At 26.9% G+C, this 115343-nt stretch carries 122 protein-coding genes (1 of these 122 running past the window's edge); 59 read left to right on the top strand and 63 right to left on the bottom strand.

The features are described 5' to 3' along the window. Positions 1 to 511, bottom strand: partial view of a DUF748 domain-containing protein gene (locus tag ACH5BF_RS06210; protein WP_423273345.1) — the beginning only. It extends 2606 nt beyond the left edge of the window; 511 of the gene's 3117 nt are visible here — the first part of the coding sequence; its start codon is at positions 509 to 511; its stop codon lies off the left edge, out of view. 102 nt (positions 512 to 613) lie between these two features. Between ACH5BF_RS06210 and dapE the strand changes: the two genes are divergently transcribed. From dapE to ACH5BF_RS06165, 9 genes are all read left to right on the top strand, one after another. Beyond that, positions 614 to 1714 (top strand): succinyl-diaminopimelate desuccinylase, encoded by a 1101-nt coding sequence (dapE, locus tag ACH5BF_RS06205; RefSeq protein ID WP_423273344.1) that lies wholly within the window; start codon positions 614 to 616, stop codon positions 1712 to 1714. Between the two features lie 98 nt (positions 1715 to 1812). Then, the gene (locus tag ACH5BF_RS06200) at positions 1813 to 2775 is read left to right on the top strand and encodes an alpha/beta hydrolase (RefSeq protein WP_423273343.1); all 963 of its coding nucleotides are present in this window, start codon (positions 1813 to 1815) and stop codon (positions 2773 to 2775) included. Beyond that, positions 2772 to 3245: a GNAT family N-acetyltransferase gene (locus ACH5BF_RS06195; RefSeq protein WP_423273342.1), complete on the top strand. Its 474-nt coding sequence runs from the start codon at positions 2772 to 2774 to the stop codon at positions 3243 to 3245. The genes ACH5BF_RS06200 and ACH5BF_RS06195 overlap by 4 nt, the downstream gene beginning before the upstream one ends. A gap of 11 nt (positions 3246 to 3256) precedes the next feature. Further along, entirely contained in the window at positions 3257 to 4072 is an 816-nt protein-coding gene (locus ACH5BF_RS06190) for a helix-turn-helix domain-containing protein (RefSeq protein WP_423273341.1), read from the top strand. A 66-nt stretch (positions 4073 to 4138) separates the two neighbouring features. After that, the gene (locus ACH5BF_RS06185; protein WP_423273340.1) at positions 4139 to 4663 is read left to right on the top strand and encodes a YbhB/YbcL family Raf kinase inhibitor-like protein; all 525 of its coding nucleotides are present in this window, start codon (positions 4139 to 4141) and stop codon (positions 4661 to 4663) included. Between the two features lie 103 nt (positions 4664 to 4766). Continuing rightward, entirely contained in the window at positions 4767 to 5213 is a 447-nt protein-coding gene (locus tag ACH5BF_RS06180; RefSeq protein WP_423273339.1) for a GyrI-like domain-containing protein, read from the top strand. A gap of 9 nt (positions 5214 to 5222) precedes the next feature. Then, on the top strand, positions 5223 to 5921 hold the full coding sequence (locus ACH5BF_RS06175; protein WP_423273338.1) for an aspartate/glutamate racemase family protein: 699 nt from the start codon (positions 5223 to 5225) through the stop codon (positions 5919 to 5921). Between the two features lies 1 nt (position 5922). Next, positions 5923 to 6555 (top strand): hypothetical protein, encoded by a 633-nt coding sequence (locus tag ACH5BF_RS06170; protein ID WP_423273337.1) that lies wholly within the window; start codon positions 5923 to 5925, stop codon positions 6553 to 6555. 11 nt (positions 6556 to 6566) lie between these two features. Continuing rightward, positions 6567 to 6905, top strand: a complete 339-nt coding sequence (locus ACH5BF_RS06165) for a zinc ribbon domain-containing protein YjdM (protein ID WP_423273336.1) — start codon at positions 6567 to 6569, stop codon at positions 6903 to 6905. Here the strand turns inward: ACH5BF_RS06165 and ACH5BF_RS06160 are convergent. Further along, complete coding sequence (locus ACH5BF_RS06160; protein WP_423273335.1) at positions 6902 to 7495, bottom strand: Crp/Fnr family transcriptional regulator; 594 nt, start codon at positions 7493 to 7495, stop codon at positions 6902 to 6904. The two genes, ACH5BF_RS06165 and ACH5BF_RS06160, sit on opposite strands and share 4 nt — an antisense overlap. An 82-nt stretch (positions 7496 to 7577) precedes the next feature. Between ACH5BF_RS06160 and ACH5BF_RS06155 the strand changes: the two genes are divergently transcribed. Genes ACH5BF_RS06155 through ACH5BF_RS06145 form a run of 3 tightly spaced genes read left to right on the top strand, consistent with a single transcriptional unit; the run spans position 7578 to position 10061 of the window. After that, complete coding sequence (locus tag ACH5BF_RS06155; protein WP_423273334.1) at positions 7578 to 8471, top strand: DMT family transporter; 894 nt, start codon at positions 7578 to 7580, stop codon at positions 8469 to 8471. 13 nt (positions 8472 to 8484) lie between these two features. Beyond that, a complete protein-coding gene (locus tag ACH5BF_RS06150) occupies positions 8485 to 9246 on the top strand; it encodes an ATP-binding protein (protein WP_423273333.1) in 762 nt (253 codons plus the stop codon). 11 nt (positions 9247 to 9257) lie between these two features. Next, the gene (locus ACH5BF_RS06145; protein ID WP_423273332.1) at positions 9258 to 10061 is read left to right on the top strand and encodes an aldo/keto reductase family protein; all 804 of its coding nucleotides are present in this window, start codon (positions 9258 to 9260) and stop codon (positions 10059 to 10061) included. A 21-nt stretch (positions 10062 to 10082) separates the two neighbouring features. Here ACH5BF_RS06145 and ACH5BF_RS06140 read toward each other — a convergent pair whose 3' ends face one another. Continuing rightward, complete coding sequence (locus tag ACH5BF_RS06140; RefSeq protein WP_423273331.1) at positions 10083 to 10646, bottom strand: LOG family protein; 564 nt, start codon at positions 10644 to 10646, stop codon at positions 10083 to 10085. Between the two features lie 167 nt (positions 10647 to 10813). Here ACH5BF_RS06140 and ACH5BF_RS06135 point away from each other — a divergent pair, with 167 nt between their 5' ends. Beyond that, positions 10814 to 11368, top strand: coding sequence for a TetR/AcrR family transcriptional regulator (locus ACH5BF_RS06135; RefSeq protein ID WP_423273330.1), 555 nt, complete (start codon positions 10814 to 10816; stop codon positions 11366 to 11368). A 54-nt stretch (positions 11369 to 11422) separates the two neighbouring features. Then, positions 11423 to 11929 (top strand): HPP family protein, encoded by a 507-nt coding sequence (locus ACH5BF_RS06130; RefSeq protein WP_423273329.1) that lies wholly within the window; start codon positions 11423 to 11425, stop codon positions 11927 to 11929. A 33-nt stretch (positions 11930 to 11962) separates the two neighbouring features. On the opposite strand, the gene ACH5BF_RS06125 is transcribed toward ACH5BF_RS06130, so the two are convergent. From ACH5BF_RS06125 to ACH5BF_RS06115, 3 genes are all read right to left on the bottom strand, one after another. Beyond that, positions 11963 to 12691: a DsbC family protein gene (locus ACH5BF_RS06125; protein ID WP_423273328.1), complete on the bottom strand. Its 729-nt coding sequence runs from the start codon at positions 12689 to 12691 to the stop codon at positions 11963 to 11965. Positions 12692 to 12802: 111 nt separating this feature from the next. Next, positions 12803 to 13702 (bottom strand): AEC family transporter, encoded by a 900-nt coding sequence (locus ACH5BF_RS06120; RefSeq protein WP_423273327.1) that lies wholly within the window; start codon positions 13700 to 13702, stop codon positions 12803 to 12805. Beyond that, entirely contained in the window at positions 13702 to 14094 is a 393-nt protein-coding gene (locus ACH5BF_RS06115) for a winged helix-turn-helix transcriptional regulator (RefSeq protein WP_423273326.1), read from the bottom strand. Before ACH5BF_RS06115 ends, ACH5BF_RS06120 begins: the two co-directional genes overlap by 1 nt. Positions 14095 to 14221: 127 nt before the next feature. Here ACH5BF_RS06115 and ACH5BF_RS06110 point away from each other — a divergent pair, with 127 nt between their 5' ends. The 5 genes from ACH5BF_RS06110 (at position 14222) to ACH5BF_RS06090 (ending at position 16977) form a co-directional block, all read left to right on the top strand. Continuing rightward, positions 14222 to 14818, top strand: coding sequence for an NAD(P)H-dependent oxidoreductase (locus tag ACH5BF_RS06110; RefSeq protein ID WP_423273325.1), 597 nt, complete (start codon positions 14222 to 14224; stop codon positions 14816 to 14818). Beyond that, complete coding sequence (locus ACH5BF_RS06105) at positions 14818 to 15114, top strand: putative quinol monooxygenase (protein WP_423273324.1); 297 nt, start codon at positions 14818 to 14820, stop codon at positions 15112 to 15114. Before ACH5BF_RS06110 ends, ACH5BF_RS06105 begins: the two co-directional genes overlap by 1 nt. A 9-nt stretch (positions 15115 to 15123) precedes the next feature. Beyond that, positions 15124 to 15753, top strand: coding sequence for an NAD(P)H-dependent oxidoreductase (locus tag ACH5BF_RS06100; RefSeq protein WP_423273323.1), 630 nt, complete (start codon positions 15124 to 15126; stop codon positions 15751 to 15753). A gap of 79 nt (positions 15754 to 15832) precedes the next feature. After that, positions 15833 to 16213, top strand: coding sequence for a hypothetical protein (locus tag ACH5BF_RS06095; RefSeq protein WP_423273322.1), 381 nt, complete (start codon positions 15833 to 15835; stop codon positions 16211 to 16213). 65 nt (positions 16214 to 16278) lie between these two features. Then, entirely contained in the window at positions 16279 to 16977 is a 699-nt protein-coding gene (locus tag ACH5BF_RS06090; protein ID WP_423273321.1) for a winged helix-turn-helix domain-containing protein, read from the top strand. A gap of 11 nt (positions 16978 to 16988) precedes the next feature. On the opposite strand, the gene ACH5BF_RS06085 is transcribed toward ACH5BF_RS06090, so the two are convergent. Further along, positions 16989 to 18038, bottom strand: a complete 1050-nt coding sequence (locus ACH5BF_RS06085) for a sensor histidine kinase (RefSeq protein ID WP_423273320.1) — start codon at positions 18036 to 18038, stop codon at positions 16989 to 16991. A 71-nt stretch (positions 18039 to 18109) separates the two neighbouring features. Here ACH5BF_RS06085 and ACH5BF_RS06080 point away from each other — a divergent pair, with 71 nt between their 5' ends. Then, positions 18110 to 18868, top strand: coding sequence for a response regulator transcription factor (locus ACH5BF_RS06080; protein ID WP_423273319.1), 759 nt, complete (start codon positions 18110 to 18112; stop codon positions 18866 to 18868). A 1-nt stretch (position 18869) separates the two neighbouring features. On the opposite strand, the gene ACH5BF_RS06075 is transcribed toward ACH5BF_RS06080, so the two are convergent. The 5 genes from ACH5BF_RS06075 to ACH5BF_RS06055 are packed head-to-tail and all read right to left on the bottom strand — an operon-like array spanning position 18870 to position 22332. Beyond that, positions 18870 to 19718, bottom strand: coding sequence for an ABC transporter ATP-binding protein (locus ACH5BF_RS06075; RefSeq protein WP_423273318.1), 849 nt, complete (start codon positions 19716 to 19718; stop codon positions 18870 to 18872). After that, on the bottom strand, positions 19715 to 20404 hold the full coding sequence (modB, locus tag ACH5BF_RS06070) for a molybdate ABC transporter permease subunit (RefSeq protein WP_423273317.1): 690 nt from the start codon (positions 20402 to 20404) through the stop codon (positions 19715 to 19717). Before modB ends, ACH5BF_RS06075 begins: the two co-directional genes overlap by 4 nt. Next, a complete protein-coding gene (locus ACH5BF_RS06065; RefSeq protein ID WP_423273316.1) occupies positions 20397 to 20792 on the bottom strand; it encodes a TOBE domain-containing protein in 396 nt (131 codons plus the stop codon). The genes modB and ACH5BF_RS06065 overlap by 8 nt, the downstream gene beginning before the upstream one ends. 10 nt (positions 20793 to 20802) lie before the next feature. Then, complete coding sequence (gene modA / locus ACH5BF_RS06060; RefSeq protein WP_423273315.1) at positions 20803 to 21549, bottom strand: molybdate ABC transporter substrate-binding protein; 747 nt, start codon at positions 21547 to 21549, stop codon at positions 20803 to 20805. Beyond that, positions 21550 to 22332 carry a TOBE domain-containing protein gene (locus tag ACH5BF_RS06055; protein WP_423273314.1) on the bottom strand — a complete coding sequence of 261 codons (783 nt, stop codon included), beginning with the start codon at positions 22330 to 22332 and terminating at the stop codon, positions 21550 to 21552. It lies immediately after the preceding gene. Between the two features lie 405 nt (positions 22333 to 22737). Here ACH5BF_RS06055 and ACH5BF_RS06050 point away from each other — a divergent pair, with 405 nt between their 5' ends. The 6 genes from ACH5BF_RS06050 (at position 22738) to ACH5BF_RS06025 (ending at position 28869) form a co-directional block, all read left to right on the top strand. Continuing rightward, positions 22738 to 23073, top strand: a complete 336-nt coding sequence (locus ACH5BF_RS06050) for a DUF5666 domain-containing protein (protein WP_423273313.1) — start codon at positions 22738 to 22740, stop codon at positions 23071 to 23073. A 118-nt stretch (positions 23074 to 23191) separates the two neighbouring features. After that, a complete protein-coding gene (locus tag ACH5BF_RS06045) occupies positions 23192 to 23854 on the top strand; it encodes a response regulator transcription factor (protein ID WP_423273312.1) in 663 nt (220 codons plus the stop codon). Beyond that, a complete protein-coding gene (locus ACH5BF_RS06040) occupies positions 23851 to 25170 on the top strand; it encodes a sensor histidine kinase (protein WP_423273311.1) in 1320 nt (439 codons plus the stop codon). The genes ACH5BF_RS06045 and ACH5BF_RS06040 overlap by 4 nt, the downstream gene beginning before the upstream one ends. A gap of 49 nt (positions 25171 to 25219) precedes the next feature. Next, positions 25220 to 25639, top strand: coding sequence for an FKBP-type peptidyl-prolyl cis-trans isomerase (locus tag ACH5BF_RS06035; RefSeq protein ID WP_423273310.1), 420 nt, complete (start codon positions 25220 to 25222; stop codon positions 25637 to 25639). A gap of 140 nt (positions 25640 to 25779) precedes the next feature. Further along, positions 25780 to 27246 carry a tRNA uracil 4-sulfurtransferase ThiI gene (gene thiI, locus ACH5BF_RS06030; RefSeq protein ID WP_423273309.1) on the top strand — a complete coding sequence of 489 codons (1467 nt, stop codon included), beginning with the start codon at positions 25780 to 25782 and terminating at the stop codon, positions 27244 to 27246. A 129-nt stretch (positions 27247 to 27375) separates the two neighbouring features. Next, positions 27376 to 28869, top strand: coding sequence for a hypothetical protein (locus tag ACH5BF_RS06025; RefSeq protein WP_423273308.1), 1494 nt, complete (start codon positions 27376 to 27378; stop codon positions 28867 to 28869). 2 nt (positions 28870 to 28871) lie between these two features. Here ACH5BF_RS06025 and ACH5BF_RS06020 read toward each other — a convergent pair whose 3' ends face one another. From ACH5BF_RS06020 to ACH5BF_RS06005, 4 genes are all read right to left on the bottom strand, one after another. After that, positions 28872 to 31097: an EAL domain-containing protein gene (locus tag ACH5BF_RS06020; protein ID WP_423273307.1), complete on the bottom strand. Its 2226-nt coding sequence runs from the start codon at positions 31095 to 31097 to the stop codon at positions 28872 to 28874. Positions 31098 to 31178: 81 nt separating this feature from the next. Next, positions 31179 to 32378: a response regulator gene (locus ACH5BF_RS06015; RefSeq protein ID WP_423273306.1), complete on the bottom strand. Its 1200-nt coding sequence runs from the start codon at positions 32376 to 32378 to the stop codon at positions 31179 to 31181. Then, positions 32375 to 34027, bottom strand: a complete 1653-nt coding sequence (locus ACH5BF_RS06010) for a CheR family methyltransferase (protein WP_423273305.1) — start codon at positions 34025 to 34027, stop codon at positions 32375 to 32377. The genes ACH5BF_RS06015 and ACH5BF_RS06010 overlap by 4 nt, the downstream gene beginning before the upstream one ends. Then, on the bottom strand, positions 34024 to 38004 hold the full coding sequence (locus ACH5BF_RS06005; RefSeq protein ID WP_423273304.1) for a GAF domain-containing hybrid sensor histidine kinase/response regulator: 3981 nt from the start codon (positions 38002 to 38004) through the stop codon (positions 34024 to 34026). Before ACH5BF_RS06005 ends, ACH5BF_RS06010 begins: the two co-directional genes overlap by 4 nt. A 197-nt stretch (positions 38005 to 38201) precedes the next feature. On the opposite strand from ACH5BF_RS06005, the gene ACH5BF_RS06000 reads away from it, so the two are divergent. Beyond that, positions 38202 to 39797, top strand: a complete 1596-nt coding sequence (locus tag ACH5BF_RS06000; protein WP_423273303.1) for an ABC-F family ATP-binding cassette domain-containing protein — start codon at positions 38202 to 38204, stop codon at positions 39795 to 39797. A 98-nt stretch (positions 39798 to 39895) separates the two neighbouring features. On the opposite strand, the gene ACH5BF_RS05995 is transcribed toward ACH5BF_RS06000, so the two are convergent. After that, positions 39896 to 40369: an acyl-CoA thioesterase gene (locus ACH5BF_RS05995; protein WP_423273302.1), complete on the bottom strand. Its 474-nt coding sequence runs from the start codon at positions 40367 to 40369 to the stop codon at positions 39896 to 39898. A 277-nt stretch (positions 40370 to 40646) separates the two neighbouring features. Between ACH5BF_RS05995 and ACH5BF_RS05990 the strand changes: the two genes are divergently transcribed. Both ACH5BF_RS05990 and ACH5BF_RS05985 read left to right on the top strand, forming a co-directional pair. Continuing rightward, complete coding sequence (locus ACH5BF_RS05990) at positions 40647 to 42485, top strand: ATP-binding protein (RefSeq protein ID WP_423273301.1); 1839 nt, start codon at positions 40647 to 40649, stop codon at positions 42483 to 42485. Then, positions 42482 to 43075, top strand: a complete 594-nt coding sequence (locus ACH5BF_RS05985; RefSeq protein WP_423273300.1) for a response regulator — start codon at positions 42482 to 42484, stop codon at positions 43073 to 43075. The genes ACH5BF_RS05990 and ACH5BF_RS05985 overlap by 4 nt, the downstream gene beginning before the upstream one ends. A gap of 10 nt (positions 43076 to 43085) precedes the next feature. Here ACH5BF_RS05985 and ligA read toward each other — a convergent pair whose 3' ends face one another. Continuing rightward, positions 43086 to 45032 (bottom strand): NAD-dependent DNA ligase LigA, encoded by a 1947-nt coding sequence (gene ligA / locus ACH5BF_RS05980; protein WP_423273299.1) that lies wholly within the window; start codon positions 45030 to 45032, stop codon positions 43086 to 43088. A 136-nt stretch (positions 45033 to 45168) separates the two neighbouring features. Here ligA and ACH5BF_RS05975 point away from each other — a divergent pair, with 136 nt between their 5' ends. Genes ACH5BF_RS05975 through ACH5BF_RS05965 form a run of 3 tightly spaced genes read left to right on the top strand, consistent with a single transcriptional unit; the run spans position 45169 to position 48622 of the window. Then, a complete protein-coding gene (locus tag ACH5BF_RS05975; RefSeq protein WP_423273298.1) occupies positions 45169 to 45618 on the top strand; it encodes a hypothetical protein in 450 nt (149 codons plus the stop codon). Positions 45619 to 45629: 11 nt separating this feature from the next. After that, positions 45630 to 47510 carry a sensor histidine kinase gene (locus tag ACH5BF_RS05970; protein WP_423273297.1) on the top strand — a complete coding sequence of 627 codons (1881 nt, stop codon included), beginning with the start codon at positions 45630 to 45632 and terminating at the stop codon, positions 47508 to 47510. Positions 47511 to 47512: 2 nt separating this feature from the next. Then, the gene (locus tag ACH5BF_RS05965; RefSeq protein WP_423273296.1) at positions 47513 to 48622 is read left to right on the top strand and encodes a response regulator; all 1110 of its coding nucleotides are present in this window, start codon (positions 47513 to 47515) and stop codon (positions 48620 to 48622) included. 1 nt (position 48623) lies between these two features. Here the strand turns inward: ACH5BF_RS05965 and ACH5BF_RS05960 are convergent, their stop codons facing one another. After that, positions 48624 to 49871, bottom strand: coding sequence for a response regulator (locus ACH5BF_RS05960; protein ID WP_423273295.1), 1248 nt, complete (start codon positions 49869 to 49871; stop codon positions 48624 to 48626). A 168-nt stretch (positions 49872 to 50039) separates the two neighbouring features. Between ACH5BF_RS05960 and ACH5BF_RS05955 the strand changes: the two genes are divergently transcribed. Both ACH5BF_RS05955 and ACH5BF_RS05950 read left to right on the top strand, forming a co-directional pair. Continuing rightward, positions 50040 to 51533, top strand: a complete 1494-nt coding sequence (locus tag ACH5BF_RS05955) for a sensor histidine kinase (RefSeq protein WP_423273294.1) — start codon at positions 50040 to 50042, stop codon at positions 51531 to 51533. A 34-nt stretch (positions 51534 to 51567) separates the two neighbouring features. Next, complete coding sequence (locus ACH5BF_RS05950; RefSeq protein WP_423273293.1) at positions 51568 to 51912, top strand: hypothetical protein; 345 nt, start codon at positions 51568 to 51570, stop codon at positions 51910 to 51912. Positions 51913 to 51963: 51 nt separating this feature from the next. Here ACH5BF_RS05950 and ACH5BF_RS05945 read toward each other — a convergent pair whose 3' ends face one another. Together ACH5BF_RS05945 and ACH5BF_RS05940 are read right to left on the bottom strand one after the other, a co-directional pair. Then, positions 51964 to 52857 carry an AEC family transporter gene (locus tag ACH5BF_RS05945; RefSeq protein WP_423273292.1) on the bottom strand — a complete coding sequence of 298 codons (894 nt, stop codon included), beginning with the start codon at positions 52855 to 52857 and terminating at the stop codon, positions 51964 to 51966. Continuing rightward, on the bottom strand, positions 52851 to 53150 hold the full coding sequence (locus ACH5BF_RS05940; RefSeq protein WP_423273291.1) for a hypothetical protein: 300 nt from the start codon (positions 53148 to 53150) through the stop codon (positions 52851 to 52853). The genes ACH5BF_RS05945 and ACH5BF_RS05940 overlap by 7 nt, the downstream gene beginning before the upstream one ends. Positions 53151 to 53267: 117 nt before the next feature. On the opposite strand from ACH5BF_RS05940, the gene ACH5BF_RS05935 reads away from it, so the two are divergent. The 3 genes from ACH5BF_RS05935 (at position 53268) to ACH5BF_RS05925 (ending at position 55755) form a co-directional block, all read left to right on the top strand. Beyond that, positions 53268 to 54137, top strand: coding sequence for an AraC family transcriptional regulator (locus ACH5BF_RS05935; protein ID WP_423273290.1), 870 nt, complete (start codon positions 53268 to 53270; stop codon positions 54135 to 54137). Positions 54138 to 54200: 63 nt separating this feature from the next. Further along, positions 54201 to 54959, top strand: a complete 759-nt coding sequence (locus ACH5BF_RS05930) for a fructosamine kinase family protein (protein WP_423273289.1) — start codon at positions 54201 to 54203, stop codon at positions 54957 to 54959. Further along, the gene (locus ACH5BF_RS05925) at positions 54952 to 55755 is read left to right on the top strand and encodes a DUF1853 family protein (protein ID WP_423273288.1); all 804 of its coding nucleotides are present in this window, start codon (positions 54952 to 54954) and stop codon (positions 55753 to 55755) included. Before ACH5BF_RS05930 ends, ACH5BF_RS05925 begins: the two co-directional genes overlap by 8 nt. Before the next feature lie 2 nt (positions 55756 to 55757). Here ACH5BF_RS05925 and ACH5BF_RS05920 read toward each other — a convergent pair whose 3' ends face one another. Together ACH5BF_RS05920 and ccsA are read right to left on the bottom strand one after the other, a co-directional pair. After that, entirely contained in the window at positions 55758 to 57050 is a 1293-nt protein-coding gene (locus ACH5BF_RS05920; protein WP_423273287.1) for a zinc-binding metallopeptidase family protein, read from the bottom strand. Positions 57051 to 57147: 97 nt separating this feature from the next. Continuing rightward, positions 57148 to 59892: a cytochrome c biogenesis protein CcsA gene (gene ccsA / locus ACH5BF_RS05915; protein ID WP_423273286.1), complete on the bottom strand. Its 2745-nt coding sequence runs from the start codon at positions 59890 to 59892 to the stop codon at positions 57148 to 57150. A 174-nt stretch (positions 59893 to 60066) separates the two neighbouring features. On the opposite strand from ccsA, the gene cmoB reads away from it, so the two are divergent. Further along, a complete protein-coding gene (gene cmoB / locus ACH5BF_RS05910) occupies positions 60067 to 60981 on the top strand; it encodes a tRNA 5-methoxyuridine(34)/uridine 5-oxyacetic acid(34) synthase CmoB (protein WP_423273285.1) in 915 nt (304 codons plus the stop codon). A gap of 2 nt (positions 60982 to 60983) precedes the next feature. Here the strand turns inward: cmoB and ACH5BF_RS05905 are convergent, their stop codons facing one another. The 3 genes from ACH5BF_RS05905 to ACH5BF_RS05895 are packed head-to-tail and all read right to left on the bottom strand — an operon-like array spanning position 60984 to position 63488. Next, entirely contained in the window at positions 60984 to 61958 is a 975-nt protein-coding gene (locus ACH5BF_RS05905) for a GGDEF domain-containing protein (protein ID WP_423273284.1), read from the bottom strand. 10 nt (positions 61959 to 61968) lie between these two features. Continuing rightward, positions 61969 to 62874: a GGDEF domain-containing protein gene (locus ACH5BF_RS05900; protein WP_423273283.1), complete on the bottom strand. Its 906-nt coding sequence runs from the start codon at positions 62872 to 62874 to the stop codon at positions 61969 to 61971. Between the two features lie 11 nt (positions 62875 to 62885). Beyond that, a complete protein-coding gene (locus tag ACH5BF_RS05895) occupies positions 62886 to 63488 on the bottom strand; it encodes an MBL fold metallo-hydrolase (protein WP_423273282.1) in 603 nt (200 codons plus the stop codon). A 52-nt stretch (positions 63489 to 63540) separates the two neighbouring features. Here ACH5BF_RS05895 and ACH5BF_RS05890 point away from each other — a divergent pair, with 52 nt between their 5' ends. The 17 genes from ACH5BF_RS05890 (at position 63541) to ACH5BF_RS05810 (ending at position 77233) form a co-directional block, all read left to right on the top strand. Beyond that, positions 63541 to 64359, top strand: a complete 819-nt coding sequence (locus ACH5BF_RS05890) for a ferritin-like domain-containing protein (RefSeq protein ID WP_423273281.1) — start codon at positions 63541 to 63543, stop codon at positions 64357 to 64359. 173 nt (positions 64360 to 64532) lie between these two features. Next, positions 64533 to 65255, top strand: coding sequence for a GntR family transcriptional regulator (locus ACH5BF_RS05885; RefSeq protein WP_423273280.1), 723 nt, complete (start codon positions 64533 to 64535; stop codon positions 65253 to 65255). 22 nt (positions 65256 to 65277) lie between these two features. Next, entirely contained in the window at positions 65278 to 66003 is a 726-nt protein-coding gene (gene phnC / locus ACH5BF_RS05880; RefSeq protein WP_423273499.1) for a phosphonate ABC transporter ATP-binding protein, read from the top strand. A 31-nt stretch (positions 66004 to 66034) separates the two neighbouring features. Further along, positions 66035 to 66901 carry a phosphonate ABC transporter substrate-binding protein gene (phnD, locus tag ACH5BF_RS05875; RefSeq protein ID WP_423273279.1) on the top strand — a complete coding sequence of 289 codons (867 nt, stop codon included), beginning with the start codon at positions 66035 to 66037 and terminating at the stop codon, positions 66899 to 66901. 48 nt (positions 66902 to 66949) lie between these two features. Further along, positions 66950 to 67807 carry a phosphonate ABC transporter, permease protein PhnE gene (phnE, locus tag ACH5BF_RS05870; RefSeq protein WP_423273278.1) on the top strand — a complete coding sequence of 286 codons (858 nt, stop codon included), beginning with the start codon at positions 66950 to 66952 and terminating at the stop codon, positions 67805 to 67807. Beyond that, positions 67807 to 68220: a phosphonate C-P lyase system protein PhnG gene (locus ACH5BF_RS05865; protein WP_423273277.1), complete on the top strand. Its 414-nt coding sequence runs from the start codon at positions 67807 to 67809 to the stop codon at positions 68218 to 68220. The genes phnE and ACH5BF_RS05865 overlap by 1 nt, the downstream gene beginning before the upstream one ends. Positions 68221 to 68230: 10 nt before the next feature. Then, the gene (gene phnH, locus ACH5BF_RS05860; protein WP_423273276.1) at positions 68231 to 68767 is read left to right on the top strand and encodes a phosphonate C-P lyase system protein PhnH; all 537 of its coding nucleotides are present in this window, start codon (positions 68231 to 68233) and stop codon (positions 68765 to 68767) included. A 1-nt stretch (position 68768) separates the two neighbouring features. Continuing rightward, on the top strand, positions 68769 to 69845 hold the full coding sequence (locus ACH5BF_RS05855) for a carbon-phosphorus lyase complex subunit PhnI (RefSeq protein WP_423273275.1): 1077 nt from the start codon (positions 68769 to 68771) through the stop codon (positions 69843 to 69845). Next, positions 69842 to 70672 (top strand): alpha-D-ribose 1-methylphosphonate 5-phosphate C-P-lyase PhnJ, encoded by an 831-nt coding sequence (locus tag ACH5BF_RS05850; protein WP_423273274.1) that lies wholly within the window; start codon positions 69842 to 69844, stop codon positions 70670 to 70672. Before ACH5BF_RS05855 ends, ACH5BF_RS05850 begins: the two co-directional genes overlap by 4 nt. Then, positions 70672 to 71508, top strand: a complete 837-nt coding sequence (locus ACH5BF_RS05845) for an ATP-binding cassette domain-containing protein (RefSeq protein ID WP_423273273.1) — start codon at positions 70672 to 70674, stop codon at positions 71506 to 71508. The genes ACH5BF_RS05850 and ACH5BF_RS05845 overlap by 1 nt, the downstream gene beginning before the upstream one ends. A gap of 8 nt (positions 71509 to 71516) precedes the next feature. Further along, positions 71517 to 72206, top strand: coding sequence for a phosphonate C-P lyase system protein PhnL (phnL, locus tag ACH5BF_RS05840; protein WP_423273272.1), 690 nt, complete (start codon positions 71517 to 71519; stop codon positions 72204 to 72206). Continuing rightward, positions 72206 to 73345: an alpha-D-ribose 1-methylphosphonate 5-triphosphate diphosphatase gene (locus ACH5BF_RS05835; protein ID WP_423273271.1), complete on the top strand. Its 1140-nt coding sequence runs from the start codon at positions 72206 to 72208 to the stop codon at positions 73343 to 73345. The genes phnL and ACH5BF_RS05835 overlap by 1 nt, the downstream gene beginning before the upstream one ends. A gap of 55 nt (positions 73346 to 73400) precedes the next feature. Then, entirely contained in the window at positions 73401 to 74039 is a 639-nt protein-coding gene (locus ACH5BF_RS05830) for a DapH/DapD/GlmU-related protein (RefSeq protein WP_423273270.1), read from the top strand. 9 nt (positions 74040 to 74048) lie between these two features. After that, a complete protein-coding gene (locus ACH5BF_RS05825) occupies positions 74049 to 74579 on the top strand; it encodes a hypothetical protein (protein ID WP_423273269.1) in 531 nt (176 codons plus the stop codon). Then, a complete protein-coding gene (locus ACH5BF_RS05820; RefSeq protein ID WP_423273268.1) occupies positions 74572 to 75258 on the top strand; it encodes an endonuclease/exonuclease/phosphatase family protein in 687 nt (228 codons plus the stop codon). Before ACH5BF_RS05825 ends, ACH5BF_RS05820 begins: the two co-directional genes overlap by 8 nt. Positions 75259 to 75270: 12 nt before the next feature. Then, positions 75271 to 76503 carry an MFS transporter gene (locus ACH5BF_RS05815; RefSeq protein WP_423273267.1) on the top strand — a complete coding sequence of 411 codons (1233 nt, stop codon included), beginning with the start codon at positions 75271 to 75273 and terminating at the stop codon, positions 76501 to 76503. Then, on the top strand, positions 76493 to 77233 hold the full coding sequence (locus tag ACH5BF_RS05810; RefSeq protein WP_423273266.1) for an MBL fold metallo-hydrolase: 741 nt from the start codon (positions 76493 to 76495) through the stop codon (positions 77231 to 77233). Before ACH5BF_RS05815 ends, ACH5BF_RS05810 begins: the two co-directional genes overlap by 11 nt. Here ACH5BF_RS05810 and ACH5BF_RS05805 read toward each other — a convergent pair. The 5 genes from ACH5BF_RS05805 to ACH5BF_RS05785 form a co-directional block, all read right to left on the bottom strand. Further along, positions 77225 to 78136 (bottom strand): NAD(P)-binding protein, encoded by a 912-nt coding sequence (locus ACH5BF_RS05805; protein ID WP_423273265.1) that lies wholly within the window; start codon positions 78134 to 78136, stop codon positions 77225 to 77227. The genes ACH5BF_RS05810 and ACH5BF_RS05805 overlap by 9 nt on opposite strands. A gap of 8 nt (positions 78137 to 78144) precedes the next feature. Continuing rightward, positions 78145 to 79632: an ABC1 kinase family protein gene (locus ACH5BF_RS05800; RefSeq protein WP_423273264.1), complete on the bottom strand. Its 1488-nt coding sequence runs from the start codon at positions 79630 to 79632 to the stop codon at positions 78145 to 78147. A 65-nt stretch (positions 79633 to 79697) separates the two neighbouring features. After that, a complete protein-coding gene (locus ACH5BF_RS05795; protein ID WP_423273263.1) occupies positions 79698 to 79961 on the bottom strand; it encodes a hypothetical protein in 264 nt (87 codons plus the stop codon). Positions 79962 to 80049: 88 nt separating this feature from the next. Further along, a complete protein-coding gene (locus ACH5BF_RS05790) occupies positions 80050 to 80334 on the bottom strand; it encodes a TIGR03643 family protein (RefSeq protein WP_423273262.1) in 285 nt (94 codons plus the stop codon). Between the two features lie 4 nt (positions 80335 to 80338). Beyond that, the gene (locus tag ACH5BF_RS05785) at positions 80339 to 80851 is read right to left on the bottom strand and encodes a lipocalin family protein (RefSeq protein WP_423273261.1); all 513 of its coding nucleotides are present in this window, start codon (positions 80849 to 80851) and stop codon (positions 80339 to 80341) included. A 214-nt stretch (positions 80852 to 81065) separates the two neighbouring features. On the opposite strand from ACH5BF_RS05785, the gene ACH5BF_RS05780 reads away from it, so the two are divergent. After that, positions 81066 to 81734 carry a hypothetical protein gene (locus ACH5BF_RS05780; RefSeq protein ID WP_423273260.1) on the top strand — a complete coding sequence of 223 codons (669 nt, stop codon included), beginning with the start codon at positions 81066 to 81068 and terminating at the stop codon, positions 81732 to 81734. Positions 81735 to 81751: 17 nt separating this feature from the next. On the opposite strand, the gene ACH5BF_RS05775 is transcribed toward ACH5BF_RS05780, so the two are convergent. Next, a complete protein-coding gene (locus ACH5BF_RS05775) occupies positions 81752 to 82480 on the bottom strand; it encodes a TIGR03915 family putative DNA repair protein (protein WP_423273259.1) in 729 nt (242 codons plus the stop codon). A 1-nt stretch (position 82481) separates the two neighbouring features. Continuing rightward, positions 82482 to 83723, bottom strand: a complete 1242-nt coding sequence (locus ACH5BF_RS05770) for a putative DNA modification/repair radical SAM protein (protein ID WP_423273258.1) — start codon at positions 83721 to 83723, stop codon at positions 82482 to 82484. A 179-nt stretch (positions 83724 to 83902) separates the two neighbouring features. Here ACH5BF_RS05770 and ACH5BF_RS05765 point away from each other — a divergent pair, with 179 nt between their 5' ends. Further along, a complete protein-coding gene (locus tag ACH5BF_RS05765) occupies positions 83903 to 85045 on the top strand; it encodes an iron-containing alcohol dehydrogenase (RefSeq protein WP_423273257.1) in 1143 nt (380 codons plus the stop codon). Positions 85046 to 85059: 14 nt separating this feature from the next. On the opposite strand, the gene ACH5BF_RS05760 is transcribed toward ACH5BF_RS05765, so the two are convergent. The 24 genes from ACH5BF_RS05760 to ACH5BF_RS05645 all read right to left on the bottom strand — a co-directional run bounded on the left by ACH5BF_RS05760 (position 85060) and on the right by ACH5BF_RS05645 (position 105940). Beyond that, the gene (locus tag ACH5BF_RS05760; protein ID WP_423273256.1) at positions 85060 to 85926 is read right to left on the bottom strand and encodes an AraC family transcriptional regulator; all 867 of its coding nucleotides are present in this window, start codon (positions 85924 to 85926) and stop codon (positions 85060 to 85062) included. A gap of 7 nt (positions 85927 to 85933) precedes the next feature. Then, positions 85934 to 87289, bottom strand: a complete 1356-nt coding sequence (locus ACH5BF_RS05755) for a sensor histidine kinase (RefSeq protein ID WP_423273255.1) — start codon at positions 87287 to 87289, stop codon at positions 85934 to 85936. Next, on the bottom strand, positions 87279 to 87950 hold the full coding sequence (locus ACH5BF_RS05750) for a response regulator (RefSeq protein ID WP_423273254.1): 672 nt from the start codon (positions 87948 to 87950) through the stop codon (positions 87279 to 87281). Before ACH5BF_RS05750 ends, ACH5BF_RS05755 begins: the two co-directional genes overlap by 11 nt. A 62-nt stretch (positions 87951 to 88012) precedes the next feature. After that, positions 88013 to 88732: a metallophosphoesterase gene (locus ACH5BF_RS05745; protein ID WP_423273253.1), complete on the bottom strand. Its 720-nt coding sequence runs from the start codon at positions 88730 to 88732 to the stop codon at positions 88013 to 88015. Beyond that, a complete protein-coding gene (locus ACH5BF_RS05740) occupies positions 88719 to 89183 on the bottom strand; it encodes a hypothetical protein (protein WP_423273252.1) in 465 nt (154 codons plus the stop codon). The genes ACH5BF_RS05745 and ACH5BF_RS05740 overlap by 14 nt, the downstream gene beginning before the upstream one ends. Before the next feature lies 1 nt (position 89184). Next, positions 89185 to 89715 (bottom strand): YceI family protein, encoded by a 531-nt coding sequence (locus ACH5BF_RS05735; RefSeq protein ID WP_423273251.1) that lies wholly within the window; start codon positions 89713 to 89715, stop codon positions 89185 to 89187. Then, positions 89703 to 90677, bottom strand: coding sequence for a hypothetical protein (locus ACH5BF_RS05730; protein ID WP_423273250.1), 975 nt, complete (start codon positions 90675 to 90677; stop codon positions 89703 to 89705). The genes ACH5BF_RS05735 and ACH5BF_RS05730 overlap by 13 nt, the downstream gene beginning before the upstream one ends. Beyond that, positions 90662 to 92227, bottom strand: a complete 1566-nt coding sequence (locus ACH5BF_RS05725) for a hypothetical protein (RefSeq protein ID WP_423273249.1) — start codon at positions 92225 to 92227, stop codon at positions 90662 to 90664. Before ACH5BF_RS05725 ends, ACH5BF_RS05730 begins: the two co-directional genes overlap by 16 nt. Beyond that, positions 92211 to 92837 carry an ABC transporter ATP-binding protein gene (locus ACH5BF_RS05720; RefSeq protein WP_423273248.1) on the bottom strand — a complete coding sequence of 209 codons (627 nt, stop codon included), beginning with the start codon at positions 92835 to 92837 and terminating at the stop codon, positions 92211 to 92213. The genes ACH5BF_RS05725 and ACH5BF_RS05720 overlap by 17 nt, the downstream gene beginning before the upstream one ends. Further along, the gene (locus tag ACH5BF_RS05715; protein ID WP_423273247.1) at positions 92834 to 93913 is read right to left on the bottom strand and encodes an ABC transporter permease; all 1080 of its coding nucleotides are present in this window, start codon (positions 93911 to 93913) and stop codon (positions 92834 to 92836) included. The genes ACH5BF_RS05720 and ACH5BF_RS05715 overlap by 4 nt, the downstream gene beginning before the upstream one ends. 67 nt (positions 93914 to 93980) lie before the next feature. Next, on the bottom strand, positions 93981 to 95372 hold the full coding sequence (locus tag ACH5BF_RS05710; protein ID WP_423273246.1) for a cryptochrome/photolyase family protein: 1392 nt from the start codon (positions 95370 to 95372) through the stop codon (positions 93981 to 93983). Beyond that, entirely contained in the window at positions 95372 to 96427 is a 1056-nt protein-coding gene (locus ACH5BF_RS05705) for an EAL domain-containing protein (protein WP_423273245.1), read from the bottom strand. The genes ACH5BF_RS05710 and ACH5BF_RS05705 overlap by 1 nt, the downstream gene beginning before the upstream one ends. A 9-nt stretch (positions 96428 to 96436) precedes the next feature. Further along, positions 96437 to 97078 carry a pyridoxamine 5'-phosphate oxidase gene (gene pdxH, locus ACH5BF_RS05700; protein ID WP_423273244.1) on the bottom strand — a complete coding sequence of 214 codons (642 nt, stop codon included), beginning with the start codon at positions 97076 to 97078 and terminating at the stop codon, positions 96437 to 96439. Between the two features lie 9 nt (positions 97079 to 97087). Beyond that, positions 97088 to 97624 (bottom strand): DUF3833 domain-containing protein, encoded by a 537-nt coding sequence (locus ACH5BF_RS05695; RefSeq protein ID WP_423273243.1) that lies wholly within the window; start codon positions 97622 to 97624, stop codon positions 97088 to 97090. Next, positions 97621 to 98847, bottom strand: a complete 1227-nt coding sequence (locus tag ACH5BF_RS05690) for a class I SAM-dependent methyltransferase (protein WP_423273242.1) — start codon at positions 98845 to 98847, stop codon at positions 97621 to 97623. Before ACH5BF_RS05690 ends, ACH5BF_RS05695 begins: the two co-directional genes overlap by 4 nt. 1 nt (position 98848) lies before the next feature. After that, positions 98849 to 99595, bottom strand: a complete 747-nt coding sequence (locus ACH5BF_RS05685) for a DUF1365 domain-containing protein (protein WP_423273241.1) — start codon at positions 99593 to 99595, stop codon at positions 98849 to 98851. Next, positions 99592 to 100830, bottom strand: a complete 1239-nt coding sequence (locus tag ACH5BF_RS05680) for an NAD(P)/FAD-dependent oxidoreductase (RefSeq protein WP_423273240.1) — start codon at positions 100828 to 100830, stop codon at positions 99592 to 99594. The genes ACH5BF_RS05685 and ACH5BF_RS05680 overlap by 4 nt, the downstream gene beginning before the upstream one ends. Next, a complete protein-coding gene (locus ACH5BF_RS05675; protein ID WP_423273239.1) occupies positions 100827 to 101345 on the bottom strand; it encodes a lipocalin family protein in 519 nt (172 codons plus the stop codon). The genes ACH5BF_RS05680 and ACH5BF_RS05675 overlap by 4 nt, the downstream gene beginning before the upstream one ends. 84 nt (positions 101346 to 101429) lie before the next feature. Further along, on the bottom strand, positions 101430 to 102665 hold the full coding sequence (locus ACH5BF_RS05670; protein WP_423273238.1) for an MFS transporter: 1236 nt from the start codon (positions 102663 to 102665) through the stop codon (positions 101430 to 101432). Next, a complete protein-coding gene (locus tag ACH5BF_RS05665) occupies positions 102662 to 103093 on the bottom strand; it encodes a nuclear transport factor 2 family protein (protein ID WP_423273237.1) in 432 nt (143 codons plus the stop codon). Before ACH5BF_RS05665 ends, ACH5BF_RS05670 begins: the two co-directional genes overlap by 4 nt. Further along, positions 103090 to 103845, bottom strand: a complete 756-nt coding sequence (locus tag ACH5BF_RS05660; protein WP_423273236.1) for an SDR family NAD(P)-dependent oxidoreductase — start codon at positions 103843 to 103845, stop codon at positions 103090 to 103092. The genes ACH5BF_RS05665 and ACH5BF_RS05660 overlap by 4 nt, the downstream gene beginning before the upstream one ends. Positions 103846 to 103855: 10 nt before the next feature. Further along, entirely contained in the window at positions 103856 to 104470 is a 615-nt protein-coding gene (thiE, locus tag ACH5BF_RS05655) for a thiamine phosphate synthase (RefSeq protein WP_423273235.1), read from the bottom strand. Continuing rightward, positions 104464 to 105231, bottom strand: a complete 768-nt coding sequence (gene thiD, locus ACH5BF_RS05650; protein WP_423273234.1) for a bifunctional hydroxymethylpyrimidine kinase/phosphomethylpyrimidine kinase — start codon at positions 105229 to 105231, stop codon at positions 104464 to 104466. The genes thiE and thiD overlap by 7 nt, the downstream gene beginning before the upstream one ends. Before the next feature lie 106 nt (positions 105232 to 105337). Then, complete coding sequence (locus ACH5BF_RS05645; protein ID WP_423273233.1) at positions 105338 to 105940, bottom strand: hypothetical protein; 603 nt, start codon at positions 105938 to 105940, stop codon at positions 105338 to 105340. A 77-nt stretch (positions 105941 to 106017) separates the two neighbouring features. Between ACH5BF_RS05645 and ACH5BF_RS05640 the strand changes: the two genes are divergently transcribed. Then, a complete protein-coding gene (locus ACH5BF_RS05640) occupies positions 106018 to 106914 on the top strand; it encodes a DMT family transporter (protein WP_423273232.1) in 897 nt (298 codons plus the stop codon). 23 nt (positions 106915 to 106937) lie between these two features. Here the strand turns inward: ACH5BF_RS05640 and ACH5BF_RS05635 are convergent, their stop codons facing one another. The 4 genes from ACH5BF_RS05635 to dnaJ form a co-directional block, all read right to left on the bottom strand. Then, complete coding sequence (locus tag ACH5BF_RS05635) at positions 106938 to 107828, bottom strand: formate dehydrogenase subunit gamma (protein WP_423273231.1); 891 nt, start codon at positions 107826 to 107828, stop codon at positions 106938 to 106940. A 169-nt stretch (positions 107829 to 107997) separates the two neighbouring features. Beyond that, the gene (trpB, locus tag ACH5BF_RS05630; RefSeq protein WP_423273230.1) at positions 107998 to 109215 is read right to left on the bottom strand and encodes a tryptophan synthase subunit beta; all 1218 of its coding nucleotides are present in this window, start codon (positions 109213 to 109215) and stop codon (positions 107998 to 108000) included. Between the two features lie 71 nt (positions 109216 to 109286). Further along, the gene (locus ACH5BF_RS05625) at positions 109287 to 112721 is read right to left on the bottom strand and encodes a transporter substrate-binding domain-containing protein (protein WP_423273229.1); all 3435 of its coding nucleotides are present in this window, start codon (positions 112719 to 112721) and stop codon (positions 109287 to 109289) included. Positions 112722 to 112795: 74 nt separating this feature from the next. Then, complete coding sequence (gene dnaJ / locus ACH5BF_RS05620) at positions 112796 to 113914, bottom strand: molecular chaperone DnaJ (protein WP_423273228.1); 1119 nt, start codon at positions 113912 to 113914, stop codon at positions 112796 to 112798. Positions 113915 to 113999: 85 nt separating this feature from the next. Here dnaJ and recR point away from each other — a divergent pair, with 85 nt between their 5' ends. Next, on the top strand, positions 114000 to 114572 hold the full coding sequence (recR, locus tag ACH5BF_RS05615; RefSeq protein WP_423273227.1) for a recombination mediator RecR: 573 nt from the start codon (positions 114000 to 114002) through the stop codon (positions 114570 to 114572). A gap of 3 nt (positions 114573 to 114575) precedes the next feature. On the opposite strand, the gene ACH5BF_RS05610 is transcribed toward recR, so the two are convergent. Then, positions 114576 to 114980 carry a PAS domain-containing protein gene (locus ACH5BF_RS05610; RefSeq protein ID WP_423273226.1) on the bottom strand — a complete coding sequence of 135 codons (405 nt, stop codon included), beginning with the start codon at positions 114978 to 114980 and terminating at the stop codon, positions 114576 to 114578. 12 nt (positions 114981 to 114992) lie between these two features. Then, a partial coding sequence (locus tag ACH5BF_RS05605) for a methyl-accepting chemotaxis protein (protein ID WP_423273225.1) occupies positions 114993 to 115343 on the bottom strand: 351 nt, incomplete at its 5' end.

The raw sequence follows: 115343 nt of genomic DNA, 5'->3' as shown, positions 1-115343 counted from the left end.
GAGTAAGTAAAAATGGTTTTTCATCTTTTATTTTTGTATAGTTGATTTTAGAATCAACAAGTGAGATTTTAGACACTAAGAACTTAATATCATTTTCACTTTTTATTTCTTCTTGTTTTTTAGGCTCTTCTTTTTTCTCTTTTAGAAGTTTTGTAAGATTTATAGTTCCATCTTTTTGCTGTACTACATCAATAAAAGCATTTTTAAGTGAAACATTTTCAACATTTACATGTAGATTGAAAAGAGATTTAAATCCACCAAAATCGAAGGCAAACTCTTTAAATGCTACAGTTGGCTTTTCATAATCTCCAAGTTTAAAATCATGAATTTTCATATGAAAAGTAAAGGGGTTGAAATCTACTTTTTTTACATGGGATTTTAGTGTTAAAGTATTGTCAAAATTTTTTATCAATTGGTCTTCAACAATATATGGGATTAGTTTAAATCCTACTGATACATAAATACTAAATGATATTACAATGGTGTAAAAAATTTTATCAAATCTACTCATAATTATTACCTTTTATTGCTCATAATTTTTTGGCAATTTTAATTATTATAGCAAAATAAATCACAATTTCGCTACAATCCCATTATATATAAAAGGAATTAAATGACAGTTATAGAACTATTTCAAAAATTATTAAGATTTAAGTCAGTTACTCCTGATGATGATGGGGCGTTTGATTTTATAGAAGAGTATTTAGGTGATACATGGGAATGTATAAGTGTTGATATGGAAGGCGTAAAAAATAGATTTTATTATAAAAAATTCAACGACAATCCACAACACTTATGTTTTGCAGGACATATAGATGTAGTACCTCCAGGTCAAGGATGGGATGTAGATCCTTTTGCTGCTGATATTATTGATGGTGTTATCACAGCACGTGGAACACAAGATATGAAAAGTGGTGATGCAGCGTTTTTATATGCTTGTAAACACGCCGTTGATTTTGATGGGACACTAAGTATTCTTATGACTTCTGATGAAGAAGGAGAGGGAACTTATGGAACTATTAAAATGCTTGAGCATTTAAAAGAGATAAACTTCATACCTCAATACGCAGTAGTTGCAGAGCCTACATGTGAAGATGTATTTGGAGATGCTATAAAAGTAGGAAGAAGAGGAAGTATCAACGGATATATTACTATCAAAGGAAAGCAAGGTCATGCAGCATATCCAGAAAAGTGTATAAATCCAGTACATAACTTTGCTCATGTATTGCCAAAAATAGCAGGACATAACCTAGATGATGGAGATGAGTACTTCTCTCCTTCAAAGATGGTAATCACTGATATAAGAGGTGGTATGGAAGTTACAAATGTAACACCAAATGAGTTAAAACTTATGTTCAATGTAAGAAACTCAACAAACACTACGAGAGAATCAGTAGAAGAGTTCATCCATGAAAATCTAAAAGGTTTAGAGTATGACTTTAAAACTACACAAGGTTCTTTTCCATTTGTAACAAACAAAGAATCAAAAGTAGTAAAAGCTATGGAAAACTCAATCAAAGAAATCACAGGAGTTACTACAAAACACTCAACAGCAGGTGGTACAAGTGACGCTAGATACTTTGGAAGCTTTGGAATAGAAGCCATAGAGTTTGGAGTAATCAACGATACTATCCATAGTGTAGGCGAGAGAACAACAGTAAAAGAAGTAGAAAATTTAACTGCTGTTTATGTGGACTTGATTAAGAAGTTTTAATTTTAAAGCCTTGATATTTTCAAGGCTTAAGCTATTTTAAAAACTATATATTTTCCTATAAAAAATTTATCTCTATACATTTACATTAGGGTTATGAAATGAATAAAAAAACACTACTTCTTTTCTTTTTTATATCTACAACATTATTTGCCAATAACAAAGTAGGATTTACAACTTTTGATGTTTATTCAAAGCATAGAAACTATGATATAAAAGTTATGGTGTTTTATCCAAGTCTTGATAATGAAGACTTTATTTTAGGAAAACATAAACTTTTTATGTCTCAAAGTGTTGCTTTAGATGGGACTTTAAAAAAGGGTAAGTACCCTTTGATTTTTTTATCTCATGGAGGTCTTAGAAGTGCTTCTAATCAGATAGATTGGTTAGCGAAGGCTTTGGTGCAAAAAGGTTTTATAGTTTTGCTTGCTAAAAGTAAGCTTGATAAAAAAACTGCTTTTTATGAGCCTTGGTTAAGAGCAAATGATATACTTATATCTTTTGAAAAGCTAAAAGAGACTGAAAAATTTAAAGATAGTATTGATTATGAAAATATCAATTCTGTAGGTTTTTTACTTGGAGCTACTAGTTTTGCTTTGTCTTCATCTGCTAATTTAAATCTTGAAAGATACAAAAAACAGTGTTTAAATACTCAAAGTTTAGATTGTGCTTGGTATAAAGAAAATGGCATTGATTTAAAGGCTTTTGACGTGGAGTTTATAAAAGACATAAAAGTTTCAATACCAAGTAAAAAAGCAGTTTTATTTGATATGGAGTATTCAAATATGTTTGATAAAAATAGTTTAGAAGATAGTATGACAGATTTTTCATTTATAAATTTATCTAATCAAAAGCTATTAGATAATAGTCATTTCAAAGATAGTTTTACATATGAAAAGATAAAAAACTCAAATGTCTTTAGTTCTTTTTCTCTATGTACTAAAAAAGGAAAGATGATATTAAAAGGTACAAAAGAAAACCCAAATCTTTGTTATGAAGAGAAAGTTAGTAAAGAGTTGATTCATAAAAATATAATAGATACAATAGTGAGTATTTTAAAGTGAATTTATTTACCATCAAAAACTATAAAGAAAAATACTTAAAAGAAGTAGTAAATCTTTTTATAAACACTGTACACAATATAAATAAAAAAGATTACACAAAAGAGCAGTTAAATGCTTGGGCAAATAAAAGTATAGATTTAAAAGCTTGGCAAAATAGACTTAAAACTTCAAATACTTATCTGTGTATGCTTGAAGATGAAATCGTAGGTTTTTATATTTATGAAGATGATTATATTGATTGTTTTTATGTTCATCATAAATATCAAGGTCTAAAAATAGGGAAGTTTATGATAGAGCAGATACTTAAAGATGCAGATAATTCAAATATTAAAATATTAAGAGTTGATGCAAGTATAACAGCTGCAAAGTTCTTTGAAAAATTTGGTTTTAAAAAAGTAAAAGAAAATCATATAAAAAGAGAAAATCAAACTCTTATAAACCATTCTATGATAAAAGATATGAGTAATTAAAAGGAAATAGATTGAAACTAAAAATACCTGAAACTCAAAGCTTTTCATATTTGAACTATATTCAAAAAGAGCCACAGCATAAAAACGAAGTTTTACTAGAATCAAATGTCTTGATACTTGTAATAAAAGGTACAAAAATTCTTCATTTAAATGATAAAGATATTTATGTGGATGAGAATCAGTTTTTATTTCTAAAAAGTGGAACTTATGTAATGAGTGAAGTTTTAGATGAGTATTATGAAGCTATGTTGTTTTTTTATGAAGACTCTACACTTTTAGATTTTATCTCAAAATACAATATATCTTTTAAAGATGAAAACTCAAAAGAAACGGACATATTAAGTTTTGAAAAGACACAAGAGCTTAGTATCGTTATGAACTCTACTTGTAACTATGTAAAGACTTTAAAAACAACAAATAAAGAAATCATAAAACTAAAACTAGAAGAGGCTTTTTTAAATATCTTAAACAGTAAATACTCAAATGAATTTAAAAGCTTTTTATACTCAATCTATAAAGATAACTATTTCAAATCTTTTATAGAAAACAACTTTTCTTATGAAGACAATATTTTAGACCTATCTTATCTTTTAAAAATGAGTGATATATCTTTTAGGCAGAAATTTAAAGAAGTTTATAAAACAACACCTAAAAAATGGCAAACAAAAAAAAGACTACAAAGAGCAAAGATACTTTTAGAAAATAGTGATAAAAATGTAAGTGAAGTTTGTATACAGTGTGGCTTTGATAACTTATCTTGGTTTATACAAGTGTTTAAAAAAGAGTATAACTTAACTCCAAAACAAATAAAAAACAACAAAAATTAGTTTTTTTCTAGTACTTTTTTATAATATTTTAGTTTATAATAAGACTATCTTACAAAAAGGAAGAATATGAAAAAAATATTATTAGTACTAGCATTTAGTTTTATTTCTCTATTTGCTGACAATTTTACTTTAAAAAGTGATACTTTAAAAGGACAACTTACAAAAACTCAAGAGTTTAATGGTTTTGGATGTATAGGTGAAAATACATCTCCACATCTTTCATGGGAAAATGCACCAAAAGGTACAAAATCTTTTGCTATAACTGTGTATGATCCAGATGCACCAACTGGCTCTGGTTGGTGGCATTGGGTAGTTTTTGATATACCAAAAGATACTATGAGTTTAGAAAAAGACTTTGGTTCAAAAGAGCATAAAGATATAGTTCAAAGTGTTACAAACTATGGAAAAGGTGGTTTTGGTGGTGCTTGTCCTCCAAAAGGAGATAAAGCTCATAGATACATCTTCACTGTATATGCCTTAGATACAGATAAACTTGGCCTAGATAAAAACACAAACCCTGCAATTGTAGGTTACTACTTAAACAACCACGCAATAGCAAAAGCTTCACTAATCTCATACTATAAAAGATAATATATCGCCTTTTAAAGGCGATGTATACAAGACTTCAAGCTAAAATCAAATTCTTTTTATATTCTTTTGCTACTATTACATAAATAAAAAACAAAAGAGAAATATGAAAGTAAAATACTTAGAAAAATTCTATGTAGCAGGTATCACTACAAGAACAAACAACGAAACAGAACTAAACGAAGAACAAGCAAAAATACCAGATTTATGGCAAAAATATGTTGATGACAATATTGAGTCAAAGACATTCAACAAAGCAAAAAGTTTTGCAATGTATGGACTTTATAACAAATATGAAAATGATGTAAACTCTGATTATGATTATACAGTAGGGGTAGAAGTTACTAAACCTAAAAATGCTATTACTATTGAGAAAGACAGGTATTTAGTATTTACAAAACAAGGTGAGTTACCTGATGTAGTAATAGATGCATGGCATGATGTTTGGAACTATTTTAGCTCAGAAGAGTGTGAATATGAAAGAGCATATAACTTTGACTTTGAAAGATATGAAGAAGATGAGCAAATAGAGATTTATATTTCTATAAAATAAAGGTTTAAAATGAAAACTATAGGATTACTTGGTGGCATGAGTTGGGAAAGTACAGCTTTATACTATAAACAAATCAACGAAGAAGTTAAAAAACAACTAGGTGGTTTACATAGTGCTAAAGTAGTCATCTATAGTGTTGATTTTGATGAGATAGAAAAACTGCAACACTTAGGTAAGTGGGATGAAACAGCAGATATATTAAGTGAAGCTGCACAAAATATCCAAAATGCAGGGGCTGATTTTTTGCTTATTTGTACAAACACTATGCATAAAGTTGCACCTATTATTCAAGAAAATATAAGTATTCCTATTTTACATATTGCAAATGCAACTGGTAAAAAACTGAAAGAAGAAGGTATCAAAAAAGTAGGGCTTTTAGGTACTGCTTTTACTATGGCGCAGGATTTTTATAAAGATACTATTTCAAAGAATTTTGATATTGAAGTAATAGTTCCAAATAAAGAAGATATAAAAATAGTTCATGAGATAATATATGAGGAATTATGTCTTGGAAAAATAAATGATTCTTCAAAAAAAGAGTATTTAAGAATAATGGATTTATTAAAATCAAAAGGAGCTCAAGGTGTTATCTTGGGTTGTACTGAAATAGGAATGTTAGTATCACAAAAAGATACAGACATAAAACTATTTGATACTACAAGTATACATGCACAAGAGTCTGTAAACGAGGCTTTAAAGAAGAATTGATATGTACTATTTAGAAAGACTAAAAGATATAGAAGCTGAGTTTTTAGAACAATATCCAAAAGGTTTTAGGGATGAGCACTTTTTTCCTACTATGAAAAAATTTAAGCCTGAAAAGCTTGAAGATTTTGCAAAAGAGGCTTTGAAAAAAGAGAACTTTTCAAATCCAAATTTAGTAGTAGAAAACTTTTATAAAGTTGTACAAAAATCCGTTATGGTATCTCTGTTTGATAAGCTAAAACTAAAAGATGCGTTAGCTACTTTAAACTCATATGAAAAAGATATGTTAAGTATTGAGATTTATGAGCTTTTATATGGAGATAAAAAGCAAGGTTTTGAAGGTTTAGTTGAGTTTTTAGGGGAGTTTAGGCTTTCTAAATGGACTATAATAAGTGTAGTGCCTTATTATTTAAATAGGCAAAGTGAGTATTTTATAAAACCTACAACTACAAAAAATATCATAAAATACTTTGATTTAAAAGATGTTGTTTATAAACCAAAACCTAGTTTTGAGTTTTATGAAAAGTATTCAAAACATTTAGATGATATGAAAAAAAACGTTCATCCTTCAGTGAAGTTTGACAATGCTGTTTTTACAGGATTCTTAAAAGTAGCTATTGAAATGGGTGATGAATAAAAAGGAAAGATATGCAAGAGTTACCAAACTGTCCAAAATGTAACTGCGAATATACATATGAAGATGGAAGTTTAATCATCTGTCCTGAATGTACTTATGAGTTTACAAAAGAGGATTTAGAAGAAAAAGAGTTTACTGTAAAAGATGCAAATGGTGCAATTTTAAGAGCAGGGGATGATGTAACTGTTATTAAAGATTTAAAAATCAAAGGAAGTTCATCTATTGTAAAAGTTGGTACAAAAATCAAAAACATTAGATTAGTTGATAGTGCAGACAATCATAATATAGATTGTAAAATACCAAAAATAGGTGCTATTAAAATCACACCTATTTATGTGAAAAAATCTTAATCATTTAAAGATTTTCTTATTCTACTTAAATGAGTAGCAGATATACCAAGATATGAAGCAATATGATATTGCGAAAGTCTTGGTAAGATATGTGCAAACTCTTTTAAGAATCTCTCATATCTTACTTTTGCATCTTCTAAAACTAAAGCATATGTATTGTGATCTTTTTGTAAAATCCAATGTTTTTCCAAATACAAAATATGATACATTTTTAGATCATCATACTTTTTAAGTAATTGTCGATATTTATCATGTTGTATATCAACAACAATTGAGTCTTCTAAAGCTTGTACACATGAATCAACTTCTTTATTTGCTAGAAGTGCAACCATAGGCCCATAAAATCTTGTTTCCCAAAAGAAGTTTTTTGTGTATTCTTCTGCATTTTCATTTATATTAAATGTTCTAAATAAACCTTGATACACAAAAGAGATTTCATTTACTTTTGAATACATATCATAAGCATAAGAGCCTTTTGGTATTTTTTTGATTGTACATATTTTTTTAAAATCATTCCATGTTTCTTCTGAAATATAAGTATATGAGTTTAGGGTTTCTTTTAATTTATTAAATATATTTTCTTCATTCATTTTGGAATATTAGCTAAAAAATCAACCTATGTAAATGACAAAAAAAACTCTTTTTTATAAACTTCAAGAAAAAAGGAATTTTATGAATCAAAATTTAAAGGCACATTTTTTAGTATTTTTTGCAACAATATTAGTTGCTATATCTTTTATCATCTCAGGTAAGTTATCAGGAGTAGTAGACCCAATATCTTTAACTCTATTTAGATTTATTTTAGCATTTATTGTTTTACTACCTTTTGTTTTGTTTATAAAAAAATATAGAATTAAGATAAAAACTAGTTTTATAAAAGGACTTAAAATAAGCCTTTTTTATAGTCTATATTTTATTTTACTTTTCAAGGCCTTAGAAGAGACAACAGCTTTAAATACAGCAACACTATTTACTTTAGTACCATTGGTTACAGCTGTATTTACAAATTTTGTATTTAAAGATAGGTTAAACAGTTCAAAGCTTTTTATTTATATTTTAGGAATGATTGGAACAAGTATAGTCATCTTTGATGGAAATATCCAGAAATTGTTGAATCTTACTTTTAATAATGGAGATATTATCTTTTTATTTGCTGTTGTATCAATGGCTTTATATTCAATTGGTGCAAAATATTTTTATGAAAAAGGTGATGAAGTAATTACTCTTACTTTGATGACACTATTGGGAGGAATCATCTGGATGAGTATTGCTTTATTTTTTTTAGATATACCAATACAATTAGATAAACTTGTTGGATTAAACTTTTGGTATATGATATATTTAAGTATAGGTGCTACATTATTTACAGTTTTTTTATATCAAAAGTCAACAGTTATTTTAGGTCCAAATAAATTAATGGCTTATGTTTATTTAAATCCAGCTATTGTAGCAGTAATAATCTGTTTTTATGAAAATGAGAAAATAAATCAAAACAGTTTTATTGGTATTTTATTATCTATTTTTGCTACTATTATATTATTGAAAAAAAGTAAAGAAATAAAATAAAAAAGGCTAAATTATGATAAATTGGAATAGTTTTTATGCTGCAATATATAGACCTAAAAAACAACTTTTAAAACCTGTTAAATATCTTGATTCTATAAGTTTCAAGGATTTAATAGGAATTGATTATCAAAAAGAAGAACTTATTAAAAATACAAAAAGATTTATAAATGACTTACCTTCAAATAATGTTTTACTTTGGGGTGCGAGAGGAACAGGAAAATCTTCTTTATTGAAAGCTTTGTTAAATGAGTTTAAAGATGAAAAACTAAGATTAATTGAAATTGATAGGGATGACTTAGAAGATTTAGTAGATATTGTTGATGAAATAAGAGAATTGCCATTTAAGTTTATAATTTTCTGTGATGATTTGTCTTTTGAAGATGGTGAAAAAGGCTATAAAGGACTTAAAAGAATTTTAGAAGGGTCTATTGAGGCTCCTGCTTCAAATGTCAAAATATATGCGACATCAAATAGAAGACATTTAATTACAGAATATCATAGTGATAATAATGGTACAAAAGTAGGCAATAATGGAGAAATTCATTATTCAGATAGTGTAGAAGAGAAAATATCATTAAGTGATAGATTTGGATTATGGTTAGGTTTTTATCATGGAAGTCAACAAGAGTATTTAAAACTTGTGGATTTTTATTTTAAAGACTATAATGGAAATAAAGAAGAGTTACATAAACAAGCTTTAATGTTTGCACAAAGTAGAGCAAGTAAAAGTGCTAGAACAGCAAAGCAGTTTTATAATGCTTATTTTAATTCATAGGAGTATAAATTATGCCAAATATGATATATGGAACAGCCTGGAAAAAAGAAGAAACATCAAATTTAGTAAAACAAGCACTTCTTAGTGGCTTTAAAGCAATTGATACAGCTTGTCAGCCAAGACACTATAGAGAAGATTTAGTAGGTGAAGGATTAGAAGAAGCCTATAAAAATGGTTTAAAAAGAGAAGATATTTTTCTTCAAACAAAATTTACACCAATAAATGGCCAAGATGAAGATAATATGCCTTATTTAGCTTCTGATGATATTTTAATACAACTTGAAAAGTCCTTTATAAAATCAAAAGAGAATCTTAAAACAGACTATATTGATTCATATCTTGTTCATTCTCCTTTTGGTCCAATTGAGGACTTTATAAATGTTTTTAAAACAATGCAAGAGTTTGTACAGTGTGGGCAAGTAGGGCAAATAGGAATTAGTAATTGTTACGATTTAAATTTACTTATTTATCTATATGATGTTTTAGAGATAAAACCTAAAGTTGTACAAAACAGGTTTTATAAAGATAGCGATTATGATAAACAAATAAGAGAATTTTGTAGACAAAAAGATATTACTTATCAAAGTTTTTGGTCCTTAACTGCTAATCCTCATCTTTTAAGTTCACAAGAAGTTCAATCTTTAGCAATAAAATATGATAAAACAATTCCTCAAATCTTTTATAAGTTTTTAATTCAATTAGGAATTACACCATTAAATGGTACAACTTCACAGATACATATGAAAGAAGATTTAGATATCAATGATTTTATTTTAGAAGAGGAAGAAATAAGGTTAGTTAATATGTTATTATAAAAATAGAAGTAAAATTTACTTCTATTTTGTCCATTTCTTTTTTGGTGGAGTGTAAGAGTTAATTTTTTCTAATAACTCTTTTGGATTTGTTGTTTTGATTAACATATCTGAATAATCTTTTTTCATAAATCCTTCATTGCAAATTGTATCAATCATCGAAAACAGATTATCATAAAAGCCTTTTGTATTATAAAAAGCACAAGGTTTATCATGATATCCAAGTTGAGCCCAAGTCCATACTTCAAAAATCTCTTCAAAAGTACCAATACCTCCAGCAAGAGCCACAAAAGCATCTGCCATATCTGCCATAGTAGCTTTTCTTTCATGCATATCTGCTACTATTTTAAGTTCAGTTAAACCTTCATGACCTAACTCTTTATCTTGTAAATCAACAGGAATAACTCCATAAACTTTACCACCATATTCTAGTGCAGTTGAAGCTACAGTTCCCATAAGCCCAACATTTCCACCACCATAAACAATATCAATATTATTTTGTGCTAAGTATTTACTAAGTTCTTTTGCAGCATTTATGTAAATTTCATCATTTCCATTACTTGAACCACAAAAAATTGCTATCTTCATTATAATATTCCTTAAATTTTAAAAGTAGATTACTTTAACGCTTGTTAGGTTAAAAAGGCATTAATATTTTTAGAAAAAGTAGTTTATAAATAATATGATTATTAAATACCATTGACATAATAGAATAATTGTATTATAATTTTACCAAACAACCGTTTGGGAAAAATATGGCAATTAAAAAAACATCAAGAGAAGAGATTTTACAAAAAGCAATTTCACTTTTTAAAAAAAGAGGTTACTATAATACTTCAATTGCAAATATAGCAAGTGAGTGTGGTTTAATAAAAGGTAGTCTTTATCATCATTTTAAAAGTAAAGATGAAATAGGTTTAGAGTCTTTAAAATATATACATGATTATTTTGAGAAAAATATATTTTGTATAGCTTATGATGAAAGATTAAATGATAAAGAAAAAATCAAACTTTTTATTAAAAAAGTTGATGAATATTTTTTAAATAGTGAAGGGGGTTGTTTACTTGGTAATTTAGCTTTAGAAGTATCAAGTGAAAATGAAGAGTTTAAAGAGTATATCAAAAAATATTTTTTAACTTGGGAAGAGGCTTTATTTAATATTTTAAAGAATAAGTATAGTAATCAAGAAGCAAGAGCTCTTGCTAGAGAGTATGTGTCATTAACTCAAGGTGCTATTATGCTAATGAATCTTTATGAAAACAATAAAGACTATTTAAAAGTTGGAGAAAAAATCATTAACTTAGTTTAATGATTTTTTTTAATCTATTTAACCAAACAATCGTTTGGTAGAAAAGGAAAAATTATGAATTATATAAAAAAATTTAAAGGACAAAATGTTGCACTTCCTGCAACTACACATATAAAAGAGGTATTATTTGCTTTTTTGGGAGGATTTATTGCTATTAGCATAATAGGGTATATGACACAAAGTTTTGACAATCTATTGGTATTAGGTTCATTTGGAGCTTCTTGTGTACTTATTTTTGCTTATGATACTAGTCCTTTTTCTCAACCAAGAAATGTAATCCTAGGGCATTTCTTTGCAACTTTTATTGGACTTTTTTTCTTTCATTTTGTATCACAAGAGTGGTGGAGTATGGCCTTAGCCTTAGCTAGTGCAATTTCTGTAATGATATTAACAAAAACAGTTCACCCACCAGCTGGTTCAAATCCATTAATAGTATTTTTATTGGCTGAAAATTGGGATTATTTAATATTTCCTACATTAACAGGTTCAGTAATTTTAGTATTAACTGCGTTGATATACATAAATCTACATAAAAATAGAAGTTATCCGCAGTACTGGTAAAAGATTTTTAATAACTAGTAGAAAATCTACTAGTTATTTAACTTCTACTCCATAAGATTGAAGCATTTGAACCCAATTTACTTTATTTCCATTTTTATCAAATACAGCTGGTGTCCCTTGAACTCCTAACTCTTGACCAATTTCAATTTGTTTATCAAGTTTTGCTTCTAAGCTTTTAAGTTCTTTTGCATCTATTTTTCTATTTTTAAATGTAGGAGTATCTTTTGTAGTGTTTACCATTGCATCTATTTTAGCTTTTTGTGTTTTTTGACTCATTACATAAATAGAAATATCTCTAGCATTTGCATGGAAATCTAAAGGAAAATAGAATACATTGATTTTTACTTTATCTTCAACTTGAGCTAAATAAGACTCAAATTTTTTACAATAAGGACATTCAGGATCTGTAAATAAATAGTACTCATCATTTCCCGTACCAAATGTAAAGGCTTGATTTCCTTTCGCCGCAGATAAATCAGCTGGAACTGAAAGTTTTGCTCCTGATGTAGTATCAATTACATCACCTGCAATTAAAAACTTTCTATCTTTTGTAAGATAAATTTCATCAACCTTACCTCTAACTTCAACTTTTAAAAGATATAAGCTATCTGTATCATAAGCTTTTTTTACTTTGATATTTACACCTTTGAAAAGCTCTAAATTCTCTATTTTTTTGATTTCATCTTTGTTTAGTTCTGTTGCAGCATTTAAACCAGTAGTTAATGCTAAAGCTAATAATAAATTTCTAGCAGTTTTTATCATATATTTTATCCTATAAAAAAATTTTACAAATAATACAATGTTTATGTTTAGTATTTATAAAAAGAATTGAATAAAATATAAAATTTTATATATTTAAGTAAAACTTATAGCTTATTGTATAAGTATACTTATAATATATGTAGTTAGAAATGAGAAAATTATTCCATAGCCTACAATTGCAGTACTAAGTCTTGGTGCAAGTCCTGCCATAGAAGCTATTGCTCCTGCTGTAATCATTGGAGCCATTCCTGCTTCAAAAATTGAAGTTTTTCCAGCTAGATTATACCAATCAAATAGTATACAAATTCCATAAGCGATTAGTGGGGCTAAAATAAGCTTTATCAAAAGAGCAATACTTAAAGGTTGTAAATCATCTTTTGGAAGTTTAAATTGAAGTTGTAAACCAACAGCAACAAGTGCAACAGGTACTAAAGTATTTGCAAACTTAGTTAAAACTTCTGTAATTAAAGGATGAAACTCTTGCCCAAGTAATGCAAGTGCAACCATTAAAGCAATAAATGAAGGGAAAGTAACTATTTTTTTAACTATAACTTTTGCATGGATATTTCCACTTGAACTATAATAAGCAGTTACAAAAGTACCATAGGCAGCTAAGGCTAAAAATGTTCCTAGTTGGTCATAAATCAGCACATAAGGTAGGGCTTGTGAACCTAAATATAATTCAATTATAGGAATACCCATAATAGAACTATTAGTTAAAATTGCTACTAAAAGTAAACTTCCAACAATCTCTTTTGACCAAGAAAAGAGTTTTCCACAAATTAAGACAATCACAGCTGTAATTGCCATCACTAACCATGCAATTATTGTTGGAATTAAAACATCAAAAGAGAAACTAAGTTTTGGAACTTGAAGCAGAATAATAGCAGGAAGAGGGATATAAATAATATATTTATTTAATATATTTGAAGTTTCTTGTGGGAATATTTTAAATTTTTGTAAAATATAACCAGCAAGAATAGCAATGGCAATTAGTGCAAAATTACCCATTACTCTTTAAAGCCAACTCTTTTAGAAACACTTAATTCACAACAAGCACCTTCATCTGTAATTTCTCCATGCTCTTTAGCATATGAAATTCCCCAGTTATACATCTCTTTTAATACAGGCTTTAATCTTTTACCTGCTGGTGTTAGAGAGTATACAACTTTTGGAGGAACCTCTGGAAAAACTTCTCTATTTATTATATTTTTTTCTTCTAACTCTTTTAATTTTACTGTTAAAGTTTTTTGAGTTATTTCAGAAATACTTTCATGTAAATCTTTAAATCTTTTATTTTCTTCTAATAAGTGCCAGATAATTGATAGTTTCCATCTATCATTAAAAATGTCTAAAGTTACTGCAACTGAACACTGATATTCTTTATTATTTACTATATACATTATTAAATTTCCTTTTCAAATATTATTATAACATAAATAAAATTAATTCCATTACTTACCTAAAGTAAAGTAAGAGAACTTTAAGTTTGTTAGGTATATAATTTTCCAAATCAACAAAAGGATTTAGATGAAAAATGTATTGATTATAAATGGACATCAGAAGTATGAAGGTTTTGCTGAAGGTAAATTGACACAAACTTTTATAGATAATGCAAAAGATTTTTTTAAAGAAAATGAGTTTGAGGTTAAAGAGACTGCTATTGATAAAGGTTATGATGTACAAGAAGAACTTGAAAAGTTTGCTTGGGCTGATTATATTTTATTTCAATATCCTGTTTATTGGATGAGTGTTCCTTGGATTACAAAAAAATATATTGATGAGATTTTCTCAGCAGGTGTAGGAACAGTTACTTATGAAAATGATGGTAGAAGTAGAAAAGATACTTCATTAAAATATGGTAGTGGTGGACTTATGAAAGATAAAAAATATATGTTAAGTCTTACATATAATTGTCCAACTTCTGAATTTGACAATAAAGATGGTTTTTTTGAGGGATTATCTTTAGATGAAGCAAATTATGCTGTTCATAAAGTATTTCAATTTTGTGGAGCTAAACAACTTGAAACATACTCTATAAATGATATATTTAAAAGTGATTTAAACGTAGAGAATGAATTAGAAAGATTTAAACAAGTATTAACAAATAATTTCAAGGAAAAATAATGAGTAAAATTGTTATTGTAGCAAAACTAAAAGTTAAAGAAGAGTTTTTAGAAAAAGTTTATGAACAGTTAGTTAAACTTCATACCAATACAAACAAATATGACACAGGTTGTATTCAATATGATTTACATCAAGATTTAGAAGATAAGTGCTCTTTTACTTTTGTAGAGACTTGGGAAAATCAAGAGGCTTTAAGTTTACATGAGAAAAAAGAACATTTTATCTCTTGCGTTGGTTTTATGGAAGATAAACTTGAAAGTTTTAGTATAGATAAATTAAAAAAGTTAGAAATATAAGGATTATAAATGGATAAAAGTTTTATGGAAGCAATGGATTTTAGACATGCTTGTAAAGTATTTGATGAAACAAAAAAAGTTTCAGATGAAGATATGAATTTTATCTTAGAAGTGGGTAGAAAATCTCCTTCTTCATTTGGTATGGAACCATGGAAGTTTTTAGTTATTACAAATGAAGAGTTAAAAGCTAAGATTAGACCTGCTTGTTGGGACCAAGTACAAATTACTTCATGTTCTCATTTAGTAATTGTATTAGCAGCAATTGAAGGTGTTAAACCAGAATCAGGAGTTCCAGAAAGAAAGTTTGGAAGAAGACAAATGCCTCAAGAAAAACTTGATTTCTATTTAAATCTTTATGCTGATCACTTAAAAGATACATTAGCAACAGATGAAAATATCTACAACTGGACAGCAAGACAAACTTATATTGCCTTAGGAAATATGATGACAGCTGCTGCTATAAAAGGTATTGATACTTGTCCTATTGAAGGTTTTGAGAAAGATAAACTTGATGAAATTTTAGAATTAGATACTACAAAATATCAAACATCAGTTGTTTTACCTTTTGGATATAGAATAAATGAGCAATCTACTCAACAAAGAGAAAAATTAGAAGATATAGTAGAATATATTAAATAATTAATAAATACCTTTTACAAAATGATACTTTGGTAAGACTTTTTATAACTATACTAAAGAAAAAGTAAAAGGTATATTTATGTCAGATAATAAAATCTTATTAAATAGTATAGTAGAAGCAGCAGTTCAAAAAGTAAAAAGTAAAAAAGAGACCAACAATCTAAATATTTTTGAAAATATTGACACTTCTATCGAAGTTCAGGCTAATAAAAATGAACTTCTAGATACAATTTCTACGTTATTAAACACTTCAATCAACAATTGCAAGAATAGTATAAATAATAAAACAAACATATATGTTAGTGTTTACTCAAAAGAGAATAAGAACTATATTCTTATAGAAGATAATTCTTTAAATGCTGAAAATATAGGTATTGAGGAAAGTAGTAACATTTTTAAGAATATAAAAATTGAAAATACAGCGAATGGTTTAAAGTTTAAGATTGAATTTAATAACTAAATGATACCTTTGTGATACATTTTTTTATTATAATGAAATTGTAAAAAAATTATAGGGTTTAAAACATGAATAGTATATTTATAAACACAACAAATGATATAAAACCTAAATCAGTTTTAGTAGTTAGTAATGAAGAGAATTTAGTTACAAAAATGAAAACATATAATCAAGATACATTATTTAAACTTTCATTTTTTGAAATGGATAGATTTAATTTGATTTATGACAAATTATCGTTATTTGATTTAGTAATATTTGATAATAGAAAAAATAATAATGTAAAAGAGTTTACAAGTTTATTTGAAAAAAACTTTTCTTATAAGTTTAACATCCCAATAATTTTATTGGAAAATGAAGTTAATGACAATCAGATACTTCATAAAAACTCAAATGTATATAGTGTATTTTATGAACCAATTGATTCTTCTGCACTAATGCTTAATGTAAAGCTTTTCTTAAATTTCTTAAACCAAAATAGAAAAATAGAGTTTGAAAAAGGTTTTTATTTTGATGTTTCAAGAGATGAATTATTTTGTGATAGGAAAGTTATAAAGCTAACTAAAACTGAAAAGAGTTTAGTTAAGTTATTGATTGAAAGAAAAAATCAGTTAGTAACTTATGAAACAATTGAAAGAATTGTTTGGAAAAATAAGAATTTCTCTAAATACTCATTAAGAAATATAATTAAACATATTAGAGAAAAAACGCACAACTCATTAATCAAAAACTCTTCAAACAGAGGGTATGTTGTAAATACTTTATAAAAAGATGAGTATTATTTAAATAGTTTTATTTTAAATAATACTCCATTTTCTACATTTTCAACGCTTAATTCACCATTTGAATGTTTTTCAATTATACTTTTACAAATATATAAACCAAGTCCAGTACCATTTTTACTTTTTTTAGTTGTAAAGTAGGGTGTAAAAATTCTTGCAATAATTTCACTTGGAATCCCACCTGCATTATCTTTTATATAAATAGACTGAAAACTATCTTTCTCGTCAAAAGATATATTTATAGTGGCATTTTTGATTTCTCTTTCTATAAAGGCATCTTTAGAGTTATTTAGAATATTTATTAACACTTGTAATAGTTCATTTTTATGTAAATACATAGCAGAATATTTTTTGTTTTCTACAACTATTTTAATATTTTGATTATCAAATGATTTACCAATCATTTTAATTGTGTCTTCTACTAAAGATAAAGTTGTAACAGGTGTTTGTTCTTTTTGTGGTTCAAAGAAATTTCTAAAGTCATCTATTGTCTTAGACATGTATTGTAAATAGTTGTTTATTTCATCTGCTTTTTCTTCTACAAGTTTTGGATCAAGATTATTCATCTTAACTTTCATTTTAAGTCTTGTAGCAATACTTGCAATTGTATTTAAAGGTTGTCTCCATTGGTGAGCAATAACAGAAATCATTTCACCCATTGCTGCTAATTTTGATTGTTCAATTAGCATATCTTCTTTCTCTTTTATTTCACTCATATCTAAAACACTAACCATTTTACACTCTTTATTATTCAGCGTAACAGATTTGATTTTTATAATTGCAGGAATGATAGTGGCATCTTTTGTAATAAGAGAGATTTCTTGAAAAGTTTTACTATTATATTTTATAAATTTTTTATTTGATGTTGGGATTAAAATACCCGTAGCTAAATTACCAATTAGTTCATCTTCATCTTCATATCTTAAAATATTTATTAATGACTTATTTACATTTTTTATAAAACCATCTTCAATTATTATAATTCCTTCGATAGTATTATTTAAAATATCCCTTAACTCTAAAGAAATAGTATTATTTTCTTTCATTTATAATTCCTTTATAATGTAAATGTATTATAATACATATATTGTTTTATTGTATTAAAAAGGGACTATAAATGATTGATTATATACTTTTGGAGAAATATTCACAAAACATAAATGTGTTATTTGTTGAAGATGATGAGTTTATTAGAAAAGAAACTAAAGAGTTATTAGAAGATATATTTCAAAAAGAAATAACTATTGCAGTTGATGGAAAAGATGGTTTTGAAAAATATATGGATTATTTTACTCAAAACAATAAATATTTTGATCTTGTAATCACTGATATTAAAATGCCAAATATGGATGGGATAGAGTTAACAAAGTTAATATATAATCAAAATAAAAATCAATCCCTTATTGTTTTATCAGCACATAATGAGTCTGATTACTTAATGCAATTAATTAACCTTGGCATTTCACAATTTATATTAAAACCTATTGATTATGATAATTTTGTAGAAGTTATCTATAAAGTTTCAAAAGATATTTACTCTTCAGATAAAGTTGTTCAATCAGATGTCTTAGATAATCCTCTAATTAAATTAACAAGAACTTTAGTGTGGGATAAGCAAAATAAGCAGCTTTTAGAAAATGACGAAAATATCAAACTTACAAAAAAAGAGTATTTACTTTTTGATTTACTTTTAAAAGTACCAGAAAAAACTTGTACAAATGAAGAGATTTTAATGTATTTATGGAAAGATGATGAAGATAAATCTCCTGATATTACAAATCTAAAAAATATAATCTCAAGACTTAGAAAGAAAGTTCCAGAGCTTAGAATAGAAAATATTTATAGTTTAGGGTATAGAATAAATATTCTACCGTAAACTATTTAATTACAGGAGCAAAAGCCTTTGTTCCTACATTTATTTTAGAGCCAATCTTTAAACCTTCTAGTTCTTGATTGCTTAAAACTACCTCAACAAGTTGTTGTCCTATACTTATAATAGCAATATTTACCACATCAATTTTTATAATATCCAGTATTTCACCTTCAAAAGAGAACTTTTGTGAGCCTTGAGTTTTTAGAAGAACTTCTTTAGGTGTTCCATCATTTAAAATTTTCCCATCTTCAAGAAGTATTACACGATTGCTTAGTTTATAAATCTCCCTTGGTTCATGACTTATCATAATAGTTGTTGTTTTAAACTCTTTATGAAGTGCCAAAATCTCATTTTGTAGGCTATTTCTCATTTTTGGGTCTAAAGCTGATAAGGGTTCATCTAAAAGTAAAAGTTTAGGCCTATTCATTAAAGCTCTACAAATACTAAGTCTTTGCTTTTGTCCACCACTTAAACTATTTGGGTATCTATTTATAAGGTTTTTTAAATCAGTCATTTCTAAAAGTTTAAAAGCTAAGTTTTTATCTTTATTTACATAAAGCAAGTTTTGAAGTACGTTCATGTTTTCAAATAGAGCATAGTCTTGAAAAACAAAGCCTATATTTCTTTTTTGAATGGCTAAAGACTTTTTATCTTCAAGCCAAGGCCTACCATTTACTAAGATTTTTCCATTTGCACTCTCTAATCCTGCTAAAACTCTAAGTAAAGTTGTCTTACCACTACCACTTTTTCCAGTAATAGCAATAAACTCACCTTCATTTATATGTAAGTTTACTTCTAAGTTTATATTTCCTATTTGACCATGAAGTTCTTTGTTTATATCTATTTTTATCATATAAAACTCTTTTTTTGTTTATTATTAAAAATATATACTCCTAAAAGTACTAAGAAGCTAAGTATTAACATAATACCACTATAAACATGTGCCATTTCATAATCTAAAATCTCTACAAACTCATAAATTGCTACAGATGCTACTTTTGTTTCACCTGGAATACTTCCACCTATCATTAAAACAACACCAAATTCCCCAACTGTATGTGCAAAAGTTACTATAAGAGCAGTTAGAAGTGAGGGTTTGATATTTGGTAGGGCAACATTAAAAAGTGTTGTAAGTTTGTTTTTCCCACTTATATAACTTGCTTCAAGCATATTCTTATTTAAGTTCTCAAAACCACTTTGTAAGGGTTGTACCATAAAAGGAAGGCTATAAAAACAACTAGCTATTACTAAACCTGTAAAGTTAAATACAAGTTGTATTCTAAAAGTTTCATAAAAAAATGAGCCTATAATCGAGTTTGAAGATAAAGCCCATAATATATAAAAACCAATAACCGATGGAGGTAAAACTATAGGTAAAGCTGTAATTGCTTCTAAATAAGGTTTTACTTTTGATTTTGTTTGACTAAGCCACCAAGCAAGGGGCAGGGCTATTATAAATAAAATTATAGTAGTAATTAACGCAAGTTTAAAAGATATATAAAAGGGTGTTAATTCAACTCTTGCTAATAAATCAATCATCTATAATATCCTTAATTGATATTTCACTAGCTTTTATTAAAACTATAACCTCATCATCATTTTTTAAATTCATTTGTTTTGATGAATCAGAAGTAATTATCGCTTCTAATAAATCTTCATTTATTTCTAAGATAACAGAGCTTAAAAGTTTTGCATTGTTGACTGTTTTTACTTTTGCTTTGATTTTATTACTACAACTAAGCTCTCCTTGTAAATCTTTTGCGATTGTTATGTGTGTAGACTTAATACATAAACTAACTTTTGTACCTATTTTTATTTTTTCATTTAGTTCAAGACTTATCATTTTTAAAGTTGAACCATTTAAATCAAATTCTACAAGATGTATAATTTCTTGTATTTGTATATTTTTTACTATTGCTTTTAACATATACAAAATCCTAATTTACTATGTAACCATAATTTTTTAAAATAGCCTTTGCTTCTTTTGAAAAAAGAAATTTATAAAAAGATTTAGCTTCATTTTTATTTTTACTATTTTTCAAAATAACAACACCTTGCTCTATGGGTGAGTATAAGTTTTTGTCTATATGTATAAAGTTTATTCCCTCTTTATAATTTAACATTTTAGAACTATAAAGCATAGACTTTGCTATAAAACCTATATTTGCAGCTGTGAAAGTATAAGATAGAGTTTGAGAAATTGACTCACCATAAACGAACTTCTTTTTTATCTCATCTAACTTCTTGCTATTTTTTAAAGCTTCAAATGATGCTTGTCCATATGGAGCTGTTTTTGGATTTGCGATTGCAATGTTTTTTATATCATCATTTTTTAGAATATCTAAGCCTTTTGAAAAGTCTTGGGCTGTTTTACTAAATAGACTTAATGATCCCATTGCATAAACTTGAGGTTTATTTAAAGCTAAATTAGAATTATATAAAGCTTGTGGGTATTTCATATTTGCAGACATAAAAATATCATAGGGTGCATTGTTTTTAATCTGTGCAGTTAATTTGCCACTACTTCCAAGGGTAATATTTACTTTTGTATTCGGATTTGTTTTATTAAACTCATTTTTCAGCTCTTTTATTGCATAAGATACATTTGCTGCAACTGCTATATTTAGAGTTTGAGCATACAGACCATATGATAAAACACAAAGTGCTGTTAAAATCTTTTTCATTTATTTACCCACCATAATATCATTTGATTTTATATAGGCATAAACAGTTTTGCCAACTTCTAGTTTTAAGTTTTTAACAGCCCCTGTTGTAACTATAGACGTAATAGTTTCATTTTCACTTATATCAATAGTAACTTCACTATTTGTAGAGTTTTTAGTAATATCTTTGATTACACCTTTTATTTGGTTTCTAGCACTTATTGCTATATCGGCACTTGTAGATAAAAGTATATTGTTTGAATTAAAAATAGCTATTACTTCATCATCTTTTTGTATGTTTAAAGATTGTAGGGCATCATAAGTAATATTAGCAAATAGTTCATGTCCACTTTTAGGTACTATGATTATATTTGCATTTACTTCATTTGATACAATCTTATCAACTCTACCTATGATTTGATTTCTAGCACTTATTTGCATTGCTAATCTTCCTATTGTTTTAAATGTTCCTGTGTCTATATCTGTAAGCTCATTTAGTTTATTCATAAACCTTTCTTGCTCATCTTTTAAAAGTAAGTATGTTTTAATGATACTTTCCCCATAAGAAGTAAGAGCAGTTCCTCCACCACCTTTACCTCCTGTTTCTTTTGAAACAATTGGAGTATGAGATAGGTTATTCATACTATCTATTGCATCCCATGCAGCTTTATAACTCATAGGAACAGCTTTTGCAGCTTTTGAGATAGAACCATGCTCTTTTATAGCAAGAAGTAAATCTATTCTTTTTTCTAGTAAAAAAGGCTGATTAAATAACTCTAGAGTTAAGTTTGATGATATATTCACATTTATCCTTATATATTTAAATATATAGCGCTTTTGAAATATTATCGTTGTATACCTTAGTATATAGTGAAAGTTTTTATTCCTATACGACAAATGTTAAATTATAAATAGTACTTATAATTTAACAAAAGATTACTTATAGTAAAAATACTAGGTATATATAGTTATTTATAAAAAGTATGTTTTTAAATTCATATTAAAGTGTAATGATTTCTGTACTTTGATGAAAAGATTGTATCCCTATACGGTGTATGTTAAATAGAAAGTGGGGTATACAATAATACATTTATAAAAATTAGATTAATTACGATAAAACCAAAATGAATAAAATTTCATTTTTACTTCACTTATAGTTCATTTAGCTCATATATCATTACAGTAACAAAACAACAAAAAGGATTGAAAATGATAAATAAAAAGATGTTAATAGGTTTAGGATTAGTTACTTTAGTTCCACTTGCAATATTTGCAAGTAGTGATAGATATGATTTTGATGATAAAAGAAATTCAAGTTATTTAAAAGAGCAAGGAGTTAATTTTATTTTTGAAGGTAGATTGGAGGAAAAACCTCAAAATGGTTTAAATGGTAAATGGATTATTTCTGGTAAAACTGTAATGGTTGATGAAAATACTATAATCAAGCAAGAGAAAAAAGAGTTTAGAGTTGGAGATGAAATAGAGATTTCAGGTAAAAGAACAAATGGAAATATTAAAGCGATTACATTAAAACAAGATGATTAACAGTCATATGTATAAACTTTAATACTATATAAAAAGTAACAAAAGCTAGTAATATGTATATATTGTTAACTAATTTATTTTTAGGCAATATATGCATATTTAAAATAAAAGAGGAAAAATGAGAATTTTACTTGTTGAAGATAATCCAAGTATATATGAGTTTTTAAAAAAGGCATTAGAACAAGAATCTTATGCTGTTGATATAGCAACAGATGGAAAAGAGGGATTTTATTTAGCTACTGTTAATAAATATGATTTAATGATATTAGATGTAATGCTTCCATATATGAGTGGTTTTGATTTATGTAAACAATTAAGAGACTATAAAATAGATACATCTATACTAATGCTTACAGCAAAAGATGATAGTGAAGATATTATAAAAGGCCTTGATAGTGGTGCTGATGACTATATTACTAAACCTTTTGTCTTAAAAGAACTACAAGCTAGAATCAGAGCAATTCTTAGAAGAAACTCTTCAAATACTGCTACACTTAAATATAAAGATTTACAATTAGATACTATAAAGAAGTTAGTTTATAGGGATGAAATAAAGATTGATTTAACAGCAAAAGAGTTTGCTATTTTAGAACTATTAGTTAGAAATGAGAATAAAACAGTTAGTGATTCTATGATAATAGAGCATGTATGGGATATGAACTACACAAATGCTTCAAACTTAGTAAAGGTATATATTTACAGACTAAGAAATAAAATTGATAAAAGTTTTGATGAACCATATATACATAATATAAAAAATATAGGATATACCCTTAAATGAAATCTATAAAATTTAAACTATTTACTGCTTTTAGTATTGCGCTTTTTTTAATACTCTTCTTTTTATCCATATTTTCAATACACTTTTTTACACTAAATCAAGAAAATGAAGCTACAAACAAAGTTGAAAAAAACCTAATTATCGCAAAAGAAGTATTATTGTCAAACAGAAGTTTAGAGACTTTAAATCAATTGGACTTAAAAGAGCAGTTTCTTATAATCTTTGAAAATAGTAATTTGATTTTTACAAATGAATCAAAGCATGAAACAAGAGAGATTTTAGAGGATTTAAGAAGAATAGAGTTTAATACTTCTAATTTTATAAAGCTTGAAGACTTTGTTGTCTCTAAACAAAAAGTAAATGAGTATACTATTTATATAGGTATTGATGATGATTATATTGAGCATAGAAATGAAGCTATTATAAATACTATTGTTACAATGAATAGTTTTATATTTGTACTCTTTATGGCTTTTATTTACTTTATCATTCATAGAACTATAAAACCTTTAAAGACTATTTTAAATGATGTAAAAACTCTAAGAGATGCAAAAGATTTATCAAAGAGATTAAAGTTAACAAAAACAAAAGATGAATTTGAACAGTTAACAAGCTCATTTAACGAAATGCTTGACAATATAGAAAATAGTATAGAAAATATAAAACAGTTCTCTTCTGATGCTTCTCATGAGTTAAAAACACCTCTAACTATCATTCAAGGAGAGATTGAACTTGCAAAAAATAAAGATTTAAGTAAAGAAGAGTTTATTAAGCTTTTAGACAAACTAGATATAGAACAAAAGAAACTTCAAAATATAATCAATAACTTTTTATTGCTAGCAAGATTAGATAAAGAGCGTATAAAAGAAGAAGACTCTTACTTAGATAGAGTTGTATTTGAGTGTATAGAAAATAGTTTAGATAAGTTAGAGAAGAAAGGTTTAGAATTAAAATTAGATATTCAAGAAGATATAAAAGTAAAATTCAATGAAAAATATCTTTTTATAGTTATAAGTAATCTTTTATCAAATGCAATTAAATATACAAATAATGGAGTTATCACATTAAAAGTTAATAAAAATGAACATTTTACTTTCTTTGAAATTAGTGATACAGGTATAGGTATTGCTTCTGAAGATATAAATAAAATTTTTGAGAGATTTTACAGAGTAGATAAAGCAAGAACAGATTTTAATGAAGGAATAGGCATAGGTTTGTCTATAGTTAAAAGAATATGTGATAGATTTAATACTTCAATAAAAGTTCAAAGTAAGCTAAATAAAGGGAGTAAATTCTCTATTAGATTCACTAATTAGCATTAAAGATTTTTTTGATATAGTTAGGCAATTTAAAAAAGGAATACAAATGGCTATTAAAAAAGATCAATTAGTAACTATGACATTTGAATTAAAAGTAGATGATAGATTAATAGAAAGTAATATGGGTGAAAAACCAATGACATTTGCTTTTGGTTCAGGACAACTATTAGCAGGATTTGAAGAACTAATAACTGATATGAATGAGGGTGAGACTAGAAGTGTGACTGTTTTAAGTGAAAATGCTTATGGTCCTTATGATGAAACATTAAATGAAAAAGTTCCAGTTGCTGAATTTGAAGGAATTGATTTAGAAATAGGATTAGTTTTAGAAGGTGAAGCACAAGATGGTTCAGTATTTAAAGCTACAGTTACAGATGTTACAAAAGATGAGGTAACTGTTGATTATAATCATCCTTTAGCAGGGAAAGATTTAGACTTTAAAGTATTTATTGAAAAAATCGTTTAAACTATTCATATAAAAATTTTATAAGGTAGATAGTGTTTTATATACTCTTACTACCTTATTTATTCTTTTACTCTCTACACTAAACTTAAAACTCTTATGTTATAATTGCGCTTATATAAAAATATAAGGGTATTTAAATAATGGAAATGTCGAAAGATAAGACACAAAAGTTTGTAATAAAATTCTTTCCAGAAATTATGGTTAAAGGAACAAAAGCTAAAAGACAAATGGTTGGACAGCTTTATAATAACTTACAAACAGTACTTAAAAACATTGATGAAAAAATCACTGTAAAAAAATTCTCAGATAAAATGGAAATTACATCTCCAAATGAACTAATAGATCAAGTAAGACAAAAGCTAAAAGATACTCCAGGTGTTGAACTGATTTTAGAAGTATTACAATTTGAAAATATTACTACTCTTGATGAGATAAAAGTAAAAGTAAATGAATTAATGGCTCATGAAATAAAAGATAAAACTTTTGTAGTTAGAGCTAAAAGAAGTGGAACTCATGAGTTCAAATCTACAAATATAGAGCAAACTGTTGGTGGATATATGCTAGCTCATAATGAGACTAAAGGTGTAGATTTAAGAAATGCTGAGGTAACTATCAATATTGAGCTTGTAAATAAGCAATTAAATATTGTAACTAAAAAATATAGAGGTTTATCAGGTTTTCCTATTGGTACTCAAAACTCTATTTTATCTTTAATGTCTGGTGGCTTTGATTCAACAGTTGCTTCATACTTAACTATGAAAAGAGGAATTAAAACACACTTTATTTTCTTTAATCTTGGTGGAATTGCACATGAAATTGGAGTAAAACAAGTAGCTTATTATTTATGGAATAAGTTTGGTTCTTCTCATAGAGTAACATTTACATCTGTTCCTTTTGATGATGTTGTTACAGAAATCTTTAGATCAACTAGTGAACCATATATGGGAGTTACTCTAAAAAGATTGATGTTAAAAGCTGCACAAAAAATTGCAGATGATATGAAAATAGATGCCTTATTAACAGGTGAGAGTGTTGCACAAGTATCAAGTCAAACTTTAAGAAACCTTGCTTTAATTGACCAGGCTTGTGATAAATTAGTTTTAAGACCACTTTCTACTATGAATAAGCCAGAGATTATTGAAATAGCTACAAAAATAGGTACTACAAGATTTGCAGAAAGTATGCCAGAGTATTGTGGTGTTATTTCTAAAAATCCTGTAACTCACGGTTCTTATGACAGAATGGAAAAAGAAGCAAAAGCTTTCAATTATGCAGTATTAGATAAAGCTGTTGAAGATGCGATTGTAGTAAATGTTGATGAAATAGATGATAATGTAAATGAAATAGGCCATATTGATGTTGTTTCTGATTTATCATCTGGTAATTACACAGTTATTGATATTAGACAAAATGATGATTGTATCCAAACAGAAGTTGAAACATTAAAAATACCATTTTACAAACTAAAAAATGAGTTTAGAAAACTTCCTCAAGACAAAGAGTATTTATTCTATTGTGATAAAGGAATCTTAAGTCAATTACATGCACAGTTTTTAAGAGATTCTGAGGGATTACAAAATATCAAAGTATATAGACCTGAAAAATAACACTTATATCAAAAAGAGATAAACCTCTTTTTGATAAAATAACCTATCTTTAAGCCTTAAAATAGGCAATCTAATAAGAAATAAAGCAAATAAAAACTAAAATTTAATATATATAATTAAAGGTGAGAAATGACAAGTTTATCTGCAGTTGAGAAGTGGCTTAATGAACACTCAATTGAGAATTATACAATTTCAGATGATTTATATATTACTGTTCATGGTAGTGTTAATTTAAATGAAAAAATAAGAGAAAAAAGACTACCTGTTAAATTTAAACTAGTAAATGGCTATTTTGATATAAGTAATAACTCTTTGGAAACTCTTGATGGTTGTCCTGAAAAAGTAGGAAAAGATTTTAATTGTTCAAAAAACAATTTAGAGTCACTTTTAGGGGCTCCTGTAAAAGTAGGGGATTTTGATTGTTCATATAATAAACTTACAAATCTTTCATACTGTCCAAAAGAGGTTATTGGGTTTTTTAACTGCTCTCATAATCAAATTGTTTCTATTAAAGGAAGTCCAAGAACAATTAAAGGCTATTTTAGATGTGAACACAATAAAATAGAAACACTAAAAGGTGGTCCTAAATATATTGATGCGTATTTTGATTGTTCTCATAATTACATCAAAGATTTAAATGGTGGACCAATTAGCGTTGTTCAAGACTATATTTGTAATGGAAATTTGTTAAAAACTTTAGACGGTATTGCAGATACAATTGGCTGGGATGTAAGAACTGATGTTAGATTAAATAAACTAGCAAATAGTTACAACGAAGAAGAGAAGTTTTGGAAATACAAAGGTAAAGATGTAGTATCGCATGTATATAAACCATTAGTTGCTTTATGTAATAAAGAAGATATAAGCAGATGGTTAGCTAAGCATGATATTAAAAACTTCGAGATTTTAAATAATAACACTGTAAATGTAAAAGGTAGTGTTAAACTTGCAGATAGATTAGCAAACCTATCAAAACTTCCACTTAGTTTTAACGAAGTAGAAGGGGACTTTGATATTAGTAATAATGAGCTAACATCTTTAGAAGGTTGTCCAAAAGTAGTTCATGGAGACTTTTTAGCTTTTAAAAATGAACTATCTTCACTAAAAGGTGGACCTAAAGAAGTAACAGGAAGTTATATTATTTTAAAAAACAATATTAATTCACTTAAATTCTCTCCTTCAATAGTAAAAGAAGATTATATCTGTTCTCATAATCCTTTAAAAGATTTAGATGGTATTAATACTGTTCAAGGCTCAATTTTTACGGGAGTTTTTATACCACATGTAAAAGCTCAAAAATATGTTTATAATTCAGTTACTACATATAAATATGCAGGTGAGGGGATTGCGGAGTATTTAGATAAAGTTTATGTAACTTTAACTGAAGAAGAGAAAGTTTATGAAAGAACAAAAGCAAACCTAAGAAATGCTATTACGAGACTTCTTGACTCAGATGGTTTAAAAAAAGAGATGATAAATGATACTTTAATTAGAAACCTTGAAAAGTACCATTTAGATGATTTAAAACAAAAAGTTTTACTAATCAAAAATCCAAAACCAAGAAGCAAAGAAGAACTTACTGAAAGTGATGTCCTAAAAATGGCTTTTGAAGTGGAATTATAAGCTTAAGCAGCTTTAATTTCATCTTCAGATTTACCTATATAATATCCTTGTGAATAGTTAATTCCCATAGATTTTACATAATCAAAAAGCTCTTTATTCTCTACATACTCTGCTACTGTTTGAATATGTAAGTTATCACATAAGAATTTTAAAGTTCCTATTAGAAGTTGTCTTTTTGGATTATTATCTAAGCCAAGTATTAAAGAGCCATCAATCTTTAAAATATCAATATACTCACTTAATTTTACAATATTCTCATAGTTTGAATAACCACTTCCAAAATCATCAATAGCAATCTTACAACCTAAAAATTTAGCCTTTTTTATAAACTCTAAGAAGTTATTATAATTATCAATAGCCTCTGTTTCAACTATTTCAAGTACAAGTCTATTTCTAAAGTTATATTTTTTAATTTGAGAGAATAGATGATTTCTTATTTCTGAATTTGAGATATCTTCCATACTTAAGTTTATAGAAAACTCTACATCTTCTTTATCTTTGAAATATTCAAAAGCTTTGTTTATTACTATCATAGTAAGCTTTTTGTATTTTTTTGTTTCTTTTGCAATTTCTAAGAACTCGCCTGGATAGATAATCTTATCATCAATCTTTAATCTTATTAAAGTTTCATATTTATCAATACACTCTTTTTTGTTGTTGTAAATTGCTTGGAATTGAACAATTACATTATCATTTTCAATAGCTTTTTTTATTTTATTTACCATAAGAATATTTTTTTTATTTATTTCAATATTCTTCTTTTCAACATTATCAAAAAGATTAATATCAACTTTTTCTTTTAAAGCATCACTTAATGCAATCTCTGCTTCTTTTAGCTCTTCAATATTATTATTTAGTTTTTCTGTATCACTTACAGCAATTGTTGTATTTATTAAAACTTCAAAACTACCATTCATTACTTTAAAAGGCTCATTTTCAAGTCTATAGTGGATTATATTAAGTGAGTTTAGCAGTTTCTCTTTTCTTTCATAGTGATACTTAAAAGCAAATGTAGCTTTTGAGATTTTATATAGTTTAGAGAAAGAATTTTTATACTCAAACTGTTTTAAAAATGAAGAACACTCTTTTATTAACTCTTCTGCTATTTTAAAACCATAAGCATCTTGAACTTTATCATAGTTATCTACATGAATAACAATTATAATACAATTCTCAAATTTGCTAGTAGATAAATCATGAAACAAACATGCTCTATTTGGTAGTTGAGTTATAGGGTCTGTAATTGTCTGTCTATATATTCTTCCTTTTAAATTTTCTGGAATACTTGCAAAATAGAAGATTAGAGGTAAAAACACAAATGCTAATGCAATTAACAATGAATATATTGAAAACTCATTCTCTTTTTGCTCTAGTTGAAGATTCATATATTTTGTTGTAAGTACAAGTTTTAAGTCTTGACCTGTTGGAAGGTTATTTAGCTTTCTACTAAAATATTCTGATTCATTTTGTATATTAATTTCATCTTCTAATAGATGTGTTTTAAAATTATTTGATAATATACCATACTCTTTATTTGGATGAATAATAAATCTTTTTTGATTATCTACAATATAAATATTATATAAAGTACTTTTCTTGATAATTTCAAATAAATTATCTAGGTTTAGACTTAATACTATAAATCCTGCTTTAATATCATTTTTATCATAAACAGAAGTTGCTAATCTAAGTGTTGCTATTTTTGGTAAAACTACTTTTCCAAACTCTTTTTGTAAATCAACTTTTGATAAACCAATATTGTCTTTTGTTAGTTGTATAAATCTATGAAAATAGTATCTTTTAGATTTATCTTGTAGTAAATTATCGGCAATTACTATAGATTTAGAACTATTTTTTTCATAAAGCTTTTCAACCTTAATCTCTTCAAAACCATCTTTGTTTATATATCTTAATTGAAAACTATCTGTAAGCGTATCATTTAGTGTAAGAAAAAGCTCTTGTATATCTTTTTTATTTGTTTTGTCATTGATATAGCTTTTAAGAGTCTTACTTTTTGAAATAGAAAGTAAAGCTTTTTTGTAGTTGTCTAAATAGTTTTCTATTAAGTTTTCATGGTTAAGAAACTTTTCTTCAAATTTTGCAGCTGAGATTTTGTTGATATTTGTTTTGTCTTTTATTTCTGAGAAGTATTCAATAATAAATATTGAAAATATAACTACAAACATATATAATAATATATATGTGGTCTTATAGTTTATTCTTTGCATTTTGATCCTAATATTTATATAATATTTGGAATTATACAAATAAATAGTATCAAAATAATATCATTTTATATCAATAAAACCTTATAAGCTTAATGGTAATTCGATTGTAAATAAGGCACCTTCGTATTTAGTTCCTTCATAATCATATCTACTATTTTTAACTTTTACTTTTCCACACATTGAATCATGAATGATTTTATAAACGATATTTAATCCAAGTCCAACCCCGTGAGATTTATGTTTTGTTGTGAAATATGGTTCAAATACTTTATTAATAAACTCTGTTTTAATTCCACCAGCATTATCTTTTATAACTATTTCTACTCTATTATTTTCGATTCTTCTTGATTCAATAAATATATATCTTTGAGTATCTATTTTTGCCAATGCTTCATTTGAGTTTCTAACAATATTTACAATAGCTTGGAATAAACTATTTGGTAAGTTTTCTAAAACAATATCATCTTGTAAATCAAAAATAACATTTACATTGTTCTTAGATAATATATAATCTTCACAATCAATAGATTTTCGTAAAGTCTCACTTAAAGAGAAACTCATAAACTTTTCTTTATTTGTATAATCCCTAAAAGATTCTATTGTATTTGATAAATCTTGCGTTGTTTTCATTATCATGTCAATATTCTTTTTTAAATCCTCTTTTTTCATAAGATTTAAATCAATATTTAAATGCATTCCTGAAGCACATGTAGAGATTACTGATAAAGGCTGTCTCCATTGATGGGCAATATTACCAATCATTTCTCCTAAAGCTGCCATTTTACTTTGCTCAATTAGTTCAAGTTGTTGTTTTTCTATTCTCTCTTTTAATTGAATCTCTTTTTGTAAAGCTTGATATAAGTCTTCATTTACTGCTTGTAGTTGTTTGTTTTTTATAATTACTTCTATATATAATTTTAGTTTATTAATAAATTGATGATTATCTATTGGTTTTGTAAGGTAATCTATTGCTCCAATTTCAAAACCTTTTTGTTTAAACTCTTCTTCTTTAAATGCAGCTGTTAAAAATATAATAGGAATGTTTTGTGTCTTTGGATTTGATTTTAAATACTTCGCTGTATCAAAACCATCAAGTCCTGGCATTTGTATATCTAAAATTATAATATCTACATTTGTTTTATATGTAATTTTTAATGCATCTTCTCCACTTGGAGCTAATAATAAATTGATATTCTCTAAATACTCATCTATTAAGTATTGTAAAGATACTCTATTGGCTTCTACGTCATCAACTACTAATACTGTTATATCTTCTTTCATATTTTCCTCTTATATATTTTATTCTTTTCATCAATTGTTATATAGTTTTTATTGCTGTTTAAAGATTCACTCTCTCCTAAAACTAAAAAGCCGTAAGAGTCAAGTGAGTCTTTAAATAAATCAAAAATTCTGTTTTTAAGTTCTGTATCAAAATAAATCAATACATTTCTACAAAAAATTAACTGAAACTCATTTAGTTTTGAGTCTAAAGCAAGGTTATGTTTAAAAAATAGAATCTTATCTTTTATACTTTCATCTATTTCTACAAAGTCATTGTGATTAGTAAAATACTTACTAAAGCTTTGATTCCCACCTGCTTGATAATAGTGTTTTAAAAACCTATTATAACTCTCCTTTGAATAGAGTCCATTTTTTGCATTTTCTAAAATAACATCATTTAAATCAGTTGCATAAATCAAACTTCTATCTAATAATCCTAACTCTTTTAAGAAAATTGCTATAGAGTAGGGTTCTTCACCACTACTACAACCTGCACACCAAATTTTAATATCTAAATAACTGTCTAGTTTTGGAAGAATATCTTCTTTTAATATTTTGAAAACATTTGGATTTCTATAAAAAGTTGTGATATTAACAGAGATATTTAAAAATAAATCTTTGAACACACTTTTATTATTTAAAACTATCTTTTCAAACTCTTTAAAGTTTTTAGGCTTTAAATTTGAATAGAAAAGATGTATTCTTCTTTTTATATGATTTTCATTGTATCCCCTATAATCATATCCGTACTTATCATAGACTTTTTCTAAAAAGGCTTTAATATCATTTATATCAAAAAAGTTATCATCTATATTGAAATTGATATAGTTTATTATCTGCTCTAAAGTTAACACTTCATCATAAAGTTTAGTTGCTATGGCATTTTCTAACATTGCTTTAGCTTCACACTCTTTTGGGTCTTCAATTAAAACAGTTGAGCCATTTTTATTTAAACACTCTAAACTATCACTACCATCTGCACCATAGCCACAAACTAAAATAGCAAGTAAGGTACTTTTATATTCATTTGATAACGACTCAAAACTAGTACTTATCGAAGGCCTAGAAAAGTTTCTTTTATCTTCATCCGTTAAAAATATAAAATTCCCTGCAACTATCATATGTTTACCAGCAGGAGCACAATAAATAGTATTTGGTTCAACTCTCATATCAGACTTTGCTTCTACTACATTATAGTTGTTTGTAAACTTTTGCAGAATAGAGCTTAAATGCGTCTGTTTATCTGGTTTTTGGTGCATTATTATAAATATAGAAATTTGTGATTTAGGTAAAGCTTTCAAAATCTCTATAAATTTTGATAAGCTTCCTGCACTTCCACCAATTGCTATATATTGTAAATTTAATGCTTTAGGTTTTTCATTGTATATATCTTTATATTTTAGTGTAAAACCAAGGTTCATTAAATACGTTTTTAGTGTTGTTTCATTTGTAAATATATCAACTTTCTTCTCATGTTTTTTAAGAGCTATAATAAGCTCTTTTGGAATCATTTGTATATTCAAAAGGCTTAATTCTATTTTTTCAACATTACTATTTAAATAAGATAATAGAGTTTCAACATCACCTTTTTGTATCTTCTGAACAATGATTTTTAAAATATTATCTTGTTCGTGTGCTACTATATTCATTTATGTTTTTTAGTACTCCAAACCTTAATTAAATTTCCTAATATATTTAAATCAATTGGTTTTGACATATAATCATCAGCTCCAAGACTAATACATTTTTCTCTATCTTCTTTCATTGCTTTTGCTGTAACAGCAATAATTGGAATATGCTTTAAGCTATCATCTTCTCTAATTTTTTCCATAGCTTCATAACCATCCATTACAGGCATCATAATATCCATTAAGATTAAGTCAATACTATTATTGTCTTTTAAGAAGTCTAATGCTTCTTGACCATTAAATGCTGTGAATGTATTTGCTTCAAACTCTTTTAACGCAGCATCTAAAACAAAGATATTTTTAATATCATCATCAACAATTAAAATATTTGTATCTTTTAGATTAATAGCATCAAAGATTTCGTTATTTGACTCAGCTGGTTCATCTTCTCTATGTAAGAATAGATTTATTTCATTTAAAATTCTTTCATTTGAGTTTGCTGTTTTGATAATAATACTATTACTATATTCTTGTAGTTTTAGTTTATCTTGATTGCTAATATCTTTACCTGTATATATAATAATTGGTAGGTTAGGGTGTGCATTTTTAATATATTCACAAACTTCATAACCACTACCATCCATTAATCCTAAATCAACAACAACAGTATCATAAAGTTCTTTTTTTACTTCGTCAATTGCTTCTGAAGCAGTTCTAACACCTTTTATATTTACACCTTCTCCAATTAGTTCAATTAGAGCTTCTCTTTGAACTTTATCATCTTCAACTATAAGTAAGTCTTTAATCTTTTTTTCTTGGAAAGAATCAATTGATGAGATAACACTATTAATATCTCCATCATAAACAGGCTTTTGTAAATATCCTATTGCTCCCAGTTCTAAAGTCTCTTTATTTTTATCTTTAGAAGAGATGATATGAACAGGAATATTTTTAGTATCAGGTTGAGATTTTAACTGTTTTAAAACTTCAATTCCATCCATATCAGGTAGAGTTAAATCAAGTAAAACTCCTTTAATATTATAGTTTTTAACTAACTCTAATCCTGTTGTACCATCATATGCTACTAAAACAAAATTATTCTCTTTTTTTACTTCTTCATAAACAATATTTGCAAAGGCTTCATCATCATCGATTACTAGATAAGCTTCATCTTTACTAGTCATGATTTTTCTATCATCATTTGCTTCTTTTGATGTAGATTGTGCTTTTTTATAAATATCGTTACTTTCAAGTTTAAAGCTTCCTGTATCTTCAAATGTAGATTTAACACTTGTATTAGATTCTAAATTAGGTAAATCAATACTAAAGATACTTCCTTTCCCTTCTTTTGATTCTAAACTAATATATCCACCTAAAAGTTTTGCTAATTCTCTTGAAATAGACAGTCCAAGACCTGTACCACCGTATTGTCTACTAGTTCCACCATCAGCTTGTGTAAAGGCTTTAAATATATCTTCTTGTTTATTTGAAGGAATACCAATACCAGTATCAATTACACTAATTTTAAACTCTTGAGCTAAATCACTTGAAGGCTCAATTTTTACTGTAATAGAACCTTCTTTTGTAAATTTGAAGGCATTTGAAATTAAGTTTCTTAGTATTTGTAAGATTCTATCTTTATCATTATGAATAGTATTTTTATATTCATCAATGATATTAAATTCAAGGTTTTTATCATTTGCAGTGAAATCAAATGTATCTTTTAGATGAGTTAATAAATCGCTACTAGTAAAGTTGTCAACAATAACTTCCATTTTCCCTGATTCAACTTTTGATAAATCTAAAATATCATTAATAAGTCTTAAAAGTTCATTTCCTGAATCAAAAATAGTTTTTGCTTTTTTGATATCATCATTATTTAAAGACTTCTTACTATTTTTTTGTAGTAAAGAAGAAAGTAAAATAATAGAATTTAATGGAGTTCTTAACTCATGACTCATATTTGCTAAGAATTCTGATTTGTATTTTCCAGATTTTGCTAATTCATCAGCTTTTTTCTCAATCTCTTTTTTTGTTTCTTCTAATTGTTGATTTTGAAGTTTTAAGTTTTGCTCAGAGATTTTTAACTGTTGTTGTTGCTCTTCCATATTAGCATTTGCTTCTTCTAATTGCTGTTGTTGCTCTTCCATATTAGCATTTGCTTCTTCTAATTGAACTTGTTGTTCTTCCATTTGAGCATTTGCTTCTTGAAGCTCTAATTGTTGTTTTTCTAATCTATCATTTGCAATTCTTGTGTTTTCTAAAAGTTTTTGAACTTTATTTGCTTGAACAGCTGTTGATAAAGAAATACATATAGCTTTAGTAATATTTTCTAAGAACTCTAATGTTTGCTTGTTAAACTCATTAAATGAACCAAGTTCAATTACACCAAATAGTTCATCATTGTATACTAATGGGAAAGTGTAAGTATTGTATGAAGATTGAGTTACTGTTCCTGTTGTGATTAAATTTTGATCTTTTTTTATGTTTTTTAATAAAATAGGTTCTTTTTGAAATGCTACTTGTCCTACAACACCTTCTTTTAGATTAAATGAAGTTGAAAGTTCATCTCTTATTACATGGGCAAAACTTGCATATTGCTCTAATTTTTTATTGTCTTCTTCATAAAAATAGAATACACCTACACCTGCATTTATATATGTACTAATAAATTTAATTGATTCATGACTTACATCACCTACTGATTTTAAGTTAATTAGAATTTGATTTAATTGTGTAACTCCGTCTTTAACCCAAGTTTCAATATCACTTTTCTCAATATTTTGTCTTGTTCTGTCTATACCTTTATTTACAGCGTTACTCATGATTCCAATCTCATCATTTGAGTTAGCTTCTAAAAGTTTAACTTCAGTTGTTTCTCTATTTAAGAATTTGAAGAAGTTTAATAAACCTTCTTGGAAATTACTAAGAGAGTTGATAATATATTTTTGAATTACAAAATATAGTAAAACCATAATCACTAAGAAAGAGATTAATGTAATTACAATCATAGTATCTCTAAGTTCATTAGGCTTTTTAAGTACATCTTCTAAGTTAATCTCAGCAACAACTGCCCATCTTAACTCTTCATCAATATCAAAATATGTATAAGAAGATAATACTTCATTTCCTAAATAACCTTTAATTACTTTAGTTCCACTATTTCCTCTAAATGCTTCTTTTACAGCTGTTGTTTTTACAAAACCTGTATGAGTGTATTTCAAAGAGTTTTCTAAAGAGTGTGTATTTGGAGATAAGAAACTATCACTTCTCATTAAATAATCACTACCTACTAAATAGTCCTCATGAGAGTTTAAATATCCACTTCTGTATTTCATAATATCTTGAATATTTTGATTGTCAAGTTTAAATACTAAAACAGATTTGAACTCTTTATTTATATAAATAGGAGCAGCAATAAACATACTTGGCTCACCATTTCTTGGTTCATAAGCACTCATATCATAAAAAACAACTCTTTTATATTTTTTTACTTTTTCCCAAACTTTTGCTAAACCACTATTTCTAAACTCACCATTACTTAAGTTTGTTCCATAATCATTTTTCTTTCCATATGTATAGATTACATGACCTAAATCAGCTGAAATGATATAAACATCATCAAATGGGTATGTATCAGTATAACTTTTGTAAAAAGCATCCCATTTAGGTAGCATGGCTTTTACTTTTTTGTTATTTATTGGAAACTTTGCATAAGGGTCAACACCTAACTCTTCATGAACAGCTAAAAAATCCTTAGTTATGTCTTTTGTATAACTTGTTTGAGTTAAAAGATAAATTTGTTTTTTGTATAGTTTAAAAATATCCTCAAGCTGTTTAATTTTTGAATCTCTTGCTGCTGTTAGTTGTGAGTAGTTTGATTCAATTAAAGTCTCTTTCATTTGTTTTATAGAGACAATACCTAAAGTTGAAGCCAAAATTAGAAGTGATAAACTAATAAGTATTATTAGTTTAAGTTTGATAGAAATATTCTGCATTAATGTAACTCTTTATAATGTTATTATTATAATTATAACTAAAGTTAAATAATAAACATTTGATGATAATCAAGAGTTTAGAAATATTACTTCTTCTATTATTTATGCATATTTATTGTAGTTTTATTGGTATAAATTATACATCAGCTTTAATTGGATATAATCGCCTCATATTACAGATTTGGAGTTATTTTTTTATGGTACAAGTAGTAAATTTAAAAAAAGCATTCGGTCCAAGAGTGCTATTTCAAGATATTAATCTTAAACTAGATACGGGGAAAAGATATGGTCTTATTGGTGCAAATGGTGCTGGTAAAACTACATTCCTTAAAATTTTATCAGGTATTGAAGATGCAACTGAAGGTGAAGTGCAAGTTCAAAATGGTAAAAAAGTTGGAACATTAGAGCAAAACCAATTTAAATATGAGCAAAATACACTTTTTGATACAGTATTATTAGGAAATAAAAGACTATATGATGCAATCAAAGAGAAAGAAGAACTTTATATGAGTCCTGAGTTTACTGATGAAGTAAACAACAGATTAGCAGAGTTAGAAATTGTTTGTGTTGAAGAAGATCCAACTTATGAGTATGATGTAAAGATTACAAAAATTTTAGAAGATTTAGGTTTCCCTTCATCTACTCACAATGATTTAATGTCTACATTAACAGGTGGAGATAAATTCAAAGTTTTATTAGCACAAGTTTTATATCCAAAACCAGATGTATTATTCCTAGATGAGCCTACGAATAACCTTGATATTGAAACTATTGGTTGGTTAGAAAATCAATTACAACACCATGATGGTACAATGGTAGTTATTTCTCACGATAGACACTTCTTAAATGCAGTATGTACGCATATTTTAGATGTTGACTTTAAAAAGATTAGAGAATTTACTGGAAATTACGATGATTGGTATATAGCTTCGACAGTTTTAGCAAAACAAGCTCAAGCTGATATGAGTAAAAAACAAAAAGAGAAAGAAGAGTTAGAAAAATTCATCGCTAGATTCTCTGCAAATGCTTCTAAAGCAAAACAAGCAACTTCAAGACAAAAGCAACTTGATAAACTTGATATGGGTGCTATTGAGATTTCTTCAAGAAGAGACCCATCAATTATCTTTAAACAAAAAAGAGAAGTTGGTAAAGAGCTTTTAAGTGTAAATAACATTTCTAAGTCATATGATGGTGAAACTGTTTTAAATGATATTTCATTTACAGTAGAAAAAGGTGATAAAATCGCACTAATTGGACCAAATGGTATTGGTAAAACTACTTTATGTGAGATTATTGTTCAAAATCTTGAAGCTGATGCTGGTGATATTCACTGGGGAGCTACTATTCAAAATGGATATTTCCCTCAAAATGCAACAGATTTAATTTCAGGTGATATTACACTTTATGATTGGTTAAGATCATTTGATAGAGATGCAGATATTAATGAAATCAGAAACTGTTTAGGTAGAATGTTATTTAACGGTCAAGAGCAAGAGAAAAAAGTTGAGTCTTGTTCAGGGGGAGAAAAACATAGAATGTGGTTATCTAAAATTATGTTAGAACAACCAAACTTTATGGTTTTAGATGAGCCAACAAACCACTTAGACTTAGAAGCAATTATTGCACTTGGAGAGGGATTATTAGCATATCCTGGTTCTGTAATTTGTGTTTCTCACGATAGGGAATTATTAGATGCATTTGCAAATAGAATTATTGAAATCCAAGAAGATGGATCAATTTTAGATTTCAAAGGTTCTTATGAAGAATTTATCGAATCAAAAGAGGCTAAATAGTCTTTTTTGATTTAACATATCATTTACTATTTTAATATCATAAAAAAAAGGGGATAGATGAAAATCTATCCCCTTTTTTTATAAAAGAAAAATCAAGACTATTTTGCGTGTCTTGATTCCATTCTAATTTCTCTTCTTTTAATAGCGTCGTTGTATCTTCTTTTATCATCTTCAGTAACAAGCTCTAATTTTGGAACTGGTGTTGGTTTACCATTTTCATCTACTGAAATCATTGTAAAGTAACATACGTTTGTATTTTTGATAGTATGATCTTTAATATCTTCAGAAATAACTTTAATACCAATTTCCATTGATGTTCTACCAGTGTAGTTTACTGATGCATGGAAAGTAACAAGAGAACCTATTTTAATTGGATTTTTAAATAATACCATATCAACTGATAATGTTACTGCATACATTCCTGTATATCTTGCAGCACAAGCATATGCAACGTGATCTAGCATTTTTAAAATTTCACCACCATGTACATTTTTTCCAGAAAAGTTAGCTTTATCTGGAGTCATTAGCATAGTCATTGTTAATGATTTTTCTCTTTTTACTTCTTCGCTCATTTCGTAACCTCTATTATTAATTATTGTTAAATTTTGATTTATTATAAAATAAAAGCGTAGTATAAACATAGCAATTTTAATAATTATGTATATAGTTTTGAAAACTATATAAAAAAGTAACATTTTTAGAACGAAACTTTATTTTTTCTTATAAAATCCAAAAAAATGTGTATATAAAAGTAACATATTACTTTTATTAAAATATAAGTTTTTTTAGGAAAAATGATATTAATTTAATACTATTGGATGTTATAATAATTCTACAAAAGGATTGAAAATGTCATTTAAATATAGGTTCATTGTATCATTTGTACTATTAGAAATATTTTTTATTATATTAATTGTATCAATGAATTTTATTGCAATTAATAACTCATCAAATAAATTAACTAATCAAAATATTCAATCTAATATTACTTTTTTAGATGAACTTATGAAAATACCTTTAAGTATTTATGATGTAGGTACTATTGATAATTTAATACTTAAAGCAACAAGTTTAAGTTATATAGATTCTATTGTTATTTTAGATTTACAAAATAAAATAATTTCTAAAGATTATAATTTTCATCATTTATCATTAGAGGAGTTAATAAAAAAAGAAGATTCTTTTAAATTAGAAATTGATAACGAATACTATGATATTAAAGTTGAACCAATAAAAGAGGGTGAATTAAAACTAGGAACAATGTATATTGTATTTGATACAAGTGAGAGTAAGCAGTTTATTTCAAATAATAAGAATAATACTATCACAATTATTTTAGTTGAGATATTATTTTCAACACTTTTATCTTTCATAATTGGTTCAAAGATTACTAAAAGGTTAACTACTTTATCTGATGTAGCAGAACAAATTGGTCAAAATAAAAAACCAGAAATCCCTTATAAAGATGCAAAAAATGAGATGGGTACACTAGCTAGGTCACTTAGTAAAATGCAAGAGGATTTAACTTTAAGAAGTAATAAACTAAAAGATTTAGCAAAAAAACTAAATAGACAGAAAAATGAATTAATAGAAGCCCATAAAGCAAAAGATGCCTTTTTAGCGAATATGAGTCATGAGTTAAAAACACCTCTAAATTCAATTAATGTAATTTCAGCCGTGATGATGAAAAATAAGCAAAATAGACTTGATGAAGAGTATCAAAAAAATATGACAGTTATTAATAGATGTGGAAAAGATTTACTATATTTAATCAACGATATTTTAGATATTTCTAAACTTGAAGCAAATGAAATCACACTTGATTATCAAGCTATTAATTTATGTGAATTTATTGATGAAATAGATGATATGTTTAGACCTCAAGCAAAACAAAAGAATTTAACTTTTGAAGTATCTTGTGATGAATCAATTGGTATTGTAAATATTGATAAAAATAGAGTGAATCAAATCATAAAAAATCTACTTAGTAATGCTTTAAAGTTTACAAGAGAAGGAAAAATACAATTAATTGTTAGAAGCAAAGATGATTTACATATGGAGATTATCGTAAAAGATGATGGTATAGGAATTGAAAGTAGTAAGTTGGAGCACATATTTGACAGATTCAAGCAAGCTGACTCTTCAACAACTAGAAAATATGGTGGAACTGGGCTTGGATTAGCAATAAGCAAAGAGTTATGTAATTTAATGGGTGGAGATATATATGTACAAAGTGTTTTTAATGAAGGTACAGTTTTTACAGCAACTATAAAAAAGAATTCTGTTTCAAAAGCTACAATACCAGAAAAAAGTGAAACATCAGAGAGTTTTGTTTTTGAAAATAAAGAAATATTAAAACCTTCAAATAAAAATATTTATTTGTTAAATAATGACCCAGTTGCCTTTTTAAGTATAGTTACTAAATTAGCAAAAGATTTTACAGTAAAACAAGCTACAAATTTCAGAAGTTTTGCTTCATTGATTGAAGAAGCTAATAAAAATGACTTATTAATAATAGATTTAGATGAAAATATTATTGATAGTACAAAAGAACTAGATTTAAGGAATGCTATTTTGATTTATGAGGATGAAAATTTGATTATAGACATAAAAGATAGGACAAAAATGATATTTAAAAAAAATGAAATAAAAGATCAACTTTTAACTTATATAAAGGAAAAACTATGAAAAAGTTCACTATTTTAATTATTGATGATATTGAAGATAATATTTATACTTTAAAGTTTTTATTAAACAGTAATTTTGAGAATTTAGAGATTTTAGAAGCAACAAGTGCAAAAGATGCAATTTTTAAGATTATGCAAAATAGTGTTGATTTAATTTTAAGTGATATACAAATGCCTGAAATTGATGGGTTTGAATTAGTTGAGTATTTACAGGCTGTTTCAGCTACAAAAGATATTCCTGTTGTATTAATCACTGGAATTTATCATGATGATAAATATAAGAAAAAAGCTTACAGTATTTCACCAGAGGTTGTTGATTTTATTAGTAAACCAATTGATGATGAGATACTTTGTCAAAAATTAAGAGTTTATATTAAAATTTTTGAAGAAAAACGAGCTACAAAAGAGAACTTAAAAGAAAGAGATAACCTAATTTTAGAACATGATAAAGTTAATGGAATGTTAGATAATCTTGATAATATAAATGATGATTTGCATGAAGTAATCAAAAAAAGTGAAGAGTATAAAAAAATAGTTGAGGAAGAAGAGTTATTAATTGATTTAGAAAATATAATTGATAATAATAAATAAATACAAGAGATTAAATCATCTCTTGCATTTGCTCTTCTGTAAGTGTTGTAACTTTTAAATCAACAGCTTTATCGTATTTGCTTCCAGCATCTTCTCCATAGATTAAATAATCAGTTTTTTTAGATACTGATGAGCTAACTTTTGCTCCTAAAGCTTCTAGTTCTTTTTTGATAATACCTCTTGAACGACTCATTGTTCCAGTTAGTACTACTGTTTTACCTTTGAAGTTGTTTTCTTCAATTTCAACTTTTTCTTCTACTTTTGGTTTGATAATATCAAGAAGTTTTAATACTAACTCTTTATTTACATGCATAAACTCTACAAAAGATTTTGCCATTTGCTCACCAATACCATCTAAGGCAATAAGTGAATCAATATCAATATTTACTACATTTAAACCAAATTCTAAACAAATCTGTTTTGAAGCAACTTCTCCAATATGCTCAATTCCTAAGGCATTTATAACTCTATGAAGTTCAACACCTTTTGTATTAGCAATTGCATTTAGAAGATTATTGATTTTTTTCTCTTTAAAGCCTTCTAAATCAGCAAGATTTTCATACTCTAAAGAGTATAAATCTAAAATATCATAAATTTTTTTCTCTCTTACAAGCTGTTCAACTATTTTGATTCCTAGACCATCGATATTCATACAGTTTTTGCTAGCAAAGTAAATAATAGAGTTTGTAACAATACTTGGACAATCTAAGTTTTGACACTTAATTAAAGTACCTTCATCTAAAAGTTCACTATCACATTTAGGACAGTTTGTAGGTCTTTGTATCTCTTCTTGACTCCCATCTCTTCTATCATGGAATACTTTTGTAATTTTTGGGATAATATCTCCACTTTTGATGATAATCACTTCATCATTTATTCTTAAGTCAAGTCTCTGGATTTCATCATAGTTATGTAAACTTGCTCTTTCAACTGTACTTCCATCAATATGAGTAGGTTCAACAACAGCAACAGGTGTAATAACTCCTGTTCTTCCTACTTGTTGAATAATATCTTTAATTTTAGTAGTTTTTTCAACAGCAGGGAATTTATAAGCACAAGACCATCTAGGGAATTTTACTGTATATCCTAATTCTTGTTGTGTTTCTATATCATTTATCTTAACAACCATACCATCTAGCATCATTTCAATACTATCTCTTTGTTTGATTATCTCGTGATAAATCTCTTCTATTCCTTCTACACTTGAAGTTATAGTTTGTAAAGGTGGTTTTACAAAACCAAGAGAGTAGATATAATTCATAAGTTCACTACTTTTAGTAAAATCTAAAGAGTTTTCACCTACACCCCAAACATTAAAAAACAGCTTTCTTTTTGCTGTTATACTTGGGTCTAGTTGTCTTAAACTTCCAGAAGCAGCATTTCTAGGGTTTGCAAAAGGTGGTTCGTCATTTTTAAGTCTTAACTCATTTATTTTTTCAAAATCAGCTTTTTTGATTACAATCTCACCTCTGATTTCTAAAAGAGATTTCTCTTCTATTTGTAGTGGAATAGAGTGAATAGTCTTTACATTATTTGTAACATCTTCACCAATACTACCATCACCTCTTGTAATTGCTTGTTTTAAGAAACCATTTTCATAAATAAGATTTAAACTTGCTCCATCAAACTTTGGTTCACAATAAAACTCTAAATTAGTATTTACTTTTTTTGCTCTATTAATCCAGTCTTCAAGCTCTTTTGTATTAAATACATCTTCTTGCGACCACATTCTACTTAAATGACTTGCTTTTTCAAAGCCATCTAAAACCATTCCTCCAACTCTTTTGTTTGGTGAATTTGGGTGTGACTGACTTGGGTTTTCTTGCTCATAAGCTAAACATAATCTTGCTAATTTATCATACTCTTCATCAGTTGCTATTGGATTATCTTCTACATAGTAGGCATAGGCCCATTTTATTAGTTTTTCAATATTTAAATCATATTCGTTTTTAGTCATTATATCTCTTTGTATCTCGTAAAAAATTTTTCGTATTCTACCAAAAAAAAGATTATTAAAGAAGTAATATAAAATATCTATAAAATAATACTTTTCTGATACTATTTATGATTATTATATTATATAAGGAGTAATGATGAAAAATTTTATAGTTTTAATTATTTTTTTACTTTCTACAAACATTTTTGCTAAAGAAATTGTTACAGTTTATACTTATCATAAAATCCCACCTTATATAGTAAATCAAGATAAGGGAGAGACTTATGAGTTATTAGCAAAGTTAAATAAGCTTTCAGATGATTATGAGTTTAATTTAAAAATAGTTCCTAAAAGTAGATTAGATTATATATTAAAGCCTTGGATTAAGAATAGTTGTGAGAAGTATGTAAAAAGATGTTTTCCAAATTGGATTGTTCTATGGGTGAAACCAACTGATTTTAAAAAAAATGTTAGGGATAATTTCTTTTTTAAGAAAATAGATAATAACAAACAAAATAGAACAAACAAAGCCAATAAAGAGTATAAACAATATATAATAACAAATAAAGAGAATGAAAAATTATTTGATTTAATAAATAGTTTATAAAAAGAGTGATTATGAAAAAAGATACATTTGTTAAAAATTTCAAAAATACCATAGGATTTTTACTTTTCAAAAAAATATTTTTAGCATATTTATTATTTGTTGTAATTTTTACAAGTTTTCAAATATATACAGAGTATAACTTTGCAAAAAATTTAATCAAAAAAGATATGTTAAATACTGAACAATCTTTTAAGACACTTTTATCAAAGACTGTTTGGGTTTTTGATAAGAAAAAAATTGATGAACAAATACAAGCAATTATTGATGCAAAAACAATAAAAGGAATAGTAATATTAACTCCTTTTAATGAAATAATATCAATAAAAGGAAAAGTTTTATCAAAATTTTCAAATATTGATAAGTTTGTTTTCGAAAATACTTCAACTAAAGAGATTGAGTATGATGACAATATGATAACTCATAGTTTTGAGCTTAAAAATTTTGAAAATGGTATAGATGAAGTATTAGGAACAGTTACTCTTTTTGTTTCAGAAAAAGAGATTAGAGAATTAACTCAAGAAGCTATATACTTAATTTTGATAAATGTTATTGTTTCAGCTTTAATATTATGGTTTTTATTTATATATTTTGCGAATAAGTTATTAACTATTCCCTTAAATAAGATGATTGAAGCAACTAATGACTATGATGTCCAAGAATTTCATGAAATTAAAGTAGAAATAGAAAATAGTAAAAATAATGAGTTAAGTAAACTAGCAGAAACATTTAACCAAATGTCTAGAAGAATTAATGAAGCATATATCAATATGAAGCAGCTTACAATGATTCAAGATAAACAAAAACATGACCTAGAAAATGCCAACAAATATAAGACAGATTTTTTAGCGAATATGAGTCATGAATTAAAAACGCCACTAAACTCTATTAATGTAATTTCATCAGTTATGATGAAAAATAAAGATGATAGTCTAAGTGAAAAACAAGTTCAGAACTTAAAGATTATTAATAGTTGTGGGAATGATTTATTATATTTAATAAATGATGTATTGGATATTTCAAAGCTTGAAGCAGGGGAGTTAACTCTTGATTATTCACAAATTAGTATTTGTGAAGTAATGAAAGAAATAAAAGATATGTTTGAACCTCAAGTTATTGAGAAAAATATTAAATTAACTTTTGTTTGTGATAGTACAATTGGTGATATCTATACTGATAAAAATAGGCTAAAACAAATCGTAAAAAACCTTTTAAGTAACGCACTTAAATTCGTAAAAGATGGTGAAATTAAATTTTTAGTAAGAAATAATGTCGATATGGTAGAAATTCTAGTAAAAGATGATGGTATTGGTATTCCTCAAGAAAAATTAGAACATATTTTTGATAGATTTAAACAAGCTGATGGAAGTACTACGAGAAAATATGGTGGTACAGGACTTGGGCTTGCTATTTGTAAAGAACTTTTAAATTTATTAGGTGGAAAAATAAGTGTTAAAAGTAAGGTTGATGTAGGAAGTATATTTAAAGTTGATATTCCTAAAAATAAAGATAAAGTAAGTTACGAAGTCAATGAAGGGCTAAATTACGAGCAAATGGTAAAAGTAAATAAAAAGATACTTCTTCTAAACAATGATCCTGTTTCATTTATGAGCATTGTTGTTGAGTTAAGTAAAAGTTTTGAAGTAAAACAAGTAACTAAAATAGATGAATTTTTAAGATTAAATAATAGCAATGAATTTAATATTTCATTACTTGATATCTCAAAAATAGATGAGAAAACAATCAATGATTCCTTAGGTGGAATAAAAGGAAATCTTACTATTATTCATGATGGTAATGTTCCTTTATCAATAAAAAATATGAGTTTAAATATGATTAAAAAGCCTTTAGAGAAAGATAGCTTTGTAGATTATATAAAAAATATAAAGGTTTAATGATGAATAAGTTTTCAATTTTAATAGTAGATGATGTAAAAGATAATATCTATTCTTTAAAGCTTATTATTGAAGATAATTTTGATGTAGATATTTATAGTGCTTTAAGTGCAACAGAAGCAATGGAACTTCTAATGAAAACTAAAGTAGATTTGATTTTAAGTGATATTCAAATGCCTGATATAGATGGTTTTCAATTTGCACAATATTTAAAGTCAATTGATACAACAAAAGATATTCCTATAATCTTTATTACAGGTATTTATGATAAAGATACTTATCAAAAGAAAGGTTACGAAATAGGGGCAGTTGAGTATATATCAAAACCAATTGATGAGAATCTTTTAACTGCAAAACTAAAAGTTTATATTGATCTTTTTGAAGATAAAAAAAGAGATACAAATGAGCTAAGTAAAAAAGAAGAGATTCTAATCCATCAATCAAAAATGGCCACAATGGGAGAAATGATAGGTGTAATCGCTCATCAGTTAAAACAGCCTTTAAATAACCTCTCTTTATATTGTTCTGATGTTAAGAACTCATATAAATATGGTGAAATAAATGATGAGTTTGTTGAAGATTTTGATAAGAATACAAAAGAGCAAATAGATTTTATGAGTGAAACAATAAATGATTTTATTAACTTTTTTAATCCAAATAAATCTAAAAAAAGCTTCACAATTAAAAATGCAATAAACAAAACTATAAAACTTCTTGATAAGCAGTTAGTAAATAATAATATTGAATTAAAAGTTCATATAGGTGACGAAACTGCTTTTGGAGTTGAAACAGAACTTGAGCAAGTTTTTTTAAATCTTATAACAAATGCAAAAGATGCTTTTATAGAAAGAGGAATTCAAAATAGACAAATAGCTATAACTTCACTTACTAGAGATAAATATAGTGTTGTGATTATTGAAGATAATGCAGGTGGTATAAAAGAAGAGAATTTAGATAAGATTTTTGACCCATATTACACTACGAAAGATTATGGTACAGGAACAGGCTTATATATGGTAAAACTTGTTATAAAAAGTAGTTTTGGGGGAGATTTAAAAATCCAAAATAGTAAATATGGGGCAAAATTTATAATCGTAGTTCCAAAGAAGTAAACTAACTATTAGTTTCTTCTTTTATTCTTCTAATTTGAGCTTCACTCTCTTCCAATTTTTCTTGAAGTACATTTATTTTTTCATCTTTAATAGCTATTTTTTCATTTAAACTTTCTAGCTCTTCTTTTTGCTTTTCAATAATCTTCTCTAATTCTTCACTTTGAACAACATACTTATTAATATCACTACTTTTTGACTCTTTCATCTCTGAAATCAACTCTTTTAGCTTTTCTATTTCATCATTTTTTGTTTTAAGGCTTTTTTGTACCTTTTCATCTAATCCTAATTGTTCATTCTCATAGAATTTAATTTGGCTATTTAAATCTTTGTATTTTTGCTCAAATCTTTTAATTTCATTTTGTAAATAAGCAATTCTTTCTTCATAGGCTTTTATATTGTTTGATGTTTGTGCTACTTGTAGATTTTTCTCTTTTATATTATTTATAAGTTTTTTATGAAACTCTCTTTTTTGATTAACTTCATCAGTAGAGATAAAACCTATAGAAACATACTCTTCTTCAACATTTGAAATTTTAAAGATAGTGCATTTTATATAGATCACTTCATTGCTTTTATTTTCAAATTTCAAATCTTTTTTCCAGCTTTTATCTGCTTTTACAGTTTTCCATAAATCCAATAAGATGTTTTTATCAATATTCTTACTAATTACTGTATGAAAGTTTCTATTTACAAGCTCTTCTTTTTCAAAAGATAGGGTATCGCAAAATAGTTTATTTGCATAAACTATATTTCCTTTACCATCCATTCTAAATATTGTAGCAACACTATCTATAATCTTTAAATACTCTTTTAAAAGTATGTTTTTCTCTTCTATAAGCTTTTGGTAGTATTTTTTTTCACAAACTTTTTCGATTTTTACAATAATATCATCAATATTGATTGGTTTTAAAGCATAATAAGAAGTATCTAAAGCAATGGCTTTAAGTAAGTATTCTGTTTCAGACCTAGCTGTTGTGAATATTATCGGGATTGAATCATTCTCTTTTCTTATTTCTTCTAACATTTCAATACCATTTAATTGTGGCATATTAATATCACTTAAAATTAAATCTATTTTTGATTCATCAGCTTTATCTTTTTTGTATTTTTCTAGACCTTCAAGTCCATTTTTAGCTACAATTACTTCTTTGAAAAGTCTCTTTAGAACCTTTTCTAGCTGGGCTCTAGCAATATCTTCATCTTCAACATAAAGTATAGTTAAGTTTTTAAGAAATTCTTTATTAAACATGATTAAACCTTTGTATAATAGTATTATAAATTTAATAAAAAATATATAATTAAACTCTTTTTTATTTTTAATTTAAAAGCTAAAATAATTTATCAAAACTTTATATTAAAAGCGATATTATGTTTTATAATATTTAAATAACGATAAAGTTGTTTTTTGGAGTCTGTTATGTCAGTCATAGATAATCTTCATTTTTATAAGCAGTTATTTGATAAATTGCAAGTAAGTGTTGTCGTAATAGACACCTCTACAGGACATATCACTGAAATCAATCAAAAAACAGCACAACTTTTAAGCATGCCATCAAATGAAGTTAAAGGCTTACACTTTACTCAAATTCATCCAGATGGTAAAAGTATGTTCTTAGATGAATTAATAAATGAAACTATTCAAAAGCTTATAAACAACGAAGTAGTTGAGGATTTTGAATATTTCTTACAAGATTCAAAAAAGAAAATCATACCTATTGAAATCTCTTTTAGTTTAATAAATGTAGAAAATAAAAACTATTTAGTTTTAATGATAAAAGATTTAAGACTAAGAAAACAAAGAGAAAACTTAATCAACTACTATAATAAGGCACTTGAAAAGTCATCTAGTTTTTTAGCATTAGTTGATAAAAACTATAAGTATCTATCAGTAAATGACTACTATTCAAAAGTTTTTGGTATAAAAAAAGAGAAGTTTATTGGTAAATCAATGTCTTATATTTTTGGTAAAAAATATTTCAATAATATTATTAAAGATAAGTTTGATAGGGCTTTAAAGGGTGAATCAATTGAATTTGATACAACTGTTGATATAAATGATAAGACACATTATCTACAAGTATATTATGAGCCATATTATAATAGTGAAAATCAAATTGACAGTGTTGTTGTTCATGTATATGATATGACAAAGTTTAAAGAGTATGAAGATGATAATCTAAAGAAAGAAAAACTTTTAATTCAACAATCAAAAATGGCAGCTATGGGTGAAATGCTTGAAAATATAGCTCACCAATGGAGGCAGCCTTTATCTGTTATTTCTACTTGTACAAGTGGTATTATGCTTCAAAAAGAGTTTGATACTTTAACTGATGAGATTTTAAATGAATCTCTTACAAATATAATGAATACTACTAATTATCTTTCAACAACTATTGATGATTTTAAGAACTTCTTTGAAAGAGACAAACAAAAAATTGTTTTTAATGTTTCTTCTATTATTAGTAAAACAATTGATTTAATCGAGATGAGCTTAACAAGCAATGATATTGAATTAATTAGAGATTTGGATGAAACAATAGATATTGAGAATTATAAAAATGAATTAATGCAAGTTTTATTAAATATCGTTAACAATGCAAAAGATGCATTATTAACAAATAAAAAAGGCTTAGAGCATAGAAAAATTATCAAAATCTCTTTATACAAAGAAAATGATAAAACAATAATTGAAATATTAGATAATGCAAATGGTGTTCCAAAAGAGATTCAAGAAAAGATTTTTGAACCTTATTTTACAACTAAACACCAATCGCAAGGTACGGGAATAGGGTTGTTTATGACAAGAGAGATTGTTACTAAACATATGGAAGGTGAAATTAAAGTTAAAAATATTAAATTTACCTTTGAAAATGAAGAACACTTTGGGGCATTATTTAAAATTGTGATATAAATGTTATAATTTGTTTTTAAATGGGAGAGAATAAATGACTTATCTTGATATATGTGTACTTGGCTGGAACTTAAATGTTTTAATGTTCTTAATTAACTTTTTTTTAGCAATAAGAGTTATATTCTCACAAGATAGAGATAGATTACAAGAAGAAAGTATTGTATTGAAAGATTTGAAAGAACAAATGGATAGATATTATCCTTATAGAACTCAAACAACTATTATCACTTATTTAGTTCCTTTTACAGCATTTTTTAGAATGTCTGTTAGGTTTTTAGAAATGTTTTTTTTCTTTCAAAAAAATAGAGGCTCTAAAATGTTTGATTATATGGTATATAAATACACAACTGAAATTAATAGAGCTAAGAACAACCAATAAATTCATATAAGAGGGATTTTCAGATTTAATAAATGAAAACCCCTTTATTACTTATCCTAAATAATTAACATACATACTAATAGTAATTAAACTTAACAATACCCCAAGAACTAGTGAATTAATAGCGATTTTTTCGTCTAATCCACCTTTTATAGCCAATACAGTTGCCATAGTCATAGGAGGCATAGCTACTTCTATTATAGTTACTTTTACCCAAGTTTCATTTATTCCATAAAATAAATAGAATCCAAACAGAACAATAACAGGTACAATTACCATTTTTATAAACATAGCCATTGATACAATATGAAATTTCACAAACAAGTTTTTAAGTTCTAGCTTCATTCCTATTGCTACCATAGCAAGAGGAACAAGTGTTGCTCCTAAAGATTCAGCAGTTAAAAGTAAAAAACTAGGTACTTCAAAGTTCTTTGCAAATATTGTAATAAAAAACATAATACTTGGAGGAAACAGTAAAAGACTTTTTGATATTGATTTAATATCATTTTTCTTATTAGTTCCCCAATTAATAATAAACATACCAACAGTTACTAGCAGTAAGAAAGAACCGAATATATCATAGATTATTCCATATACGATATAGTCTTGACCATAAAAAGCATCTATATACGATAAACCTATAAATGATGTATTCCCAAATGTCGCCATAATCATAAATGTAGCAAGACTTAACCTATCTAATTTCATTAGTTTACCTATAAAGTAAGCTAGCACTAAATTAAATAAAATGAAGCATATAAACATAAATATTAAGCCAAATATTGTTCCATTGAGTTCTAATGGATATATTTTAGAAAAAACTATTCCTGGTAATGAAAAATATATTATAAACTCAATTAATTGCTTTGAATTGTCATGAAATATAACTTTGTACAAATATCCAAATAACAGATATATTGCTATTGGTAAAACTGGATCTAACATTGAAACCTTTCTTTTTCAAAAAGTAAACAATCACTGATTACTCTTTGTTTTGTGCATTTAAAAAAAACTTTTATCTCTTTTAATAGATTTTTCTTCTCTTCTTTAGTCAAATTAGAAAATAGTATTTTTATTGACCCAGACTCTAAAGAAATAATATTAAAGCCTCTTTTTGTAAAGTACTCTTTTGCTAACTTTGAAAAAGGATGATAAATTTCTATTCCATTAAAAATTGATTTTTCTGATAAAAATTTTGAATCTGTGAAACTCTTTTCTTCAGAAGCTTTTTTTATCATCATAATCTCCTGTTTTTCTTTTTAGTATAGAGTATTTAAAGAATTTATGCTTTATCTTTGATTTTATTTTTATTATCTTATATTGCTACTATTATTATCTTATGATATAATAAAACCATGAAAAGAGATACAAAATATATAAGAACTCAAATTGTAAATAAAACTCTAAATTACATATATAAGCATATTGGAACAGATATTTCACTAGATGAATTAGCAAGATTAAATAGTGTTAGTAAATATCATTTTCACAGAATATTCAAAGAAGAAACCGGTGAAAATATTTTTGAAAAGATAACATCAATTAGACTTCAAAAAGCAGCAAATCTTCTTATTACTGATAACTACTCTACTATTACACAGATTGCAAGTTCTTGCGGTTATTCTTCTCATCCCTCATTTATAAAGGCCTTTAAAAAGCGATTTACATACACTCCAAGTCAATGGAGAAAAGGAGCTTTTAGAAGCTTTACAAAAAATAGGTTTGATATAGATGATGAATCAATAAAAGAGCTAGAAGGCTTAGAACCAACAATAAAAGTATGCCCCCAAAGAACTTGTGCATATCTTAGACTTAAGGGTTACACAGAAGATAATCTTATCAAAATATGGGAAAGACTACTTGCATTTGAATATCAAAGTGGCTTAAAAAATAGTACAAATATAGGAATTTATCATGATAGTACTATTATGATTCCCTATGAAGAGTGTAATTATATTGCTGCACTTGAAGTTGATGATGATTTTGAACCAAATAATTCAATAAGTAAACTAAAAATCTATGAGTCTTTATGTGCCGTTTTTAGGCATACTGGTAAATATGGAGATATTGAAAGACTTATGATTTATATTTATCAATATTGGCTACCAAATAGTGGATATGAAGTAGTAACATTACCTGCTTATGCAGTATTTACTCAAAATCACTATTTAGAAGAAAATGATACATTTATTTTAGACTTTCATGTTCCAATTAGAGTTATTTAATTTTACTTTAATTTTTGATATAATAATCATCAGTTTAAAAAAATACAATGATAAGAGTAAATTTTGGAAACTTTTATAAAACACAACAATACCGATTTTAACGATGCATTACTAAAAGAAGTAGAAGGTTTAAAACTACTAGATAAAGTTTTAAAAAAGCAAAATAATAAATTTATAAATATTCCAAAAATTATAAATTATGATGAAAATCATATAGAACTTCAAAAAATAGAAAATCTTATTTCAAATGATGAATTATCAATAAATCTTGCTTGTGGTTTGGCTTTGCTTCATAAAAATGAAAATGAACAGTTTGGATTTGATACTGATAACTATATAGGCTTAAATAAGCAAATAAATTCATATAGTAATAACTGGGGTGAATTTTTCTTTGAATATAGACTTATGTATCAAATAAATCTTATAAAAGACAATGATATTAAGTCTGTCTTTCTAAATAGACTTGAAAAACATAAAGATAAACTTTTAATGCTTTTAAATACATGTAAAAAAGCTAGTTTAGTTCATGGTGACTTGTGGAGTGGTAATGTTTTATATTCTAAAGATAGTGTTTATTTAATTGACCCTGCTGTATATTATGCTGATAGAGAAGTTGATATAGCAATGACTAGAATATTTGGGGGCTTTGATGATAAATTTTATGAGTATTATAATAAAACTTACCCTTTATCAAAAGAGTATTTAAAAAAAGAGCCTATTTATAATCTTTATCACTATTTGAACCATTATAATCTTTTTGGCTCTTCTTATTTATCTTCGTGTGAAAATATTATTAGTTTTATAGAAAATCTTGATGAGTAATTTAAAAGAACAATTCGAAGGTTTTTATAATACGCCTATTTTATTTAAGTGTTTAAATAAAATCAATCAATTTGAGTTTGATTTTTTAGACTATAAAAAAGATGATTATGCAAACTTTGAGATAGTACAAAAACTTCCTTTAGGAAAAAGAGTAGAGTATTTTTTTGAAGAGTATATAAAACTATCAAGTCGTTATAACCTAATACACAAGAATATCCAAGTAATTCATAATAAAAATACCTTAGGAGAAATAGATTTCATTCTATTTGATAAAAAAGAACAAAGATATTTACATACAGAGCTTGTTTACAAGTTTTATTTATATGATAACTCATTTCAAAAAGAAATAGATAGATACATAGGACCTAATAGAGACGATACATTAGTTAAAAAACTTAATAAACTAAAATCAAAACAATTTCCTTTACTATTTAAAGAAGAGACTAAAAATTTAATTGATATAGATTTAGAAAATATATATCAAAATAGCTGTTTTAAAGCAAATATATTTTTACCATATAAAAAAGAAGTAAATATTTCATTAGTTAATAAATCTTGTATAAAAGGTTTTTATTTGAATATAAATGACTTTTTAAGCCTTAAAGAGTTTAAAGAGTATGAATACTTTTTGCCACATAGGTATGATTGGATTTTAGAGCCAAGTTGTAATTCAAATTGGAAAGGTTTTACTGATATACAAGAAGAGATCCAAGTCTTTTTAGACTTGAAAAAATCTCCTTTAGTTTGGTTAAAAAGCCAAGATGATTATAAAGAGTTTTTTATTACTTGGTGGTAAAACTACTTATAAACTTCATCAACTATTTTCTTTACAACTTCATATACATTTTCTACTGATTTTATAGAAACTTGCTCTTTTCTTGAATGAGGAAAGTTTATAGTTGGTCCTATTGAAGCTACTTTTAAGTGTGGATATTTATCTTTAAAAATTGCACACTCTAAACCTGCATGAATAGCTTCTAAAGAAGCTTTTGGATTTATTGTTTGATAAATATCTAGAACTTTTGATGTAAACTCATTTATATCTGGTTTCCAAGCTGGATATTTTCCATCTGTTGTAACTGTAAATCCATGCTCATTTAAAATAGTAATAGTTTCATTTTTAATAGCTGCTAATTCATCATTTGCCATTGATCTTGCACTAAATTCTATTTTTATACTATCAATAGTAGTTGAAATAATAGCAATATTTATTGAGTTTTGAACAACTTTTAACTCTTCATTAAAAGAGATAACTCCTTGTTTAAAATCGTTTATAAAATCTATAACTTTATCATCAAATACACTTAAATGCTCACTTTGAGTATCAATCTTTGTGATTTTCATATTTTCGTGACTAGCAATTGGTTTAGAACTACAAGCTATAATTGCTTTTGCATTTACTGGGATTGAGTTGATTCTCTCTCCACCATTAAAATCTAAAAGTTTTGCATTTGCTTCTTTTATAGTTTTAGCTACAAGTTTAATAGCATTTGGTATATTTTTATCTATATCAACACCACTGTGTCCACCTTGAAGTTTACCAATACTTATTTCATATAAATCTAACTTCTCAGTATTAGGAATGATTTTTTTATTTGAATTAATAGCAAAAATATCAACACCACCTGCACAACCAATGCAAACTTCACCTTCTTCTTCACTATCAAGATTTAACATATAAGGGGCTTTTATTTCTAGCTCTAAATTATTTGCACCAATTAATCCTATCTCTTCATCAGAAGTAAATAAATACTCAGCATCAACACCTTCATACATAAGATTAATCATATATGAACAACCAATTCCATTGTCACTACCAAGTGTAGAGTTTTGCGCACTTAAAATATCATCATTTTGAACAATAACTGGAACACAGTTATCCTCTAAACATACAATATCATAATGAGATTGGAATACTATTTTTGCTTGAGAGTTTTGTTTTTTACATAAAATATTATTGTATTTATCAACTAAACATTCATATCCAAGTTCATCAGATATTTTTTTCATATAGTTTATAAATGGTTCATGAGTTTTTGAACATCTAGGAATTGCTGTAATTTCTTTAAAAATATCTATAACTTTACTCATTTTACACCTTAAAAATTTTTAGGTGATTATAACAAAATAAGCTAGGGAAAAGTTTAAAGTAGAGTGTTTAAATAGGGTAAACTAAGAGTAAAAACTCTTAGTTTGATTGTTCAGAAATAGCATCTTTCATATTTCTATTTCTAAATGCTAAAGCAATAGTAATAAATACCATTGAAACTACATAGTATACCCATGTAGGAATTGGCACAGGGTCACCTGTTGCATATGAGTGCATTCCTGATAAATAGAAGTTTACACCAAAATATGTCATAAGAATTGTTGCAAATGATAATAATGATGCAGTTGAGAATGCAAATGGATTATTAAGTGGTTTAACAAATCTCATATGAATTACAAATACATAAGTTACGATTGATACATAAGCCCAAGTCTCTTTTGGATCCCATCCCCAGTATCTTCCCCATGATTCATTTGCCCATACACCACCAAGGAAATTACCGATTGTAATAAATGTAACACCAATAATTAATGCAATTTCATTAATTGCTGTAATATTTTTGATAGTTTCATCTAAATGTGGTCTATTTTTTCTAAAGATAAACATAATTAATGCCATGAAACCTAAAATAGCTCCAAGTCCAAAGAATCCATATGATGCAGTTAAAACTGAAACGTGAATTGTTAACCAGTAAGATTTAAGAACTGGTACTAGGTTTGTAATTTGTGGGTCAATTCCTGTTAAGTGTGCAGTAAACATGAAAATACCAGCAACAATAACTGCAGCACTTAATGCAAGAAGAGATTTTCTAAAGAATACAACTCCTGCAAATACAGCAGACCATGAAATATATAATAATGATTCATAAGTATCAGACCATGGTGCATGTCCTGAAATAACCCATCTGAATCCCATTCCAAATGTATGTGTAGCAAATAAAATAGCTAATACAACAAAGAAGAAGAATGTAGTTTTTCTTGGTTTGATATTTGGATTAAATACTACTATGAAAGCAACAATTAACATAATTAAACCAGTTAATACATATGCTAGTGTTAATTTTAAGAAAATATCTAACTCATTAAATAAAATTTCATTATCGATTTCTGATTCACTTAACATTACATCTTTACCAATTTTTTCTTGGAAAAGTTTAATCATATCAAGAAATTTATTTGCTTGTTCCCATTCATTTTGAATTACAGAGTTTATAAATCCTCTTGTCATTAATTCAACAGCTCTACCACTTTGTCCTTCAAAAGTTTGCATTGCATCTAATGGAGCATGCCAAGTATTAGATTTGTCTTCAGGTTTTGGGAATAATCTAAATAAGTTACCATTAAAAGTTGCATATGTAATATTTAATCTTTCATCAAGTCTTACAATATCTTTTTCATATGTTCCTCTATCTTGAGGCTTAGTAATAGCAGCTTTTTCAGCTTCTTTATTTAAAATATACTTTCCATCTATGAAAACTTCAGTAAATGCAATATGTTTTCTGCTTTCTTCAATACCTAAAAACTTTTTTAATTTTGGAGTTTTAACTTTGATAAGTCTAATATCTCTCCACATTTCTGGTCTAGTTAAAAGACCTAAAACAATTTGGTCAGCATTCATTCCAAATAAAGATTTTTTACCACTTAATTTAAGTAATATTTCTCTATTTAAAGTAGAAACTGGCTTCATTCTTCCACCTTGACTTTGCGTTACAAGTCTTGAGAATTTTTCAGCAGTTACTTTTGATTCTTCTTTGAATTTTTTTAAATATTCAATAGTATCTTGTGCTTTTACTTCATTTTCCATTACTCTTTCTTCAGCATTAGCAGAAGTTGCAGCAAAAGCAAGAATACAGGCAACAGCAATAGAAGCTACATTGTTTTTAGCAACATAATTAGTTAATTTCCAGAATCTAGATTTTTTATCAAATAAGTTTAATACTAAACCTAAAGTTAATAAGAAGTATCCTAAATATGTAGGCCATTTACCAGGGTCATTATTTACAGATAAAACAGTACCTGTTTCATCAGGGAAATAAGAACTTTGGAAAAATAAGAAGTTACCTTCATGTAATGTTCTGTTCATAAAAATTCTATAGTTATACTCTTTATTATCTTTAAGTACAGTAACTTCAGAAGCATATGAAGAAGGAGAATTACTTCCTGGATATCTATCAAGTTGGAAATCATTAAGTTTTATAGCAAATGGTAAAAATAATGTTTTTGAACCATATGAAAGAGTAACTGTAGTATCACCAAATACTAAATCTCTTTGTAAACCTCTTTGTCCTCTTTGTCCTGGAAGTTTAATTTGTTGTGTATTACCATCAATAGTTACATCAACATTTAAAAGTCCCATTTTAGCAGTACCTTTTTTAGCTAAAAGGTAATCATTATATTTAATGTTTAATTGTTTATTTTCACCATATAAAATAGTATGTTCAAAATCATTTACAGATTTAAATAGTGAAGTAAACTCTTTTTGGTACTCCTTATAGTAAGTTTTACCATCTTCTTTAATAGTTATTTGTAAATAAGGCTCTAAAGAACTCATTCTATTTTCAGTAGTTCCTTCTTTAATTTGCATAATTCCTTCATAACCAACATATCTTGTAATACCAGCACCAATTAATATAACTACAAATGATATGTGAAAGATAAATCTAGCTTTATTTCTCCACATCTTATATTTAAATATTATACCTGTTAAGTTTATTGTAGTTAATACTAAAATTGCCTCATACCAAATATGATTATATACTAATACTCTTGCAGAGGATGTATCAAAATCATTTTCAATAAATGTAGCATAACCAGCACCAATTGCTAGTATCGCCAGTAAGATTAATGTCGTCTTAAAGGAAAATAAGACACTTGTTCCTTTCAAAAAAAATCCTTTCTGTTTTAAATTAATAAATGAATTATATTGTTAACTAGTTAACTGTAAGTTAACTAAAAATGAAAATAAATTCATAATTTTTTCATTGGAAGTATAACAAAAGATTAATTTGTTTGCCTTGATTTAAGACATCTTTTTATTTAATATTCATATAATAACGCTATGAATTTAGAAGAATTACAAAAAAAGAAAGACGATTGTAGAAATTGGAAAAATGTTCAACCTTGGTATGAACAACTAAACAAAGCTAGAGAGATTAAAACTAGTGAACTTTTTGTTGATTATGGTGATTGGTTTACTATAGGAAAAAGAGAAGACATTACTCAAGAAGAGTATGATTTAATCGAAGAAACAGCAAAAAAATTAATCCCTTGGAGAAAAGGGCCTTTTAATCTATTTGGTTTAGAAATTGATAGTGAATGGCAAAGTAATATTAAATATAATCTTATAAGACCTCATTTTAATTTAAAAGATAAAGTTGTAGCTGATATTGGATGTAATAACGGTTATTATATGTTCAGAATGCTTGAAGATAAGCCAAAAAGACTTATTGGTTTTGACCCAAGTGCATTAACTTTACACCAGTTTGAGTTTGTTAACCATTTTGTAAAATCTGAAATAGTTTATGAAATGCTTGGTGTTGAGCATTTAGAGTATTACAATCACAAGTTTGATTTTATATTTATGTTAGGTGTTTTATATCATAGACCAGATCCAGTTGGAACTTTAAAATCTCTTGCAAGAGGATTAAACTCTAAAGGTGAGATTTTAATTGATACTTTTATGATTGATGGTGAAGATGAAATTTGTCTAACACCAAATAAAAGATATTCAAAAATTCCTAATATTTATTTTATTCCTACTATTCCTGCATTAAAAAACTGGCTAAGTAGAGCAGGGTTTGAAAATATAGAAGTAATTGCAACAACAGTTACAACAAATGAAGAACAAAGAAAAACTAAATGGTCTTTTGATCAAAGTTTAGAAGATTTCTTAGACCCTAATGATAGTTCTAAAACAGTTGAAGGTTATCCAGCACCTAAGAGAGTTTATATAAAAGCTAGAAAAATACAATAGAACTAAAAAAGTTCTATTGTATCTTCCTCTTTAAGTTCGTCAAAATCAAAAAATTGACTTCTGCCTTTATTTTTTGCTTCATATAAAGCAATATCAGCATTTTTTATAGCATCTGTAATAGTTTCACTTGAATCTGTTTTAAATGTTTCAAGTCCTATGCAAATAGTTTTTTTAAGTGTTTGTTTTGTGATAGGATTTACTTCTATTTCAATTTTTGCAAAATCTTCAATGATTTTTTTAGATAAATCTTCAACTTGCCATTTTGGAGTATTACTTAAAATAGTAACTAAAAACTCATCAGCATTAAGTCTTGCAACCATATCAAACTCATTTATATTTGTATGAATTATTTTTGCAAGCTCGATTAAGACTTGATCAGAAATATCATAATTAAATTCATCAATTACGGCTTTAAAATGATCAACTCCTATCATTAAGAAATAGATTTCATCTCTTGTGTTATTTGAAATAGTAAGATGTTTATTAAGGTTTTCTATTAAATAGTTTCTGTTATAAACTTTTGTAACAGAATCAATTGAAGAAGATTCAATAAAATTCTTTTTTAGAATACCATTTTGAATGATAGGAGAGATTTGAAAGAATGCTGCTTCAATAGTATCGTATTTTGCTTGCAACACTTGATAATGAACATTTGATGTAGCACTAAATGAAACTGTTGCATTTAAATTTGTATGTGTATTAATAATAAAAAAGTAAGCTTTATCATCATCTAAATAAAACTCTTTACCTTTTACTAAAATCTCTTCTTTTGAGTTTGAACTAATATCAATTAGAGAAAATGTTAGGTTATCCACACTAAAAAATTTATTTAGCCAATCATAAATATCTTCAGCCATTTGTACAATATTTGTTGAATATTGAAGCTGTTCGTATAAATTATAAATACTAACTAAAGATTTATAGCTTTCTTCATTTGTTTTTGAATCTTGGATAAGTTCTAAAATCTTCTCTTTCATAATTTAACCTTTAAAATAAGTCAATTGTATTTGTATCTTCTTCAGTATACTCAAATATTTGACTTCTACCTTTATTTTTTGCTTCATATAAAGCAATATCAGACTTTCTAAAAATTTCTTCCATTGAAGATGCATCATCAGGAAATATTGCAATACCACAACAAACAGTTTTCTTTAAAGTCTGATTTGTTTGTTCGTTTACTAATACTTCTTTTTTACTAAAACAATCAATAATTTTTTGAGCTATCATTGAAGCATTCTCTTTGTCTTGAATATTCATTAAAATTACTAAAAATTCATCAGAATCAATTCTTAATACAATATCAGATGTTCTTAAAGTCTGTTTTAAAACTTCTGCTAAAGCAATTAAAACTTTATCTCCAATATTATAATCAAACTCATCAATTACAGCTTTAAATTGATCAATACCAAATTTTAAAAAACCAAGAGTGTTTTTTTCTCTTTTAGTTAAACTAAAAAGCTTCTCAGAATAGTTTTCTAAATAGTGTCTATTATATAAACCTGTTAAACTATCAATTAAACTTAAATCTTTTAATGTATCTTTTAATAGTTTATTATATAGAGTTTGAGAGAAAGCTTGTAAAGCAAGATTGATTACAAATCTATTCTCTTTTATATCCTTATCATCATTAGAAGATACAATAACTCTAATTTTTGTATATTCACTTTGAATTAATTCAAAAACACAATTTTCTTCTTCTTTTAGAATATTTGAAGACTTATATAAAACTTCTTCTGTATTCTCTTCACTTGTATCAAGTAAAGTAATTTCAATATCATTTACATTAAATTTATTTTTTAAGTACTCTAAAACTTCTATATAGAATTGTTCTAATGTTTTAACAAGTTTTAAACTTTCATTTTCTTTAACTATATTTTCACAAACTTGACTCATCTATATAAACCTTATACTCTAATATACTTTTCCCATTGTGCTAAGGAATCTAATTCAGATATTAATGTTGTTTTATCACCATGTCCTGGATAAATATGGAAATTTGTATTTTCCCAAGATAATATCTTATTAATACTACTTTTCATTTGTCTTGCATCTGACATAGGAAAATCAAATCTCCCAATAGTACCTTTAAATATAAAATCACCTGTAAATAAATGCTCACCAATTTGTATTGCAGAACAACCAGGAGTGTGACCTGGGAAATGGTGAAACTTAACTTTTATACCTTCAATCTCAAACTCTTCATCTGGACTTACTTCAATATCTGCATCTGATGGAGGCATACCAAGTCCATATGGGTCTTTTGTCAATAAAAAGCAGTCATCTTTAGGCGTGTATAATTTTATATTGTATTCATTTTTAACTTCTGTATTTGACCATACATGATCAAAATGTCCATGTGTATTTAGAACTGCAACAGGATTTGTTACATTTTGTTTTATCCATCTAGTTGCATCTACACCTGGATCAATAATTATGTCTTTATTATCAATTGTTACAATATAACAATTTGTTTGATAATCGCCCATTGGCTGTACTTTTATATCCATTTTAAAGCCTTTTCGCTAAAATATCATGATTATATCATAAAAGAGGTTATACGTGAATTATTTTTCTACTCTAGAACAAGTTTTATTAGCTAATAATCCAGAAAATAAAATAAAAAAATTTGAAAGTTTCTATGAAAACTTTATAAATAACAATTTTACTTTTGAAGAAGATTATATACCGTGCAAGCTTAAAGAGCCATCATATATAAATTTTTTAAAAATAGTAAAACCAACATCTCTACCAAAAATCAAAAACTTCAATACAGTAGAAGGTAAAAAATACCTTCTTCATACAATATTACACATAGAGTATAGTGCTATTGATTTAGCTTTAGATGCAGCTTTAAGGTACAAGGATTTACCGATACAATACTATAAAGACTGGTTAGAAGTTGCAGCTGATGAAGTTAGACATTTTAAAATGTTAGAGAAATTACTAGCTGAGCTTGGAGGAAAGTATGGTGACTTTGAAGTTCATAAAAATCTTTTTGAAGCAATGCAAGCTACACCAGAATTTTTAAGAAGAATGGCAGCAGTACCTAGATATTTAGAAGCAAATGGACTTGATCAAAATCCAAAAATAATGGAAAAGTTAAAATCAAATAACGATCCTTTTAATAGAAAGATACTTGATGCATTAAATATTATTTTAGAAGAAGAAGTTGATCATGTGACAAAAGGTGATGTATGGTTTAAATACGCTTGTGACTTAGAAAATTTAGATTATGATTCAACATATTTAGAAATTATTGAAGAAGTTTTCCCTGGTTCTACTACTAGAAAAATGGATTTAAACTTTGAAGCAAGAAAAAAAGCTGGCTTTTCTTGTGAACTTTTAAAAACTCTTTCAAAAAAACAAGATTGTAATTAACTTGTAATATACCTTTTAAAAGCCCTAAAATACAACTATCCAAACAATTTACTTTGTAACTTGTCTATACAAGAAGAAAAACTTGTATAGACAACTTGTAATCAAGGTGTAATTTAACTCTTTTATACTTCCACCCATCAAGCTTGTATAGACAAGTAAACAGGGTACACAAAGTGAAAAAAGTTACAAAACCTACATATATAAAACTTTACGAAGAGATACTTAAAAGTATTGAAAGCAAAGAATATAATGTAAGTGAAAAATTACCATCAGAAAATGATTTTGCAAAAAAATTTGATGTAAATAGACATACTGTAAGACAAGCTTTATCTTTATTAAAAGATAAGGGGTTTATTTATACAAAAAAAGGCAAAGGAAATTTTATATCAAATATAAAAGTTCCATATTCAATTACTGATAAAAGTTCATACTCTTCAAAAATATTAGATTTAGGTTATGAACCAAAAACTAAACTTATAAGTGCCAATATTGTTGAACCAAGTGATGATGTAGCAAAAAATTTAGGTCTTAGCAAAAAACTAAAAGTAATAGAGTTGAAGCTTTTAAGATATGCAAATGATTTACCAATATCAGTATCTTACTCATATTTTGATGCATTTATTTATAGGGACATTATCAATCACTTAGATATTGAACCTTTCTCATTATATAAAATTTTAAATATTTGCTATCCAGATTTAGAGATTACAAAAGTTTCAACTGTATTTGAATCGTTAGTTTCAACAAAAGAGTTTAGTAAGTTACTTATGATGCCATCAAATTCACCAATTTTAGCTGCAAGTACATTATCTAAAGATCAAAATGGAAACTTTGTTGAGTATGGTACTTCATACTTTAGAGCAGACACATGTAAAATCAAAGTAGATTTAATTTAATTAGGAGACGACAGTGATAAAAATGAAAAACCTTACATTAGGTTATAAAAAAGAAAAAATTCTAAAAGAAGTAGATTTCAAAGTTAAAGAAGGTGAGTTTATAGGAATTATAGGTCCAAGTGGAGCTGGAAAATCTACACTTTTAATGTCAATTACTGGAGGAATCAAAGTATTTGATGGAAAGTTTGAAGTTTTAGATTTTGATTTAAAAAATATAAAAAAGAAAAACTTAATTAAATTAAGAGAGCAAGTAGGAGTAATTTTTCAAGGTTACAACTTAGTAGATAGGATTTCAGTTCTTGATAATGTAATAAGTGGAATGTTAAAAGAAATTCCACTTACAAGAGCAATTATTAAATTATATAAAGACAAGGAGATTAAGAAGGCAAAAGAGTATATGGACATTGTTGATATTACAAAACATTCGTTAAAGAGGTGTGATGAACTTTCGGGAGGCCAAAGACAAAGAGTTGCAATCGCTAGAGCTTTAGCCGCTGAACCAAAGATTATCTTAGCTGATGAACCTGTATCTGCACTTGACCCAAAAAGTGCAAAAAAGGTTATGGAGATTTTAAGGAAGGTAAACAAAACTTACGGTGTAACTGTAATAGCAAACCTTCATCATTTAGAGTATGCCAAAGAGTACTGTGACCGAATCGTTGGTGTTAACGATGGTAGAGTGGTTTTTGACGATAAGAGTGAGTTGCTAACTGATAAGTTAGTTGAAAAAATCTACACAAATAACTAGTGTATCAAATAAAAATATTAGGAAATAAGAAATGAAATTAATTAAGAAAATTGCAGTATCTACTATAGCTTTAGGATTAGCATCTACAACAATGTTTGCTCAAGAAAAATGGCCAGAAAAAATCACTTTTGGTGTAATTCCAGTAGCTGGTTCAACTTCAATGAAAGAAAACTTTGGTCCTTTAACTGATTACTTATCAAAATCATTAGGTATTAAAGTTGAAATGAAATTAGCAGGTGATTACACAGGAATTATTACAGGTATGCAACATAAACATATTGATGTAGCGTACTTAGGGCCAAAATCTTATGTTGAAGCTGCAAAAAGAGCTAATGCTGAAGCTTTAGTTGTTGAAGTTGATGGAGAATCTGGACTTCCTGGATATAGAGGAACTATTATTACTAAAAAAGGAAGTGGTCTTAAAACTTTAGCAGACTTAAAAGGTAAAACATGGGCATTTACTTCTTCTCAATCAACATCAGGAACATTAGTTCCAACTGTAATGTTCTCAAAAGCTGGAATTAATCCTAAGAAATATTTCTCAAAAGTTGTTTACTCAGGTGGACATGAAGCTTCTATTTTAACAGTTAAAGCTGGAAAAATTGATGCTGCATCTACTAATAACTTAGACTTTAATAGAGGATTAGGAAAACACTGGGAAAAAGATCAATTCAATGTTATTTGGACTTCTGATTTAATTCCAGGTGCACCAGTTGCTGCAAGAGGCGATTTACCAAGTTCTTTAAAAATGGCATTAAAAGGTGCTTTTTTATCTTACAACGATGCTGAAGGTTTAAAAAGATTAAAAAACAAAGGTTTTGTTAAAGGTGATGATTCAGTTTATGATTCTGTAAGAGAATTAATTGAATTAAAAAAACAATTAAAAGCAAAAAAATAATTACAAATAAGTAAGCGTTTTACGCTTACTTAAAAATAAGGAAAAATGATGAATATAGAAGAGTTAAAAGCAAAAAGTAGCCCATTTTCATTTACTAAATCGGCAGTTATAGTGATATTTTTACTTGTATTAATCCAAAGTTGGAATGATACTGAAATGAATTTTGCTTCACTTCTTGATGGTGCAGGGTATATGGTTGAGTACATCTCTGGTAATCCAGATATTGAAGGAAGTGGTTTTTTCCCTCCAAATTTAAATAATGATGACTTAATGGTATATGTGATGTCTATGTTAGAGACTATTCAAATGGCAGTTGTTGCACTATTTATATCTATAGTAGTAGCAGTTCCATTATCATATATGAGTTCAAGAAATATTTTAGATATTTTAATTCCTGGTAAAACACCTATACATGAGTTCGTAAAAAGAGTGATATATGGAAGTGCTACCTTTATTGCAAATGTTTTTAGATCTATTAATGAAATTGTTTGGGCATTGATTTTTGTAAGTGCAGTAGGACTTGGACCTATGGCAGGTATTTTAGCTCTTGGTGTTCATACAGCAGGTGTATTATCAAAACTTTTAAGTGAAGGTAATGAATCAATTGATCCAGGTCCTGTTGAAGCTTTAACAACTACAGGTGCAGGTTTTATAAAAGTATTAGTTTATGCAGTTATTCCTCAAACAATGCCTCATTTTGTTTCAATGGCATTATATAGATTTGAAAGTGATGTAAGAGCAGCATCAATCCTAGGATTTGTTGGTGCAGGTGGTATTGGTTTTTACTTATTTGACAAGATGAGAGCTTTTGAAAATGGTGATGTTTGTTCAATTATTATCATTATTGTTTTAACGGTTTGGGGTCTTGATAAAGTAAGTGCGATGATTAGAAAAAGGTTTATTTAATGAAAAGAGAAGATATTAATAATTTAGCACAATTAGTGCAAGAGAATATATTAGAAGATTTATATAAAAAAATTGATAATGAAGCAAAAGTTCAGGTTTTAACTCCACCAACAGAACAAACAATATTAGTTCCTGTAAAAGATCCTATTTCAAATAGTGATTTTTATGCAGGTGAAGTGTTAGTTACTTCTACAATAGTTCAAGTAAACAATACTAAAGGTTGGTCTATGGTTATGGATACAAATGAAAAGCTATCTCTTTATACAGCAGTTATAGATGCAGCATTTGAAGCAAACATATTTAAAGATGAGATTGTATCTATTTTAGATAAGGCAAATAAAGAGAAGATTCTAGAACAAGACAAAACAAATCAAAAAGTAAACGCTACAAGAGTTTCTTTTGATTTAATGTAAGGAAATAAATATGAATACAGTTGATATAGAAAAACTAAATAGAGATAATTTTAAATCAATGATGAATGCTTTATCTATGCCAGGTAATATTGAAAAAATAAAGCCTTTATTTGAATCAAATTTACTTGCAATAGCAAATACACTTTTATACTCAGAAGTTAGTTTTTACTATGATGGAAATGAAGAGTTTAGTTTAATTGAAGCAATTACAAATGCAAAAAAAGACGACGCACATGAAGCAGATTATATTTTTTCTGATGAACTAAATGAATATTTATTCAATAAAGGAAAAATCGGAACTTCAAAAGATCCTGAATACTCTTCTACATTTGTCTTTAAATGTAATGACTTTGATGGTTTAGAAGTTAAGCTAAGTGGTCCTGGGATAGATGGAAGTAAAAGTGTAAAACTTCCAATTGACAAATCATTTGTTGAGTTTTTTAATGAAAAAAATTCATATTATCCTTTAGGTAATGAAGTGTTTTTCCTAAATGAAAACTCTGAAATAATCGCAATATCTAGAACAACAAAAATGGAGGTTTTATAAAATGGCTTATTATGCAATCAAAGGTGGTGAAGAAGCTATTAAAAACTCTCTTGATTTTTATAGTGATATTACAAATGAAGCAGAGAAATTAGATGACAAAGAATTAATTGAAGGATTAACTTACTCAATTGATAGAGTTATGAGTGAAGGCTCTTTATACTCTAAGAAGCTTGCGGCAAAAGCTATAAAAAGAAGTGCAGGGGATTTACTTAATGCTTCTTTTTTCCTAAGAGCTCATAGAAGTTCTTGTCAAAGAATTGGTATTGCTAAAACTGTTGATACAAATGATATGAGATTAACAAGAAGAATTTCATCAGCTTTTAAAGATATTGAAGGAGGACAATTACTTGGACCTTCAAATGATTATGAGATTAAACTTTTAGTTGATTTAGAAAAGGCTCAAACTAATATTGAAGAGTATTCAACAAAAGATAATGTAATTAAATCAGCATTAACACCTTTAAGGGAAGATAATTTAATAAAAGTTCTTCCACAAGAAGAAAAACCTTGGGATATTACAAGAAGTTACCCAACTGAACCATATCCAAGAAGTGCAGTTTTACAAGTAATGGCAAGAGCTGAAACAGGTTCTCTTTTATGTGTTGGATATACAACTATGAGAGGATATGGGGATATTCACCCAACAATTGGTGATTTAAGAATAGGTGAATTAGATATTGAGTTTACACATCCTTTTACAAAAAATAAAGTAAAAGTTGGGACTATTGAGGCAACTGCTGTTGAGTGTGTTGGTACATTTAATCAAGATGAAGATGGTGATACAAAACTTACAACTGGTTTTGGTTTTTGTTTTGGAAAAAATGAAACAAAAGCTATTTCAATGTCTATGATTGATTTATCACTTTATAATACTCACTATTCTGTGGGTGGAGAGCATATTATTGCAGCTGATTTTGACATGATTATGCACCATTTAGATGGAATTGAATCATTTGGTATGACAAATCACTTTAAATTACCACACTATGTGACGTTCCAAACAGATTATCAAATCTTTAAATCAGCACAAAAATATACAGAAGAGAAAAAAGAAAACGAAAAAGGAGTTGCAAAATGAGATATGCATTTTTAGATGAAGAAGCAAAAAAAGAGATTAGAAGATCTATTTTAAAAGCTATTGCAATTCCAGGGTATATTGTAGGGTTTGCTTCAAGAGAATTACCAGTTGCTCGTGGTTGGGGAACGGGTGGATTACAAGTTACATTATCAATCATAAATGAGGAAGATACTTTAAAAGTAATTGACCAAGGTTGTGATGGAAGTGTAAATGCTGTAAATATTAGAAATTTTATCAAGTCAGTTACAAAAGTTGAAACAACAACTAAAACAGTTGATGCAACTATTATTCAGACAAGACATAGAATTCCTGAGATTGATTTACAAGAAGGACAAACATTAGTTTTCCAAGTTCCAATGCCTGATATTTTAGAAACAGTTGAGCCAAATATCTCAAAAGCTAAGCTTTTACATGCAAATGCTGATTATTCTAAACTTTGGGTTTTACTATATGAAGACACATCTATGTTTGGAGATTCAAGAATCTCTAATAGATACCCAGTGATGGTAAATGATAGATATGCAATGGACCCAAGTCCAATTCCAAAATATGATACACCAAAATTGGGTGATTGTAAAGCTTTACAAATTTTTGGAGCAGGTAGAGAGAAAAAGATTTATGCTATTCCACCTTATACAAAAGTTGAACCTCTAAAATTTGAAGACAGAGAGTTTAAAGTTGAAAATTTTGAAGGAAAAGCTTGTGCAAGATGTGGAAGTACTCATAGCTTTTTAGATGAAGTATATGATGATGAAGGTAAAGCAACATATTATTGTAATGACACAGATTATTGTGATACTCAAAAAGAAAAACAAGGGAATAAGTAATGATACTAGATATGAGAAATGTATCTAAAGTTTTTGGGAAATTTTGTCCAAAATGTTTAGAAACAACTGGTGCAGCTTTTAACAGTTCAATTTGTCCTACTTGTAAAAGTGTTGTTGGTGTAAATGATGTAAATTTAACACTAGCAAATGGAGAGGTTTTAGGAATAGTAGGTGAAAGTGGTAGTGGGAAATCTACTCTTTTACAACTAATTTATCAAGACCAAAAAGCAAGTCTTGGAGAGATTTTTGTAAAAGATTTTGTTGGAAGAGATGGAAAGAAAAAAAATATTTTAGATGCAAACCTAAATGAATTATCACATTTAAGAAACTCATTAATGTCTATGATTTATCAAAACCCAAGACTAGGACTTAACTATAATTTCTCAGCAGGTGGAAACATAGCTGAAAAAGTTATCATGAGTGGAAATAAAAAATATGATGAGATTAGAGATAGAGCTTTATATTTCTTAGATAAAACTGAGATTCCAACAAGTAGAATTGATGCTTATCCTGAGTACTTCTCAGGTGGTCAACAACAAAGAATCCAAATCTCTAAAGCTTTATCAAGTAATCCAAAAATTCTATTACTTGATGAACCAACAACAGGACTTGATTTATCTGTTCAAGCTAAAATTCTTGATTTAATCAAAGAGTTACAACATGAAATAGGTTTTGCAATGGTAGTTGTATCACATGATTTAGGAGTTATTAAACACCTAACAGACATTACAGTTGTTATGAAAAATGGACAAATTGTTGAAAGAGGATTAACTGATCAAATACTTGAAGATCCTCAACACCCATATACACAATTACTTGTGTCATCAATTCTTTAGGAGTTATCGTGATTAGATTAGAAGTAAAAGATTTAAATAAAACTTTTAAAGTACATACACAAGGAAGTATTGAAGTTAAAGGTTTTGAAAATATTGGTTTTGATGTAAAAGAGGGTGAATTTTTATCACTATTTGGACCAAGTGGTGCAGGTAAATCATCTATCTTAAAAACACTATTTAGGACATATACAACAACAAGTGGAAATATCATATTTCACAGAGACAATGGAAGTAAAATAGATATAGCAACTGCATCTGAAAGTGAGATTTTAAACTTAAGAAAATCAGAAATAGGTTATGTATCACAGTTTTTACAAATCTTACCTAGAATTAGTGCTGTTGATGTTGTAGCAGAACAGTTGATATTCAAAGGAGAAAGTGAAGAAATTGCAAGAATTAAAGCAAAAGAGATGTTGGATTACTTATCTATTAGAGAAGAGTTATTTGATTTATCACCATTAACTTTCTCAGGTGGGGAGCAACAAAGAGTAAACATCGCAAAAGGTATTATTGCACCTAAGAGTTTACTTTTACTTGATGAACCAACAGCTTCACTAGATAAAACAAATACTATGAAAGTAGTTGAAAAGTTAAAAGAGTTAAAAACTCAAGGTGTTGCGATGGTTGGTATTTTCCATGACCTTGAAGCAATGGAAATGATTAGTGATAAGATTTATAAATTAGAGAGAGTTAAATAATGGAAACAATTTTAAGAAGTAAAAATGTATTAATAAACGAAGAGTTTGTTCCTGCTGATGTTGTAATCAAAGGTGAATTTATAGAAAGAATTGATGAGTATGGGAAAAATGAAGCAGCCGTTGATTTAGGTGAGAAAAAAATAGCTCCAGGAATTGTAGATTTGCATTCAGATGCTATTGAAAAAGAGATTGAACCAAGACCGAATGCTACATTTCCAGTTGAGTTAGCAGTTGCTGAACTTGATAAAAAACTATCAATGGCAGGAGTTACTACGATGTTCCATGCTATTGGTTTTGAAGAAAACCCAAAGAAAAAAAGAAGTATTGATTTAGCAATTTCACAAATTGAAGAGATTAATAAAGCAAATGATAAACACCTAGGTGTTGATAACTATGTTCATGCAAGATTTGAGCTAAGTTGTGATGAAGCTGTTGAACCAATCAAAGAAGTAATTTCAAAGGGAATGGTTAAACTTGTTTCTCTTATGGATCACAGTCCAGGACAAGGACAATTTAAATCATTAGAATCTTTTAAAAGTTATTACGGTAGCTATTATGATTTAAATGAAGAAGAATTACAAAAAGTAATTGATAAAAAAACAAATAAAAATGAAGATAAAATCAATGATTTAATCGCTTATGCAAAAGAGCATAACTTAACACTTTTAAGTCATGATGATGATTGTATTGAAAAACTAGATGGACTACTTAACTTAGGTGTGCAAATTTCAGAATTCCCACTTGATTTAGAAGTAGCTAAATATGCAGTTTCAAAAGGAATTGCTACAGGTATGGGCGCACCAAATATTGTAAGAGGTGGTTCTCAGAGTGGTAACATAGCTGCAATTGAACTTGTGAAAGAGGGTGTTTGTAAGTACCTTTGTTCAGACTATCACCCAACATCTATGCTTCAAGCAGTATATAGAATGAAAGAAGACGCAAATCTTGATATTGCAAAAGGTTTTTCAATGGTAACTTCAACTCCTGCTGCTTATGGAAACTTAAGTGATAGAGGTGAAATAAAAGAAGGAAAAAGAGCTGATATTATAGTAGTAGATGATACACATATTCCAAAAGTAGTACTTACTTTAAAAGACGGTGAATCTATTTATAATGGTATTAGAGGATTTAAATTATAAGGAGTAAAAATGGTTACAATTTATAGAAGTATTTTACACCTTGAGGTTAAATACAATGACAAAAATAGAAACTCATAATCCTGAGCCAAAAGTTGTATTAGGGGAAAAGCCTTATATTTTCCCTAATGCCATTATTGAAAACTGTGAATTTGGCAAATACACTGAGATTAGAGATTTTGTAAATATTTCAAACTCATCAATGGATGATTATTCATATGTTAGCGAATATTCACAAATAACAAATACTATTATTGGAAAGTTTGTAAACATAGCTTCAAATGTACGAATAAATCCAGGCTTTCACCCTTATGAAATGCCTTGCCAACACCACTTTATGTACAGAAGAGAAATGTATGGTTTTGGTGATGATGACAAAGCATTTTTTAACTATAGAGATATTCAAAAAGTAGATATAGGTCATGATGTTTGGATAGGTCATGGGGCAGTTATTATGCCAGGAATTAAGATAGGAAATGGTGCAATTATTGGCTCAAATGCTGTTGTAACCAAAGATGTACCTGCGTATGCTATAGTAGCAGGTGTAAGCGCTAAAATATTAAAATTTAGATTTTCAAAAGAGATTATAAAATCTTTAGAAAAAATTTCATGGTGGGATTGGACTCATGATGAAATAAAAAATAGAATAGAAGATTTAAAAGATATTAGAGAGTTTATATATAAATATTCAAAATAAGAAGGTTTTATGGATACTAAAATTGTTTTAATCGTTGGTCCTAGTGGAGTTGGAAAAGATACTTTATTAAAGGGTGCGAAAAAAGAGTTAAAAGGTGATATTCATTTTGTTAAAAGATATATTACTAGAAAGCCAGATAAAAATGAGAAAAACTTTTTTGTTGATAATTTTGCTTTTGAAATTTTAAAACATAATAGTTTTTTTGCTTCAACTTGGAATGCCCATGGCAATTATTATGGAATAGCTAAGAACTCTATAAAAAACAAGGTAAATGTAATTTCTATTTCAAGGTCTAAAGTTTCTGATTTTGAAAAGCAATATGAAAAGGTTTATACTATAAATATTACTGTTTCAAAAGAAGAGTTAAGAAATAGACTTCTTTTAAGAAAAAGAGAATCAATAGAAGAGATTGAAAAAAGATTAGATAGAAGCTATGAAAATATTGATGCTAAGAATTTAATCGATTTTGATAACAGTAAGAATATTGATGAGAGTTTAGAAGAGTTTATAAATCTATTAAAGAAGTTAGCCCTTGAGTAAGAAGATAAAAGTTGCAACATTTAATATTTGGAAAAATGATGGTGACTTTCCAAATAGAATATTTAAATTGAATGATGAATTAAAAGAAAATAAATTGGACATAATATGTTTACAAGAAGATTATGAATCAAAAGAGTTTTCAAGTAGTAAATACTTGAATAAAAATTTAGATTTCAACTATATTTCTACTAAAACAAGAAAAAAGATTAGAGATAATAAACTAAGTAGCTCTAATCTTACAATTCTTTCAAAATATAAAATCAAATTAGTTGATGAAATTTTTTTTGATAAAGAGACTGAGGATGAAAGAGCTTGCCAGATAATAGAAGTAGAATTAAAAGATAAAAAACTACTTTTAGTTAATACTCACTTATCCCACATAAGTTCAGAACAAAGAGAAAATCAAATCAAAAAGATTTTAAAGTTTATAAAAAACTATTCTGCTTTTTATGATGTTGTTATGTTTTGTGGAGATTTAAATGCCTTACCTAATTCAAAAGAAATCTTACAGATTAAAGAAAAAGGTTTTGTAGATAAAAATATACAATTTAGTCATAAGGATGGTGTGATTATTGATTATATATTTTATAAAAGTAAAGAAAAAATAAAAGTTACTAGTAAAATAGTACTAAAAGATTATAGTGATCATTACTGTTTAGTTAGTACTTTTAGATTCTAATAAAGACAAACAATGAATAAATTTGAACAAATTATAAATAAAATTTTTATAAAAGGTACGGCTAAATCTGTTCTTGGTTTAGGTATTACAACAACTATAGGTTATGGTACATTATACTATTCTATATCTATTATGAGTGAAGAGATATCAAACTACTTTTTGTGGTCAAAGTCTTTTATTTTTGGTATTTTATCTTTAGGTATCTTATTAGGTGGACTATTAGCTCCAATGGTAGGGAAAATATTAGATAAGTATGGAGCTAGATGGATTATGAGTTTTGGCTCACTATTTTGTGCCTTAGGTTTAGTATTACTGTCTTATGTACAAACAAAATTTCAATTTGTATTAGCAATACTTTTTTTAGAAATAGTCTCTATTTTAGTTTTATATGAAGCTGCTTTTATTGCTTTTTCTCAATTAGCAGGTGTAAAAGCTAGGCTTCCAATCGTTCAAATTACACTTATAGCAGGTTTTGCTTCAACTATATTTTGGCCTTTGATTACTTATTTATTAACATTTTTTTCATGGAGAGATGTTTATCAAATACTTGCTCTTTTTCATTTATTTATTGCCTTGCCCATACATTTTTTTGTTTTAAAACCAAATCTTATTTTAGGTAATAAAACACTAGATAATAAGAACTTTAATGATTGTATTTGTTTAGAAGGTAAACATAAAAAAATCTCTTTAATCTTACTTGCAATTACTTTTTCTTTTTTAGCAATACCAATAACAGCAATGCAAACACAATTTTTAGCTTTATTTAAAGGCTTCGGAATTGAAGCTGCAACTGCAGTAGCACTAGGAGCTTTAATTGGTCCTTCACAAGTGGTTGCAAGACTATTGGAGCTTAGTTTCTCTAAAAAGATTACTCCATTATTTACAGCCATTGCTTCAACTTTATTGATGAGCTTTGGATTAATTGCATTGATTTTTAGTGGATATGACTATTTAATCGCATTATTATTTGTAGTTTTATATGGAGCAGGACAAGGATTAAGTGATATTGTAAGAGGAGTCTTACCTTTGTATTTATTTGGAAATGATGGTTATGGTAAAACAACAGGGGGATTAAATCTATTTAGACTAATAGTAACTTCTATGGTACCTTTTGGGTTTGCTTTTTTATTGGAGAGTTTTGGTGCTAAAAACGCTACAATATTTCTAGTAGTTGTAACACTTATTGCAGTGATTTTATTGAATATAATAAAAGTAAGTATAAAAGGAGCAAAAATTGAAGCTTAAATTTTTAGGAACTGCTGATAGTGCAGGCTTTCCTGTACATAACTGTCAATGTATGGTTTGCACTTACCATAGAGAAAAAGGTCTAAAAAATTTATCTACAAGTGCTTATATAAAAGTAGAGGATAATGTAATACTTTTAGATGCAGGAATAGAGGATATATCAAATATCTTTGATGGTAAGAATATCAAAGCTGTATTTCTTACTCACTTTCATGCAGATCATTGTCTAGGTCTTTTAAGACTTAGACACTCAGCTCAAAAAATAAACTGTTTTCATCCAAAAGATGAAAATGGTTTTTCTGATTTGTTTAAGCATAAACATTCAGTTTGTTATAACGAAATAGAAGAATTTCAAACTATAAACATCGATGATATAGGCTTTACAAGTGTTCCTTTAAAACACTCAAAGAATACCTTTGGGTATTTATTAGAAACAAAAAATAAAACTCTAGCATACCTTACAGATTGTTCTGGTATTTCTAAAAAAAGTATTGAATTTCTAAAAACAAAAGATATTGATTATGCTTTTATAGATGCCTGTTATGATGAAAGAAAAGAAGTAGGAAACCACCTAAACTACAAACAAGCAAGTGATATACTAGATGAACTAAAAGTGAAAGAAGGTTATTTGATGCACATCTCTCATACTACTTTGGAGTATATACTAAAAAATAAAATAGAGTTGAAGTATAAATATGTGAAAGCAGGGGATGAGTTTATTTTAGATTAACTCATCAGCTAAAACCTTAGCACTTAAAAAACTTCCTTCTAGATTTGCTTTTTTGAAATAGTCCCCACAAAAAGCTAAATCTTTGTTTTCATTTATATAATAATCTTTTGAGGAAATACCTTCTTTTACTGTGGCATATTTCCATAAATGAGCAATCTTATATATACTTTTAGGAAGTTTTATCTTTTGAAAGTAGTCTATATATTTATATATTTGTAGAGCTAAATCTTCTTTATTTTTGTCATTGTTGTTTGTAGAAAAGCTTTCATTTGCATGGAATACAAAACTTGAAAACTCTTTATAGCAGTATTTTTCACTATTATTTACTACTTTTTTAAAAAATTGAGAATCATATAGTTCCTTATTTATTTTGAACTCTTTGTCATCATGTAGTATTAAAGTTGCAATAGAATTGTATTTCACACTATTTAAATCTTTTTTTATTTCATCTTCTAATTTTAATGAAAGCTCTAATATTTGTGGAGCAGGGATTGTAAAAACAATCAAATCAAAACCTTCATATGATTTGTCATTTTCATCAAATAAACTCCATTTATTATCTTCTTTAATACATGTTACAATTTTTGTTTGTTTTATCAAATCTTGTTTATTTATTAAAGATGAACAAAACTTATTTATTCCATTTACGGGAAAGTACTGATTATTTAGCTTTTTTAATATACCTTTTTTTACTTGCTTATTTGAGAAATAAATAAAGTCTGGCTCTTTTGTCTCAAAGTAGGGTGTACCATGGTCAATAAACTTTTCACCTATATATTTTGTACTTAATCTTCCACCACATCCTCTAGATTTTTCAAATATTTTGATATCATGATTTTCATTTTTTAATCTATTATATAAATAGCATCCACTAAAGCCTGCACCAATTATAGCTATGTTCATAATATTCCTTATTTATAAATGATTCTAGCAAGAGCGAAAACAAAAAGTCCTATTGCTATTTCTTTATAATCTTTATCTAAAAGTAAAATAAAAATCGAACTTATCATCATTGAAATTGAAATAAATTTAGGTTTTAAATACTCTTTTATTTCTTTTTGTAAATACTCAAGTTGATTATCTGAGATTTGCACACTTAAGTCACCTTCACTTGCTTGTTTTAGTGTTGATTTAAAATCCTTAATGGTAAAAGGTATATCTTTTATCTCATCAATTATTGTTTCAACTATTGAGTCTTTTGCTCCAAGAGCTTTTGGAAGATTATCTTTTAGTATTGGTAAAATATCTTTTACACCATTGAAGTTTTCAATATATGTTGTTCCAAGACCTTCGATAATAGCACTAACTCTTAAAATATATATAGCATCACTAGGAAGTTTAAAAGGCATATTTCTAGTGCTCTCTAAAACTTCAAATGCTAGTTTTTGCATAGATTCACTATCAAGGTTATCATTTGAGAATATATCGAACATCTTGCTTGTAAACTCAGCAAGTTCGCTTGTAGGTGCTTCATATGCAATAGTTCCAAGTCTTTTACTAGCACTAATATATAGTTCATAATCCTGCTCATTTGCTGCTTTTATAAGCTCAATTATTGCTACTCTTTTATCATTTGGTACGGTTTTTACCATACCAAAATCAAGCATAGTAATATTTCCTTCTTTTGTTATTAAAATATTTCCAGGATGAGGATCAGCATGAAAATATCCTTTTATTAACATCTGAGTTGTATAAAAGCTTACTAGATTTGCGATAATCTTGTTAAAATCTATATTGTACTTAAGTATTGATTTTTTATCATCAAATCTAAAGCCTTCTTCATAGCTCATAACAAGAGCATCATCACTACAGTACTGTTCATAAGGCTTTGGAAAACCTATATTTTCATCTTTGTAAGTATTTGAAAACTTTTTTAAGTTTTGAAGTTCAGTAGTTAAACTAACTTCTTGTCTAATCATAGATGAAAACTCAATTATCACAGCTTCTATTGAGTTTTTTGTATAGTGTGAAAATAGGGGTTTAAATATTTTATTAAATAATGAAATAATATTTATATCAGCAATAACTCTTTGCTTTATACCTTCTCGTCTAAGTTTTACAGCAACCTTACTTCCATCTTTTAGTTTTGCAATATGAACTTGACCTATTGAAGCAGAAGCAATAGCTTTTTTATCAAACTTTTTAAAAGGAGTATTTGAAAATGCTCTTTCAAATACCCTTTGGAAACTGTCATTTGACATTGTTGGAAGTTGGTCGTGAAGTTCTCTTAATTCACTTAAGTAATCTTCACTAAAAAAGTCAGCACGTGTTGCCAGCACTTGAGCTAACTTTATGAAACTAGCGCCTAAGCTTATTGTAGTGTTTTTTAAGCCTTTAGGATCAAGAGGTTTGATCCACATAAAACTCTCTTTTTTCTTAATAACTAAATAAACAGTCATTAAAAACCTAAAGACTTTATAGACTCTTTTAGGTGAGTAGAGTTTCAGTTTAGAGAAAAAAGTTTCTATTTTAGATCCTTTTTTAATTTCTCTAAATCTTTTTTAGTTACAAGACCAAGCTCATCAATAGCCTCTTTTAGACTATCTTTTATATGCTTTTTAAACTTTTTTTCTTCGTCTTGTCCCTTTTTTTCCAAAGATTCTATAAAGCCTTTAACATCAGATGAATCAATTTTTCCTTTTTCTTCAAGTTTTTTTAGTTCATCTTCAACCTTATCTTTGATTACAGCAGTTGCGCCTAAACTTGTAAAAATTAACTCTTTTAACATCTTAAGTCCTTTTTTTATTTATTTTATACTAAAAGGCAAGCCTTTAGTATAAAAAAATTGTCATTTCATGAATAGCTTTATTACCATGCTACCATGGTCCTTGAAATCTATCTGGCTTATGATAGACCTTGTTTTTATGTTTAGTAGCTCTTCCATGAACTCTTTTTCTCCATCTTTTAAAACCATCTTTACTTAGTAATTTTTGCATTCTTTTTTTTACTTGATTTTCTGTAAGTCCGTATTGAAGGTATATAGCATCAAATGTAGTTCTATCTTGCCAAGCCATTTCAATAAGTCTGTTATCATCAAACTCTTGCATATCATTTTCTAATTCTTTAGCTTTTTTTGGTTTATGAAGTTTTTTATAATACATATTTTTAGTCCTGAATAGTCCAAATAAATTTTGAAGCATCAAACTTTAAAGCTGGAAGTTTTGCTAAAATCTTATTTTTTGTTTCTTCACTTATTGTTTTTGTTCTAGATAAAATCCATAAGTATTCTCTATTTGGTGAACCAACTAAAGCGTATTTGTAATCTTCATCTAACATCAAAACCCAATAGTCTCCATAAAATGGTCTGAAAAAACTAACTTTTAATTTACTATTTGTTTCATCAGTTGCATAGGCAACTCCTGTTGCTTGAGTTTTTTCTCCTGTTTTAATTTGGGTACATGAATTTACAACTTTAATATCACCATTTTGTTTTAAAGAATAATTTGCAGTCACATTTTTACATCCCTCTTCAAATCTATGTTCAAACCTTGCTATTTCATACCAAGTTCCTAGATATTTTTGAATGTCAACTTTATTTACAGTTTCTAAAGGAAGATTTTTAGAACTACACCCCAAAAATAAAAACGCAGTTAATAAAAGAAGAAAAAAGTTTTTCATACTTGTCCTTTTTTGTTTTATTATATATAATAAGAATAAATGTTAATAGGCTTAAAATGTAAGTTTATATCTTAAAATATTCTTAATCCTATATTTGGACGAGGTTTGTTTTGGTAGTGCAATGACACGACTAAAATTACAAAAAGCCTTTGTAGGGCAAATATGAGTATTTACTATGTTTTAATAGTATTTTTAACTATAAAAAGGTTGTGTTTTGTTTACATCAAATATAAATGAGCTGAATTTCTTAGCAAATATTAAAAAAGAGAATATCAGTACTAAAAATCAAGAATTTTTAAAAGAAGTTAAAAACTCTTTAGACAAAGATTTTAAAACAGATAAAACAACTAGTCTTAGTTTTGAAAATATAAAAAATATTTCACTTGAAGAAATAGAGTATCTTTTCAAAGATGAAGAAAATAAACAAATGGCAAAAAACTTAAGACTTGCAACACTTTTTTCAAATGATGAAAATTTATCTAAAGCTATGTTTAACACAGTATTAGGAAAACCTTTCAATATGGGTTTTACTTTTTTATCAACAAAATATGAAGATAAACACAATTATTTTTCATCACTTAATACAAATAATAGTTTAAGTGATTTATTACATAAAAGTGCAAGTTACAAAATAAATAATGAAAGTCTTAAAACAACTGAGCAAATACCACAAGAACAACTTGATGAGATTTTACTTGAGATTAACTCTTTTTCTTTTTTGGATACTTTAAGTAGTTCATATAAAAATCAGTATGACACATACAAAGATGAAAATAATGACTATTCTTTTTTATACAATGACTACTATTTACAATATGAACAATTAAAACAAGAGTATAAAAATGCTCAAAATCAAAATACAAATCTTATAAAACAGTTCTAAATAACTTTTAAATAGTTTTAAATAAACTCGGTCATATATTTTCTATAAAGTAGGGGAACATAGTTTTTTTGACATTTTTCATTTTTTCGCTCATCAATACTAACAGCTTTAAAAAAAGTATTCCATAGATTTTGAAACATCTGTTCATCATCAGAAACCTTTGGCTCTTCAAAATCTAAAACCTCCTTTACCCCAATAAAATAATCATTTTTTATAAATGCGACTTTTCTATTAATATCATGGATTATGTATTCTTGATTATTTAATCTTTTAAAAAAATGCTTACCTAAAAAATAAACCACATTAAACTTTGTTTCAATCTTTGCATATAAAGTTCCATCTTCAAGCTCTTCAAACCTGGTAAAACCAGTCATTTTATGTACGTGTCTAAAAAGTTCTTTTTGTAAATTATCTATATAAAAAATAGATGAATTGTTTATATTAAAAAGCTCGTCTTTATTTTTAAAGCCATAAATAACAAATGCTAAAAGCTCTATCTCAAACTCTTTTGTATCACACATAAAGGTATTAATAATTTTTTCATAAGATTTTTTATCAAATTTTTCTTCTATTGCTTTTAAAACTTTTAGGGCATTTTGTTCATCTGTTTTTATATATTTTATCTCATCTAAAATCAAGGTTTTAGGTTCATTTCTTAGTATTTTACTAGGTTTATATTTTTTATAAAACACTTCATATACTAGACTTAAAAAACCTTCAAAACTTCCATCATATTGTAAAATCATCTTATATCTCACCTGTTATAGCACTATAATCCATATCAAATAAACTAGGTTGAATTATCTTTTTTTGAGGTGGTCTTACAATGGCTTGTTTTATATCTTCTTTATAAAAAGCCACATCTTTTTGATATTTCCCCTTACAAGTTATAAAATATCTTGCTCTTTTTAGAGATATTTTCAACTTTTTTAAATCCTCAAAATCTAAGTTTTTAAACCTTCTAGCCTTTAGTATTTTAAATACACCTCTTACACCAATACCAGGGATTCTTAAAAGTTCATCTTTACTTGCTTTATTTATTTCCATAGGAAAATATTGTAGATTTTGTAATGCCCAAAAAGTTTTTGGGTCAACATCTTCATCTAAATTTGGATTCTCATCATCTACTATTTCATCCCAAGTAAAATCATAAAATCTCAAAAGCCAATCAGCTTGATAAAGTCTATGTTCCCTAAGTAAAGGTGGTTTAGTAATAATTGCAGGTAGATTTTTATCATCATTTACAGGAATATATGCACTATAATATACTCTTTTTAATAAGGCTTTATCATATAAAACAGAACTTAGTTTTAGTATATCTTTATCACTCTCAGGAGTAGCTCCAACTATTAGTTGGGTACTCATTCCTATTGGCTTTGTTTCTTTTTCTAGACTTATATCTCTTGCATATTTTAGTGGTTGCAAAACTTTTTCTTTTGTTTTATTTGGGGCTAAAAGCTTTAGAGATTTGTTGCTTGGTAGTTCTATATTTGAGCTTACTCTATTTGCTAATGATACTACTTCACGTATTAGTTCATCTGATGAACCAGGAATTAGTTTCACATGGATATAACCATTAAATCTATATTCATGTCTTAATATTTTCAAAGCTCTTAGTATTAAGTTCATAGTATGATCTTCATCTTTTACAATTCCAGAACTTAAAAAAAGACCTTCTATATAATTTCGTTTATAAAAATTTATTGTTATATCAGCAAGTTGTCGTGGCGTAAATGCTTCTCTTCTTATGTCATTTGATTTTCTATTTATACAGTATGAGCAGTCATAAATACAATGATTTGTAAATAAAACCTTTAAAAGAGATACACACCTTCCATCAGCTGTATATGTATGACAAATTCCACTTTTATGAGTAGCTCCTAACTCACCTGTTTTGTAGTTACTATCGCTTCCACTTGAACTGCATGAAACATCATATTTTGCCGAGTCTGCTAAGACTTCCATCTTTTTATATATACTATTTTTCATACTCATATTTTATAAAAATTTTTTAATATATTTGAAAAATATTACAAAATGCAATAAAATTTTATGATACTTTTTCTTTAGATAATTTGTAGAAATTGACATGAAATTTGTATGTTTTACTATTCAAATAGTGTATATTTTATTCTATAATACATAAAATAAAAAATAAAGGAAATTCAATGAGTTTTACATATGATTATTATAACCCAACAACTATTCATTTTGGAAAAGGAAAAATCCAATCTATCACAAATCACATACCAAAAGATAATAAAGTATTAGTAGTTTATGGTGGTGGTTCTATCAAAAAAAATGGTGTTTATGACCAAGTTGCAGCTGCACTTGAAGGTTATGACTGGATAGAATTTAGTGGAGTTGAGGCTAATCCTACTTATGAAACTATGAATAAAGCAGTTGAAGTAGTAAAAGAAAACAATATTGATTTTGTACTTGCTGTTGGTGGTGGTTCTGTTATTGATGGCTGTAAATATCTAATTGCTGCATCATTATATGATGGTGATGCTTGGGATTTCTTAGATGGAAGTGCACAAGTTGAGAAAGCTTTACCTTTAGGTGTTGTTTTAACTTTAGCAGCAACAGGAAGTGAGTCAAATACTGGTTCTGTTATCACAAAAAAAGAGACAAATGAAAAAAGATTTTTTCATTCGGTTTTATCATTCCCTAAATTTGCAGTACTAGACCCAACTGTAATGAGCTCATTAAGTGATAGACAACTAGCAAATGGTTTAGTTGATGCTTTTGTTCATACATGTGAACAGTACATTACAAAACCAAACACTTCTTTAATCCACGATGGTTATGCACAAACTATTTTAAAAGGTTTAGCAAAACTTGCAGATGATTGGGAAAATAGAAGAGATGAGGCGTGGTTAGAAAACTTAATGCTTCTTGCAAATCAAGCTCTAAATGGATTTATAGGAACAGGTGTTGCACAAGATTGGGCTACGCATTTTATAGGTCATGAATTAACAGCATTCTATGGAATTGATCATGCAAGAACACTTGCAATTGTTCAACCATCACTTTTAAGAGTACTAAAAGAAGACAAAAAAGAGAAACTTCTTCAAATGGGAACAGAAGTATTTAATATAAATGAAGATGAAGAAGCAGTAATTAAAGCTATTGAAAATCTATATGAAAAAGTAGGAATTTCTACAAATCTAAATGATTATGAAATAGATGATAAAGTAATAGAAAATGTAATCAAAGGCCTTGAAGCTCATGGTATGACAGCTATTGGTGAAAATGCTAATATCACACTAGAAACAAGTGAAAAAATACTAAAACTTTCTATGAAATAAAATCAACACTCCAACTAAAGGGCTATTTTAGCCTCTTTAGGTGGATAACCAAAATACTTTTTAAAATCTTTTGAAAACTGCGATACAGACTCATATCCCACTGCATAAGCAGTATTATTAACTTGCATATTTTTTTGTTCTATAAAATCTTTTGCTTTATTTAATCTAATCTTTTTTATATATTGTAAAGGAGAGTATGAAGTGATATTTTTAAAGTGTGTATGAAAAGATGAAACACTCATATCCTCTTGTTTTGCTAAAGTAGGGATGTCTAAAGGTTGATTAAAATTATCATGAATACTTTTTAAAGCTTTGGCTATTTTAGCTTCTTGTTTATGTTTTAGAAACATTTTATGTAAAAAATGAGAATTACTATTTGTAGCAATTCTATAGTATAGCTCTTTTAAAATTGAATCACCTAAAATAGCTGATTCTTCTTCTGATTTAAGTGTCTTTAAAAGTCTTAATACTATATCTTCTATTTGAGGGGTTACATTATCTTGGAAAATCCCCATTTGTATCGTTTTACAGTTTTTTGCTTCTTGGTTACTTAGTGATGAAATTATATCAAACATCATTTTTTTATCTATATCTATTACGATACATATAAATGGTTCTTCTTTTGAAGCATATGTTTCACACTCAAAAGGAAGGCTAATAGGAACTACTAAATAGTTATCCTTATTATACTCGAAACTTCTATTTGGTAAATATCCAAGCTTTTTACCTTGCAGTACTAAAATCAAACAAAACTCATAAGTTAAAGGTTGTCTTTTTGAATAATCACTAGTTTTAAAAAGTTTTACACTTTTAATATTTGTTTGGTTTATTAGTTCTTTATTTATAAGTTTATTTGCTTCTTCTAATATTTCTTTATTCATATCATCTCTATAGAATTATTTTTACAATTGTACCATTGTTTACTTCACTTTCAAGTTCAATAGTTCCATTATGAATCTTAACTATTTTATTACAAATAGCCATTCCAAGTCCAGTACCGCCTGAATTTTTGTTTCTACTTTTATCTGTTCTATAAAACTCTTCAAAAATTCTTTCTTGCTCATCTTTAGCAATACCAATTCCTGTGTCTTCTACACTAATTATTGTAGATTTATTTTCTTTATAGCAACTAATTTTTACAACACTATTTTCAAAACTAAAATTAATAGCATTTTTAATTAAATTTTTTATTGCCACTTTTAATAGTGAAGGGTAACCTTTGATTTGACTCATATCTTTGATATTTGCTTCTAGCGTTATCTCTTTTGATAAAGCATAAGATTTTAGTTCAGATATTGATTCTAAAGTTATCTCATCTAAATAAATATCAGTATAGTTATCAGAAATATTTGTATCATTTTTTGCTAAAAAAAGTAAATCATCAATAGTATTTTGAATTCTAAGTACTTCATCTAAACAAACTTCCAAACTATTTTTATATTCACTTTTATCTCTATCTTTTCTTAGGGCTATTTCTATTTCACCTCGTATTATAGTTAATGGAGTTTTTAATTCATGTGAGGCATCACTACTAAATTGATTTATCTTCTTAAAAGAGATTTCTAATCTTTGTAGCAAGTTATTAATTTCATCAATCAATAGATCAACTTCATCATTACTATGCAGTTTTTTAACCCTTTGAGATAAATCAGAAGCATTTATAAGTTTTAAACTACTTAAAATCTCTTCAATTGGTTTAAAGGATTTATAAATCAAAAAGTAACCACCAGTAATTGAAAAAATCAATACTATAGGTATTATAAAAAGTAGAATATAAAATAGATTCTCAAGAGTAGAGTTAAGTATTTTATAGTCTGTTGCTACTTGTACTATATACTCTTGTTTATCTATATCAAATATTATATTTCCAACAATATAATCATCTAATTCATTAAAAAAAACACTGTTTTTCTTTGTTTGTTTATCATTTATTGATATTTCAGAAGGGAAGTTTGTACTATTTATAACTTTTTTTTCTTTATTGTTTTCAACAAGTCTTATATATAAAGGGCTGAAGTTATACTCTTTTTCTTCATTATATAAACTAAAATGTAAATTTGTTTTGTGATCTAGTATATCATCAACAACATCTAAAATTATTACTTTTAATGATGTTTGCATTTTATCTAGTGTTGATATTTTAAGAGTTTTATATATTGATAAAGATAAGATTATCAATATGATAAATTGAATGATGATATTATAGATTAAAAGTTTTTTCTTTATTGATATATTAGTCTTCACTTATTTTAAACCCCATTCCACGAACTGTCTTAATAAGCTTTTTTTCAAAAGGTTTATCTATTTTATTCCTTAATCTATAAATATATACATTTATGATATTGCTTATATTGCTATCTTCCATATTACTTAATGAAGATAAAATCACACTCTCTGATAAAACCTTATTTTTATTTCTAACTAAATACTCAAGTAGAGAAAACTCTTTTGCAGTTAGTTCTATTTTTTGATTTGCTCTTTGTGCAGTTTTTGTTAATAAATCCAATTGTAAATCATCAATTTTTAAAACTGTAGTTTGATTTTCACTTTTAACTCTTAGCTGAACTCTTATTCTTGCTAAAAGTTCATTAAAAGAAAAGGGCTTTGCAAGATAATCATTTGCACCTATATCAAGACCTTTTATTGTATCTTCAGTGCTATTTTTTGCAGTAAGCATTATAATAGGAGTATTTATATTTTGGGCTCTAAGACTTTTGCAAACCTCAATGCCATCTTTTATAGGAAGCATAATATCTAATAAAATAACATCATATTCATTTACGCTAGCAAGATAAAAACCTTCATCCCCATCTAAACTAAAATCAACACTATATGCCTCTTCTTCTAAACCTTTTTTTAAAAAATTTACAATTTTTATATCATCTTCAACTATTAAAATTTTCATAAATATCCTATTTTGATAAGTTACAAAAATTATATTATAAAAAGATGAATTTAAAATGAATACTAGTTATAAACTAGATTTAAAAGTGTTATTTCACTGTTTGCTTTATATCTAAAATCTATACCCCAAGTACCAATTCCTTTATTTACATATATTGCTGTTTTATTTATATAATGAAGTCCAGATAAAAAGGGCTGAACTAATTTTACTACATAATGAAAAGGGTAGATTTGTCCACCATGTGTATGTCCACATAAAAAAACATCAACATTGTTTTTTACTGCATATGTATAATCTTTTGGCTGATGAGCAAGTAAAATTCTATTTTCACACTTAACTAATAAATCCAATAAAGATTTTTCATTTCTTTTTATTCTAAAAAATTTAGAGAATCTATCGCTTAGACCTGCTAATGCAATTTTTTCATTATTAAACTCTAAAAACTCGATTTTATTATCTAAAAATATTATCTCATTTAATATATCTTTTAAATCTTTTAATCCATAAAACAAGTCATGATTTCCACTTATATAATAGGCATTTTTTAAACTATTTAGAAGTTCAAGTTTATCTTTAATAGCAATAGCTTTACAGTCTATAATATCTCCTGTAATTACTAAAATATCGTAATCTATAGTTTCACATAAATTTATAAGCTTTTTTATTGATAAAATATCTGTCTTTTTATTTATATGTAAATCACTAATATGTAGTATTTTAAACTTGTTTAAACTTGATTTATTTACTAAAATATTTAAACTATTTATATCATTTATTTTCATTGAAAACTCTTTGTAAATCCTCTTTTGATTCTAAAAAATCAATCTTTTTTACAACTAATTTATCTAGCTTATATAAAGTTATAAAATTTTGCTTTTCTTTAAAGTTATTGTTCTTTTCATCATATACTAGTAATATATTATGTTTAAAACTTCTCATTTTAGGAATAGCAAACATTTTTAATATAATTGAGGGCATTTTTGAGATATTTACAATAAATACTGTATTATTTTTTGTTAAAAAGCCTTTATTCTCTTCAATAAAACTATTTATTGTTTCAGAGCTATTTTTTTCAAAAGAAACAAGCATATATTTTATATCTTCATCAATAGTGATTTTTTTATCAAACTGATTAAACAAAGAGAATTTATCAATTTTTTTACTTACTTCATAAGTACTACAAAAGGCATAGTTAGCAAATAAAATACAGATGATTATTGTAAATTTTTTCATATTACATTGCCTTAAAATCTAAGATATATTTAACATCAATTCTATCTCTAACAGTTAAAAAAAGTAAAGTAGGTGGTTCTAAATTAAAATCTGTTAGATTTATATCAAATGTGCCATCAAATATAATATCCTCTTTTTCTTTTTTTATTTTTGCTATACTTTTTACTTTTCTACTTACTTTATTTAAAGATAAATAACCCTCTATCTCATAGTTTTGTTCATCAATTTTTTTAATACTTATAAAATCAAAACTAATTTTTGGGTTTATCTGAGAATTTAACAGTTCATACATATTTTTATCTCTATCAAGATTATCACTTACTAATTTAATACTATCAAACCAAACAGCTCCTTTTATACTTGAAATAGTATTGTCAAACTGAATATTAGAACTTATATTTGTAGTATAAGGATCAATACTACTATCGCCAAAAACTTCAGTATGTGCTTGAATTTTTCCTTCTTTTAAAACTAAATTATCAGCATTTAAAGCACTTAGAACACAGATAATTAGAAATATTAATTTATACATTTTTTCTCCTTTATTGAAATATTATGCGTACTTAAAACTTTTATTAATGAAACTAAAAAGATAATTGGTACATATAAAGTTAAATTTTCTAAAGCTACAAATAATCCAGCTCCTGATGCTATCCAACCAATAAAAACCATATAAATACAAATAGTCTTGAAATCTTTTTTTATAATACTTCTTAAAATTGTTACATTGTAATATGAAATAACAAATGGATAAACAAGGGCTAAAATAGCTGCTTCTTGTAAAAAGTAAAAAAGATAACTTAAGGCAAATAGTAAGATTATTAAAATCTCATTTTCAAATTTCTCAAATTTAAATGCAAAAGCAGCTAAAACACCTATTATATGAAAAACTATTATTTCAATTGTAAAACCATCTCTCCAAATAGAAATAGATATATCTCTTGATAAAGTTTCAAATAAAGCAGAATCTAAAAAAACCCATAAAACCATTGAAAATAATGAATATGAATAGCTTGGTAAACTTTTAATACTCTTGGCATTTTTAAGTAGCAGTACACTTATCAAGCATATTAAAGAAAAACTTAATGCAATAAATTGTCTACTTGCAGGTTCTATTACAAAAAGTGCAGTTCCTAAAGCATATGATAAGCCTAAAGCACTTGCTAATTGTATTACCGAACTCTCTTTTATTTTTTCAATTATTAAAGGAGCTAATCCTCCTACACTTAAGCCTAATAAGAAAAGTAAGATTTTTGAGAAATCTGGATATGCTAAACTTACACAAAATTGTAATAACAATAGTAAAACTATTTTATTTTTAGAAGATAATTTAACAAAGTAAACTAATATTGACCCTACAATTCCACCAATAGCTAAAGGTGAAATAGCATAAATATTTGATGAGAAATACTCAACAATTCCTGTTTGTGCAATCAATAAATAAAAGCAAAGTTCAAAAGATATGAATATTGGTAAAGCTAGTTTTGATAACATTTTAACTCCTTTTTGTAAAAAATTAAGAAAAACAGCATTGAAAAAGATAAATCAAAAACTGTAATAAAAAGTGCTTCATAAGACAAACTTCCATTTAAATATAAAGCAAAGAACATTGAGCTGACAAAAACTCTAATTAGTGCCGTAAGTAAGGTAAACTCATATTGCGAGTTTTTAGAATTAAAAGCAAAATAGTGCATTACTCCTGTAGTAAAAACAAAAATAAATACAATATACTCATAGCTATTCGTAAATTTAAAACCTAATAATGGATATAAATAACTTCCAAGGAAAATCAAAATAATTCCAGTTGAACCATCACTTAAAGCACCTAATAGATTATATTTTTGTAAAGAGTTTAATTTTAAATCTACTTTTATTAGTTTAAAAAAAGATATAAAAACTACTATTCCAAATAGAGTTCTTAAAGCCCATAATATTTGTATATCTCCTTTTATAACACCTGCTTGAATAAATCCTGAAATACTTAAAACTAAAAAAATTCCTAAAATCCCAAATAAATAATAGTTGTAAAACTTTATATCTTTTAAGCTATTTATATGATTTGCTAAAATTGCAAAACTCATAAATAAAATTGAGATTCCCATTGCTACATGTGCATGAGCTACAATCAAATCATTTCTATGAAATAACCATCTAAGCTGCGGAATAAAAAGAATATTTCCCTCAATATCAACAAACAAAAAGGCTAATATAGATATTAATAAAACATATTTAGGAGTTTTAGATATATTTGCATCTTTAAACCATCTATAAAGTAAAGGAATATAAAACAGAGTTAAATACTGTAAAAACCACTCTTGGTTATAAGTTAAAGAATCAAAAAAACTTCTATATAAAACAGAAAAAATATAAAAAACAAATGGAATAATCCAAAAGATATGCCATCTTGCAGTAAACTCTCCTTTATCTAAAAGTTTTATGATTAAATAATATATTGGAATTAAAGCAAAACTCATACCTAAAGTATTATCTCCATGAGGACCACTAATTGTACTTTCAACTTGTCCAATTACTGGGTTCATTAATATCAAAAGGCTGAAAGGTGCAATTACTACAATAGCAAGTGATATTTTTATCCATAAAGGTTTTACTTCATATAGTTTTATGTACTCATATAATGCAAGGGCATAAAAAACTCCGCTAAGAGCTAAGATAAAGTTTAGTTCATAGGGGAAATCATAAAAAGCTAAACCTCTTGTATTTCCTAAAAGTAAACTACTCATCATAAAAACTAAAAATATATACCAAAAAATCGAATAAAGTTCTAAATATCTAAGTCCTTTGTCACTTTTAATTCCATCTTTATTGATTAATAAAAATGGTAAATATGAAAGCATTAAAGGTATAAATCCATATAACATTAATGAAATATGTAATGATCTTACATTTGATGGTAGTAATGTATTAGAATCTATAGAAAAACCTAATAGATTTATAGAATAAATTATTCCAAAAAATATCCCTAAAAAAAGAAAAATCAAAGAGATTTTAAAATTTTGATTTATAAAATTATTGAATTTGTCCATCTTTCACCTCAATTATTCTATGTGACATCTTTGCTAGAGTTTTGTCATGAGTCGCAACGATTACTGTTACACCATCTTTAGATAATTCTTGAAAAAGTTTAAAAACCTTTAAAGAGTTTTTTGAATCTAAATTACCAGTTGGTTCATCGGCAAAAATCACTTTTGGCTTATTTATAAGTGCTCTTGCAATTGCAACTCTTTGTCTTTGACCTCCTGATATTTCATTTGGAAATTTATTTAAAAGCTCACTTATATCTAGTAACTTAAAAAGTTCCAGCACCTCTTTATCTAAGGCTTTTTCATTTGCAATTTTTACATTTTCAGCATTTGTAAGATAGTTTATTAAATAGTGAAATTGAAAAATAAATCCAATATTCTCTTTTCTAAACTTATCAATGTTTTTTATATCTTTATAGTTTCTATTCTCAAAAAACAGTTCTGCATCTTTTTGCTTTAAAAGTGTAGATAGTATTGAAAGTAGGGTAGTTTTACCACTTCCACTCTCACCAATAATAGATATAAACTCACCTTTTTCTATATTTAGATTTATATTTCTTAATGCTACATCGCCATTGTAATCATGAGATAAACCTTTTACTTCTATTATCATATTTTATCTCCTTGCATTAAGATTATTGGATCAATTTTTGATACATTTAAAGCAGGAATTATTGAGCCAATTACAGCCATCAAAAGTGAACAAATAAATAGTGTAAGGCTTAAAGAACTACTTAGATGAGCATTTATATATCCGTGAAATAGCTCAAATTTTTCAATTATTAAAAGAAACATATTTGCTATAAAAAATGCACAAAGAAAACTAATAAAACCCAAAATTGCTGTTTCTAAAACTATTTGATTTATAATTTTTCCTGTAGAGATTCCTATAGCTTTTTTTATACCAAATTCACTTTTTCTTTGATTTACAGTAATACTCATAATACTTACAACACTTAAAAGTCCCATACAAAAAGCAACAGAGGAAATAAGTTTTGAAGAAGTTCTGATAATTTCAAATTGATTATAGTTGTCTATAAAACTATTTGTTGATTTAACTTCAATATCGTTTGATAAACTTTGTGTAGCTTTAATAATTTGGTCAATCTCTTTTTGGATATTTGTATTTACTAAAATAAATGAAGCTGATTTATTAAAAATTTTTGAAGCTTGATTTATATTTAAAACAACGCCACCATTTTCAAAACCTATTTCACTTTCAAATACACCAGAAATTTTATATGAATATTTTGAGATATTTATACTCTCTTTATTTTTTAAAGAATCATAGATTGATTTTCCAACTAAAACTTCATTTTGTTTAGGATAAGAGCCTTTTATTAATGAGTAGTTTGAAAATCTATTTTTTGTAGCACCATAAACAGCAACAATTGGAAGTTCTTCAACAGGACTTGCTCCAACAATAACAGCTGAAACTTTTTTAACTCCTTCTATTTTCTCTATTTTATCAATCAATTTTATATCAACATTAGAAAAGAATGTATCAGAAATCTTTGCCTGAGTTATTATAATATCCCCATCACTTTTAAGCATAGAAGAGTACATATAAATAACTCCATTTGAAATTGAACTAATCAAAAAGATAGAACAAATACTAAGAGTTAAACTAAAAAGTATTAGTAAGGTTTTAAGTTTATTAGCTTTTAAAGCTTTTAAAGCAGTTCGCATATATCTCCTTTTATTATAGAAAATATAGCTGTAAGTGATGAACTAAATATGAATTAAGTATGAACTTTTATTCATAAAAAAGTTTTTTGATATAGTCATTTGCAGTTTTTAAATGTTCATTTAGTTTATCTTCTGACATTCTATTTAAAAGAGAGATTTGCATTTTCATTCTTGGATTATCTTTAAATAAATGTGAATATTTATGTAAAAACCTCCAATATAAAGCATCAAATATTTTACACCAAGGCTCTTTTTTTGAGTAATCACTCATTTTTATTAGATAATTAGAACTTGCAATATATGGTTTTGTAGTTATACTTCCTCCATCACTAAAACCACTCATACCATATACATTTCCAACCATTACCCAATCATAGGCATCTATGTAGTTTTTCATAAAGTATTCATAAACATCATTTGGTTTTATCTCTAATAATAAAAAGATGTTTCCTAAAATCATAAGTCGCTCTATATGATGAGCATAAGCTGTTTTATCTACTTTTTTAATTACATCATCAAGTATATCTATGCCACTTTTTGCTTCTAAGATTGCTTTTGGCATAGAATTTTTAAACTCAAAGAAATTAGAGTTTCTAAGTCTTACACCATCATCTTCATAGATTTTGAGCATAAACTCTCTCCAACCTATAATCTGTCTTATAAATCCTTCTTTTGCATTATAGGGTGCATCTGCATTTACTATCTTTTCTATTACATAATTTAAATCAAGTAAGCCTATATTTAAACTACTTGAGATATTTGAGTGAAAAAGATAAATTAGATTTGTATCTTTAGTAATAGCATCTTGATAGTCTCCAAAGTTTTCAAACTTCTCTTTTATAAAATAGTCAAGTTGTAGTCTAGCCTCATCGAAAGAAATAGGGTAGTTAAACTCATCACTAATACCAATGAATTTAAACTTTCTACAATACTCTTTGGCTTCAAGTATATATCTATTTTCATAAGAAAGTGTTGCAGGAATAAATATATCTTTTGGAAGTTTCTTTCTATTTTCACTATCAAAACTATACTTTCCATATAAAGGCTTTCCATTTTCCATAAAAATATTAAGCTCTTTTCTTCTATTCATATAAAAATGATGCAAAAACTTTGATTTATCATTTGGGTGTATAAAGTTTGGGTTTTTTAAAGTATTTATTTTTTGAAAGTTTGGGTAGACTTTTTTTTCTAAATAGTTATCAAAAAGTTCATAAACAAAAACTTTTTCATTTTTATATTTGGCTAAATAAGTCTCATCTTCATAATACTCAACTTCAAAACCTTTTTCTTTTAGATAGTTCTCATAAAACTTCATAGAGGCTCTATGAAGTACTAGCTTTTGTATATGAAATTCATATTGTGTAAAAAATAAAGGCTCTTCAACTAATACAATCTTTTTATTTCTAAAATTTGTAATATCTTCAAAAAGTTGGTGAGGATATACTAAAAAAAGTTCCATTAAAATATTCTTCTTACAGGTTCAGGTGAGGGCTTAGCAAAATAGTAACCTTGAGCAAAATCAACACCTAGTTTTTTTACCATACTTAACTCTTCTTGTGTTTCAATTCCTTCAGCTAGAATCTGAATATGATTCTCAACACAAATTGACTTTAAGGCTTTGTAAACTGATTGTTTTAATTCATTTTTATCAATACCATCTATTATATTTCTATCAACTTTTATAATATCAGGCTTTATATCAATAATCATATTTAAAGAAGAGTATCCCTCTCCAACATCATCTAAAGCTATTTTAAAACCTTGTTCTCTATAGTAATTCAAGATTTGTTTTAGATGCACTTTATCTTCAACATTTTCAGTCTCAACTACTTCAAATATAATATTTCTTGGGTCAAGTTCAAGTTGATTTGCCCATCTTACAGTACTTTGTAAACAAAACTTTGGGTCATAAATAGCTGTTGGCAAGAAGTTTATAAAAACCTTACTATTGATTTTTTTAACAGCAGCTGTTTTTAGTGCAGACTCACGACAAAGTTTATCTAATCTAAAGTTTGTATCATTTCTAGATGATTTTTCAAATAAGTCATTTGGGTACATCAAATCACCGTTTGGTAAAACACCTCTAGTTAAACACTCATAAGCATAAATACTACTTGATTGAACATCAATTATAGGTTGAAAATGTGTAGTTAAACTTTCACTTTCTAATATTTCAAAAAAGCTATTATCTTTTATAAAATTTAAGTATATATTTAAAGGTTTTGCTTTTAATACAGAAGAGATACTTAATATTTCACAACTTGTTTCAACAAAAACTTTTATTTCATTTTGTTCAAACAAAGTGAAATTTTCGTCAATAAACTCAAGATTCTTTTCAAAAAAGTCTCTAGCATCATTTACATCAATAGTACAAATATTCTCTTTTAATCTAAGATTATTAATATCTTTAAAAACAAGTTTACATTTTCTTAATAGTTCAGGAACTATTGTTATAAAATGAATAGATGCTTTTTCATTTTTTATACAAAAATTTTCATTACATATACAACTCATAATTACTCCTTATGGTGCTAATCTGTTTATTTCCCAACTATTATCTTCATTTAATGTATATTCAAATCTATCATGTAATCTATCTTTTCCGCCTTGCCAAAACTCTATGGTCTGAGGAATTATTTTATATCCACCCCAAAAAGAAGGAAAAGGAACTTCACCTTTTGAGAACTTGTTTTTAATCTCATCAAACTTTGCTTCAAGTAAACTTCTTGAGCTTATAACCTCACTTTGATGTGAAACCCAAGCTCCAAGTTGACTCCCTTTTGGTCTTGATAAAAAATATTTCATTGAAGCTGTTTTACTAATCTTTTCAATTCTGCCTTCTATTTTTACTTGTCTTTCTAAGCCTAGCCATGCAAAATGAACTGCGGCATAAGGATTTTCATCAATTTGTTTTGCTTTTTTACTTTTATAGTTTGAGAAAAATACAAAACCATCAGTATCAAAGGTTTTAAGTAAAACAGTTCTAATTGAGGGTTTCATATCTTTTCCAACAGTAGCTAAACTCATCGCATTTGGTTCGATTAGTTTTGCATCAATTGCTTGGTTAAACCAAAGCTCAAACTGTTTAAAAGGACACTTATTTAAATCATCAAAATCTAAACCTTTAGTCATATACTCTTGTCTCATTTTTGATAAATCAAGCATAATCAACCTTTATTGTTTAATAATAGTTATTACAAGTTCACCTACTGTAAAACCAAACTTTTTCATTTTAGAGTGGTTTATAATCACTCCATCTTCTTGTAAATGTAACCAATCTTTTACATCTATATTGATAATAGAGTTATTATAAGGAACTTCCATCGTATAATCTATCATTACTGTATTACCATTTGACTTAAGTATTCCTTGTCCTACAATATCAGAAGCCGTACCTATATACTCATTTTCATTTTTTGTAGGAATTAATGTCCAAACTCTTCTTTGTTTTTCTCCATCATCATAAACAAAATACTCATCTAATGTTCCAACTCCATCATCATCCCACGAGCCAATCATTTTTGCTTTAAAAGATTTGATTATTTTGCCACTTCTATCTTTTACTAAACCATATGCCTTAAGTTCACCGTTAAAATACTCTTTTACAATAAACTTAGGAGTTTTGTTATTAAAATCTTCAAGTTTCATAGAACCACATCCTGTAAAAAGAAGTGCTATAAATAGCACAACTAGTAGATTTTTTGTTTTCATGCAACTAAACCTTTATTTAGGTGCATATTTTGATCTCTTGTAAATACTACTTGTACTAGATTTACATTTCTAGTTAAAAAAGCAGCTTCACAATAGTTTAAATACATTTTCCACATTCTAATAAAATAATCATCAAAGCCTAAAGCCTTAATCTCATTTATTTTTTTAGTAAAGTTTTCATACCAGATATTTAGAGTTTTTGCATAATCTTCTGTGAACTCTTCCATATGTAAAAGATTTAATCTTGTATTTGTACTTGTACTTTTAAGTATTCTAGAAACGCTTGGAAGATGACCACCAGGGAAAATATACTTTTGAATAAAATCAGTTCCCTTAGAATAAGACTCATATCTGTTATCAGGCATTGTGATAATCTGTAAGGCTAAAACACCACTTGGCTTTAAAAGCTCTTCACATTTTTTGAAGAATATATCAAAATACTCCTTCCCAACTGCCTCAAACATCTCAACTGCTATAATCGCATCATATTTACCTTCTAAATCCCTATAATCTTTTAAGAAAATATCAATACTTTCTTCAATCTTATTCTCTTTAAACTTTTGCTCACAAAGCTTTTTTTGCTCGGTGCTTAGAGTAACTGTTGTTACTTTACATTTTTTTTCTTTTGCTAAATGCATTGCCATAGAACCCCAACCAGATCCTATTTCAAGTACATTGTCACCTTCTTTTATATTTAGTTTATTTGCTAAATGAGAAATCTTTCTTTTTTGTGCATCATAAAGTGACTCATCTGGATTTTCAAATATTGCTGCTGAGTACATCATAGTTTCATCTAAAAATAGTTTATAAAAATCATTCGATAAATCATAGTGTTCTGATATATTTTTTCTAGAGTTTTTCTTTGAGTTTTTTCTTAAAAGATGTTTTGCTTTATTAAAGTGTGGCAAAATATTTATAAAGAAGTTGTTTTTATCATGTTCACTTTTTACTCCTAAATTATCAGAGTTAATTAAAGCTAATTCGATTAGTTTTGTTAAATCATTTGTTTCAAAGTCTTCATCCATATAACTCTCTGCAAATCCAACATCTCCATATAAAGCTATTTTTGAAAAAAAACTATAACTATTTAATTTTAAAAATACTTCTTTTTCTTCTTTGTTTCCATAATAGTTTATTTCATTATTTGGAAACTGTACTTTTAAATTTCCTTGTTTTAATTTTGAAAAAAAAGAGTGTCCGAATTTATGCCATAACCTTTTCATTTTAATATCTCCTTTTTGTATCTATATCTTCTACGCTGTTAAATTTCAAGCCTTTTTTATATAGCTTCAAGGATTGCCATAAAGTCCTTGTTACTACAAAAAAAGTTAAAAAAGTGTGCTTTAAAAATAGTTTTATAATGCTTTTATTTGAGAACTCCAAAGGCGTTCCACTAAAAGATGCTGTTAACATTTTTTTATTCTCTTCAAATAAATCTATTTTTAAAGCCACGTTTGATTTGTCATATCTAAATAAAAAACTATAATCCCCATCTCTCTTGAAAAAAGGTGATACATACATATCTTTTGGAATTTCGCCTCTATAAAGATTATGACCTCTATGGTGTAATTTTACAGGATATATAACTCTTCCACCATTATAATTATGAACTTCTGCTAATATATAATCAAGTTCATCTTTTTCATTAAACAGTAAAAGTAAACTAATAGGATTAAATACAAAATTTAAAATTCTAGGAAGTGTTATAAATCTAGTTTTTGTAGGTTTTTGAATATCAAACTTTTTTAAAAGTTCATCAATATTTGATAAAAAATTTTCTTGTTTACCAAAATGATCTTTACTTTTAAAAGAGAAAAGATTGAGTTTATTATATGAAAACAATTTAGTTTTTAGTTCATCTAAACTATTTGTATCAATATCTAACATAAAAAATTTATACTTAAAATCATGACTTTTAGGTAAAAACCTTTTGTGGTAGATTACACCATCGTAAAATTGGTGAGCACTCATAACTCACATCCTAACTTAGAAGCTATTGTATTTGCACTCCAAAGTCCATCTTCATGGAAACCATATCTCCAATATGCACCTGCATAATAAGTATTATTCTTTCCATTTATTTCATCTCTTCTAGTTTGTGCTTCTATCGCTTTTTTATCAAACTGTGGGTGAGAGTAAGAGATTCGCTCAATTACTTTTTCAACATTATCAATCTCATTTAATGAAACAAAATAGTCTTTATTAGTCTTTAAATTTTGTAAGGTATTTATCCAATACGATAAAGTTACTGCATTATTGTTATTTTTATCAGTTTTATAGTTCCATGCTGCATAAATCTTTTTATTTGGATATAAAACATTATTATCATTATGAAGTAAGGCATCGTTAGATTTATATTTAAAACATTCTAAAATTTCTTTTTCTTTTGATGTTGCATCATCTAAAAGTTCTAATGCATCTGGTGCATGCATTGCAAATACAACTTTGTCATAAATTCTTATTTTATTATTTTCAAAAGTTATGCATACTTTATTTCTTTTTCTTTCTACTTTTTTAATATTTGAATTTAGGAAAATTTCACCTGATATTTTTTCTTTTATTTTATTTACGTAATTAATACTACCATTTGATACAGTTAACCACTGATGATGTGTAGTAACACCTAATAAACCATGATTCTTGAAAAATTGTAAAAATGTTCTTGCTGGGAAATCATTCATTTTATCACTTGGTGTTGACCAAATAGAAGCACCCATTGGTATGATATATCTTTCTTTAAAAGCATTTCCATATTCACTTAAATATTCACCTAAATCTTTATTAAGATCTAAGCTATTCTCATCTAAGTCATTATTGGCTTTTTTATTAAATTTCATAATATCATTTATCATACTATAGTGAGAGAAGTTAAAAAGATTTTTCTTCTGAAAGAATAAACCTCCAATAGAGTTTCCATTATAAGCAATATTTTTATCTTTATCCCAAAAGCCAAAACTCATATCACTTTTTTCTATTTTTACATCAAGTTTTTTGAAAAGTTTAGTTAAAAGAGGATATGTTTCATAGTTAAAAACTAAAAAACCAGTATCAACTCCAAACTTAGCTCCATTCTCTTCTACTTGCGTAGTTCTTGCGTGACCACCAAGTCTATTCTCTTTTTCATATAAGTCAACATGGTGTTTTTGGCTTAGAAGATACGCACTACCTAAACCGCTAATTCCTGCTCCTAGTACTGCTATTTTCATTTGTATCTTCCTTTTTTATCTTGTTTAGTATAAATTAATTTACTTGTGTCAATATAATCACTTAAAAAATCTATTATTTTTTCTTTTTCATCATTACTAATAAAAGGTTTTCTACTCATAATCCATAGATTTTCTAAATCATCATCTGCAACAACAGCACTTTTGTAATCATTAAGGTAAATCACATTGTATTTTTTTGAAAAAATCCAAAAATAAGTCATTTCCATACTTGACATTGAGTTGTTGTTTAAAGCTTCAGCTATACCTTCATAAGAAATTAGCTCTCCACCAATTTCATTTTTAAAACATCTGTTGAATACTTTATATTTGCTAGTATCTATTAAATAGTATTCAACAGTTGAGGCTACACAGTTTTCTTGGAAACTGTTAAAGGTGCGAGCTACTTCGTACCAAATTCCACTAAAAGATTTAGGGTCAACAAATTGGACTGACTTTAAAGGCTTTGAATGTAACAATGAGAACATAGCTAAAATAACAAATAATTTTACACTCATAATCAACCCTAAATATTTTAGTTAATTAAATAATAACAGTTATCAAATACTTTTAATAGCTGTTTTTTGTCACTTTATAAAAAACTAAACTTTATTTTTAGCAATTAAAATTATTGAAATTATCTTAAGAATAACTGGAAGTATTGAATATAAAATAGAAAGTATAAATAAAGAAAAATTAGTTGGATTATCTATATCAAATGAAACCAATTCTAAAATTGTAAAAGTTATAAAAACAGCAAGAGCTAAAGCTAGTTTTGTAAGCATCGCCCAAAAACCAAAAAGGGTTCCTGATATTTCTTTTCCAAGTTTTTTAGAGTTTTGTGCAATATCAGCTTGAATAGAAGAGGGTAAGGCCATATCAGCACCTAAACAAAGTCCTGTAAAAAATGTAATAAAAGCAAATTTGATATAATCACCTTCATTTAAAAAAGGTGTTAAACAGAAGAAAAATGAAGCAAAAGCCATTGATATAATCCATGTTTTTCTCTTACCTATCTTTTTTGAAAAGTTTAACCAAAAAGGTACGGCAATAATTGCAGATAAAAAGTACAAGATTAGTAAAGCCCCTGTAAATTGTGGTGTTTTAAGATAGTATTGAACATAAAATAAAAACAGCGTTGCTGGAATAGCATTAGCAAGATTATTTATAATAAATGCAAAAAACAAATTTTTCTGTTCTTTAAATTTTTCATAAAAGCTTTTTATTGAATCTTTAAAACTAATAGTTATATTTATACTATTTTGCTCTTTTATGTTTAAAGCAAAGAAAACTAAAACCAATGGTAATACAAAGACTAAAACATAAAATATTAGCTCCAAACTTCTTTTTGAATCTGACGAAGCATTAAATAAAAAAGGAATAAGTAAAGCTACTAATACACCTATAATTGTAAATATTTCTCGACTAAAAGACAATTTTGAATTATCAAAACTATTTTTACCAATAGTTGCATTTAAAGCAAGATATGGAATATTAATTAAACTCCAAGAAATATATGTAATGATTGAAAAGAATATAAGCGAAAAAGTAGGGTAATTATTAAAAGGATTTATTAAAAAATAAAAAGAAATTAAAAGAGAAAAAGCTCCTATAACAATCAAACTTTTTTTAGAAAAATATCTATCACTTAAATTTCCTATAAAAGGATCAGCAAACATATCAAGTAGTCTTGCAAAAAAGAGTAAAGCTGCTACAAGTGCTGTGTTTAGTCCTATATCTTGTACATAAAATGTAGGTAAATAAATGTATAAAGGCATTCCTAATATAGCTATTGGTATAGCTAAAACACCATAATTTAAAACCCTTTTATTAGTCATGCTTTTATCTTATTTTTTATAAACCTCAATACTGAGTTTAAAAAAGGAATCTTTTCGTAAATATTAGAAGCAGAATCCCAATAATCTATATGAGACATGACTTTATTTTCACTATTTAATTCAACTCTACTAACACCTGTAAAGCTTTCTATATTTCTGCTATTTTTATATTTAAAGATGAAGTTCCATTGTAAATAAGCTATATTATCCTTTTGAATAATCTCTTTTACAATAAACCTAGGTTCTTCTACTGTTTTATACATATGGTCAAATATTTTGTAAATAGCATCAATTCCTTTTGTTTTTTGAAAAGGATCTTCAAAATAAACATCATCACTAAATATCTTTTTGTACTCTTCAATAGAAATATCTTTGTTTAAGTTTTCAAAAAACAAGGCATAATTTTGTATATATTTTTCATAACTCATTTTAACAATCCTTTCGTAATTGCTAAAGAAACTTTATATGGTAATATCTTTAGTAAGTACAAGAAAAATGAGAGTTTAAAAGGAAATTTAATCTCAAATCTGTAAGATTTATTTAACTCATGAAATATTTTTAAAGCAGCATAGTTACTAGTCATTAATTGGGGCATTTCAAAATCATTTTTATTTGTAAGTCTTGTTTTGACAAAACCATGATTTATTATTTGAAGTTCAATATTTTTTCGAATCAACTCTGGCTGTATTGCTTGTGCAAAACTAACAAGAGCTGCCTTACTTGCTCCATAAGCTGCTGCATTTGGTAAACCAAAATAACTCGATAAGCTAGCATTCAAAACTAATTTACCGAAACCTTGATTTTCAAACTTTGAAGTAATAATATCTGTTAATCTAACAGCACCTAAATAGTTTATATTTATCATCTCTTCAAACTTTTCAATATCAAGAGAGTTTAATGATGTGCTTTCATATACCCCTGCATTAAAAATACATACATCTAAATAATTTAGTTTTGACCAAACATAATTTATTGCGTTTATAATAGAGTTTTTATCTTCAACATCAATACTTTTTATAAAAAGTGTTTGTTTAAATGCAAGTTTTAAACTATTTAATTCATAAGATTCTTTTGCATTCCGTGAACTTGCAACTACTATATAACCATTTTGTAAATATAGTTTTGTAAGTTCATATCCAATACCACTACTAGCTCCTATAATCCATATATTCTTAGACATAATATATCCTTTATTTAAAAAGACTCGTATAGTATGCAGCTTTATTAACTACTAATTCTTTATTACTCCAGATATCATTTATAACAGAAACCATATCTGGGTTAAATTGCATAAGAGTTTTAACACTATTTGTATTTATTCCTCCAATAACGCACACAGGTATTTCAAGTTCTTCTTTTGCTTTTTTAATCAAATCTACAGGCACTAATTTTGAGTTAGGCTTTGTGATAGAATTAAAAAAAGAACCAAATGCAACATAATTAGCCCCATCATCTTGCATTGTTTTTGCAAGCTTTAGATTTCCATAACAAGAAACCCCAATTATTCCTTTAAATTTTTTTCTAATCTCTTTAAAATCTTTATGATCACTTTTTCCAATATGTAAACCATGACATTGTAATTTTATAGCTAAGTCAATTCTGTCATTTAAAATAAAAGTTGCATTGTAATAATCACAAAGGGCTTGTATTTGTTTTACTTTTTCTTCGATTTCTTCATCACTACTTACTTTATCTCTTAATTGAACAACTTTAGCACCACCTATTAAAGCTTTTTTTATATCCTCATATAAAGTACTATTAGGTGTTAGAACATCATCGCTAATTACATATAAACCTTTTAACATGTAAAGCCTTTTAAGTTATGCTTTATTGGACCATTCCCATTACCTAAATTTGGTGCATTTACAATAGCTTCATATATATACTCTTTTGCTTTTGTAATAACTTGTTTTATATTATCATCATATGATAATAGTGTTGCTATTGCTGCACTATAAGAACATCCTGTACCATGAGTATTAGACTCATTTGCTCTTTTTGTTTGAAAATACTCTAACTTTCCATCACTTGTTTTTAAAACATCAACAGCAAAATCACTGTTATCTTCTATATCTTTAAATAATATATTTGTTCCAAAATTATCACAAGATAAAATATCTTCAATAGTTTCTACATCAAAAAAGAGTTTTGCCTCATACTTATTTGGTGTAATCAGTGTTGCATAAGGAAAAATCTCCTTTAGACTCTCAATACATTCATCATCTAAAAGTTTTGAATTTGCTCTTGAAATAGCAACTGGATCTAAAACAACTGGTATAGTAAGTTTTAATATAAAATCTTTTACAACGTTTATTAACTCTTTTGAGCCTAACATGCCAATTTTTACTGCTTTTATATCAAAATCACTTGTAACGCTGTTTATTTGTTCTTTTACAAAGCTAGGCTGTAAAGGTACAACACCTTGTACTCCTAAGCTATTTTGAGCAGTAACAGCAGTAATTGCTGTAGTCATAAAACCATTATGATAAAGGGAACTTTTTATATCTGCTTGAATACCAGCTCCACCACCACTATCACTACCTGCTATTGATAAAATAGTATTCATAACTGAATCCTTTTTATTTGTATTATAGTGTCAGTTTAGCTGTAAATTCTAATTTTTTGTATTTAATCTATGTTAGTTAATAAAAATAGTAAGTTTTAAAAACTTACTATAAAGTAGGGTAGATAGAAACTTTTAAAATTGCTTTAAAAGTATCATTTACATTAGTAGTTAAAACATCACTTGATATTTTATGCTCAGATAATTTTCCTTGTAAAGTTTGAAGAATATGCCAGAATCTTTCATTAAAAGGCACTTCAATTTGTTTGATTTGATGTTCAATAATTAATTCGACTATTGTTTCAATACAATGAAAATAAAAGATTTTATTTCTAGCTCTTTGTATTTTATATTCTCTCATTATTTTAAGATTATTTACAAATGCTTCTTTTTCGATTGAAGTTAAAGATGTTCTATTCTCAACATCTATTTCTTCTTGGTCTAAATGTTTTAAATAAGAATCAATTTCTGTTTGCATTGTTTCTTCTATATTTGGGTGAAATTTTAATATCAAACTTAATATTTCATTAGCGTTTAGTCTTTGTTCTTTTAATTCATGGGTATAATTGGTTTTTCTTTTATACTCATGGTCAAAAGCTTCTAAAAGCTCTGCTGCGTATTTTAAATACTTAAACTTATCCTCTTTCCCATCTTTAAAAGAAATACCATGTTCACTAATAACTGGTTTTAAACCTGCATATTCTAGTTTCATTTTCCATCCTTGTAATTTATTATTTTATCACAGAAAAATAAAAGCTGTATAAAATTATATTTTGTTATAATCCACAAATGCAAAAAACTACAACAAATACAAATCAAGAGAACTTAAAAGGCATTATCTTTATGGTTTTAGCTGTCTTACTATTACCTTTTAGTGATGCAATTGCAAAGTGGCTTTCTAGTTCATACACAGCTATACAAATAGCATGGCTTAGATTTTTTGTACAGGCTGTAATCTTATTTCTCCTATCTATTACTTTTAAATATAAACTTGAAGAGTTTAAAAAAAGCTATATTTTAATCAGTATATTTATTAGTAGTTCTATTATATTTTTATTTTGGGGATTAAAATATTTGCCCCTAGCAAATAATATTGCTTTATTTTTTATAGAACCTTTAGTGTTAACACTTCTTAGTGTAATAATATTAAAAGAAAAACTTCAAAAAAATCATATAATAGCTGTTATAATTGGTCTTATAGGTACTTTAGTTATTATTAGACCTAATTGGTCAGCTTATGGTGTTGCTGCAATTTTACCTATTATCTCTGCAGTGTTTTATGCTCTTTATTTACTAAGCCTAAGACAAGTTTCTACAAAATCAAATAATAAAAGCTTGCAGTTTTATATAGGGATTACTTCAACACTTATATTAAGTGTAATAATTACTATTTGTGAAGTTTTTGATATTGATTCATTTGGTTTTAACCAAATTGATTTTACTCATTGGTGGTTGATTTTACTACTTGGAATTGTAACTACAATAGTACAACTTTTAGTTTCAAAAGCATTTTTTTATTCAAAGGCATCTAGTTTAGCCTCTTTTCAATATTTAGAAATAATAAGTGCGACTTTACTTGGATGGTTTATTTTTAAAGACATTCCAGATAACTTAACTATAGTTGGAGCATTAATAGTAATATTTAGTGGACTTTATTTAATACAGCATGAAAGAAAAAAATCATAATTTAATAGACTTCAAAATGAAGTCTATTTATTTTTAGTTTTATTAATCTCTTTATAGTATGAACTATGTAAAATAGCTATTTCATCTTCTTCTTTATATCCATTAATAATACTTGCAATTGCACCTTTTATTGCAAATATCGACATATAAATATGAGTAAAGAAAAGTGCTGTCATAGCAAGACCTAAAATATTGTGAATAATAATACATAATCTTAACATTTCGATTTTTGTTAATCCAAACATACTTAAAACACTTAGATTTAAATCTTGAACATAAAGAGTGGCCCCTGTAAAAATCATTACAATCCCACCTAAAGTACATACCCAAAACCACATTTTTTGACCTGCATTAAATTTTCCTGCAGGGATTGGTCTTTTCTCTTTAGATAAGTATCCACCAAGAATCATAAACCATTTTATATCCTCTTTTGTAAACAACATATTTTTAAGCCACATTAAAAACATAGGTATAACACTAATCATAAATAAAACAGTAGAAATGGCATGAAGTTCTTTACAAGCTTTTACGAACTCTCCTCCACCAAAAGTTGAACCAAACATCATTATAATCCCTGTAGGAATTATAATAAGAAAAGAGATTGCAGCAATTGCATGTATTATTCTGTTAAATAAAGAGAAAACATAATACTTTTTGCCATCATGATTGAACTTTTTTGGCCCAATGATTAAATAATGAATTGTAAATATTAGTGGAACTATTACCAATATAGACAAATAAGCATTTTCAAATAACTTAGTTTGCATAAAAACAAAAATATCTGCAAGGTGACTATTTCCTGTTTGCTCTAAAGAGAGCATATTAGTAATAATCTCTTGATTCTTTTCACTAACTGTACTGTATGCAAATAAAACACTACTTAAACTAAAAATCAAAAAAAGTAACTTTTTCATAATATTGCCTTTTGTTAAGATAGAAAATTATTACAATGAAGAATGACTTTATTATGACATTTGGAAAAAAGTTAATATTTTTTTACTTGATTTTAATATAGAAAAGTAAGTTTTATAGTGTATTGTGAGGATTAAAATAAAAAAGGAAAAATATTTTTCCTTTTTTAAATTAGAATTTAGCGTTTGGAATAGGGTGATTTTCTACAACAAAATCAATATCTTTATCACCTCTACCACTTAAATTAACTAAAATTGTTTCAGAAGAAGGTAATTGTTTAGCTAATTTCATAGCAAAACCAACTGCATGAGCTGATTCAAGTGCTGGAATAATACCTTCTAATTGAGATAGTTTATAAAAAGCATCCACTGCTTCTTTGTCATTACAAAGACCAACTTTTGTTCTACCTGTCTCTTTTAAATAAGCATGCTCAGGACCAACAGATGGATAATCAATACCAGAACCAATTGAATAAACAGGAGCAGGCTCACCATTTTCATCTTTTAGCATAACTGAGTTAAATCCATGCATTACACCTTCACTACCATAAGTTAAAGTAGCTGCATGTTCACCAAGTTTTTCACCTCTACCCATAGGCTCAACACCATGTAATTCAACTTCTTTATCATCAATAAATCCAGCAAAAATACCCATAGCATTTGATCCACCACCTACACAAGCAACTACATTATTAGGTAAATTCTCTTCATGTTCAAAGAATTGCTCCCTTGATTCTATACCAATAATTGATTGGAAATCTCTTACCATCATAGGGAATGGGTGAGGACCAACTACTGAACCAATACAATAAATTGCTGTATCAGCTTGAGATACATATGATTCAAAAGCTGAATCAACAGCTTCTTTTAATGTTTTTAAACCATGTGTTGCAGGAACAACTTTTGCTCCTAAAATTTTCATTCTAACTACATTTGGGTGCTCTTTAGCAATATCAACTTCACCCATATGAATTTCACACTCTAAACCAAAATAAGCAGCAGCAGTCGCAAGTGCCACACCATGTTGTCCAGCACCAGTTTCAGCAATAACTTTTTTAAATCCCATATGCTTAGCTAAAATAACTTCTGCCATACAATGATTTAATTTGTGTGCACCAGAGTGATTTAAATCTTCTCTTTTTAAATAGATTTTTGCACCACCACAATGAGCTGTTAAATTTCTTGCAAATGTAATAGGAGTAGGTCTTCCTTGAAAGTGTTTTCTAACATATTTTAATTCTTCTATAAACTCAGGTGAGTTTTTAATCTCTTCATATGCTTTTGTAATATCAGCAAATGGTTTTTCTAACATTGGAGGAATAAAAGATCCACCAAATTTCCCAAAATAACCATTTTCATCAGGATGTGATTCTAAATAAGATTTACCCATAAGTTGCTTCCTTTTGTCTTTAAATAACCGTAATAAATGGGAAGCATTATATTCTATATGTTTTTAATCTCTTATGAAAGTGGAACTTTAATGGTTACTTTTGCACATTTACTAAAGTTTTTTTCTTGGAATACATAAGAGATATTCTCTATTTTTATTTCTCCGTTTAAACTCTCATTTATAATTTTATGAGTCATATATAATCCAAGTCCTGTACCTTGACTTTTATGTTTAGTAGTAAAATAAGGTTCAAAAACTCTATCAATAATCTCTTCTTTAATTCCACCTGCATTATCTATTACTTCAATAATTGCATCTGATTCTTTTCTATAAGTATTGATTTTGATAAATCTATCATCATAATCTTTATCTTTTAAAGCATCTTTTGAATTATTTATAATATTTAATAAAGCCTGGTTAAGTTCATTTTCAAAAGAGTTTAAATCAATATTTTTATCTAAATCAAGTTCAATATCAATAAAATTATTTGTAAATGAGCTTTTAACAATATTTAAAAGTTTTTCAATACTAGAACTAAGATTGAACATTATTTTAGTTTTGTCAGTTTTTAAATAATTTTGGAAGTCATCAATTGTTTGTGATAAAAATCTTGTAGTTTGTGAAATATTATCAATAGTGTCATTAAATGTTTTATCATCTAATTGATTAAACTCTTTTTGTAACTTCATCCCTGTAGCAGCTGTTGAGATAAAACTTAAAGGCTGTCTCCATTGGTGAGCAATATTACCAATCATTTCACCTAAACTTGCCATCTTCGACTGTTGTATAATTAACTGCTCTTTATCTTTAATTTCACTCATATCAATAATTGAAACAATATCACAATGTTCACCTTTAAAAAGAATAGTTTTTGATTTAAGTAAAATAGGGAATGTTTTATTATTCATTTTTACAGCAGTAAGCTCACAAGTCTTTGATTTTGCTTCATTTATAATATTTGAAAGACCTTTTGTTTTACTAATTTTAAATAAAGAATTAAACTCAATATCTTTTAAATGTTTTTTATTTATATTAAACATTTTTAGGGCTTCTATATTTGAAAACTCTATTTTATTACCCTTAACAATAAATATTCCTTCTATTGTAAGATTAATTAATGCTCTAAAGTTTTCAATAGTATTTTCAAGTTCACTTTGTGTTTGTTTTAAACTATTTTGATAATTTAATAGTTGTCTATTTTTATATAAAATAATTGCAATAATAAAAAGTAAAGGCAAGAAATATTTCCATAATACAGAATAATCAAAAGCTTGTGTATATTCAAGTTTTGACCATTTTTCATAGATTTCTCTTCTTTCATCAGGAGTCATAGTTTTTAGAACTTTATTGATAATTGATTGTAAAACTTCATAATCATCTCTAATCATCATTTGTAAATCAAAGTTAATTCCCGTACTACCTGAAATCTTTATATTACTATAGGCATATTTTTTTATATTGTGAGCTAAAATAGGCATAGATTCAACTAATGCATCTATTTTATTGTTTGATAATAACTCTAAACCATGCTGAACATTTTTAAGAAGTACAAATTGCATATTAGGGTATGCTTCTTTTAAAAGTTTGTGGGCTGTATAATTTTTTCCAACACCAACTCTTTTATTCAATAAATAAGAACCATCAGGAATATAATTACTCTCTTGTAAAGTAGCAATACCTAAAGGGGCTTTAAAATATACATCACTAAAAATAGCATATTTTTGTCTATCACTTGTTTTTGATGTGGTAATGATGATATCATTTCTTTTATTTTTTATATCATCTAAAGCTTGTGAAAAATCACTTTTAAAATTAAGGTTAACTTTTAAATTTGATTTTTTTACAATATATTGCCAAAAATCAAATCCCAAACCATATGCTTTTCCATTCTCTTCAAAACTCATAGGTGCCCAGTTATCAGTATATGCAATATTGACAACTTTATTTTCTATAAACTCTTCTTCTTCCTTTGTAAAATTAATATCCTTTGAGATATTTAACCATTTTTGATTTAAAGAGTCTAATTCATTTTTAGAAACTAGTTTCATTGACTTATTTATAATTGAAACTAATTCTTCTTTATTTTTATTTACACCCATATGTAATTTATTGTTGTAATCTTTTAAAATTACTTCTGAAGTAAACTTTAGACTTAAAGGATACTCTTTATTAATATAGTATGTTGCAATAAATCTATTTTGTATAGTTGCATCAGCTATATTGTTTTTAACCGCATCTAAAACCTCTTTTAAGGTATTAAATTCTATTAATTTTATATTAGGAAAACTCTTTTTTATTTTAGATGATAAAGCCCAACCTTTTACCATTGCAACTTTTTTCCCATCTAAATCATCGATATTAACTATATTTGTTGTGTAAGTATTTGTAACCAGGACAAACTCTTGCTTTAAGTAATCATCTGTAAAAGATAAAAACTCTTCTCTGTCTTGTTTATAAGCAATAACAGGAAGTAGATCAATCTCTTTATTTTTAAACTTACTCATAAGATTAGGCCATGTATCTGTAATAAAAACTGGCTCAATACCTATTTTTGAGAAAAGTAATTTCACATAATCAATCACAAAACCTCTTGGCTTTCCATTTTGATAATAATCATAAGGAACCCATTCTAGTTCATTTGCAACATAGATTTTTTTATTATGACTTAAAAAATCCATCTCATCTTTAGTAAAAAAACTATTATGCTCTTTTTCTTTATATCCAAGCCACTTATTATAAATCAAGTTTCTCTCTTCTAAAGTAATTGCATTTAATGATTTTTCTATAATTGATTTTAAAATAATTGAGCTTTTCTTTGTAGCCATAAACAGTTCATCATGCCTTTGTATTAAAAACTGCTCTTTAATACCTGTAATGTTATGTTTTTTTACTAAATATTCAACTAATGCAATATTGGAAATAAAAGCATCTGCCTTATTTAAAATCACTGCATCTATTGCTTCTAAAACATCTTTTACCTCATATATTTTTATTTTTGGGTAATTAGTTTTTATAAACTCTTCTTGAACATAACCTTTTGGTATGGCTATTTTTTTGCCATTTAAATCTTCTATTTTTAAATAACTTTCATTATTTGCTGAATATAAATAGTCTCTAATCTTTATATAGCTTTTTTCTGTAAAATTTAAAAACTTTGTTCTTGATTTATTTTTTGAAAGTATAGGAAGTAGGTCAATTTTTTCTTTTTTTGTTAACTCTAGGAGTTGACTCCATGTATAACCATAATTATATCTAAACTTTAAACCTGATTTTTTCTCTAATAAGTCTAAATAATCTTTTGCTATTCCTTTATAAACGCCATTCTCAACAAAATCAAAGGGAGGCCAGTCTTCTTCAACTCCAACTTCAACATAATTGCTGTTTTTAATAAAATTTAACTCTTCATTTGAAAAATTTATTTGATTTTCATCTTCATGTGAGTGACCAATTTCATGAGAATAAACTAAAGACAGGGTAAGTAAAAATAAAAAAATGTATTTATACATTAAAGGGCCTTATTATAGTAATAATCATAGATTATACTATAACAAGGTTTATAATAAAATAAGTATTTTATGTCTTAGCTAAACCATTTTTTAACTTTGTCAAACATATTTTCAAAGCTTGACTCGTGAGGTTTACTTTCAACTCCAAAACTTTCTTGAAGTTTTTCTAATAATTCTCTTTGTTCATCTGTTAAAGATTTAGGGTATTCTATTTTAATTTGTACAATTAAATCACCTTGTCCATATCCTTGAACAGACTTAACACCTTCCCCTCTAAATTTAAACTGTTGTTTATCTTTAGCTCCAGCAGGAATTTCAAGTTCTAATTCTCCTCTAAGACCAGGAACTTTAATCTTATCTCCAAGTGCTACTTGTGTGAAGAATATTGGTGCTTCTAAGTAAATATCATCATCATGTCTTACAAAATGAGAGTCCTCTTTTACAGAAACTTGTAAATATAAATCTCCTCTTGTTCCATCAGGAGCAATATTCCCTTTATTAGAAACTCTGATTCTCATTCCATCATTTACACCTTCTGGAATATCAACTTTAAATGAATCTTTTACTTCATCATATCCTGTTCCACCACAAGACTTACACGAAGCACTAACAGCTTGACCTGTTCCTTGACAAGTTGGACATGTTTGAGCAAATGTCATAAAACCTTGTCTTGTATGAACTTGACCTTGTCCAGCACATGTTTTACATGTAGAAAGATTACCATCTTTGGCTCCTGTACCTTTACAAGGTTTACAAGCTGTTTTATAAGTATAATCAATCTCTTTTTTACATCCAAATACTGCTTCATTAAACTCAAGTTTAACTTCAACAGCAATATCAAGATTATAATTATAAGATTTTCTTTGTCTTCTTCTTGAACCACCGCCAAAAGCAGAACCAAACATCTCTTCAAATACAGAACTTAAATCATCAAAACCGCCAGAGAATCCTCCACCTTGTCCATGTCCTTCTAACCCAGCTTTACCGTATCTGTCATAAATTGATCTTTTTTCTTCATCACTTAAAACCTGATAAGCTTCATTTACAGCTTTGAACATCTCTTCAGCTTCGTTGTCATCAGGGTTTTTATCTGGGTGATACTTCATCGCCATTTTTCTGTAAGCTTTTTTAATTTCACTTTTTTGTGCATCTTTACTTACTTCTAATAATTCGTAATAATCTAATTCAGTCAATTAAATATCTCCTAAATAATTTTTTCTATTTGTAAATATGCGCGATTTTATCTAAAATATTATAAAAATAAGATATAATCCGCTTATGAAAAAAGGATTAGAAAAATTTTATGAATTAGTTGAGGCTTTCGAGTCTTTGCCTACTATTGGTAAAAAATCTGCATTAAGATTAGCCTACCATGTAGTAATGAATGATAATTATTGTGGTATAAAAATTGCACATAGTATTGAAAATGCTTTAAAAAATATAACTAAATGTGTAAAGTGTGGCTCAATGAGTGAACATGAAATATGTGAGTTCTGTTTAGATGATTCTAGAGATAATACAAAGCTTTGTATTGTTCAAAGTGCAAAAGATATTTTTATTATAGAAGATTCAAAACAATTTGATGGTAAATATTTTGTTATAGATGAACTTGACCAAGAAGCAATAGATGCTTTAAACAGATTTGTAGTTGAAAATGAAGTTGAGATGATTTTATTTGCTATTACACCATCAATTGCAAATGATGCTTTTATTTTGTTTATCGAGGATAAATTAAAAGATAGAGATATTAAGTTTTCAAAGATAGCTCAAGGAGTTCCAACAGGAGTTAGTTTAGAAAATGTAGATATTTTATCCCTATCAAAAGCTATTCAAAGTAGGGTGGAAGTTTAAAACTTACCTTCCATCCTCTTTGTTCCAAATAGCATAAAGTTCTTCAGCCTCAGCTATTTCTTTAGGACTAGCTTTTCTTCTACAAGACATGTAACCTCTTGAACCATCACATGACTCAAATGGATATACTGTTGCATATACCCAATAAAACCCTCCTGATTTTGTGGCATTTTTTACATACCCTGTCCATATCTCACCTTTTTGCACTGTATCCCATAATGATTTAAATGCTTTTCTTGGCATATCTGGATGTCTTACCATACTATGTGGTTGTCCTAACAACTCATCTATTGAATATTCTGCTATATTACAAAAATCATTATTTGCAAATCTTATTATTCCCTTTGCATCTGTCTCACTTACTAAAAATGCATAATCATCTAGTACTGTTTCTTGTCCTGCTGCCATGATCTATCTCCTCTAAAACTTTTTGCTTTTTGCATCTTCAACTAATAAGTTAGCCATCTGTGATACTTCATTTGAAATAGTTGTTGTTTGATTAGCTTCACTCGCATTCTCTTGTGTAACTCTATCAAGCATTGTTACTGCATCATTGATTTGCTCAATTCCACTCATTTGCTCTTTTGATGAATTACTTACATCTTCAATAATTGAGATAGTCTCACTAATATGTTTATTTAGTGTTTCATATCCTTCACTCATCTGAGCTGAAATCTCTTTTCCTTCATTTGCTTTTTGTGTTGCATCTTCAACTAAATCTTTAATCTCTTTAGCAGCTTCAGCAGATCTAGCTGCTAAGTTTCTAACTTC

Origin of the sequence: Arcobacter pernae (genome assembly GCF_049472135.1) — a bacterium.
Lineage (GTDB): Bacteria > Campylobacterota > Campylobacteria > Campylobacterales > Arcobacteraceae > Arcobacter_B.
Note: the sequence above shows the minus strand (reverse complement) of the source record. Positions and strands in the feature narration are given on the sequence as shown.

Bases quoted from the DNA above. Each gene is read 5' to 3' on its own strand.
- dapE (WP_423273344.1), top strand. From the start codon at position 614: ATGACAGTTATAGAACTATTTCAAAAATTATTAAGATTTAAGTCAGTT.
- ACH5BF_RS06200 (WP_423273343.1), top strand. From the start codon at position 1,813: ATGAATAAAAAAACACTACTTCTTTTCTTTTTTATATCTACAACATTA.
- ACH5BF_RS06185 (WP_423273340.1), top strand. From the start codon at position 4,139: ATGAAAAAAATATTATTAGTACTAGCATTTAGTTTTATTTCTCTATTT.
- ACH5BF_RS06180 (WP_423273339.1), top strand. From the start codon at position 4,767: ATGAAAGTAAAATACTTAGAAAAATTCTATGTAGCAGGTATCACTACA.
- ACH5BF_RS06175 (WP_423273338.1), top strand. From the start codon at position 5,223: ATGAAAACTATAGGATTACTTGGTGGCATGAGTTGGGAAAGTACAGCT.
- ACH5BF_RS06170 (WP_423273337.1), top strand. From the start codon at position 5,923: ATGTACTATTTAGAAAGACTAAAAGATATAGAAGCTGAGTTTTTAGAA.
- ACH5BF_RS06165 (WP_423273336.1), top strand. From the start codon at position 6,567: ATGCAAGAGTTACCAAACTGTCCAAAATGTAACTGCGAATATACATAT.
- ACH5BF_RS06160 (WP_423273335.1), bottom strand. From the start codon at position 7,495: ATGAATGAAGAAAATATATTTAATAAATTAAAAGAAACCCTAAACTCA.
- ACH5BF_RS06155 (WP_423273334.1), top strand. From the start codon at position 7,578: ATGAATCAAAATTTAAAGGCACATTTTTTAGTATTTTTTGCAACAATA.
- ACH5BF_RS06150 (WP_423273333.1), top strand. From the start codon at position 8,485: ATGATAAATTGGAATAGTTTTTATGCTGCAATATATAGACCTAAAAAA.
- ACH5BF_RS06145 (WP_423273332.1), top strand. From the start codon at position 9,258: ATGCCAAATATGATATATGGAACAGCCTGGAAAAAAGAAGAAACATCA.
- ACH5BF_RS06140 (WP_423273331.1), bottom strand. From the start codon at position 10,646: ATGAAGATAGCAATTTTTTGTGGTTCAAGTAATGGAAATGATGAAATT.
- ACH5BF_RS06135 (WP_423273330.1), top strand. From the start codon at position 10,814: ATGGCAATTAAAAAAACATCAAGAGAAGAGATTTTACAAAAAGCAATT.
- ACH5BF_RS06130 (WP_423273329.1), top strand. From the start codon at position 11,423: ATGAATTATATAAAAAAATTTAAAGGACAAAATGTTGCACTTCCTGCA.
- ACH5BF_RS06125 (WP_423273328.1), bottom strand. From the start codon at position 12,691: ATGATAAAAACTGCTAGAAATTTATTATTAGCTTTAGCATTAACTACT.
- ACH5BF_RS06120 (WP_423273327.1), bottom strand. From the start codon at position 13,702: ATGGGTAATTTTGCACTAATTGCCATTGCTATTCTTGCTGGTTATATT.
- ACH5BF_RS06115 (WP_423273326.1), bottom strand. From the start codon at position 14,094: ATGTATATAGTAAATAATAAAGAATATCAGTGTTCAGTTGCAGTAACT.
- ACH5BF_RS06110 (WP_423273325.1), top strand. From the start codon at position 14,222: ATGAAAAATGTATTGATTATAAATGGACATCAGAAGTATGAAGGTTTT.
- ACH5BF_RS06105 (WP_423273324.1), top strand. From the start codon at position 14,818: ATGAGTAAAATTGTTATTGTAGCAAAACTAAAAGTTAAAGAAGAGTTT.
- ACH5BF_RS06100 (WP_423273323.1), top strand. From the start codon at position 15,124: ATGGATAAAAGTTTTATGGAAGCAATGGATTTTAGACATGCTTGTAAA.
- ACH5BF_RS06095 (WP_423273322.1), top strand. From the start codon at position 15,833: ATGTCAGATAATAAAATCTTATTAAATAGTATAGTAGAAGCAGCAGTT.
- ACH5BF_RS06090 (WP_423273321.1), top strand. From the start codon at position 16,279: ATGAATAGTATATTTATAAACACAACAAATGATATAAAACCTAAATCA.
- ACH5BF_RS06085 (WP_423273320.1), bottom strand. From the start codon at position 18,038: ATGAAAGAAAATAATACTATTTCTTTAGAGTTAAGGGATATTTTAAAT.
- ACH5BF_RS06080 (WP_423273319.1), top strand. From the start codon at position 18,110: ATGATTGATTATATACTTTTGGAGAAATATTCACAAAACATAAATGTG.
- ACH5BF_RS06075 (WP_423273318.1), bottom strand. From the start codon at position 19,718: ATGATAAAAATAGATATAAACAAAGAACTTCATGGTCAAATAGGAAAT.
- modB (WP_423273317.1), bottom strand. From the start codon at position 20,404: ATGATTGATTTATTAGCAAGAGTTGAATTAACACCCTTTTATATATCT.
- ACH5BF_RS06065 (WP_423273316.1), bottom strand. From the start codon at position 20,792: ATGTTAAAAGCAATAGTAAAAAATATACAAATACAAGAAATTATACAT.
- modA (WP_423273315.1), bottom strand. From the start codon at position 21,549: ATGAAAAAGATTTTAACAGCACTTTGTGTTTTATCATATGGTCTGTAT.
- ACH5BF_RS06050 (WP_423273313.1), top strand. From the start codon at position 22,738: ATGATAAATAAAAAGATGTTAATAGGTTTAGGATTAGTTACTTTAGTT.
- ACH5BF_RS06045 (WP_423273312.1), top strand. From the start codon at position 23,192: ATGAGAATTTTACTTGTTGAAGATAATCCAAGTATATATGAGTTTTTA.
- ACH5BF_RS06040 (WP_423273311.1), top strand. From the start codon at position 23,851: ATGAAATCTATAAAATTTAAACTATTTACTGCTTTTAGTATTGCGCTT.
- ACH5BF_RS06035 (WP_423273310.1), top strand. From the start codon at position 25,220: ATGGCTATTAAAAAAGATCAATTAGTAACTATGACATTTGAATTAAAA.
- thiI (WP_423273309.1), top strand. From the start codon at position 25,780: ATGGAAATGTCGAAAGATAAGACACAAAAGTTTGTAATAAAATTCTTT.
- ACH5BF_RS06025 (WP_423273308.1), top strand. From the start codon at position 27,376: ATGACAAGTTTATCTGCAGTTGAGAAGTGGCTTAATGAACACTCAATT.
- ACH5BF_RS06020 (WP_423273307.1), bottom strand. From the start codon at position 31,097: ATGCAAAGAATAAACTATAAGACCACATATATATTATTATATATGTTT.
- ACH5BF_RS06015 (WP_423273306.1), bottom strand. From the start codon at position 32,378: ATGAAAGAAGATATAACAGTATTAGTAGTTGATGACGTAGAAGCCAAT.
- ACH5BF_RS06010 (WP_423273305.1), bottom strand. From the start codon at position 34,027: ATGAATATAGTAGCACACGAACAAGATAATATTTTAAAAATCATTGTT.
- ACH5BF_RS06005 (WP_423273304.1), bottom strand. From the start codon at position 38,004: ATGCAGAATATTTCTATCAAACTTAAACTAATAATACTTATTAGTTTA.
- ACH5BF_RS06000 (WP_423273303.1), top strand. From the start codon at position 38,202: ATGGTACAAGTAGTAAATTTAAAAAAAGCATTCGGTCCAAGAGTGCTA.
- ACH5BF_RS05995 (WP_423273302.1), bottom strand. From the start codon at position 40,369: ATGAGCGAAGAAGTAAAAAGAGAAAAATCATTAACAATGACTATGCTA.
- ACH5BF_RS05990 (WP_423273301.1), top strand. From the start codon at position 40,647: ATGTCATTTAAATATAGGTTCATTGTATCATTTGTACTATTAGAAATA.
- ACH5BF_RS05985 (WP_423273300.1), top strand. From the start codon at position 42,482: ATGAAAAAGTTCACTATTTTAATTATTGATGATATTGAAGATAATATT.
- ligA (WP_423273299.1), bottom strand. From the start codon at position 45,032: ATGACTAAAAACGAATATGATTTAAATATTGAAAAACTAATAAAATGG.
- ACH5BF_RS05975 (WP_423273298.1), top strand. From the start codon at position 45,169: ATGAAAAATTTTATAGTTTTAATTATTTTTTTACTTTCTACAAACATT.
- ACH5BF_RS05970 (WP_423273297.1), top strand. From the start codon at position 45,630: ATGAAAAAAGATACATTTGTTAAAAATTTCAAAAATACCATAGGATTT.
- ACH5BF_RS05965 (WP_423273296.1), top strand. From the start codon at position 47,513: ATGAATAAGTTTTCAATTTTAATAGTAGATGATGTAAAAGATAATATC.
- ACH5BF_RS05960 (WP_423273295.1), bottom strand. From the start codon at position 49,871: ATGTTTAATAAAGAATTTCTTAAAAACTTAACTATACTTTATGTTGAA.
- ACH5BF_RS05955 (WP_423273294.1), top strand. From the start codon at position 50,040: ATGTCAGTCATAGATAATCTTCATTTTTATAAGCAGTTATTTGATAAA.
- ACH5BF_RS05950 (WP_423273293.1), top strand. From the start codon at position 51,568: ATGACTTATCTTGATATATGTGTACTTGGCTGGAACTTAAATGTTTTA.
- ACH5BF_RS05945 (WP_423273292.1), bottom strand. From the start codon at position 52,857: ATGTTAGATCCAGTTTTACCAATAGCAATATATCTGTTATTTGGATAT.
- ACH5BF_RS05940 (WP_423273291.1), bottom strand. From the start codon at position 53,150: ATGATAAAAAAAGCTTCTGAAGAAAAGAGTTTCACAGATTCAAAATTT.
- ACH5BF_RS05935 (WP_423273290.1), top strand. From the start codon at position 53,268: ATGAAAAGAGATACAAAATATATAAGAACTCAAATTGTAAATAAAACT.
- ACH5BF_RS05925 (WP_423273288.1), top strand. From the start codon at position 54,952: ATGAGTAATTTAAAAGAACAATTCGAAGGTTTTTATAATACGCCTATT.
- ACH5BF_RS05920 (WP_423273287.1), bottom strand. From the start codon at position 57,050: ATGAGTAAAGTTATAGATATTTTTAAAGAAATTACAGCAATTCCTAGA.
- cmoB (WP_423273285.1), top strand. From the start codon at position 60,067: ATGAATTTAGAAGAATTACAAAAAAAGAAAGACGATTGTAGAAATTGG.
- ACH5BF_RS05905 (WP_423273284.1), bottom strand. From the start codon at position 61,958: ATGAAAGAGAAGATTTTAGAACTTATCCAAGATTCAAAAACAAATGAA.
- ACH5BF_RS05900 (WP_423273283.1), bottom strand. From the start codon at position 62,874: ATGAGTCAAGTTTGTGAAAATATAGTTAAAGAAAATGAAAGTTTAAAA.
- ACH5BF_RS05895 (WP_423273282.1), bottom strand. From the start codon at position 63,488: ATGGATATAAAAGTACAGCCAATGGGCGATTATCAAACAAATTGTTAT.
- phnC (WP_423273499.1), top strand. From the start codon at position 65,278: ATGAAAAACCTTACATTAGGTTATAAAAAAGAAAAAATTCTAAAAGAA.
- phnD (WP_423273279.1), top strand. From the start codon at position 66,035: ATGAAATTAATTAAGAAAATTGCAGTATCTACTATAGCTTTAGGATTA.
- phnE (WP_423273278.1), top strand. From the start codon at position 66,950: ATGAATATAGAAGAGTTAAAAGCAAAAAGTAGCCCATTTTCATTTACT.
- ACH5BF_RS05865 (WP_423273277.1), top strand. From the start codon at position 67,807: ATGAAAAGAGAAGATATTAATAATTTAGCACAATTAGTGCAAGAGAAT.
- phnH (WP_423273276.1), top strand. From the start codon at position 68,231: ATGAATACAGTTGATATAGAAAAACTAAATAGAGATAATTTTAAATCA.
- ACH5BF_RS05855 (WP_423273275.1), top strand. From the start codon at position 68,769: ATGGCTTATTATGCAATCAAAGGTGGTGAAGAAGCTATTAAAAACTCT.
- ACH5BF_RS05850 (WP_423273274.1), top strand. From the start codon at position 69,842: ATGAGATATGCATTTTTAGATGAAGAAGCAAAAAAAGAGATTAGAAGA.
- ACH5BF_RS05845 (WP_423273273.1), top strand. From the start codon at position 70,672: ATGATACTAGATATGAGAAATGTATCTAAAGTTTTTGGGAAATTTTGT.
- ACH5BF_RS05835 (WP_423273271.1), top strand. From the start codon at position 72,206: ATGGAAACAATTTTAAGAAGTAAAAATGTATTAATAAACGAAGAGTTT.
- ACH5BF_RS05830 (WP_423273270.1), top strand. From the start codon at position 73,401: ATGACAAAAATAGAAACTCATAATCCTGAGCCAAAAGTTGTATTAGGG.
- ACH5BF_RS05825 (WP_423273269.1), top strand. From the start codon at position 74,049: ATGGATACTAAAATTGTTTTAATCGTTGGTCCTAGTGGAGTTGGAAAA.
- ACH5BF_RS05815 (WP_423273267.1), top strand. From the start codon at position 75,271: ATGAATAAATTTGAACAAATTATAAATAAAATTTTTATAAAAGGTACG.
- ACH5BF_RS05805 (WP_423273265.1), bottom strand. From the start codon at position 78,136: ATGAACATAGCTATAATTGGTGCAGGCTTTAGTGGATGCTATTTATAT.
- ACH5BF_RS05800 (WP_423273264.1), bottom strand. From the start codon at position 79,632: ATGACTGTTTATTTAGTTATTAAGAAAAAAGAGAGTTTTATGTGGATC.
- ACH5BF_RS05795 (WP_423273263.1), bottom strand. From the start codon at position 79,961: ATGTTAAAAGAGTTAATTTTTACAAGTTTAGGCGCAACTGCTGTAATC.
- ACH5BF_RS05790 (WP_423273262.1), bottom strand. From the start codon at position 80,334: ATGTATTATAAAAAACTTCATAAACCAAAAAAAGCTAAAGAATTAGAA.
- ACH5BF_RS05785 (WP_423273261.1), bottom strand. From the start codon at position 80,851: ATGAAAAACTTTTTTCTTCTTTTATTAACTGCGTTTTTATTTTTGGGG.
- ACH5BF_RS05775 (WP_423273259.1), bottom strand. From the start codon at position 82,480: ATGATTTTACAATATGATGGAAGTTTTGAAGGTTTTTTAAGTCTAGTA.
- ACH5BF_RS05770 (WP_423273258.1), bottom strand. From the start codon at position 83,723: ATGAAAAATAGTATATATAAAAAGATGGAAGTCTTAGCAGACTCGGCA.
- ACH5BF_RS05765 (WP_423273257.1), top strand. From the start codon at position 83,903: ATGAGTTTTACATATGATTATTATAACCCAACAACTATTCATTTTGGA.
- ACH5BF_RS05760 (WP_423273256.1), bottom strand. From the start codon at position 85,926: ATGAATAAAGAAATATTAGAAGAAGCAAATAAACTTATAAATAAAGAA.
- ACH5BF_RS05750 (WP_423273254.1), bottom strand. From the start codon at position 87,950: ATGAAAATTTTAATAGTTGAAGATGATATAAAAATTGTAAATTTTTTA.
- ACH5BF_RS05745 (WP_423273253.1), bottom strand. From the start codon at position 88,732: ATGAAAATAAATGATATAAATAGTTTAAATATTTTAGTAAATAAATCA.
- ACH5BF_RS05740 (WP_423273252.1), bottom strand. From the start codon at position 89,183: ATGAAAAAATTTACAATAATCATCTGTATTTTATTTGCTAACTATGCC.
- ACH5BF_RS05735 (WP_423273251.1), bottom strand. From the start codon at position 89,715: ATGTATAAATTAATATTTCTAATTATCTGTGTTCTAAGTGCTTTAAAT.
- ACH5BF_RS05730 (WP_423273250.1), bottom strand. From the start codon at position 90,677: ATGTTATCAAAACTAGCTTTACCAATATTCATATCTTTTGAACTTTGC.
- ACH5BF_RS05725 (WP_423273249.1), bottom strand. From the start codon at position 92,227: ATGGACAAATTCAATAATTTTATAAATCAAAATTTTAAAATCTCTTTG.
- ACH5BF_RS05720 (WP_423273248.1), bottom strand. From the start codon at position 92,837: ATGATAATAGAAGTAAAAGGTTTATCTCATGATTACAATGGCGATGTA.
- ACH5BF_RS05715 (WP_423273247.1), bottom strand. From the start codon at position 93,913: ATGCGAACTGCTTTAAAAGCTTTAAAAGCTAATAAACTTAAAACCTTA.
- ACH5BF_RS05710 (WP_423273246.1), bottom strand. From the start codon at position 95,372: ATGGAACTTTTTTTAGTATATCCTCACCAACTTTTTGAAGATATTACA.
- ACH5BF_RS05705 (WP_423273245.1), bottom strand. From the start codon at position 96,427: ATGAGTTGTATATGTAATGAAAATTTTTGTATAAAAAATGAAAAAGCA.
- pdxH (WP_423273244.1), bottom strand. From the start codon at position 97,078: ATGCTTGATTTATCAAAAATGAGACAAGAGTATATGACTAAAGGTTTA.
- ACH5BF_RS05695 (WP_423273243.1), bottom strand. From the start codon at position 97,624: ATGAAAACAAAAAATCTACTAGTTGTGCTATTTATAGCACTTCTTTTT.
- ACH5BF_RS05690 (WP_423273242.1), bottom strand. From the start codon at position 98,847: ATGAAAAGGTTATGGCATAAATTCGGACACTCTTTTTTTTCAAAATTA.
- ACH5BF_RS05685 (WP_423273241.1), bottom strand. From the start codon at position 99,595: ATGAGTGCTCACCAATTTTACGATGGTGTAATCTACCACAAAAGGTTT.
- ACH5BF_RS05680 (WP_423273240.1), bottom strand. From the start codon at position 100,830: ATGAAAATAGCAGTACTAGGAGCAGGAATTAGCGGTTTAGGTAGTGCG.
- ACH5BF_RS05675 (WP_423273239.1), bottom strand. From the start codon at position 101,345: ATGAGTGTAAAATTATTTGTTATTTTAGCTATGTTCTCATTGTTACAT.
- ACH5BF_RS05670 (WP_423273238.1), bottom strand. From the start codon at position 102,665: ATGACTAATAAAAGGGTTTTAAATTATGGTGTTTTAGCTATACCAATA.
- ACH5BF_RS05665 (WP_423273237.1), bottom strand. From the start codon at position 103,093: ATGAGTTATGAAAAATATATACAAAATTATGCCTTGTTTTTTGAAAAC.
- ACH5BF_RS05660 (WP_423273236.1), bottom strand. From the start codon at position 103,845: ATGTCTAAGAATATATGGATTATAGGAGCTAGTAGTGGTATTGGATAT.
- thiE (WP_423273235.1), bottom strand. From the start codon at position 104,470: ATGTTAAAAGGTTTATATGTAATTAGCGATGATGTTCTAACACCTAAT.
- thiD (WP_423273234.1), bottom strand. From the start codon at position 105,231: ATGAATACTATTTTATCAATAGCAGGTAGTGATAGTGGTGGTGGAGCT.
- ACH5BF_RS05645 (WP_423273233.1), bottom strand. From the start codon at position 105,940: ATGAAACTAGAATATGCAGGTTTAAAACCAGTTATTAGTGAACATGGT.
- ACH5BF_RS05640 (WP_423273232.1), top strand. From the start codon at position 106,018: ATGCAAAAAACTACAACAAATACAAATCAAGAGAACTTAAAAGGCATT.
- ACH5BF_RS05635 (WP_423273231.1), bottom strand. From the start codon at position 107,828: ATGAAAAAGTTACTTTTTTTGATTTTTAGTTTAAGTAGTGTTTTATTT.
- trpB (WP_423273230.1), bottom strand. From the start codon at position 109,215: ATGGGTAAATCTTATTTAGAATCACATCCTGATGAAAATGGTTATTTT.
- ACH5BF_RS05625 (WP_423273229.1), bottom strand. From the start codon at position 112,721: ATGTATAAATACATTTTTTTATTTTTACTTACCCTGTCTTTAGTTTAT.
- recR (WP_423273227.1), top strand. From the start codon at position 114,000: ATGAAAAAAGGATTAGAAAAATTTTATGAATTAGTTGAGGCTTTCGAG.
- ACH5BF_RS05610 (WP_423273226.1), bottom strand. From the start codon at position 114,980: ATGGCAGCAGGACAAGAAACAGTACTAGATGATTATGCATTTTTAGTA.